The following is a 103836-nucleotide window of genomic DNA, read 5'->3' as shown; positions in this document are numbered from 1 at the left end:
GCAACCCATGCAACCTCATCTCCTGACATGATAACCAAAACAGCAATGCTTCCCGCCGCCTCAGCCAACCAACAACGTCCCCGCCGCCGGTGAAGCGCTATCTAGGCCACACGCTTTTTACACGCAACAGGAAAATGACACGCGATGTTATATTTTCTGCAAAAAAGTCATAAGATATTGTAATGTATAACTTATTTTAAGGTGCTGGCGCTAACGACAATACGATCCGCCGCGATGAGCCGCGGTGTCGTAGTGAAAGTGATTCTCGTGCATGCCATCTGAGCCAGGGCCAAGCGTGGTCCCGAAGATACCACAGGCTTTGGTGTGCATCTGGCGAAGCGCGCGGCCGTGACGGGATTGCCGGGACCAGTCATCCTGCACCGTGATCGCAGTGCCGTCATTCAGGATGATCGCGCTGATATCGATCGCCCGGCCCTTGCCATGCTCCGAGATACGCGCACCCGGACGGTGGTTGCGTGTTCGGCAAACGTAATGCGCGGGGACACGCAGTTCCGTCACGGCGGCGCTGTCACGGCCAAGGGCCGGGCGCATAGCTTGTGTGACCCAGCGGTGCAGCGCCGTTGCCGTTGGGCAATCCAGTGTGGCCGGTTGTGACAGCTTGATGCCATCCACATGCGTGACCTGCACCGGCGCCGCGACACCGCAGCCATTGGTCGCCGAGGTAATGGGGGCGATGGCCGCGCCTTGCAGCCCCGCCACACCACAAAGATTGCCAGCCGAGGAATTTCCCCGCGATGCGATATCGCCGGTAAAGGGAATCACCCGCCCCAACAGACGTCCGACGCCGCCGCGCTCATCCGGGGCGCGCACCCCGCCGCCGGAACAGGCGGACAGCGCGGTTACGGTGGCCAGAATGGCGACGAGCGGTTTGAGCATGGCCTGTCCCTAACGTTTGGAGCGCCCGAAATCCGGGGCGTCGGTATCCTGCCCGGCGTCGATGATACCGCGACGAATGGCGCGGGTGCGGGTGAAATAGGCATGCAGATGCTCACCGTCGCCGCGCCGGATGGCCCGTTGCAGGGCAAAGAGTTCTTCGGTGAAGCGGCCAAGGATTTCCAGCGTTGCGTCCTTGTTGGTCAGGAACACGTCCCGCCACATGGTCGGGTCGCTGGCCGCGATCCGAGTGAAATCGCGAAACCCCGCTGCGGAATACTTGATGACTTCGCTATCGGTGACGCGGCGCAGATCATCGGCCACGCCCACCATTGTATAGGCAATCAGATGCGGGGTGTGGCTGGTTACGGCCAGCACAAGGTCATGATGCGGCGGGTCCATGACATCGACCTGCGCGCCCATGCCCTGCCAAAGCCGTGTGAGGCGATCAAGCGCAGCGGCATCGACCCCGTCCTGCGGGGTCAGGATTGTCCAGCGATTGTCGAACAGTTCGGCAAAGCCGGCACGCGGGCCGGAATGCTCGGTCCCGGCCAGCGGGTGGCCGGGGATGAAATGAACATTATCGGGCATATAAGGCCCGACCGCGTCAATGATAGCCTGCTTGACGGACCCCACATCGGTGACGGTCGCACCCTGCGCCAGATGTGGGGCAATGTCCTGCGCGACGGCATCCATCGCCCCCACGGGCACGCAAAGCACAACCAGGTCCGCGCCTTGCACCGCCTCGGCCGCCGTGTCCGTAACATGATCCACCAGCCCGATTTCAGCGGCAATGGCGCGGCTTTCCGCGGAACGCGCGGTGCCTACGGTTTCCGCCACCAGCCCGCCGCGGCGCATGGCGAGCGCCATAGAGCCTGCGATCAGCCCTAGCCCGACAAAGGCCACACGCTGGTAAAGCGGGGTCATCTCTGCCCATCCATGAAGCGGTCGATGACATGGGCGACACGGCGGCAGGCCGATTCGTCGCCCACCGTGATGCGCAAAGCCTCGGGCAGGCCGTAGCTGGACACTTGTCGCACGATCAGCCCATCGGCCAGCAACGCCGCATTGCAGGCTGCGGCCTGTTCGGCGCTGGCAAAGCGCGCCAGCACGAAATTGGCGAAAGAGCGGTCGGTGGCAACACCCGCCGCGTTCAGCCGATCCGCCAGCCAATCGCGCAGGCGCGCGTTTTCCGACAGCGACCGCGTGATATGCGCCGCATCGCCCAGCGCGGCTTCGGCCACGTCCAGCTGTGTGTTCGACAGGTTGAACGGCCCACGCAAGCGGTTCAGAACCGCCATCACATGCGCCGGGCCATAGCCCCAGCCGATGCGCAGCCCACCCAGCCCGTGCAGCTTGGAAAAGGTGCGCGTCATGACAACATTCTCGCGGGCATCGACCATGGCGGCACCGCCGTCATAACCCTCGACATATTCGGCATAAGCGCCGTCCAGCACCAGCAACACCTGCGGTGGCAAACCATCGGCCAGACGTTCCAGTTCCGATAGCGGCACCATGGTGCCGGTCGGGTTGTTGGGGTTGGCGACAAAAACCAGTTTGGTGCGCTCTGTGACCGCCGCCAGAAGCGCGTCAATATCGGTGGTGCGGTCCTGTTCCGGCGCTTTCACCGGCGTTGCCCCAGCGGCCATGGCGCTGATCGGATACATCAGGAACCCATGCTGCGAATACAGCACTTCATCCCCCGGCCCGGCAAAGCCTTGGCACAGGAAGGTGATGATCTCATCAGAGCCGACGCCGCAGATGATACGCGACCCATCCAGCCTATAATGCGCGGCCAGTGCGGCGCGCAAACCCGCATGATCCGTCGAGGGGTAGCGATGCAGGTCATGGCCCGCGCGGCGATACGCTTCCCGCGCCAATTCACCCGCGCCAAACGGGTTCTCGTTCGATGACAGTTTCAAGGCATCGTCGCGCCCTGATATCTTGGCTGTCCCGCCCTCATAAAGAGCGATGTCCATGATGCCGGGTCGCGGGCGGATCTGGTGGGGCATGGAATGTCCTTATGGTCTTGCTGACCACGTCTTAGCGCCGCAAAGGACGTAGGACCAGAACCCATTGACGCCAAAACAGCGCAGCAAGTCGATCGCGTTGCACTTGTGCCGCTTAAGGCTGCTCTGCTGCCTCTTGCGAGACGGATTGCAAACCACTGACGCGCGGAAAAGTGCCAGTGTCGGTCCGCGTGCGCGTGGCCAGCACCGGGCGGTTTTCCGACACATTGGCGGTTTCCTCGCGCATCAGGATGAAGATTCCACTTGCGATGATGATCGCCGCCCCAAGGATGGTGAACAGATCCACGCTTTCCCCGAAGATCAGCGCGCCGAACAGGATTGCCCAGATCATCTGGGAATACTGCATGGGCGCAACCTGAAAGGCCGGCGCGCGCTTATAGGCCGCGATGACGCACAGGCTGGCACCCAATGCCAATGCAGCCATAGCTGCCAATGCGCCAAAATCGGCCAAGGGCATGGGACGGTAAACAAAAGGCAGGACTGCGCCCATAACAACAAGATTGGCCATCATCGGATATAGCAGCAAAACGACATTGCGCTCTTCCGCCCCGATCTTGCGCACGATGATAGAGGCGATTGCGCTGCCCAGCGCCCCGACAAACGCCGCAAGATGGCCAAGGCCAAGTTCCGCGCCTTGCCCCGGACGCAAAACGACCAGCACCCCGAACAGGCCGACCAAGACCGCAACACTCCGACGCCACCCCACGCGCTCGCCAAGAATTGGCACCGAAAGGAGGGTTATCAACAAAGGCGTTGCAAACAGAATGGCATAGGTCTGCGCCATGGGCAGAACGGAAAACGCATAGAACACGCTGACCCCGGTCAGAACCGCCGCCACCGTCCGCAAGATGGTCCAGCCGGGATAGCGCGGCAACAGGTTGCCATCGGTGCGGTCGCGCATCAGCATCAGCATGGCGATGGGCAAACCCAGAAGCACGCTGAAAAACACGATCTGCACGGGGCTGTAACTGCCGCCCAGTGATTTCACGATCACATCATGCGAGGAAAACAAAACGAAGGCCAACAGTGCAAGCCCGGGCCCAGCAAAACGCGATGTCAGGCCAAGTGGCATGGCGGACCCTTTCGTTACTGCGCCACTGATACCGCTATCATGCTCTAGGACCGCATTTCAATCAAGGCGAGTCGTTTCGGGCATAAAGATCGTGGCGTCGCCCGCCTGCAAGGCCCCCTCCGCTCGGTTAAAGCGCAGATAGGCAATCGCCTCGCCACCGCTTTGGGTAAACAACCGCCCCACAGCTTTGCCATCTGCCGCAATCTCGGTGCCAACCTCGGCGTGCCCTTCGATCCGAACAGTGGTCAGACCTTTGCGCAGTTCTGTCTTGTGATGCATCCGCGCAGTCACTTCCTGCCCGACATAACAGCCCTTGCGGAAATCGACACCGTTCAGACGTTCAAAGCCGCATTCCAGAATAAAACTGTCATTCGGAACCAGTTCTATACCCGCTTCCGGCACGCAATGCGCCACCCGCAGCGCGTCCCAATCTGTGCCATCTTCGGGCAGGTCCGCACCATAAACACGCCAGCCCAAAGCCGGGTGGCGCGGGTCGGCCAAAGCGCCGTCCGGTGCCGGGCCAGTGCCACGGCTGACCGCCATGTCCTCGCGCACCAACGTAATCGGAGCGCGCAGCTTGTACATGCTCAAGCGTTTGAACAGATCGTCCGCCAAAGGCGCCGCCACATCAACCAGAACATCCACGCCATCTTTCACCAAAAAGAAATCGGCAAGGTATTTGCCCTGCGGCGTCAGAAGGGCCGCATACACGATCCCGCCAGACGTCAGATGACGCGCATCATTGCTCACCAATCCTTGCAAAAAGCCGACCGGGTCTTCGCCCGCAACGCGGATGATCGTCCTGTCCATCATGTCCACCTCTGGCTGCTCTGTTTCGCATATAGGCAGCGGGCGCGCCCGCGAACACCCCTGCTTCATCTTGCCCCAAATACTCCGGGGGTGCGGGGGCAACGCCCCCGCCCTATGCCGTCAATGCGCGGGCTGAATGAATGTGCCATTGCGCAGGTCGCGCATGGCTTGGCGAATTTGCTCTTGCGTGTTCATCACGATCGGTCCGTGCCACGCGACCGGTTCCTGCAACGGTGCGCCAGAGATCAGCAAGAAACGGATTCCCTCTTCGCCCGCCTGCACCGTCACCTCGTCCCCTGTGCCAAAGCGGATCAGCGTCCGGTCGCCCGACATGTCGCGGATATTGACCTCTTGGCCCATAACCTCTTTTTCAAGCAGCACGCCCGACGGCGCAGAAGCATCCGCGAACATCCCGGACCCGGCAAACACATAGGCAAAGGCGCGGCGGTAAGTGTCGACCTTGAAGGTCTTGCGCACGCCCGGCGGGACCGCGATATCAAGATATTGCGGATCAGCGGCAATTCCGTCGACAGGGCCGCGCTTGCCCCAGAAATCGCCCACGATCACCCGCACCTTGGTGCCATCATCGTCGATCACCTCTGGAATATCCCCCGATTGCACATCCTGATACCGGGGCGCTGTCATCTTCAGCGACCCCGGCAGGTTGGCCCAAAGCTGGAAGCCGTGCATTTGCCCGCGCCTGTTTCCACGCGGCATTTCCTGGTGCAAAATGCCCGAACCGGCGGTCATCCATTGCACATCGCCCGCGCCCAGCGTGCCGGTGTTGCCCAGGCTGTCACCATGGTCGACCTCGCCCGCCAACACATAGGTGATTGTTTCAATGCCCCGATGCGGGTGCCACGGGAACCCGCGCAAGTAATGCTCGGGGATTTCATTGCGGAAATCGTCGAACAGCAGAAACGGGTCCAGTTCGGACGGGTCCTGAAAGCCGAAGGCGCGGTGCAGATGCACACCGGCACCTTCCAGCGTCGGGACAGCTTGGCGGATGTCGATTGTTGGACGGATGGACATGGCATTCCCCTTGGAACAGCTTCGTTGCTGTCCAAGATCATCTGTCTTGAGCAGGATTCAAGCCAAGACCTGCGCGCCGTGGGTGTTCATTTTCGCACAACCCCTCATCGTCAAGGGCTGCCTAAAAGCGGGGCGCGCACAGTGTATCAGGATATGAACCAAGTCACGCGCCACGCATAGAATACCCCAAAAAGAAGCGCCGACCCGATTACAATGCGGATCATGAGGCGGCGCATCCATGACGGTTCAGGAACCGAAACCTCCTCTGTCCCCGTGGGGTCTGGTGCCGGGGCAGAGCGCCGCACGCTTTGGATAAAAGAGTTCAGCGCGGTTGCCTCGGCTGTGCCGGACTCTGCCGGGCGCGCCCGGCGCTTGGCCGCGCGCAGCTCCGGCCAGCGGGTCCAGACATCGCGCGGAGCCGATCGCGGCAGCTCTGCCAAGCGCGGGTTAGCGATAATTCCCACCCGGGCTTGGCGCGCGGCCAGAGTTTCCTCCCGCCTTCCGGGCCCGAGTTTGAGAGTTCCGTTCATCCATGCCCCCTATGTGCCCCAGCTTTGTTCCCAGACTAAACCACGCGGGTTTATATTCTCTTACCGCCACGGCGGCGCGCGCCGGGCACCCGAGACATGAAATCCGGCGGACGCTTTGCGACCCATGCTGCGAATTTTGCCAGACGCGGATGGCTGCGCAAAGCCTCTGGCGTGTTAAAGTCGCGGGCCAATTCGGTTTCCGACAACGTTGCGTGGATTTCTTTGTGGCAGATGTGGTGCACCAAAATCACCGGTCCACCCTTGCCGCCGCGCAGCTTGGGCACAAGATGATGCAGGCTTTGCGGCACTCCCGGCGGAATGGGGCGGTCGCAAAGCGGACATGTCGGGATTGGAATATCGGGCATGGTGCTGGCAGCGCAATCGACTTATTGTCGAAGAAGTAGATACAGAATACCATTCGACAACACCTTACAGAACAGATCAACATGCCGACAGAAAAGATCGCTGCCTTGCTCGATGACTGGAGCGCCGCCCTCGCGTCCGGGGACGCGGACCAAATCGCGGAGCTTTACGCACCCGACGCCGTGCTGTTGCCAACGGCCTCTTATCAGATCCGGCTGGAGCCTGGCCAAATCCGGCGGTATTTCCGCGATATCATGCAACGCACGCCCAGCGCCCGCTTCATGGAAGTGCATTCGCGGCGGTTTGACACTGTCGGCATAAATTCGGGCATCTACACCTTCAAAATGCACCGCAGTGACGGCACACCCTTCGAATTGGTCTGCCGCTTCACTTTCGTCTACCTGCTGTTCGACGGGGTCTGGAAGATCATCGAACACCATTCGTCAATCATGCCCGATCAGCTCTGACTCAAGATCTACATGCCTGCGCCGCCTCCAGCAGGATGAAGCCCTCGGCATGCAGCCTGTATGCGGAACCCAACAAGGTCAGGTGCATAGAGTTCAACTCGTTGACAGGTCCGTGTAGAATACGGTGCCGCAACACGCGTCCGTCAGTCTGGTAATCGGCTTTCTGCCCGCACTGCCGTGTTATCAATATGGCCCAAAGGCCGCGACACATGTCGAACTGACCCCACACCAAGCTTAATTGCCTTATTCTTGATGTAATGATGGCCTACAAACGCAACCCGTTTTCATGGCAAGATCTGGTCAGCATAAACCAGATCTTAAAGATATGCTGCGATGCTGGCGTTGTCATTATATACATCAGGACATGTTCATGATTGCCATCACACGTCTGGAACCGTCGGACTCGATCACTGTGGATTGCTCGGTTGTCACAGCCCTGTTCCGCACCCACGGCGCTGTCGTAGCAGAGGATATGCTCATGGGGCAGATCGTCGAACTCACGGATGGTATTTCGGCGCTTGACCGTCTGGGCGCAGACGCTGCGGCACCTTGCACAAAAGACCGGTTGCAGGACTTGGCAACACTTGCGGGCGATATTGGGCTCACCTCGCTGGCGCAGGCTTTGGCAGCGGTCGCGCAGGCAACGGCAGCAGACAATCGCATGGCGCTGCCCGCACTTTGGGACCGCGTCAAGCGCATCGGCGACCGGTCGCTGGTGCGGTTGTGGGACTTGCCGCAACTGCGCATGTAGCATCCACATTCAAACGAAAAAGCGCTGCAAATCCACTCTTGACTGGTCTAGTGTCCTTGCAAACGCATGGAAGGACATCGCGCAATGACCACCGTTTCACCCTACAGCTTTGCCCCGGATGGCCATGGCACCAAGGAACTGCACCTTGTTGCGGTGGAAACGCTTGATAGCTGGCTGGAAACCCAATCGCGCCGGGTCCGAAACTGGCTGTCTTCCACCGGGTTCGCCGCGAAATCGGGCGAAATCGCGCTCATCCCTGATCCGGATGGCGCCTTGGTCAGCGCCGTAATCGGCCATGGCACAGCGCGCGATCGTGCGCGCGCCCGCTTTCATCTGGGGGGCAGCCGGCGCGCCCTGCCGCCGGCACGCTACAAGCTTCACCATGCGCTCGACCCCGACGCTTTGGCAGAGGAGGCCTTGGGGTGGTTGCTGGCGGGCTACAGCTACCGCGCCGGGCCGCCCTCGCCGCCAGCCGACATGGCCAAACTTGTCGCACCTGACGGGGTCGACGCCGCGCAACTACAGATCATTGCAGCCGCTGAAGTGTTCACGCGCGACCTTATCAACACCCCTGCCGCATCGCTTGGCCCGGAGGAGCTGGAAAGCGCCGCCATGGGGCTCGCCACCCGGTTCGGAGCAGACATGTCCGTTACCTATGGCGACGATTTGCTCTACCAGAACCTGCCGCTGATCCATGCCGTCGGACGGGCTTCTGACCGCGCGCCGCGACTTCTGGACATGCGCTGGGGTCAAACCGGCCCAAAACTGACCCTTGTGGGCAAAGGTGTCTGTTTCGACACCGGCGGGCTGAACCTGAAACCCGGCGCATCTATGGGGCTCATGAAGAAGGACATGGGCGGGGCCGCAACCGTGCTTGGACTGGCGCAAATGATTATGGCATCCGGTTGGCCTGTGCAGTTGCGCGTGCTCATCCCGGCTGTCGAAAACGCGGTATCGGGCAGCGCCATGCGGCCGGGCGATGTGCTGACCTCGCGCAAGGGCCTGACGATAGAGGTGAACAATACCGATGCCGAAGGTCGGCTGGTGCTGGCCGATGCGCTTGCACTCGCCTGCGAGGATGCGCCGGATACGCTCATCTGCATGGCCACACTGACAGGGGCCGCGCGGGCAGCACTCGGCCCCGATGTCCCGCCCTTCTACACGCATGACAGCGCCTTGGCACAAACGCTCATGTCCGCCAGCGCCCGCGTGCGCGACCCGCTGTGGCAAATGCCGCTTCATCCCGCCTACCAAGCGATGATCGAACCGGGCATTGCCGATCTGGACAATGCGCCCGCAGGTGGCATGGCCGGGTCCATCACGGCCGCTCTCTTCCTTGACCGTTTTGTCGAAGGCAAAACCCGCTTTGCCCATTTCGACATCTATGGCTACCAGCCCAAACCCGCGCCCGCCCGCCCCAAGGGAGGCGTAGGGCAAGGCGCGCGCGCGCTATTTGCCGCGCTGCCGGATGTTCTGGACCTGTGAGCGATCCTCGCCTGACCCCATTTTCAGGCCGCGTGGCGCATGACAGCCTGCGCGGCCAGATCGACGCGCCCGCCTTCGTGCCGGGCACACCCGCCAATGTGACCGCCCCGCTGGCAGACCTGCTGCGCCGCCCTCATGGCCCGCGCGACCGGCAGCTTTTGCGCGGGGCGGCTGTGACCGTTATCGACCAGACGGATGACATGGCTTATCTGGTCTGGGACGGCTATTGTGGCTGGGTCCGCGCTGTTGCCCTTGGCCCCAGCACTGTTCCGACCCACCGCATCAGCGCCGCCGCCAGCCATCTTTACACCGCGCCCGACCTCAAAAGCCCGGACCGCGCGGCCCTGTCGCTGAACGCGCAACTGGTCATCACCGGCGCGCAGGGTGCATTCCTGCAAACAGAGTGCGGCCATTTCATCCCAAGCCAGCACGCCGCGCCACGCGACAAGCCCGCCATAGACCCGGTCGCGGTGGCAGAGCAACTCCTCGGCACCCCGTATCTGTGGGGCGGCAACAGCCACGCGGGCATAGACTGCTCGGGGCTGGTGCAAGTCGCCTTGCACGCCTGCAATCGCCCCTGCCCGGCCGATAGTGATCTTCAGGAACGCGCCTTTGCCGCCCATAGCCTGCCCCCCGGCACCGCTGCCCAGCGCGGTGATCTGTTGTTCTGGCGCGGTCATGTCGCTTGGGTCGTGTCCCCCGACACCATCCTGCACGCCAATGCCCACAGCATGTCGGTGGCCTACGAAAATCTGCCGGGTGCAATCAGCCGTATCGCCCCCGATAGCCCCGTGACAGCGCATATCCGGCTTCCAACACCCTGATTTCATCTTGCCAAAAATACTCACGACACCGCGCCAGCCACGGGCGAAGACTTACCGTTTGCGTGGTTTCGCCCGCAACGTCGGGTCGGCTTGCAAAGGGTCTTCGGGCCAGGGGTGCTTGGGGTATTGGCCGCGCATGTCCTTTCGCACATCGGCGTAGCTGTTGGCCCAGAATCCGGGAAGGTCGGTTGTCACCTGCACGGGCCGTCGTCCGGGCGACAGCAGAACCAGCCGCAAAGGCAGGCTTTTTGGCCCGACCGTCGGGTGCTTGGCTTGGCCGAACAGCTCTTGCAGCCGCAACTGCACTTCGGGCGCATCGCCCGAATAGTCGATGGGCACGCGGTTTCCCAAAGGGGTCACGAACTGCGCGGGGGCCTGGGCGTCCAGTATCTGCATCTGCGCCCAGTCCAGCCGCGCGCGCAAAGCGGGCAGCAGATCAAGCGCGCGCAGGTCTTCAGCGCTGCGCACGCGGGTCAGATGCAGGCCAAGCCAATCTTCCAAAGCGTCCAGCAGCGCCGCATCCGACATATCGGGCAAATTCGCGCCTTGACTGCGCAGCAGCTCTACCCGCGCAATGAACCGCTGCGCGGCGTTGGACAGGGGCAGGCCCAGCTCGCGCAACCCGGCGCAGGCCGCTGCGATCAGCGCAGCCTCATCCGGGTCGCGCCAATGGCGTTCCGATAGCACCAATGCGCCGAAACATTCGCGCTCGCGGGCCAGAATCCGGCGCTCTCGTTTCGACCAGTCGCAGATTCGCTGCCAGCGGAAGCGGTCCCCGAACAGGTCGCGCAGGTTACTTTCCGCAATCGGGATCGCCTGCCGAATACGCGCCTCGCGCGGGTCGCCATCGGTGTCGGTGACAACCAGCAGGCGGCTTTGCGCCAGCGGGTCGCCCTCTTGTAAAACTGCGCCTTTTCCGCCCGACAGCACATAGCGCGGAGCGTCCCCCTTACGCCGCAACGCAATGCGGTCCGGGTAGGCCAGCGCCGCCATTTCGGCAGGACCAAGCCCAGCACTATCGCCGCCGTGCCGCTTGATCCGGCGCAACGTGTCCCGCGCCCGCTCCAGCGTGGGGCGGTGCAGGTCATAGGGGTGGCGCGCGGCAAAAGCCTTGGCATCGCGCAAAGCCTCCAGCCGCAAGGCCAGGTCCACGGGCGCACCGCGCAGCACGTCGCCCTCGGACAGGATTGCGGCCAAGGGGGCGGCAGCCTGCCCCGCGATCAGCACCATATGCGCCAAGCGCGGGTGCAACGGCAGGGCGGCCATTGCGCGGCCATGCGCAGTCACGCGGCCCGCGCCATCCAACGCGCCCAGATCAGCGAGCAGGGCGCGCGCCTCTGCCAATGCAGCCTCTGGCGGCGAGGTCAGGAAACGCAGATCATCCGCACCGCCCCACGCGGCAAGTTCAAGCGCCAGCCCCGCAAGGTCGGCGCGTTCAATCTCTGGCGGAGCGAAAGCCGCAAGCGCGCCCTCCTCGGCCCGCGCCCACATCCGGAAGCAAACCCCTTCGGCCACGCGCCCTGCGCGGCCTTGTCGTTGGGTGGCCTCGGCAAGGGTGACACGTTCTGTCACCAATCGCGACATGCCGGTGCCGGGGTCGAACCGCGCACGCCGCGCCAACCCGCAATCGACCACGGCGCGCACGTCCTCGATGGTCAGCGACGTTTCGGCAATCGCCGTCGCCAGCACAATCTTGCGTGCCCCGTGGTCCGGTGCAATAGCGGCGCGCTGGGCAGCATTGGGAAGCGCGCCATAGAGGGGTCGGATTACCGCGTCCGGCACCCGCCCCTCCAGCAGGTTGGCGACACGGCGGATTTCCCCTTCCCCGGGCAGAAAGACCAATATTGCGCCCTTTGTCTGCGCGGCCGCCTCTATCACCAGCGCGGCGGCGGCGCTCTCGAACCGCTCCTCCTTGCGGCGGGGCCGACCGAGCCAACGAGTTTCCACCGGAAACGCGCGGCCTTGGGCAGTCAGGATCGGCGCGTCGTCAAGCAGGGCGGCGACGGGGTCGGCATCCAACGTGGCCGACATGACGACCAAGATCAGATCGGGGCGCAGGGCCGCGCGCACCTCATAGGCCAAAGCCAGCCCCAGATCGGCATTCAACGAACGTTCGTGGAATTCGTCGAAAATCACCGCGCCAATACCGGTCAATTCCGCGTCGGATTGCAGCATTCGCGTCAGGATGCCTTCGGTCACGACCTCTATCCGGGTCGCCTTGGATACCACGGCCTCGCCTCGAATGCGGTAGCCAACGGTTGCGCCCACGTCTTCGCCCAGCAACCGCGCCATTTGTTCGGCAGCCGCGCGGGCGGCAATGCGGCGCGGCTCCAGCATGACAATCCGGCCCGCGATCTGGTCCAGCAGCGCCAGCGGCACGCGTGTGGTTTTACCCGCACCCGGCGGTGCTTGCAGCACCGCGCGGCCATGCTCGGCCAGCGCGGTTTTCAGGTCGGGCAGGATGTCGTCAATTGGCAGGCGCATGGGCGCGCTTATGCCTGTGCCGCGGGGCCTCGGTCAATCATCCGTGGCGTCACCATAGGCTGCGATCAGCGCGCGCAAACCGTCCTCCAGAGCCGCGAACCGCTCCGGCCCGATCTTTGCTGCCATATCTGCCTGATACGCCATGCCGCGCGCACCCAAGCGGATATACACGTCGCGCCCTGCCTCGGTCAAAGCCAGATCCTCGCGCCGGCGGTCATCAGAGGCACGGGCGCGGGTCAGATAGCCCTCGGCTTCCAACTGTGCCACGGCCCGCGAGGCACGCGTTTTCTCGATATGGCTGATGCGGCAAATCTCGGCGGCGCTCATAGCGCCAAAACGGCCCAGATTGGCCATGACCCGCCATTGCGTGCGCGTCAGGCCATATTCCGCCTTGTAGGTGGCTGCAAAACCAAGACTGACATGCTCTGCCGCCTGGTTCAGCAGATACGGCATGAAAGCGTCCAGGTCGAAATCGGGGCGGGGCGTGTCGCGCATGTTGCGGCCTATTAGGTGTATTCGACTTACACGATAGCCTTGACATAGTTGCATTTGCAACAAATAACTAGGCACCACCAGAAGGAGGGCTGCCATGACCCGTCACGATCTGCCGCAAGGGATGGTGCGCGCGCCATCACATACCGGCCCGCATGAAGGCTATATGCCCGGTTGGGGCAATGATTTCGAGACAGAGGCCCTGCCCGGCGCACTGCCCCAAGGCATGAACAGCCCGCAGAAATGCGATTACGGGCTGTATGGCGAACAGCTATCTGGCACTGCCTTTACCGCCAACCCGCCCGAACGCACATGGACCTACCGGATCCGTCCAAGCGTCAAGCATTCGGCGCGTTATACCAAGATCGAACTGCCCTATTGGAAATCCGCGCCTTGCGTGGACCCGGATGTTATTTCACTGGGCCAATACCGCTGGAACCCGGTGCCCCATGCCGAAACTGGCCTGACATGGCTGACCGGTATGCGCACCATGACCACGGCAGGCGATGTGAATACGCAAGTGGGGATGGCCAGCCATATCTACCTTGTGACCGACTCGATGAAAGACGCCTATTTCTACTCCGCCGATAGCGAACTGTTGGTCGTGCCGCAGGAAGGGCGTTTGCGCTTTTGCACAGAGCTTGGACTAATCGACGTAGAGCCAAAGGAAATTGCCATTATTCCGCGTGGGCTGGTGTATCGGGTAGAGGTTCTGGACGGTCCCTGCCGTGGTTTTGTCTGCGAAAACTACGGCCAGAAATTCGAGATGCCGGGGCGCGGCCCCATCGGGGCCAACTGCATGGCCAACCCGCGCGATTTCAAAGCCCCCGTCGCGGCGTTCGAGGATCGCGAAACCCCATCCACCCTGACCATAAAATGGTGCGGCCAGTTCCACGAAACCCGGATCGCGCAATCCCCGCTGGACGTGGTCGCGTGGCACGGCAATTACGCGCCCTACAAGTATGACTTGCGGACATATTGCCCGGTCGGTGCGATCCTGTTCGACCACCCGGACCCAAGCATCTTTACCGTGTTGACCGCGCCCTCTGGCGTGCCCGGCACCGCCAATATCGACTTCGTGCTGTTCCGCGAGCGTTGGATGGTGGCCGAAAACACCTTCCGCCCGCCATGGTATCACAAGAACATCATGTCGGAACTGATGGGCAATATTTACGGGCAGTATGACGCGAAACCCCAAGGCTTCGTGCCCGGCGGAATGAGCCTTCACAACATGATGCTGCCCCACGGCCCCGACCGTGACGCGTTCGAGAAAGCGTCAAACGCCAATCTTGGCCCGGACAAGCTGGACAACACCATGTCCTTCATGTTCGAAACCCGCTTCCCGCAACACCTGACGCGCTTCGCCGCGCAAGAAGCCCCGCTTCAGGACGATTATATCGACTGCTGGGACAGCTTGGAAAAGAAATTCGACGGCACTCCGGGGCGCAAGTAAATGGCTCAGGTCACGATTCTAGGGGCCAAGGGCGGCCCCGCCGTGCGCAAGGACGGGGCAATGCCCACGGCTCTGCTGGTGCAAATGGGCGGCGTGCAGATCGTGGTCGATTGCGGGCTTGGGGTCACGCGCGGGCTGGTACAGGCGGGGTTCGACCTGCGCGGCCTGTCGCAGATCGTCATCACGCATCTGCATTCCGATCATGTGTTGGAACTTGGCCCGCTTATCCACACGGCTTGGACGACGGGGCTTAAAACCCCGCTGCATATCTGGGGGCCACCGGGCCTGCGCGCCTATTGGGACGGGTTCATGGCGTCGATGGCCTTCGACTGCAACTTGCGCGTGGCCGATGAAGGCCGCCCGCCGCTGGGCGACCTCGTGCAGCTTCATTTTCTGGAGGAAGGCGCATTCGACATCGGCCCGGTTGCCGCCCAAGCCCTGCGCGTGCTGCACCCGCCGGTCCTGGACTGCTTCGCCCTGCGCCTTGATGCCGGTGGCAAATCCCTGTGCCTGTCCGCCGACACCGCCCATTTCCCACCCTTGGCCGACCTTGCGCACAGCGCGGATGTGCTGCTGCACGAAGCCATGCTGCCCCAAGGGGTCGAAGCGATCATCGCCAAGACCGGCATGGGCGACCAGCTGCGCGCGCATTTGGCCAATAGCCACAGCACCGCTGCGCAAGCTGCGCAAATCGCCACACAAGCGGGCGTCGGGCATCTGGTCTTCTACCACATCATCCCCGCCGATGACCCGGCCTTTGGCCTGCCCGATTGGCAAGCTGCGATAGCCGGGCATTGGAATGGCCCCTTCACGCTGGCCCATGACGGGCTGACGATCGAATTCTAGGGGATGCGGATGGGACTGCGACAAAGCTGGGTAGGCAGCGCCAATGAACCGGGATGTGATTTCCCTCTGAACAACCTTGCGCTCGGCGTGTTCGATGCGGGGCATGGCCGCCGCTGCGGCGTGGCGATTGGCGACCAGATCGCGGATGCGACCGCACTCGAAGCCGCCGGGCTTCTTTCCCTCGGCACCCCCCTGCTGACCCACCCGTCATGGAATGCGCTTATGGCCGCTGGCCCAACCATCTGGGCCGATTTCCGCGTCCAGATGACCGACCTTCTGCGCGCAGGTGCACCCGCTCAGGCGAAAGTTGCCCCGCATCTGCACGCAATGCAGGGCGCAACTTTGCACCTGCCCTTTACGGTCAGCGAATTCACTGATTTCTACGCAGGCCGCCACCACGCCACCAATGTCGGCACCATGTTTCGCGGAGCGGATAACGCGCTGCCCGCCAACTGGCTGCATATCCCCATCGGGTATAATGGCCGCGCATCGTCGGTTGTCGTGTCGGGCACGCCGGTGCGCCGCCCTTGGGGGCAGGTCAAAGGCCCGGATGACAACGTGCCGCGCTTCACCCCCTCGCAGCGGTTCGATTTCGAGCTGGAACTGGGCGCAATCATTGCTCAACCTTCAAACGGCCCGGTCAGCGTGGCGCAGGCGAATGACATGATCTTCGGCTATGTGCTGCTGAACGATTGGTCCGCGCGTGATATCCAAGCCTGGGAATACCAGCCGCTCGGCCCCTTCCAGTCCAAGGCCACCGCAACCACGATCAGCCCGTGGATTGTCATGCGCGCGGCGCTTGATCCGTTTTGCGCGGCCCCGCCGGACAGAGAGACCCCGCTCCTGCCACATCTGGCCGATAGCGGCGATGACTTTCACGATATCGCGCTGGACGTCACGCTCACGCCGCAAAACGGCACGCCCGAAACCATCACCCGCACCAACACGCGCGAGCTTTACTATTCACCCGCACAACAACTGGCGCACCACACCACCAGCGGCTGCCCCATGCGCGTGGGCGATCTGTTGGGGTCGGGCACCATTTCCGGCCCGACGCCCGATAGTCGCGGCTCCATGCTGGAGCTGTCATGGGGCGGGCAAACCCCGATTAACGTGGGCGGCACCCCCCGCGCCTTCCTGGAGGATGGCGATACAGTCACCTTCCATGGCGCGGCCGTCGCGCCGGACCATCGCATCGGCTTTGGCACCTGCGACGGCACCATCCTGCCCGCACTTCCAAACCCTTACGCCTCCTGATTTCATCTTGCCCCAAATACTCCCGCCGGAGGCGCACATAAGCCTCAGGCACCACGATAGAAGGACCGCACCCATGGCCAAAGCCTTCGCCTCGCAAGGCGACATGACCGAGAAAAAGATCAGCTTCACCGAAGTGGGGCGCGATCTCTATGCCTTCACCGCCGAAGGTGACCCGAATTCGGGCGTCATCATCGGGGATGACAGTGTCATGGTGGTCGAAGCCCAAGCCACCCCACGCTTGGCGCAAAAGGTGATCGACTGCATCCGCCAAGTCACCGACAAACCGATCACCCATCTGGCGCTGACGCATTACCACGCAGTGCGGGTGCTGGGTGCGTCCGCTTACGGGGCCGGACAGATCCTTATGTCGGACGCCGCGCGCGGCATGGTCGCAGAGCGCGGCCAAGAAGACTGGGACAGCGAATTTCAGCGTTTCCCGCGCCTGTTTCAAGGGTATGAAAGCATCCCCGGCCTGACATGGCCGACGACCAGCTTTACCGGCCACATGTCGGTCTTCCTGGGCAACCGCCGGGTGGACCTTATGCAACTGGGCCGCGCGCATACGGCGGGCGATATCGTTATCCATGTGCCTGATGAGAACGTCCTGTTCACCGGCGATATCGTCGAATATCACTCTGCCTGCTATTGCGGCGACGGGTATTTTACCGAATGGGGCAAGACGCTGGACGCGATCAAGGCTTACGGCGTCGATGCCATCGCGCCGGGGCGGGGCGACGCGCTGATGGGCCCCGACATGGTCAACCAAGCCATCGAAAACACACGTGATTTCGTCATTTCGACCTATCGCCCGGCAGCGCGCGTGGCGGCGCGCGGGGGCAGCCTGAAAGAAGCCTGGGACGCCGTGCGCGCCGAATGCGACCCGAAATTCGCGGATTACGCGATTTACGAGCATTGCCTGCCCTTCAACGTGGCTCGTGCCTATGATGAAGCGCGCGGTATCGCGCATCCGCGCATCTGGACCGCAGAGCGCGACATGCAGATGTGGGACGACCTGCAAGGATGAGCTTTGGCCCGGACAAAGCCGAACACCGCTTCCGTCTGGCCGTGTCGATTATCGGTCTGGTGGTCTTGATCTGGATCATCGCATCAGGCCGCATGACAGGGTTTGCTTGGGTAGAAGTGGGCGCGGTCGCGGGCCTGTTCTTTGGTGGCTCGGCGCTGTGGTCGGGCTGGCAGCTTTGGCGTGAAGGAAAGAACAGATGAGCAAAATCTTCGAAACCCCGCTATACCCCTATGCCCGGAACGCGGATCAGGACCGCGATCAGGACAACCCCGCACGCCACCCGGTTGTGATTATCGGCGCGGGCCCAGTTGGGCTGGCGGCGGCGATAGACCTTGCCGGGCGCGGTGTGCCGGTCGTGGTGCTGGACGACAATGACCGCGTCAGCTTCGGCTCTCGCGCGATCTGTTTTGCCAAACGCACGCTCGAAATTCTTGACCGGCTCGGCTGTGGGCGTGCGACAGAGATGGGCGTTACATGGAACACCGGCCGCGTGTTCAACGGCGAGGGCGAGGTTTACGGTTTCAACCTGCTGGAGGAAGACGACCACAAGCACCCGGCTTTCGTGAACCTGCAACAATATCATGTCGAACATATCATGGTGCAGCGCGCGCAAGACTTGATCGCCCAAGGCGCACCGTTGGAAATACGCGGGCGCAACCGTGTGGACACGATTGGCACGCATGACGACTATGTTCATTTGAGCATCGCCACCCCTGAGGGCGACTATGAAATCCAAGCCGATTGGCTGGTCGCCTGCGACGGCGCGAATTCGCCGACACGGCGGATGATGGGCCTCGATTTCGTGGGCCGAGTGTTCGAGGACAACTTCCTGATTGCCGATGTGGTCATGCAGGCCGATTTCCCGACGGAACGCTGGTTCTGGTTCGACCCGCCTTTCAACAAGGGGCAATCGGCGCTGTTGCACCGCCAGCCCGAAAATGTCTGGCGCATCGACCTGCAACTGGGCTGGGACATTGACCGCGAAGCCGAGAAACGGCCCGAACGGGTGATCCCCCGCCTGCAAGCCATGCTTGGGCCGGATGTGGAGTTTTCGTTGGAATGGGTGTCGATCTACACGTTCCAATGTCGCCGGATGGAAAAGTTCCGCCATGGCCGGGTGATCTTTGCGGGCGATTCGGCACATCAGGTCAGCCCGTTCGGCGCGCGTGGGGCAAATTCCGGCATTCAGGACGCCGATAATCTGGCATGGAAGCTGGCCGCCGTGGTGCAGGGCCATGCGACCGAAGCCTTGCTGGACAGTTATGAATTCGAGCGCGTTTATGCGGCAGATGAAAACATCCTGAATTCCACGCGCGCGACCGAATTCATCACGCCGAAATCCGACACCAGCCGCCTGTTCCGCGACGCAGTTCTGGCACTGGCCGAGCGGTATGAATTCGCGCGCCCGCTGGTCAATTCCGGGCGGCTGTCCATGCCCAGCGCTTATGAAGATAGCTGGCTGACCGGCCCCGATACCGATGGGCTGCCCGACGCTACGCGCCCCGGCGCGCCCATGCCCGATGCGCCTGTGCCGGATGGCTGGTTGCTGGACCAAACCGGCGGCGAGTTTTGCCTGCTCTGGGTGAATGGTGCCGCGCCGCCAGACTTGCCACAAACGCCGGTGCCGCTGCGCGTGCTGCATATTGATCCTACGCAAGCGCCCGTCCTTGCGGCGCGCTACTTGGGCGACGCCCCGCGCGCGGCTTATTTGCTGCGCCCCGACCAGCATATCGCAGCCCGCTGGCGCGCGCCGGAAACACTGCCGCTGACCACAGCACTTGCCCGTGCGCTGTCACAGATGGAGCTGTCCGATGCCTGACCTGATCCTGCACCGCAACTTAAGCGACCCGGACGGGTTCTATGCCGACCTGATGGCTGTGCATGAGGGGTTAACCAAGGCAGAAAGTGATGCCCTGACAGCAAGGCTGGTGCTGATTCTGGCCAATCATATCGGGTCACGCGATGTATTGAATGCCGCCCTGCAAGCCGCGCGCGAAACTGCTTCACACCCCCCTGCGGACGCCTGAACACGCGCCGCTGAAGAGATCTTGAGGGTGCCGCGCCTTGGTTTTGCCGTAATATCGTCGTCAAACCGCTTGAATAGCTGTTAATAAGTTCAGAACGGAAACAATGGTCCGGTCGAACAGACAGCGAGGCGCGCACCGTCATGGTGGATACAACACGGCTAGAAAAGCTTCTGGGCTCTGCGCCCACACCCGGCCCGAAACGGGCGGGCGGTGGTGCCGTGCATCAGCCGCGCAGCCTTGCGCTTTCCGGCCACCGGGAGTTACGGCGCGACGGGGCCCGCGGGCTTTCTCCGCAGCGTTTGGCGCAGGTTGAAGCAGAATGGGACAGCCTGCAAAGCTTTACCCGCGACCCCGCGCCGAATTCCGCGATGACCCAGTTCAACAAGCAGGCGCGTTCACCCGAAATCGCCGGGCTATTCGACGTGTTGCGCACCCAGCTTTCCCAAACCTTTGCCGATAGGCGCTTGCGCACTCTTGCGATCACCGCGCCGCATAATGGCTGCGGCACCAGCTTCGTAACCGCCGGGCTTCTGGCCAGTTTCGCACGTCGCAACGAACAGCGTGTTCTGGCGTTGGACCTGAACGTGGGCGCACCGGCCTTGCACCGCTTTTTCGAATTGCAAAGCCCCGGCCCGATGGATGCCATGATCTCTGGCGCGGCCAGCCCGCATGACCATCTGGTCAAGATCACCAGCCGGGTCGCGGTTGGCCTGGGTGCCCCAAGTGACAGCCCGGACCTGCTGAGCAAATCCATCTCGGCACAGGAACTGGCAGAAATGCTGGACGAACTGACCGCAGAACTCGTCCCGCAACTGGTAATCTGCGACCTGCCGCCGCTGCTGGAAGGCGACGCCGCCATGACCATTCTGCCGCAAATGGGCGCAACGCTGCTGGTGGCCGACAGCAACACCACCACAGCCGCCGACATCACCCAATGCGAGCGTTTGCTGGCCGAAAAATCCGATTTTCTGGGCGTAATCCTGAATCAGAACACAAGCGCGGCGCGTAGCAACGCCAAGCGCAGTTAAGAAAGGGGCGGCACCGATGGGCCCGATCCAGACACTTGGCGAGCTTTTCGGCTTCCTTTCGCGGCGGGCGGCACTGATCGCGGCCACGGCGTTTATCGCCACGGTCGGCGCGATCTTCTTCGCGCTCAGTTCCGAACATAGCTACGAAAGCCAGGCGGTGATTCAGGTCCAAGGGCCAAGCGTTGGCAGCGACGTGACCTCGGCGGCCGTGCCGTCCAGCGCAGCGCGGCGGCTGGCCTCTGTAGAGCAACGGCTGATGTCACGCGACAATCTGCTGATACTTGCCGACAAATACGACATGCTCCCCGGCCTGACCCCGCAAGAGCGTGTCGTTGGGATGCGCGAATCGATCCGGTTTGAAGTTGTCGCCGCAATCCGCGAACGGGCCGCGCTGGGCACCGATGTTACTAGCGAAAACCGCTCGCGCACCCTGACGGTCAGCGTAACCGAAGCCTTCGCGACAGATGCCATCGTGTCGCTTGTGCGGGTCATGACCGAAGCAGGCGATGCACAGGTCGCCGCCGATCTGGCCAATGAGTTGGCCGGGGCCATCGTGCAAGAAAACGCCTCGGCCGTGGCTGGCAATGTGCGCGAGGCGATCGACTTTTTCGCCCGTCAGGAAGACCGCATCCGCCAAGAGATCGAAGCAGTCGCGGCCGAGATTGTGGCCTTCAAATCCGAGAATTTCGAACTGTTGCCCGACGCGATGGAAGATCGCCGCGCCGAGCAAACCGTCATCCGCGAGGATTTGCTACGCGCCGACCGTGAAATTGCTGGCTTGGAGAACGAAATTGCCACGCTGCAAGGCCAAAGCCGGCTGCGTGCCACCGAACAGCGCCGCCTGAACGCCGCGCAGGAAGAGCTGGAGGCAGCGCGCCGCGAGCTTGACCAATTGCGGCAGCAATCGGCAGAACTGGAACGCTTGGCCCGCGCCGCCCCGCAAATCGCGTTTCAACTGGACGCATTGGAGCGGCGCGAATTTCAACTGCGCGAACAGGCCAATGAAATTGCCGAACGGCGTCTGAACGCGTCGCTGGGCGAACAACTGGATGACGATCAGAACTTCGAACGCTTCAATATGCTGGAACCCGCGCTGCCCGCGGATTACCCCTCCTCACGGTCGCGCGCGTCCATCGTTGTGATGGGTCTGGCCGCGGGCCTGTTTCTGGGGCTGATGCTGTCTTATGCCATCGAATGGCTAAACCCAGCCTTGCGCAGCGCAAGCCAAGTTGAACGCGAGTTGGGGATGCAGCCTGTGCTGGTCATTCCCAAGCTGGAACTTCCTGCTGAACGACGCCGTCGCAGCATTGGCTGGGCCGCAGGTGGCGCGCTGGTAGGCCTGACCTTGCTGGCGCTGGTCATGATGCGTCTGGGCGGCTGAGGGGCAGTATGGGCAACGCAGTCGCATATCTTGCACTTCTGACATGGCCTCTGGTCATTTTAATCATGTTCAAGCGCATGCCGGTCGAGCGGGCGTTCATCTGGTCCATCCTTGGCGGCTACATGGCATTGCCGCAGATCACCCAGATCGGGCTGCCGCTGCTGCCGGATCTGGACAAAGTGCTGATCCCCAATGTCACCGCCTTCGTGGTTTGCCTGGCGCTTGTCCGCGAGCGCGTCGTGGTCGTGCCGCAGAACCTGCTGGCGCGCGTGTTGCTGGTGCTGTTCGTCCTGTCCCCCGCCTTTACCGTATTTACCAATACAGAGCCGTTGCGCTTTGGGCTGGTCACATCGGACCACACCACATGGATGGGAATATTCTCGCCTGCGAACGCGACCATTCCGGGGTTGCGGCTTTACGACTCGCTTTCGGTTGTGGTGGCGCAAATCATCTTCATGCTGCCTTTCTTTCTGGCGCGCAGCTTGCTGGCGCATGAACGCGCGTTGGCGGAACTTCCGCGCGCGCTGGTCGTGGCCGGGCTGATCTATTCGGTCCCAATCGTGATCGAAAACGCGATCGGGCCGGAACTGCACCGCATGGTCTATGGATTCATTCAGCATGATTACGGGCAGGCGATCCGGTTTGGCGGTTTCCGGCCCTATGTGTTCATGCCGCACGGTCTTTGGGTCGCGTTCTTTGCCATGATGTGCTTTGCCTCTGCCCTGTTGCAGGCTCGGCAAGCTGGTCCGGAAGAGCGCACGCGCGCGATCATGATTGCAATCTGGCTAGGCCTGATGCTGGTTCTATGCCGCAGTGTCGGCCCATGGGCGCTGGCGTTGGTGGTGGCCCCGCTGGTGCTGTTTTTCGGCCCGCGCATGCAGTTGCGCATCGCCGCACTGATGGCATTGACGGCCATGGCCTATCCGCTGTTGCGCGGCTCTGGCATTGTGCCAGCCGATGCGCTGGTGCGGTTCATCGCCGGGCTAAGCCCCGACCGCGCGGAATCTCTCGCTTACCGTTTTACGAACGAGGATATCCTGCTGGAACGCGCCGCCGACAAACCCTTGTTCGGCTGGGGCGCTTGGGGTCGCAACCTGGTCTACGATCCCGAAACCGGAGAGGCGCTGACCATTTCTGACGGCCAGTGGATTATCACCATCGGGCAAGCCGGCTGGCTGGGCTATATTGCCACCTTCGGTCTGCTCTGCCTGCCGCTGCTTGCGCTATGGTGGCGGTATCGTCAGGTGCCGAACACGCAAATCCCCGCGCAGGTTGGGCTTTTGGCGCTGCTGCTGGGGGCTAACGTGGTCGATCTGCTGCCGAATGCCACGCTGATCCCCTTCACCTGGCTGCTGGCGGGTGCGCTTCTGGGCCATGCAGAGTTGCAGGCCGAGCGCACGCGCACCGCCCGGATCGACAAATTGCGCCAGTCCAGCACCCGCCGGACCCTTCTGGCCACTGCACAACCCCGGCAAAGACCGGACCGTTTTAATCCCGAACAGGATCAACTGTCATGAGTAACGAGCAGATTTCCAACGAGAATGACATTGCCATTATCGGCATGGCCGCGCATTTGCCCGGCGCCGCGTCGGTGGCGGAATTCTGGGACAATCTGCGCGCCGGGCGGTCGTCTATCCGCAAGATGTCAGAGCAAGACCTGCTGGACGCGGGCGAATCTGCCGCCATGCTGCGCAAGCCCAACTATGTGCCCTTTGCCGCACCGCTGGAGGGTTTTGCCGATTTCGACCCCGACCTGTTCGGCTTTTCCCCGAAAGAGGCCGCAATTCTAGACCCCCAACACCGCCAGTTTCTGGAAGTCGCGTGGGAAGCGTTTGAGAATGCAGGCCACCCGCCGCGCGGTGAAAAAGGCAAGGTCGGCGTGTTTTCCGGCTGCGGCATGGGCAGCTATTTCTATTTCAACATCTGTTCCAACCCGCATCTGGTCGATGATGTGGGCATGTTCCTGCTGCGCCACACCGGCAATGACAAGGATTTCCTGACAACCCGCGTCAGCCATATTCTGGACCTGCACGGGCCATCGGTGAACGTGCAGACAGCCTGCTCGACCTCTCTGGTGGCGGTGCATTACGCGGTGAATGCGCTACTAACGGGCGAATGCGACATGGCGCTGGCGGGGGGCGTGACGATAGAACTGCCGCAAGCGCGCGGCTACCTGCATAAGGAAAACGAGATCCTCTCGCCCGATGGCGAATGCCACGCTTTCGACCATCGCGCGCAAGGCACGGTGTTTGGCTCTGGTGCGGGCGCGGTGGTGCTGCGCCGTCTGTCCGATGCGCTGGCCGATGGCGACCGCATCATCGCCGTTATCAAAGGCACGGCCATCAACAATGACGGCGCGCAGAAAGCGGGCTATCTGGCCCCCTCGGTCGAAGGGCAGGCGCAGGCGATTGCAGAGGCGCACCAGATTGCGGGCGTATCGTCGGAAAGTATAACTTACGTCGAGTGCCACGGCACCGGCACCTATCTGGGCGACCCGATCGAAGTGGCCGCACTGACGGAAGCATTCGCTAGCGACAAGGCAGGGTTTTGCCGCATCGGGTCTGTGAAAACCAATATCGGGCATCTGGACACGGCGGCAGGGGTCGCAAGCATCATCAAGGTCGTGCAAGCCCTGCGCCACCGCGAATTGCCGCCCTCCTTGGGGTATGAGGCCCCGAACCCCGCCATTGATTTCGAACATTCGCCCTTCGTGGTGAACGACACGCTTACCCCATGGCAGGCGGATGGCCCCTTGCGCGCTGGCGTCAACAGCCTTGGTGTTGGCGGCACCAACGCGCATGTCGTGCTGGAAGAAGCGCCGGCGCGCGGACCGTCGGACGAAAGCGATTGGCCCTTCCAGATAATGACGCTCTCGGCCAAATCCAAAACCGCGCTCGCCGCGAACGCAGCGCGCTTGGCAGCCCATCTGCGCGCGCACTCCGAGCAGCCCTTGGCCGATGTGGCCTTTACGTTGAAAGAGGGGCGCACCGAACTGGACCAGCGCCGCGTGGTCGTGGCGGAAACCCATGCGGAAGCCGCCGACCTGCTGGAACAGGACAACCCGCGCCGCGTGTTCACCCATTCAGCTCTCGACCGGCCCGACATGGTGTTCATGTTCCCCGGCGGCGGTGCGCAATACGCGGGCATGGCGCGGGAATTGTATGAAACCGAACCGGTCTTTGCCGAATGGATGGACCGTGGCCTGGACCACCTGCAACCCAAGCTGGACTATGACCTGCGCGCGCTGTGGTTGCCCGAAAAGGGCGCAGAGGCGGCGGCGAATGCGGCGCTGACCAAGCCGTCTGTGCAACTGCCGCTTATCATGATTACCGAATACGCTTTGGCGCAGATGTTCATGGGCTGGGGGGTGGAACCCTCGGTTCTGGTCGGCCATTCCATGGGCGAAAACACCGCCGCATGCTTGGCCGGTGTCATGTCGTTCGAAGACTGCATCGGCCTTGTCCACCTGCGCGGGCGGTTGTTCGACACGGTGCCTGCGGGCGGGATGCTGTCGGTGCCCTTGTCACTCGACGCGCTGCAACCCTATCTGGATGAAGACCATGACATCGCATCGGTAAATGCGCCGGAACTGACGGTTGTCTCCGGCCCGCAAGCCGCATTGGACCGTCTGCAAGCGCAGCTCGCTGTGGAGGAGGTCGAGGCCACGCGTATCGCCATCGACATTGCCGCGCATAGCCGGATGCTGGAGCCGATCTTGGCCGAATTCGGCGCTTATCTGCGGTCGATCCCGCTAAACGCGCCGCGTTTGCCCATCATTTCAAACCGCACCGGGCAGGAATTGACCGACGCGCAAGCCACCGACCCGGATTACTGGGTGCAGCACCTGCGCAACACCGTGCGCTTTGCCGATTGCATTGGCAAACTCAGCGCGGTTCCGAACCGGATTTACCTTGAAATGGGTCCGGGCAAGGCGCTGTCCTCGCTTGCCCGCATGCATGGTGCCGTGCCGGGGCAACAGGTGCTGGCCGCGCTGCGCCACCCGGAAGAAGAGATCGCAGATGACCTGTATCATCTGGGCGTTCTGGCGCGAATCTGGGCGCTGGGTGGCAGTTTTGATTGGGCGCAAATCTGGGGCGACGCCAAGCGCCACCGCGTGGAACTGCCCACATATGCCTTCCAACGCGCGCGCTATTTCATCGAACCGGGCCAAACGACGGTCGAGGCCGCCCCGGCGCTGGAACGCATTGACGATATTTCCAAATGGGGCACCAGGATCGCGTGGAAGCCTGCCTATGCCGATTGCGAAATTGACGTAAGCACGGATCTGGGGACGGACCCGCAAACATGGTTGGTCTTTGCCGACGAGGACGGCACCGCCGCCCCGGTCATGGACCGTTTGCGCCGCGCCGGTCACAAGGTGATCGAAGTGCGCGCGGGCGATACCTATGCGCGCAAATCAGACACGTCCTTCACCCTCGCCCCGGAACACGGGCGCGAGGCCTATGCCCGCCTGCTGGCCGATCTGATCGCCAGCGGCACCGCGCCCACGCGCATCGCGCATTTCTGGCTGGTGACGGGGAAAGAACGCTTCCGCCCCGGTTCCAGCTTCTTGCACCGCAATATTGAACAAGGGTTTTACGCGCTGATGTTCCTCGCGCAGGCCATGCAAAGCGAAACCCTGCCGCAGCCAGTGCATATGGTTGTGTTCACCAATGGCGCGCAGGCTTTGGAGGGCGAGGCGCTGCGCTACCCGGAAAAAGCCACGATCGCTGGTCCTGCCCGCGTCGCCCCGCGTGAAATTGTGGGCCTGACCTGCGCGACGCTGGATATTGACGGAACCGCAACGCCAGACATGTTGCTGGAAGAAATCTGCGCCGCGCCGGCCAGCACCACGGCCCTGTTGCGCGCGGGCAAGCGGTATGGGCAGGTCTTGCGCCCCGCCCCGCTGCCCGATGCGGTCCCCGACATGCCCGATGGTGCGCATTGGGTCATTACCGGCGGGTTTGGCGGTATTGGCCTAAGCCTTGCCGAAGACCTGATTACGCGGTTCAAGGCAAAAATCACCCTGATCGCCCGCACCCCCCTGCCCGACCGCACCGACTGGGCCGCGTGGCAGGCCAGCCATGGCCCCGCGGATACGACGACCCGCCGCATTCTGGCGGTGGAGCGGTTGGAAGCCCTTGGCGGCCATGTCCACGTCGCGGGCGCGGATGTTTGCAACATTGACCAGATGCGCAATGCGCTGGCCGCCGCCCAAGCCGCGCATGGTGCGCCTTATGGTCTGATCCATGCCGCAGGGCATATGGCCGATGCTCCGATGCTCGCGAAATCCACAGGCGACGTAGAGGAAGTGTTCGCGCCAAAATTGCACGGGTTGCGCGTGCTCGACAGCCTGCTGCCCGATGGCAGTTTGCAGGTGATGGCACTGTTTTCGTCCAGTTCTACCCTGACCGCGCCGGTGGGGCAGGTGGATTATGTCGCCGCGAATGAATACCTGAACGCCTTTGCCCGGTCGCGCGTGGGCGGCAAAACCCGCGTCATCGCGCTGGATTGGGGCATCTGGGCCGAAGCGGGCATGGCCGCCGACGCCATGGCGCAGCGTCTGGGGCAAACGCCCAGCGCGCCTGCCAGCCCCTGCCCGCAACCGCTTTATGACGAGATGGGGTTCGACCCGGCGGGCAACCGCCGCCTGACCCTCGCTCTGGAAAGCGGCCATTGGCTTGTTGACCAGCACCGCACCCGCGATGGCGCAGCAATTCTGCCGGGCACTGGGTATCTGGACCTTGCCGCGCAGGCGCTACGTGCCCAAGGCGAAACCGCCCCGTTCGAATTGCGTGACCTGTATTTCTTCCGCGCGCTTGGTGTGGCGGATGGCAGCACACGCAAACTGCGCGCGACGCTTGCGCGCTCTCCCGAAGGGTATGATTTTGCGCTGCGCTCCGATGTCATGCATGGCGGCTCCGAAGGGTTCGTGCTGAACGCACAAGCCCAGATCACGCTTTTGGACAACCAAGCGCGCCCCGCCCCGATTGACCCTGCCGCCATTGCCGCACGCTGCCCCGATGTGACGACCGGCGCGGGCCTTGCCAGCCCGCAAGAAGCGCATCTGGCATTCGGACCACGCTGGCGCGTTCTGAACCGGATGGCCTATGGCAACAGCGAAGGCTTGGCGGATCTGGCATTGCCCGACGCCTTTGTCGGCGATCTGGAGGTCGGACATATCCTGCACCCGGCCCTGATGGACCTTGCGACCGGCTGGGCAATGGGCCTCATTCCCGGCTATAACGGTGTTAACCTGTGGGTGCCGTTGTCCTATGGCAGCGTGCGTGTTTGGGCCGATCTGCCGCAACACATCATCAGCCATGCCCGGCTACGTGGCGACAGCGATCCGGGCTTTGCCAGCTTCGACATTACCTTGGCCACACCGGATGGTTCCGTGGTCGCAGAGATTACGCGCTTTACCATCAAGCGGCTGGCACAGGGCAGCTTTGCCGATGCCGCCCCGATCCGTGCCGCAGAGGTTGAACGCGACGCCATCGCCAACACAAACCTGTCGCCCGCAGAAGAACGGCTGCGCGACATGCTGGCGCTGGGGATCACACCGACCGAAGGCGCGGCGGCCTTCCTGCGCGCATTGGCAACCGGGGTATCGCCCATCGTGGTGTCGTCCATTGATCCCAAAGCTCTGATTGCGCAAGTCACAGCAGAGGCAAACGCCCCCGCGACCGAAGGCGGGTTCGAGCGCCCCGATCTGGGTACCGATTACATCGCCCCGCGCAACGATGTAGAGCGCACTTTGACGGGTATCTGGCAAAACTTGCTGGGCATAGATGAAATCGGGGTCGAGGACAGTTTCTTCGATCTTGGCGGCCATTCGCTGATCGCGGTGCGCTTGTTCGCACAGATCAAGAAAGCCTATGGCGTGGATTTCCCCATTTCGGTGCTGTTCGAAGCGCCGACCATCGCGGCCTGTGCCGCGATGGTCGCAGAGCAGACGGGCGCAAGCCTCGAGTCTGCTGTGGGCGACAACGTGGTGCAGATGCCAAAGCGCCGCCGCTTCAAGCATCTTGTGCCCATGCATGACGGCGAAGGTGGGACAAAGCCACCCTTCTTCCTTGTAGCGGGCATGTTCGGGAATGTGTTGAACCTGCGCCATCTGGCCACGCTTGCAGGCCGCGACCGGCCATTTTACGGGTTGCAGGCGCGCGGCCTGTTCGGGGGCGAGGCCCCGCATGACCGCATAGAGGACGCCGCAGCCGATTATATCGCCGAAATCCGGCAGGTGCAGCCGCACGGGCCTTACACGCTTGGCGGTTTTTCCGGCGGGGGAATCACCGCTTATGAAATGGCGCGCCAGTTGAAGGCTGCGGGCGAAGCGGTCGATATGGTCGTTCTGCTCGACTCTCCCTTGCCAGTGCGCCCGGACCCGTCTGCACTGGACCGCGCGTATATCAAGATCGCGGAACTGCGGCGCAAGGGGCCGAAATACCTGTCGGAATGGTGGCAGGCCCGCGCGGAGTGGAAACGCAAACAAGCCAGTGCCCCAGAGCAAGCCAGCGAAGATGCGTTCCATAATGCAGAGATCGAAGCCGCGTTCCTGCGCGCTGCCGCCGCCTACGAGGTGCAACCGTGGAGCGGTAGATTGGTGCTGTTCCGTCCGCCCCTCGACAAACACTGGAAAGTGTCTGGCGGGCAATGGCTGAACCATGACCGCGATTTCGTCTATCATGACAACAATTGGACGCAATATGCGCCCGCGCTGGAAGTGTATGAAGTGCCCGGCGATCATGACAGCATGGTTCTGGAACCCAATGTCCGCGTTCTGGCCGCCAAGCTGCAAACCCTGCTGCCCGACCTGCCCTGCTGCACGGAGGCGGCGGAATGAGCGGCTGCGTCCTGACGGTCATCCTGAATTACCGCACCGCCGAAATGACCTTGCGGGCGGCGCAGGCGGCGCTTGCCGCCATGGAGGAGGTGACGGGCGAGATCGTCATCGTCGACAATGACAGCGGCGACGGGTCGGAAGATATCCTGCGCGATGGCACACGGGGCTGGCCTCGGACCCGCGTTATTCAATCGGGCCATAACGGCGGCTTTGGCGCGGGCAACAATGTCGGCATCCGCGCCGGGCTGTCGGACGGCGCGCGGCCCGATTTCATCTACCTGCTGAACTCTGACGCCTTCCCCGAGCGCGACGCCATTACAAAGCTGCGCGATTACCTTGGTGCGCACCCCGATTGCGGCTTTGTTGGCAGCCATATTCAAGGCGAGGATGGCGAAGATCACATCACCGCCTTTCAGTTTCACTCTGCCTGGTCAGAGCTCGAGACAGCGGCGCAGACCGGCCTCGTCTCGCGGTTGCTGCGCAAACATATCGTGCCCATCGGCATGCCACGCAGCCCGACGCGGGTCGATTGGTGCGCCGGGGCAAGCGTGATGTTTCGCCACGCCACGCTCGATCAGGTCGGCCTGTTTGATGAGCGGTTCTTCCTGTATTTCGAGGAAACCGACCTGTGCCACCGCATTTCCGATGCTGGCTGGCACGGCATGTTTTTGCCCACAAGCCGGGTCGTGCATGTCGGCGGTGCCTCTACCGGGGTGACAGAACACGCACGCAAACCGGCCTATTGGTTCGATTCGCGCTGGCTGTATTTCACCAATCGTGGCGGGCGCGGCTATGCGCTACTGACGACTTTAGCCTATCTGGCTGGTGCGATCATCTGGAACACGCGCCGCGTGATCGAACGCAAAGAAGATCGCATTCCGCCTTATTTTCTGCGCGATTTGCTTTCACACACAATGCGATCCCTGATGCCGGGCGCGACGGCCTCTCAGGACACTAAAAGGGCACGCGAAGCGGCCCGATAGGGGTTTGGTATGACACAGTTTAGCAGCATCCTCATTGGCGACGAAACTTTGACCGCAGAATGTGGCGCACAGATTTTGGCGCGCGGGCATTCTGTGGCAGCGGTTGTCACCGATAATCCGCGTGTCGCGGATTGGGCAACAGACGCTGGACTGAACGTGCTGACCCCCGGTGCAGGGCTGGCGGCACGGCTGGCCGGGCTGCGGGTTGATTGGCTGTTCAACGTGGCCGGGCTGCGCATGTTGGGGCGCGATGTGCTGGACCTGCCCCGCAATGCCGCGATCAATTTCCATGACGGCCCATTGCCGCGCCATGCAGGGCTGAATGCGCCGGTCTGGGCGTTGCTGAACGATGAGCCGCGCCACGGCATCGCCTGGCACATCATGGAAGACGGTGTTGATACCGGCGATGTGCTAATGCGCGCCGAATTCGACATCACATCCGACGACACCGCGCTGACGCTTAACACCAAATGTTTCAGCGCCGGGCTGGACAGCTTTGCGCAGGTTCTGGACATGCTGGAAAGCGGGCAGCTGATTCGCCAGCCGCAAGACATGTCGGCCCGCTCTGTCCATACCCGCGCCGACCGGCCCGCACTTGGTGGGCAGATTGATCCGCGCCAGACCATGTCCGACATCATGCGCCTTGTCCGCGCCATGGACCACGGTCCCTATTGGAACCCGCTGACCACGGCCAAGCTACGACTGGGCGAAACGGTCATCTGCCTGGGCCATGCTGAACCCGCCACCGGCCACGCCACCCCCGGCACGGTTCTGGACGTAACCGAAAACAGCCTGACACTGGCCTGCGCCGATGGCGCATTGCGCTTGAGCGGGCTGACCTGCCAGCAAGGCCACGCGGTCATTCCAGCCGCAATCGCGGCTGCTGGCGACACAATCGCTAACCCCGATACACGCCTGCATGATGTGCTGACGCAAATTGGAAATGCAGAGCTTGGCTATCGTGATGCCCTGCGCGCGGCGTCCGATCTGGGGCTTGGGCGCGGCACACCGTCAGACATGCTGGCGCTGTCCATGGGCGACGCGACGGTCGCGCAACAGATCGCAGCTTTCGCCGGTGCATTGGCCGCGCAATTCGGGCGCGACGCGCTGCGCATGGCACATGTTACGCGTGCCGGTGCTGAACACGCCGCACAGGCTTCAGATTTTCTGCTGGGCTGGGTGCCGCTCGCCGTCCAGATGGACGACACCGGGCCACTGACCAGCCTTGCCACGCAAATCACACGCGCCACCCGCGCGCCTGCCTTGGCCCGCGACCTTCCCGCGCGCGATCCGCAACTTGGCCCCATCGCACCGCCGGAATTGGCCGTAACCGATGGCACCTTAACCGATGCCGCGCTGGTGCTGGACCTGTCCGGCCCGTGCCTGCGGTTCGACCCGGCGTGTTTGTCACACGAACAAGCCGAGGCGCTGAAAACGCAGATCGAAATGCTTGGCCCCAAACTGGCCGATCTACCGCTCTCGGCGCAGATCGACGCGCCGGCAGCGCCACAGGACGACACAGCGCGGGATTATGACCGAATCTGCATACACCACGCGTTCGAAGCGCAAGTGGCCAAAACCCCCGATGCCGAGGCGCTGACATTCGAGGCGCAACGCCTGACCTATGCCGAATTGAACGCGCGCGCCAACCGTGTCGCGCATGTGCTGCTCAGCATGGGCCTACAACCCGATACTCCCGTTGCGCTTTGCGCCAAGCGTGGGCCGAACCTGCTGGTGGGCGCACTGGGTATTCTGAAGGCTGGCGGCGCCTATGTTCCGCTGGACCCGGCATACCCTTCCGACCGCTTGGCGCATTACCTGACAGATTCCGGCGCGCCGATTGTCGTGACCGAACACGCGCTGCTGGATGTGCTGCCCAACCACGCGGCAGACCTGCTGCAACTGGACACAGATTCGCGGCTGGCCGATGCTCCCGCAACCAACCCCGACAGCGCGGTCACAGCCGACAATCTTGCCTATCTGATCTACACGTCAGGCTCTACCGGAACACCCAAGGGGGTCATGGTTGAACACAGCAATGTCGCCAATTTCTTCGCGGGCATGGATGATTGCATCCGCCACGACCCGCCCGGCGTGTGGCTGGCTGTCACGTCACTCAGCTTCGACATTTCCGTGCTGGAACTGTTCTGGACGCTGGCGCGCGGCTTCAAGATCGTGCTGATGGGCGACGAAGATCGCGCCATGGTTGCCAAGGGCCCGGTGCGCGTCAGCGACGGGCACATGGATTTCAGCCTCATGTATTGGGGCAATGATGACGGCCAAGGCCCTCAGAAATATCACCTTTTGCTGGAAGGCGCCAAGTTCGCCGACACCCACGGCTTCTGCGCGGTCTGGACGCCGGAACGCCATTTCCACGCCTTTGGCGGGCCTTTCGCCAACCCCTCTGTATCGGGCGCGGCGGTTGCCGCCGTGACCAAGAATATCGCCGTGCGGGCAGGCTCTTGCGTGGCCCCGCTGCATTCACCCATCCGCATTGCCGAAGAATGGGCCATGATCGACAACCTGACCAACGGGCGCACCGGCATTGGCATCGCCTCTGGCTGGCACCCGGTCGATTTCGTACTGCGCCCCGAAAATCGCCCCCCCAACAACAAGGCGGCTATGTTCGACACGCTGGACACCCTGCGCAAGCTGTGGCGCGGCGAAACGGTGGAATTCGACAAGGGCGATGGCATGGTGCCCATCCAGACTTTGCCGCGCCCGGTGTCGTCCGAATTGAACATCTGGCTGACTACGGCGGGCAACCCCGACACATGGCGTGAGGCCGGGCGCTTGGGCGCGCATGTGCTGACCCACCTGCTGGGCCAGTCGATTGCCGAGGTAGAGGGCAAAATCAAGATCTACCATGAAGCGCTGCGCGAAACGGGCTATGACCCTGCCAAGTTCACCGTCACGCTGATGTTGCACACCTTCGTCGCGCGCGACCGCGACCATGCTCGCGAAGTGGCGCGTGGCCCGATGAAAAGCTACCTGCTGGCGGCGGCGGGTCTGGTAAAGCAATATGCCTGGGCTTTTCCGGCGTTCAAAAAGCCCCAAGGCGCGAAGAACCCCATGGATATCGACCTCTCCACCCTGTCCGAGGATGAGGTCGAGGGCATTCTGGACTATGCCTTTAACCGCTATTTCGAGGATTCGGGCCTGTTCGGCACGGTCGAAGATTGTCTCGAACGGGTCGAGCAGTTGAAAGCCATCGGCGTGAACGAAGTGGCCTGCCTGATCGACTATGGCATTGCCACCGAACAGGTGCTGGAAGGGCTGTATCCGCTGGCCGAGGTGGTGAAACGGTCCAATGCCGGGCTGCAACTGCCGGAGGATGATTTCTCGCTGGCCGCGCAAATCCTGCGCCACAAGGTCACGCATCTGCAATGCACGCCGTCCATGGCGCGGATGCTGTGCCTGAATGACGAGGCGCGCGCAGCCCTTGCCACCGTCCCCAACGTAATGCTCGGGGGCGAGGCACTGCCGGGTGCCTTGGCGCAAGACCTCTCCGGGCTGACCGGCCAGCCGCTGCGCAACATGTATGGGCCGACGGAAACGACGATTTGGTCTTCGACCGCGCAATCGCGGGGCGGCTCGGGCACGGTCGGCATTGGTGCACCAATCGCCAACACAACCCTGCACGTGCTGGACGATGCACAACGCCCCGTTGCCCTTGGCATCGAGGGTGAACTGTATATCGGCGGCGATGGTGTTACGCGCGGCTATTGGAACCGGGCCGAGCTGACCGCAGAGCGGTTTATCGAAAACCCCTATGGGCCGGGGCGACTATACCGCACGGGCGATCTGGTGCGCCGCAACCCGGCGGGGGGTATCGACTTTCTTGGCCGGGTGGACAATCAGGTCAAGCTGCGCGGCCACCGCATTGAACTGGGCGAGATCGAGGCCGCGCTGGAAGCGCAGCCCGGTATCAACGCCGCCGTGGTTATCGCGCGCGAAGATCAGCCCGGAGATGTGCGGCTGGTGGCCTATTACACCGGCACCCCGACGGGCGAATTGCGCGCAGCACTGGCAGACAGGCTGACTGCGCATATGCTGCCTGCGCATTATGTGCCCATGGCCAGCCTGCCGCTGACCCCGAACAAGAAAATCGACCGCAAGGCGCTTCCCGCACCTGTGGCGCAAGCACCGCTTTCGGCACCTGAACCGGTCACTGGCACGCAGGCCGATGGCAGCACGCAATCCACCATTGCGCAGGTGTGGCAAGACGTGCTGGGCGTGGCACGGGTGCAGGCGTCGGATAATTTCTTCAACCTTGGCGGCCATTCGCTTTTGGCGGTGCAGGCGCATCGGGACTTGCGCACGCGGCTGAACATGCCGGGACTGTCGATTACTGACATCTTCCGCTTCCCGGTTTTGGGCGATCTGGCCCGCCATCTGGAGGCCAAGCAACGCCCGGCAAAACCGGCCAGCGTGCAACCCCTGCATCCGGCACCTGACGCAACCGCACAACCCGACCGCCTAGATGCCACGGCCCGCCGCCGAGCCATGCGTGACAGAAGGACTGGCTCCAAATGATTCAACAACGTTTTTCGTATTCCGAATTCGCCCGGCCCCTGTTCAGCGAAACCGTTGCCATGGCCTGGGCTGACCCGACCGCTCCCATGCCGCGCCTGATCGGGGACGAGGTTCTGGCCGTCGAGCAGGTCCGCCCTGCCCGTGCGCGCGAATTCGGGGCCGGTCGCGCCGCCGCGCGCGAGGCAATGAGCCTGCTGGGACAGCCGCCGCGCCCCGTGCTGCAAGGTGAAGATCGCGCGCCCATCTGGCCACGCGGCCTGACCGGCTCTATCACCCACAGCGCACGCGATTGCCTTGCAGTGGTGACGGACGCGCCCGAAATCTGCGCGCTGGGGTTGGATATTGAAGCCACGGCGCCGCTTGAATCTGCGCTATGGCCGGAAATCTGCACCATGGCGGAAATGAATTGGCTGTCCAGTCTTGGACCGTCGCAACGGGGCCATTTCGCAAAACTTGTCTTCAGCGCGAAAGAAGCGGCCTACAAGGCGCAATATGCCGTAAGCCGCCAAATGCTGGGCTTTCACGACATAGTCTTGACGATAGATCTGTCCAAACAACGATTCACCGCACAGTTCACGGCCGATGTCGACGGCTTCATCCCCGGCGCAACCTTGCAAGGGCGATTCGCTATTCTGGGGGCTGCCTTTATTACAGCGGTCGAACTTGCGGCCAATGATCGGGCGTTATCTGCCACGACCCACAGCTAGGACTGGTGGGGCAAAACGAGCGTGCTGCAACATCTGCCACACGCTTGGCGGGATGCGCGGCAGAATGACCAAAGCTTGGTTTTGAATGGAAAAACAGGCGTTTTCTGCTACTATTCAATCATAGGCAGTGTGCGTTGTCAGTTAATTTACCCTCGGTCATCAGTATCGGCAGCAACGCGCAACAAACATCGGCAGAGGTAACATGAAATATCTTCTTTCCGCCGCGGTGACGGGGCTTTTGCTTGTCGGACCGCAGGGCGCATTTGCAGGACCGATCGAAAACGCATGCGTGCGGTCGGATCGCGCACAAGCCACGCGGGCATTATGCCGGTGCATAGACAGCGTGGCACAAAGCGCTCTCACGCGCTCCGAGCAGCGCCGCGCCGCGCGCTTCTTTTCCGACCCTGACGAAGCGCAGCGTGTCCGGATGTCAAAAACCGCACGCGATAACGAATTCTGGGACCGCTACCGCGCCTTTGGGGCATCGGCAGAGCAATATTGCGCTGGCCGCTAAGCGATTGATTGGTCAGGCCGCGCGCCTGACCAGCGCGTCTGCTCCTGCCTCGATCATCTCGAACACCTGTGCGAACCCGCCCGTGTAATATGGGTCGGGAACGTCTTGTGTAGTTCCAAGGGCGTGTTCCAGAAACAACGCCACACTCGCCGCAGTGCCTGCCGGGCGCAGGGCGTTGATATCGCGCAGATTGCTGCGATCCATGGCCAAGATCAGATCAAACCGGTCGAAATCTGCCCCAACAAACTGCCGCGCGCGAAGATCGGCCATCGGATAGCCGCGCGCCTCGGCCTCTGCCACGGCGCGCGGGTCGGGCGGGTCGCCCACATGCCAGCCGCCGGTGCCTGCGCTATCCACCGTCCAGCCTATGTCACACGCCTTGGCGCGCAACACCGCATGGGCAGAAGGCGAGCGGCAGATATTGCCAAGACAGACAAACAAAACGCGCATTTTATCCCCGAATATAGGGCGCGGGGGCCAACCCCGCGCCAAAACAGTGTCAGTGGTTGTGGCCATGATTCATTTTCATGGCACCGTCGCCGCCCATATTGCCATGGTCCATCTTCATGCCACCCATCTCGCCTGTCACGTCATTGCGCTTCAAGTCGACTGGGATAATGACATCCAACTCGCCTGCTTTTTCGAAAACCAGCGTCACCGCCACCTCGTCGCCATGGGCCAGCCTGCGATTCAGGCCCATGAACATCACATGATGGCCGCCGCGTTCCAGCATATGGGTTTCCCCGGCTGGAATTTCGAAACCTTCCTCTACCTCGACCATACGCATCACGTCGCCATCCGCGATATGGGTGTGCAATTCGACCCGCTGCGCCACATCAGAGCGGGCAGACAAAAGGCGGTCATCTTCCGCGCCGGTGTTCTGAATGCCCATGAAGGCCGCGCCAGATTGCGCCATGGGAGAGGCCACGCGCGCATAGGCGCCGTTGATGGTGATGTCTGCCGCAGCGGGCAGGGCGAAAAAGGCAGCGGCGGCTGCCATGATTGCAAAACGGTTCATGTCATATCCTTGTTTTTGCTTTGATTTGGGTAAGATCAGGCAAAAACAGTGGCAGGCGGGGCACGCGCATCACGCCATGCATCTGTGGTCTGGGCGCGAACAAGCACGCCCTGCGCGTTGGCCAGAATTCGCGCAACCGACAGATATTCGAACGCATCAGCAACAGGAAGAACAGGCAAGCCCGCCGACAAAGCAATGCTGTCGGGACAAGGCACACCTTCGGCCACGCGGTTGCCCTGGCGGTCGACCGTGATGGTGACAAGCCCGTAACCGGTGCAGATTACATATTTGTCGGCTCCCACCCCTGTCTGGTGCGAGGAGGCAAAGCCCACAGACCCGACCGCCAGCAGAACGGCCACCGCGAACGGGGTTGCTAAGGACAACAAGTGACGCATGCTTCGGTGTTTAACTGCAAACACCGCGCGCGCCTAGCCTATTTGGGTGCGACACGTCGCTTGATGGCCGCCACATGCGCAGGCGCGGCGGCACAAGCATCGGCGGCAAGGGCGCGCGCGTCTTCTGTCAGGGTTTCGGGCGCAGCAATGCGGTCGATCAGCCCCCAACGCAGCGCCTCTTCCGCGTCTATTTTCGTTCCCGCCATCAGGATCATCTTGGCACGCGCCGGACCAATCAGGGCAACCAAGCGAGCAGGGTCGGACGGTTGCGGCAGAAAGCCCAGTTTCATGACCGGATAGAAGAACTTCGCGCCCGGAACGGCCAGCCGCATGTCACACGCCAACGCCATACCAAATGCACCGCCCGCAAGCGTGCCATTCAGCGCCGCGATGGTCAGGCAGGGCAGCGCCGCGATCTGGCCCGAAAGCCGATCCCATAGCGGAGAGGTCGCAAGCCCCGCGCGCGCGGCCTCCAGGTCGGCCCCGGCGCTGAAGACGCGGCCCGCGCCAGTCAGGATAAGCGCATTCGGCAGATCATGCCGCGCGGTAATCTCGCACAGCTCTTCCAACATGTCGGGCGTCAGCGAGTTGGCCTTTTCGGGGCGGTTGAGGGTGATGGTCCACAGCCCGTCCGACATGTCGAGTGCTATCATCCGGTCAATTCCAGCCGTTTGCGAATAATCTCGTCGCGCAAGGACACTTCCTGCCCAAGCCAATCATCCGCGTCGGGCGTGCACATCCATGCCAGCGCGCGGGCGGGCCAGTCTGGCGGGATATGGGCGGACCACTCCAACTGGCTGACCGGGTTGATCCCGCTTGCGCGAATATTGCGCTGCATATCGGTGGCCACAGTGCCCGGCGACAGGCTCATGATACGCAGATGCGGCGCCTCTTTGGCGGCAACGCGAGTCAGCATCCAGGCGCCAGCCTTGGAACTGCAATAACCGCCCCAGCCATCCAGCGGGTTATACGCCGCACCGGAGCCGACCGTAATGATTGTGCCGCCATCTGGCAGAACCGGCATAGCCGCGCGCATCCCATGGAACACGCCTTTCAGGTTAATGTCGATCAACCGCCCGAACTCTTCGGGATCGGTCTGCGCCAATGGCGCAATCGGGTCAATCATGCCTGCGTTGTTCACCAACACGTCCAGACCGCCGAACTGCCTTTGCATCTGCGCGACCGCCTGCGCAACGGCGGCGAAATCCGTGATGTCGCAGGCAATTGGCAGGGCACCGGTGTCTTGCGCCAGCGTCTGAAGCGCGCCTGAGTCACGCGCAATCATGCCGACACGCGCACCAGCCGCCACAAAAGCGCGCACCGCTTCGGCCCCGATGCCCCGGCTTGCGCCGGTCACAAGAACCGACTTGCCACGCAGCGATGACAGGTCAATAGCCATGATCTCTCCTCAATAATCGCGCTCGAAGAACAGTCCCACGCTGGAGCGCCCGGAATTGTCCACCTGACCCCGCGCGGTCAGCGATGGCGACAGGTCGATATTGATCGACACTTCGCTGTCGCCCTGCGGGTTCACTTCCAGATCGGTATACACGTTTTCGGTCAAATAGCGGCCCACGCGCAAAGATGCTTCGCCATCTTCATTCGTGCGCACGTCCAGATCGTCCAGACCGACATTGCGGCGCAGTTTTTCCAATATGCCCTCGGACTGCCCCGACAACGTGGCCAGCGAAGAGGCAAGCTGCGCTGCCTGAAACAGGCTAAGCGTCTCGAACCCGCGCCCGAACAGCAAAAGCGAAACAATTTCCTCTTGTGGCAATTCCGGGCTGGATTCGAACACCAGTTCCGGTTCATCGGCCGGGCCTTGCAACACCACGCGCGCACTTACCCCTTCGCGCTCTGTCGAGGCGATGAGCCGCACGAAAGGCATGAAATCACCCTGAAGGCTGGCAAACCCTTCGTTCAGCGCGAAACGGTTGCCCAACAGGTCCAACCGACCCCGGATCAGGTTGAACTGGCCAATGGGGATAACATCGGCGCTCGTGCCAGTCAGCCGAAGGCTACCACCCAATTCCGCATCCAGCCCACGGCCCCGGATGAAAATTCGGTTTGGTGCCTCGATCGTCAGGTCAAGACTGGCTGGAAATCGCTGGCGGCCATGAGTTTCGCCCTGAAAAATACCAGCGCGCGCGCGGGTGGTCTGGGCCGCACCGGCCTCGCCCACATGGCGGATATCTGGCGGGATAAAGGAGGGACCGGTCAGGCCTACGCGCGGAATCCGCAATTCCATGCTGTCCAGACGCAGCGTGCCCGCAACCCTTGGACCGCGCGTCAGAGCACCGCTAATACCAAGATCACCCGATACGCTGGTTTCAAAAAGCTGCGGGTCGATGATGCGCAGCGCATCCATACTTGCACGCAACGCGCCATCGAACGGCGGCACAAGCCCTATGGAACCATCCAGCGTAAGCGTGCCGCCTTGCGCGGAATTGCCCGACAAGTCGATCTGCGCGCGACCACCGGCCAAATCTGCCCGCGCCTGCACATCTGTCAGCCGCAAGCCCCGGCGCGGCTCGACCACGCTGACCCCGTCAAGCGTGGCGCTGCCGCTAAGCGAGGACAGTTGCAACGGCCCCCGCAGCGCCAGATCAAACCGTGCCGGTCCCTGCACCGAACGCGGCTCTATCCGTGGATTTATCAGCGCGATATCGGTCGCCCCAGAAATATCCAGATCAGCCTGAAGCGATTTCGACAGGCTGCCATTGGCCCGCACCGACAATCCGGCAGGACCGTTTGCGGCAAAATCCATCGCGTAGTTTTGCCCGGTGTCACGCGCTGTTCCGCTGACGGACACTGCGCCGGAAATGCCGGGCGCAAGATAGGCAAGGTCCGCCAAGCGCGCATCCACGGTCAGTTCCGGCGACCCGTCGCGCAGCTGCCCCGACACCCGCGCCGACAGCGCCGGGCCATCAACGGCAAGACGTTCCAGAAGCACCGTGTCCGGGGTGGCCAATGCGCGCATCTGCACCACATGCCGCCCAGCCAACATGCGGTCGGCGGCCTCTGCTCCGAAGGCCAGGTTGCGTGTCTCGGCATCTAGCGTCAGATGCCGGTTTGTGCCCTCCTCGCGCAGGCCCACAGAGCCGCTGACCCCGCCGCGAAACCCCGGTCGCACGGCGGCAAGGTCAGGCAAATCGAACCGACCATCCAACAACGCGGCGCCGGGATCGATCCGCCCTTGAAGATCAGCGTTCAGCGCGCGGTTTTCAACCTGCAACCCGGCCAGTGCGAATGCGGTCCCGTCACGCTGGCCCGACAGCGTCAGGCGCGTGTCACCGCGCAAGGCGCGGTCCAGATCGGCTTGCCCCACGGCCAGGTCGGTTGCCGTGGCCGTCAGGTCGACCTTGGCCTGTTCCAGCGGTCCGGTGACGGCCATATCAGCCAGCACCCGGCCCCCGTATTGCGCGCCCAGAACAGCAAGGTCGGCAAAATCCAGCCGTCCCGACAGGTCCAATCCGGTTTGCGACGATTGCCCCGACACATCGACCGTCAGGCTTTGCGCCTGCGCGCGAAACTCGCGCAGGGTGATCTGACCGTTGGTCCCGCCCGCATCCAGCGTGATGGTGCTGGCCCCGGCCAAAAGCGCATCCGCCTGCGGCTGATCCAAGCCCAGGTCCTGCCCATCCAGCCGCGCGGTCAGATCGAACTGGTCGCGTTCCGGCCCCCATGTGCCGTCCAGCCGGGCGCTGAGCGCGCCGCTCAGGTTGCGCCCTGCCAATGCCGACAGGCGGGCAATATCATTGTATTCGGCACGGACATCGCCCTCGATCACGCCGCCATCCAGTCGCGCGCGGCCTTGCAGCAGATAGTCGCGCCCTTCCACCAGAAAGCCCGGCAACAGAAAGGGTTGCCCCTCGCGCCAGATAACCGCAATCGAGCCGTTGACCGACCGGCCCAGCGCCGCCGCAAGCGCGGGATCACGCGCCGAAACGCCCATGCTGGTGAAATCAACCAGCGCATCCACCGTGTCGCGATCTTCGCCAAAAGCCTGCGACGTGATACGTCCCAGCCCGTTCACGAACAGGGTATCGACCGACAGATCGCCATTGTCGAACCCCGTAAGGTCCAGCACAAAGTCCCAATCCTCGCTTTGGGCCGCGTTGAATGCCAGTTGCAGATCGGCGCTTTGCACACTGGTATCGGCACCCGCCACCGGCAACAGAACGCGACCGCCGTCAGGGTCCGTCAAGGTGCCGCGCAGGTCGATCAGTTCAGGCAAACCGCGCGCACCCATGCGGGCACGGCCCTCAAGCTCCAGGGTTTGCGTGCGGATATTCAGCGCATCCAGCGACAGACGCCCGTCATCGAACCGCCGGGCATTGGTCCGCAATGTGCTTTGAGCACCGAAAAACGGATGATAGGCCTCTTGCAGCAAGGGGCGCAAATCGCCCGTCAGGTTCAACTCCACCGCCTGTTGCACACCGGGCTGTGCGGTTTGCAGCGTGAAACGGCCTTCGACGCGCGGGGTGCCATCGGTCGCCAGTTCGATATCAGCGGCGAAATCCTCTATTGGGCCTTCACCCGCGATCCGCAACTGCGCCGAAGGGCGATCCGGCACACCAAGTTTCGACACGGCAATGCCGCCCGGCGCCTCTACCGCGTCCAGCTCCAACGACAGCACGCGGGTTTCGTTGGAAAAGGCGGCCTCTAGCGAAAACCGCCCTTCGACCGCGTCCAGACGTTCCAAGGTCAGGCTGGCCGACCCGGCACCCCCTGCAAGATCGGCCCGACCGCGCACGCCAGCGCGCACCGACTGGCCCAGCAATTCGGGCGCAAGGATCACCTCTGCCAAGTCCAAATTGCCCAGCTCCACAGAAACCGGCAGGTCCGGCAATTCAAACCGGCGCATCGGCACCAATTCTTCCGACGGCGCGGCGACCGGCGCGCGCAACACCTCGACCCGCGCTGCCGAAATCTCTGATATCTCGATCCGCCGCTGGAACAGAGCCGCACGATTCCATTGCAAGGCCGCATCGCTGATGCGCAGCCACACACCGTCGTCATCCGCGATCGTCATCTCATCGAAGGTTGCGCGCGAAGACAGCGCGCCCTCAAAGCCGGTGATGCGCACGTCGCGCCCACGGTCTGACAGACTGTTTTGCAAAATACGGGTCAGAAACCCGACATCGCTTTCACCCGCCTCTGGCAGCGCGCCGTCTTGGGCCAGCGCGGCAAGGCTCAGCCCCAGAACGGCACAGGCAGCAAGAACCCATCTGCGCATTAGAAAGCCTGCCCGATACCAAGATAAAGCTGCGCGCCCTTGCCGGTTCCGCCGCCGACAGGCAGGCCCACATCCAGCCGAAGGGGGCCGATGACGGTATCATAACGCAAGCCCAGCCCAGCGCCGGCATGCCAGTCGGATGCGCCCGAAAACGCCCCTTCCGTTACATAGCCCGCGTCCAGAAACGCAGCGAGGCCCAGCGTCTCGGTCGCGCGCATCCGCAATTCGACCGAACTTGCCACGAAGCCCTGACCGCCAGAGGTGACGCCACCAGAGGTCACGCCAAGACTGCGGTAGGGCTGGCCGCGCACCGTGCCGCCACCGCCCGAATAGAACAGGAAATCGCGCGGAGTATCGGCCAGCGCCGGGCCTTGCACGACGCCGAACTGCGCGCGCCCGGCCAGAACCAGCCTGTCGCCCAAGGGGTAATAGCCCCGCAAATCTGCTGTTGCCTGAACCCCGGCACCGGTGCCAGAGCTTCCGAAAAACGGTGTCAGGGTGCCGCTGGCATACAGGCCTTGCGTGGGATTGGTGATATCATCGCGCCCATCCCATGTGGCGGCCAGCGGAAGCAGCACCAGACGGTAATCGCGGCGAATGCCCAGACCCGGCCCAAAATCCGCCCGTTCGGCCAGCAGCCCCAAGCCGCCCGAAAAGGTCAGTTTGTCGCTGTAGCGATGCACCAAAAGCGCATCAGCCCGGATGCGGCGCGCGTCGAAATCTGCCTCGGATTCGGTTTCAATCTCGACCCCGATGGTCAAGGTTGTGTCGGGTGTGAGCGTGGCGGGGCGGGCGAAATCCAGCTGCAAGCTGTAATCCAGCCCGCCGACATTGGCGCCTATTCCGTCGATCATCCCCTCAATTCGGAAACGCTCGGCCCCGCCCAGCAGGTTCCGATGCAGCCAGAACCCACTTAGCTTGACGCCGCGCTCGGTGTCATATTCCAACCCAGCCCCGATGCGGCGCGGAGGCGCTTCCACCACGGCGGCAGAAATGTCGAGCGAGCCATTCGCGTTGACATCTTCTGCCTCGCGCAGCGCAACCGACGAAAACGTGCCTGTCGCGCGCAGACGTTGCGTTGCGCGGTCGATATCTTCAGGGTCAAACACCTCTCCCGTAGGCAGGCCCGCGATCTCGACAATCCGTTCAGGGCGCACGGCCTGCTGCCCCTCTGGCTGCAACGCGCCAAACCGCAATCGCGGGCCGGGGGTCAGGGTGATGGCGACATCAAGGGACTGTGCAGGATGGTTGGCGGTAATCGCCTGCCCTGTCGGCGCTGCCTTGGCGTGACCCTGCGCGCGCCATTGGTCCAGCGCGGTTCCAGTCGCATCGCGGATCACGGTGCTGCGCGCGGGCTGGCCTGCGGCAAAACCGCCCGGAAGCTCTGTCCCGTCAGCCAAAGGCGCAATCTGCGCGCGGCCGAAAGCAAAGGCCGGACCCGGCACCATGCTGACAGTGATATCGTCAACCCGCTCTGGTGGCTCCAGCGGTGAGATATCAGCCGCCTCGCGCCCATCAATCCGCACAGAAATCTGCGGCGCGTAATAACCCGCCTCATAGAACACGCCGATCAGCCGTCCATATTCGGCACGCGCCGTCGCAAACAGTTCCAGCGGGTCACCGACCCCTTGTGCATTGGCCTGCGCCAAAAGCGAGGCGCGCTGCAACGCCGTTTCCAGATCGGACGTGCCGCCCGTCAAACGAAACTGGAACGTCTCAAGCGCAGCCGCGGGCGTTCCCAGCCCCAGCATGACCGCCAGAACCGGACCGGCGCAAATCGCCGGGCGCACAGCTATACCCGATTTACCAAAGACCAATACGACCACCGCGTTGCGAGAAGCGTTTTTACCTTGTTTTTTAGTGTCGCAGATCAAGCATGGCCCGACAACTCGAAACTCTGTCACGCCAGCGCGATCCCGCCCATTGGTGCCATGCTATTGTCGGCAGGGTCCGCCGATGCTATGTCGCAGCAAAACTTGACCTCCCCCAAATGCAAGGAGCTTGGGCTTATGGCGCAAGACTACATTGTCCGCGATATCAATTTGGCTGAATTCGGCCGCAAGGAACTAGACATTGCCGAAACCGAAATGCCGGGCCTGATGGCATTGCGCGCGGAATTCGGCGCGGCCCAGCCGCTAAAAGGTGCGCGCATCGTCGGCAGCCTGCACATGACGATCCAGACCGCCGTTCTGATCGAAACCCTGACTGCTCTGGGTGCTGATGTGCGGTGGGCGTCGTGCAATATCTATTCCACGCAAGACCATGCGGCGGCAGCGATCGCGGCAGGCGGAACGCCGGTTTTCGCGATCAAGGGCCAGACACTGGAAGAGCATTGGGATTACCTCGACAAATCCTTCATGTTCCCAGACGGCGCGAACATGATCCTCGATGACGGTGGCGATGCCACGCTTTACGTGCTGCTGGGTGCGCGCGCCGAAGCGGGCGAAGAGATCATTCCCGTCCCTCAATCAGAGGAAGAAGAGGTCATCAAAGCGCAGATCAAGAAGCGCATGGCCCAAAGCCCCGGCTGGTTCACCAAGACGCGCGATGCGATCAAAGGTGTGTCGGAAGAAACCACCACCGGCGTGCACCGCCTGTATGACCTGCACAAGCAGGGCCAGCTTCCCTTCCCCGCGATCAACGTCAACGATTCCGTGACCAAGTCGAAATTCGACAACAAATACGGCTGCAAGGAATCGCTGGTCGACGGCATCCGCCGCGCCACCGACACCATGATGGCAGGCAAGGTCGCCGTGGTCTGCGGCTATGGCGATGTGGGCAAAGGCTCTGCTGCGTCGCTTCGTGGTGCGGGTGCCCGCGTGAAAGTGACCGAGATCGACCCCATCTGCGCGCTTCAAGCCGCCATGGACGGGTTCGAGGTGACGACGCTGGAAGATGTCGTGTCCTCGGCGGATATCTTCATCACCACCACCGGCAACAAGGATGTCATCCGCATCGAGCATATGCGCGAGATGAAGGACATGGCGATCGTTGGCAATATCGGCCATTTCGACAATGAAATCCAGGTCGCCGCGCTGAAGAACCACAAATGGACCAATATCAAGGACCAGGTGGACATGATCGAGATGCCCTCTGGCAACCGCATGATCCTTCTGTCCCAAGGCCGCCTCTTGAACCTTGGCAACGCCACCGGCCACCCGTCCTTTGTGATGTCCGCGTCCTTCACCAACCAGGTTCTGGCCCAGATCGAGCTATGGACCAAGGGCGAGGAATATCAGCCCGGCGTCTACCTGCTGCCCAAGCATCTGGACGAAAAGGTCGCGCGCCTGCATCTGGAGCGCATTGGCGTAAAGCTGACCGAGCTGAAGCCGGAACAAGCCGACTATATCGGCGTGACCGTCGAAGGCCCGTTCAAGCCGGAACATTACCGCTACTGACCTCTCCTGCCCCTTGGCGCCAGACGCCGGGGGGCAGCCTCTATGCCTTGACCTGGCGCAACCCTTGCGCTAACCAAGCCATCGTTGCGGGCGTTGTGTAATGGTAAGACCTCAGCCTTCCAAGCTGATGATACGGGTTCGATTCCCGTCGCCCGCTCCACCCTCCCCCTTGCCAATTGCGCCTGTTCGGCATTTGCTTGTGTCCAAGCAAATGAAAGGCGCGCCCATGTCCGAGATTCCCATGCCCTTGGCCGGTCAGGTCAGCGATTTCTTGGAAAACCAAGCGCCTACGGTAGTCCGGGAACTTGTCGAGGAAGCACGCAAGCGCGACACCCTGGCAGGTGATTTTCCCTATCCGCGCTGGATGGACAAAGACGATTACAAAGACGCCCTGACGCCGCTGCAACTGGAATTGATGAAGCTGCAACACTGGCTGACCACCAGCGGCGCGCGCGTGGTCGTGGTGTTCGAGGGGCGCGACACCGCCGGTAAGGGCGGCGCGATCAACCGCATTGCCGATGTAATGAGCCACCGCGTTCTAAAGATCGAAGCCCTACCCAAACCGACCGACCGCGAAGCCCGCGAATGGTATTTCCAACGTTATGTCGCGCGCCTGCCCGCGGGCGGTGAAATGGTGCTGTTTGACCGAAGCTGGTATAACCGCGCCATCGTCGAACACGTGTTCGGCTTTTGCACACCCGCACAGCGCGCGGCGTTTTTCGACCAACTTCCCGGCTTCGAGAACCTGCTGGTGCAAGACGGTATCCATGTCATCAAGATCTGGCTCAATGTCAGCCGCGCCGAGCAACTGCGCCGCCTGCTTGCGCGTGAGGGCGACCCGATGAAACACTGGAAGCTATCGGGCATCGACATAAAGGGGCTGGGCAAATGGGACAGTTACACCCATGCCATTGCCGAAACATTCGAGCGCAGCCATACCGCCGCCGCTCCTTGGACGATCATCAGGTCAGAAGACAAGTATCGAGCCCGTCTGGTGGTATTGCAGCATATACTTGGGCAAATCCCCTATGCAGGCAAAGGCGACATCGCTGCCCCGGACCCGGCCATCTGCGGAACGCCCGCGCTGTGGCAGCCCGAACTCTGGGACGACGGGACCTGACCGTGCCCTTGGGCCTGTCATAAAACATTCATTAGACTTGCCGCAGTAATTCTATTATTCCAGAATTATGGAACAGTCCGATGCAACCCAAGCCTTCGCAACCCTTGGCCAGACAGGTCGCCTGTCGGTTTTCCGGCTGCTCATGCGCTTTGCCCCGCAAGGCGTCCGGCCCACAGAGATCGCGCAGGCGCTGGACCTGCGGCCCAACACGCTCTCGCATTACCTGTCCGACCTGACCACCTGTGGCCTTGTCACGCAGCGCCGTGACGGTCGCTCGCTTTACTATGCGGTCAATCTGCCCAGCGCGCATGCGCTTGTCTCGTATCTTGTCCTTGATCTTGGTCGTGCGCGACCCGACCTCTTTCCCGCCGAAAGGGCCGATCCCATGCCCGATACCGCCTTCAACGTGCTCTTCATCTGCTCGGGCAATTCCGCCCGCTCCATCTTTGCCGAGGCGCTGATGCGCGATCTGGGCAACGGCCGGTTCAACGCCTTCTCTGCCGGGCTGAACCCCAATTCGCAGCTGAACCCCTTCGCCCTGGACGTGTTGGTGCGGAACGGGCACGCCACCGATACGATGCGGTCCAAACATGTTTCGGAACTCCAGACCGCCGACGCGCCGATGATGGATTTCGTCTTCACCGTCTGCGACACATCCGCCGCAGAAGACTGCCCGCCATGGCCCGGTCAACCCATTACCGGCCATTGGGGCCTGCCCGACCCCGTCAAGGCAACCGGCACCGATGCCGAACGCGCTTTGGTGTTTGCCCAAACCTATGGCGCCCTGCGCCGCCGCATAGAAGCGTTTGTTGCCTTACCGCTTGAAAGCCTGTCGCGCCTGTCACTGCAAGCGCGCGTCGATGCCATTGGCACCCAAGCAGACCTGAAGGATAAATCCCAATGACCCGCATTGCCCTGAACGGCCTTGGCCGTATCGGAAAACTTGCCCTGCGCGACCTTATCGACACCGGCGCAGGCGGCCAGATCGTATTGCTGAATGATCCCGTGGGCGACGCGGAACAACACGCGCTGCTGATGGAGTTTGACAGCGTGCATGGCCGCTGGCCCACCCCGGTCAGCCACAGCGCGGACAGCCTGACCTTGGGCGACCGCACCATCCGCCTCACGCATGAGAAAACCATAGACGCCCTGCCCCTTGCCGAACTGGGTGTCGATCTGGTCATCGACTGCACCGGCGTCTTCAAGACCGACGCCAAGCTTGCCCCCTATTTCGCGGCAGGCGTCAAAAAGGTCGTCGTCAGCGCCCCGGTCAAGGATGGCGGCGCGCTAAACCTTGTCTATGGCGTGAACCATCACCTCTATGATCCTGCGCAACACCGCATCATCACTGCCGCCAGTTGCACCACAAATTGCCTGGCCCCGGTGGTCAAGGTCATCCACGAAAACCTTGGCATCAAACATGGCTCCATCACCACCATTCACGATGTGACAAACACACAAACCATGGTGGACCGCCCCGCCAAGGACATGCGTCGCGCGCGCTCGGCGCTGACCAACCTCATCCCAACAACCACCGGCAGCGCGACTGCGATCACGCTCATCTACCCCGAACTGGAAGGGCGGCTGAACGGCCATGCCGTGCGCGTGCCGCTTCTCAACGCCTCGCTCACCGATTGTGTGTTCGAGGTCGAGCGCCCCACCACGGTCGAAGATGTGAACCGCCTTCTCAAAGCCGCCGCCGATGGCCCGCTCCACGGCATCTTGGGGTATGAAGAGCGCCCGCTCGTCTCCTCCGACTACCTTAACGACCCGCGCTCATCGATCATCGACGCGGCCTCAACCATGGTCACGGGCGGCACGCAGCTAAAGCTCTACGCGTGGTATGACAACGAATGGGGCTATGCCTGCCGTCTTGCAGACATCACCCGCATGGTGGCCCAAAGCCTCTGACCCCTTCATCCTTGCAAAAATATCCTGGGGGAGTCGCGGCACAGCCGCGACGGGGGCAAAGCCCCCTGCCCCGCTGGCCAAAGGTGCGCCCCGATGACCACCGTGAACCCACTCCGCGCCTATGCTGCCGTCACGGCGGCCTATTGGGCGTTCATGCTGTCAGATGGCGCCTTGCGCATGTTGGTGCTGTTGCATTTCAACGCGCTCGGCTTCTCGCCGGTGCAACTGGCATGGCTGTTCCTGCTCTACGAGGTCGCCGGGATCGTCACCAACCTTGCGGCGGGCTGGCTTGCCGCGCGCTTCGGACTGGCGGCAACGCTTTACGCGGGGCTAGGCTTGCAGATCGTGGCTTTGGCCGCCTTGGCGCAGCTTGACCCGAACTGGACAATTACGCTCTCGGTCATCTTCGTGATGCTGGTGCAGGGCGCGTCGGGCGTGGCGAAAGACCTGTCCAAGATGTCCTCGAAATCAGCGGTCAAGCTGCTGGCACCATCCGAAAATAACGGCCTGTTTCGTTGGGTTGCGGCGCTGACCGGGTCGAAAAACGCGGTCAAGGGGCTTGGCTTCTTCCTTGGCGCGGCGCTTTTGGCGCTGGCAGGGTTCCAGGCTGCGGTCTGGGCCATGGCCGCGGTGCTGGCAGTCATTTTGGTCGCGATTATCCTGTTCCTGCCTGCGGGCTTGCCGGGGCGAATGAAATCCGCCGAGGGTTGGTCAGGCTGGCGCTCATCCGACCCGCGCGTGAACAAGCTATCGCTGGCACGCATGTTCCTCTTCGGCGCGCGCGATGTGTGGTTCGTCGTCGGCATCCCGATCTATTTTCAGGCGGTGCTCTCCGACGGCACAGCGGACGGACGGCGCGAGGCATTCTTCCTCGTCGGCGGCTTCATGGCACTCTGGATCATCGGCTATGGCGCGGTGCAGGCCTTCGCGCCCCGCCTGCTGGGCGGCGCAGCGCAATCCGAAGCGGCGATCACCGCCAAAGCGATCTTCTGGGCCGGCCTATTGGTGCCCATCCCCTTTGCGCTGGCGCTTGCGGTATGGTTGGCGGGCGCTCCTGCGCCGTGGCTGACTGCCACCCTTGTCGCGGGGCTTTTTCTGTTCGGTTTTGTCTTTGCCGTTAATTCCTCGGTGCACTCTTACCTGATCCTGGCCTTTGGCGCCGCAGAGCGAATCACCCGCGATGTCGGGTTCTACTACATGGCAAATGCCAGCGGGCGGTTGGTCGGCACCTTCCTGTCGGGCGCAAGTTACCAGTTGGGCGGGCTGGCGCTGTGTCTGGCGACCGCCGGGGTCATGGCGCTGGCAAGCTGGCTGGCCGCACGGCGATTGGCTTAGGCATAGGGTTCCAGCAAGGGCCGCAACGCTACCCGCGCACGCAGCCGCTGACCCAACAGATACATGCCCGCGATCTTGCGGTGCAAAAACAACATCTCTGCCGGGGGGACATGCCAGAAATCGCGCGCTTGGCCCAGCTCTTGCCCTTCGCGCAAGATATCCTCGACCAGCGTTGCGTTGCCGAAATCATAGGGCGCTTGCTGTCGCAACGGCGCGCTGGCTTTTTCGGCCAGATCAAGAATCAGCGCCCGCCGGTCAGGCGGCACATCGCCGCGGAAATAGCCGATCTGTGCCATAAGGTCGGCCATGCTGTCGCGGTTTTCCGCAAGGATGGCGCGCAGCAAAGCGCGGTAATTCTGCGCATCTTCTAAAGCAACGTCCCGCGTCGCGCCAAAATCCAGCAACACGATCCGTCCATCCGGGGCCAGCCGGTAATTGGCAAAATTCGGGTCGGTCTGCATCTGCCCCAATTCGAACAGCTCGCGCAGGGTAAGTGCTGTCAACTGCTCCATCGCCGCATCGCGGGTCGCTTGCGGCTGCGCGACCAGCGAGTCAATCGGCTGGCTTTCGACGAAATCCATCGCCAAAACCTGCGGCGTCGTCAGGTCGTCCCAGACCTTTGGAACGATAAAATCATAGCCCAGCGCCTGCCGAAAATGCGCCAACGCGCGGGCCTCTCGGGCGTAATCCGCTTCGTCATGCAATTGCGCGCGAGCGGCGGCTAGAAAAGGCGTGATGTCAACATCACGCGGCAGAACACCGGGCAAACGCATAAGCCGCCCCAAGGTTGCGATATCGCTGTCAATGCTGCGCGCGATGCCCGGAAACTGCACTTTGATCGCCAGATCACGCCCATCCTGCGTGACCGCGCGGTGCACCTGCCCGATCGACGCGGCCGCCAAGGGCCGCACATCGAAACGGCGAAACCGTCTAGGCCAGTCTGCGCCCCAAGCCTGTGTCAGAACTTTCTTTAGCTGCGCAGGCGGCATTGCGGGTGCGTTCGCCTGAAGCTGGGCGAGCGGTGCGCTGAATTCCGCAGGCAATGCCAAACCGCTATCCATTGAGAGCATCTGCCCCAGCTTCATTGCCGCCCCGCGCAGCGCTGACAGACCGCCCGCCACGCGGAGGGCATTCGCAGGGGTCAGCGCCGCGCGGCCAAGATCTGCACCTTGCCCACGAATGAGTTGACCTGCCAAAGCACCAAATGTGGCCCCTGCCATGCCCGTGGCCATGCCACTCACCCGCAAGCCGCGGGCAAAGGCAGAGGCCGGGACAGATCGAGCGCGGTTTTCCATGTTCAGCAAGATGGCGCAGCCCGTCCAGATGTCGAGCGTCCCTGACCAAATTGCGCTGCGCAATGCTATGTGTTCAGGGGGCTTTGCCCCCGCCGCGCTACCGCGCGACTCCCCAAGGATATTTTTGCAACAATGAATATATAGAAAAACCCCCGGCCCATAGGGCGAGGGGTTTTGAAAAGTGGCGCGGTTGACGGGGCTCGAACCCGCGACCCCCGGCGTGACAGGCCGGTACTCTAACCAACTGAGCTACAACCGCGCGATAGAGGGCAATTACGCAATGCAGCGCGCGGCGTCAAGCGTAAAGCCACGGGTTTTTTCCGGAATATCAGCTTTTGCGCGGGGCGTGGCGACGCAGGCTTAGCACAGCCAAAACGGTAAGATAGACAAGGTCTGTAATTACCAGAGTGGCCCATGTTTGCAGGAATAAAAGCCCAACAAAGGCGCTGGCGCCAACCAACACCCATATCGCATGTTTGCGCGCGATGCGGATCGCTTTCAGCGATGGCGTGGGCAAGCGCGATATCATGAGCAAGCCTATGCCACCAAGGTAAAGCGCAACCGGCACCGGAATTGCTGACGGGTCTATCCACCCGGCCAGCCCAAGATAGACCGGCAGCAAGCCCAACATTGCCCCGGCGGGTGCTGGCACACCAACAAAATGACGGATCATCCCGCCATCCGTGGCGCTTCGCGACAGGTTGAAGCGCGCCAGCCGCAGACAGCCACAGACAGCGAAGATCAGAACAAAGACCCAGCCGAAGCCCGCTGCCATCCCGTTGAGCGCATAGGCATAAACGAGAATACCCGGCGCGACACCAAAACTGACGAAATCCGAGAAACTGTCGAGTTCCGCGCCGAAACTCGTGGCGGCGTTCAGTTTGCGCGCCAAAAGGCCGTCGAGCCCGTCCAGAATGGCCGCAACGATGATAAGGGCCGCCGCAAGCTCATAGCGTTCGGCGAATGTGTAGCGAATCGCGCTCAGCCCCGCGCACATGCCCAGAATCGTGACCACATTGGGCACAAGCTGCACAAGCGAAAGGCTGTCGCGTTGCATCAGCGCGCGCCCGCCATGCGGCGCGGTTCCGCGCTGGTCAGGTCCGCGATCACGGTTTCCGCCGAAATCATGGTCTGGCCCAGCGCCACCAGCGGCTCCACCCCGTTGGGCAGGTAGACATCCACGCGCGAGCCGAAGCGAATCATCCCGAAACGCTCACCCGTCTGCATGTCTTGACCTTCGGAGACCTCGCACAGAATGCGCCGCGCCACGAGCCCGGCAATCTGCACCACGCCAATCATGCGACCATCGGCCATTTCCACGGCCAGGCCGTTGCGTTCATTATCAACAGAAGCCTTGTCCAGCGACGCGTTCAGGAACTTGCCCGGTCGATAGGCGATCTTGGTAATACGCCCTGCGATGGGCACGCGGTTCACATGGCAGTCGAATACATTCATGAACACCGACACACGGGTCAGGGGTTGGTCGCCCATCTCCAGCTCTGCCGGCGGGACGGCGGGTTCGATCAGCGAAATCACCCCATCGGCGGGGCTGACAAGCAGCCCTTCGCGCAAAGGCGTCTGGCGGTCCGGGTCGCGGAAAAAGTAGTAACACCAAACCGTCAGACCCAGGCCGATCCAGCCTAAAGGCTCCCACAGCAGGAACAGCGCAACCGTAACAACGCCGAAGATCGCCAGGAACTTATGCCCCTCGCGGTGGATAGGTTTAACGATTGTCGAGAGCATATCGGCAGCCATGTCGGGCCTTTCCTATATCGGGTCTATATCGCCTTGGGCGCGCAATTCGTGGAACTCTGCCACGAAAACGTCCAGTCGCTGGTCGGCAATCGCCGCGCGCAGCCCCGCCATCAGGCGTTGATAATAACGCAGGTTATGCCATGTCAGCAGCATTCCTGCGATCATTTCATCCAACCGGACAACATGATGCAGATAGGCGCGGCTATACTTGGTGCAGGCCGGGCAATCGCAGCCCGCTTCCAGCGGTCGCGGGTCATCGCGGTGGCGGGCGTTGCGCAGGTTCACCGACCCGCGGGCGGTCCAGGCCTGTCCCGTCCGACCAGAGCGCGTGGGCAGCACACAATCGAACATATCGACCCCGCGCTGCACCGCACCGACAATATCATCAGGCTTGCCCACACCCATCAGATAGCGTGGCTTGTCTTCAGGCAGTTGGCCGGGGGCATAATCCAGCACGTCGAACATCAGTTCCTGCCCCTCACCAACAGCCAACCCGCCGATTGCATAGCCATCGAAGCCGATACCACGCAGCGCCTCGGCACTTTCGGCGCGCATGTCCTTGTAGACAGACCCTTGCTGAATCCCGAACAGCGCATATCCGGGCCGATCACCAAAAGCCTCGCGCGAACGGGCCGCCCACCGCATCGACAGTTCCATAGAGGCGCGCGCCACCGCTTCATCCGCAGGAAAGGGCGTGCATTCATCGAATGCCATCACAATATCAGACCCCAGAAGGCGCTGAATCTCCATCGAGCGTTCCGGCGTCAGCATATGGCGCGACCCGTCCACATGGCTGGCAAAACGCACACCTTCTTCCGTCAGCTTGCGCAGATTGGCCAGGCTCATGACCTGAAACCCGCCCGAATCCGTCAGAATGGGCCGGTCCCAATTCATGAACTTGTGCAACCCGCCCAGATCGGCAATCCGCTCGGCACTGGGGCGCAGCATCAGGTGGTAGGTATTGCCCAGCAGAATATCCGCGCCGGTTTCGCGCACCTGCTCGGGCAACATGCCCTTTACGGTCGCGGCGGTGCCCACGGGCATGAAGGCCGGCGTGCGGATTTCGCCGCGCGGCGTGTCAATCCGACCTTGCCGCGCGCGACCGTCCCGTGTCTCTATCTGGAATGCAAATCTCATGTCGCCACGCTTTGCCGCAAAACCAAGGCTTTGCCAAGCGAAAGCACGCGCCCTTCATCCTTGCACAAATATCCTGGGGGAGCGTGGCAAAGCCACGCGGGGGCAAAGCCCCCAAACGCGCGCCCGTGCGCGGGTGGGTGGGTGGGCGCCACGGGCGCGCGTCCCGGCCCGCTTAACGCATCCGACGCAGATAGACATAATACGCCCCCGACCCACCATGTCTGGCATGGGCTTCACGCAACTCCAGCACCGCACCCACCAGCGGGGCCATGCGTAACCATTGCGGCACGTCATGTTTCAAAGCGCCGCGCCGCCGAGGGATGGGGCCGTCATCCTCGACCTGCCGCCCTTTGCCAGTAATCACCAACACCAGCCGCAACCCTTCGGCTTGCGCGCGTAAGATAAACCCGTTCAATGCGCCATGCGCCTGCGCCAGCGTCATGCCATGCAGGTCAATCCGTGCTTCTGGCTGCAACTTGCCGCGCGACATACGCTGGAAACGGCGCTTGTCCATCGCCACAGGGGCTTCTGCCAACGCTTCGGATAGCGGTTGTGCCAAAACATGCTGGGGGCCGGGATTGCTACCCTGCGGCCGCAAAACGCGCGATGACGACGCAGGCTTTGGTGGCACAGGGGCTGCGGGCGCTTCGGGCGGGGTGTCGAAAATATGGGCAAGATCGGTTTTCAGGGGGCGGGCGCTTTGCACGACCCGCGCCCATAATTCGCGGTCTTCCGGGCTGAGCGCAGGGCGCTTTTTGCGCGACATACGCTCCTCCTTCCGGTGGTCTTAATCGCCGGTTGCGACCAGTTGCCAGTTCGGGCTGTTCGACGTCATTTCGCGCGCGAAGGTCCAGACATCTTTCTGGCGCTTGATCGTGTTGGGGTCGCCATCCACCAATTCACCGGTTTCAGCTTTCCGCACGGCCTGCGTCAACTCGGCCACGAAACGCAAGGTGATCTCGCCTTCCTTGGTCTTTTCGTCGAATGTCGCCTCCACAATCTCAATCTCGCGCAGACCCACAAAGGATGCTTCCACAACCAGCCCTTCACGCTCGCGCGTCTGCACAACTTCGTCGAAGCTGTTGAACACATCGCGCGACAAGAAGGGCAGAATCGATTCCATATCGGCGGATTCGAAGGCCATCAAGATCATCTCATAGGCACCGCGCGCGCCCTGCAAAAAGTCGCTGACCCCGAATTCCGGGTCCACGGCCTTCATCCGGGTCAGCGCCTTGGCGCTGTCGGACCCTTCCGTGACATGATCGGTAATATCCGTGTCAGGACCACCCTCGATCACCTCGAAAGCTGGTTTACGATCAAGCGGGGTGGCCGGGGCATCGCGCTGAACGGAGGTTTTTTCAAACCCGTCGCGCGTGCCCAGCACGGAACGCAGGCGCAGGATCAGGAACACGGCTATTCCTGCAAGAACGAGTAATTGGATCACGGCGGGGTCCATTGTTACCTCTGCCAAGGGTTGGTATGGCTTTGTCCATGCATATGTAAGGTGGCGACACGGGCAAGTCCACCATAAGCGGCCCGATCCTTTGGGAAAGAGGGGAAGACATGCCTATCCTGCTGGCCTTTCTGGCAATTCCGCTGCTCGAAATTGTGCTTTTCGTGCAGTTGGGCGGCGCTTTGGGTGTTTTGGGCACGCTTCTTGAAATTTTCGCGAGCGGGGCCTTGGGTCTGTTTCTGATGAGGTTGGAGCCTTATCGCAACAGCACAGACATTCGCGCGGCGCTGGCGGCAGACCGCAGCCCGGCCAGCCCAATGGCCCATTCGGCGCTGCGTATGATCGGCGCTTTGCTGTTGGTGGTGCCGGGGTTCTTTACAGACGCGCTTGGCCTGTTGCTGTTAGTCCCCGCAATCCGCATGATCGCGCTGCGCCGGATTGTGGTTCAAACCCGGCCCGCACCCCGCGACGACATCATAGACGGCGATTACACCGCAGAATCCGATGCCGCGCCCGACCCAGATCGTAACCGCCTGCCGCCCGATCCGCGCCAATACCGGGATTGAGGCGCGCCGGGCGGGCTGCTACACATCTTCGCAATTAACGCATAACCAGACAGAGAGCATAGACATGACTGACACGGACACAGCCAATCAAGGCAATGGCGCAGCGCCACAGGCCCCGAAAGTGAACATGCGTATCCTTGCGCAATACATGCGGGATCTGTCCTTCGAGAACGTCGCTGCACAGAAAAAAATGCAGGGCGCGAACGTGCAGCCCGACATTCAGGTTCAGGTCAGCCTTGACGCACAGAAGCGTGACGCAGAAAATCAGTATGACGTGGCGACGAAATTCAAGATCACGTCCAAGAACAAGGCCGACGATCAGACCCTGTTCCTTGTCGAGCTGGACTATGTTGGCGTGTTCCTGGTCGAAGGCGTGCCGCAAGAGCAGTTGCACCCGTTCCTGCTGATAGAGTGCCCGCGGATGATCTTCCCCTTCGCGCGCCGCGTCATCTCTGACGTCACCCGCGATGGTGGCTTCCCGCCGCTGAACCTGGATACGGTCGATTTCCTTGCGCTGTATCGTCAGGAATTGCAGCGCCAGACAGCCGCACAGGCCGGAAACGCCGCAGCCCCCGTGCAAAACTAATTCCAAGTGGCGGGCGTGTTACGCGCCCGCCCTACCAGCCCTAGCCATAGCGGGCCCAAACCGCGCTATCCCCCAGTTTTGCAACGAACGCGGCATGGGCTTCGGCCTCTGCCTCTGTCAGCCTTTGCGGCAACGGGGTAGGGCGCTTGGGCAATGGCCTGCGCGTGATCGTGCCTTCCGCACTCAGCGGTTCCGATGACAGCGCAAAATCAGGCTGCGCGCCGCCCAGAAGCTCCAGATACACCTCTGCCAGAATTTCACTGTCCAGCAGCGCGCCATGCAGCGTGCGCGATGAGTTGTCTATGCCGAAGCGGCGGCACAGCGCATCCAAAGAGGCGGGCGAACCGGGGAATTTCTTGCGCGCAATCGCCAAAGTGTCGACCGCACGCGGCCAGTCAAGCTGCGGCAGGCCCATGCGCCCCAACTCGAAATTCAGGAATTTCATGTCGAAGGCTGCGTTGTGAATGACCAGCTTCGCATCGCCAACGAAATCCAGAAATTTCTGGCCCACCGCCGCGAAGAGCGGTTTGTCGCGCAACGTCACCTCGCCATCACGCGCGGGGCGCGGTTGTGGCAGCAGGTCCGGGCCAATGCCATGCACCCCGAACGCGCCTTCCGGCATGTCGCGCTCTGGGTTTATGTAGACATGAAAGGTCTGTCCTGTGGGCCGAAGGTTTACCAGTTCCAGCGCCCCGATCTCGACAATCCGGTCGCCCTGTTCGGGTTCGAAACCCGTGGTTTCGGTGTCCAGAACAATCTCACGCATCGGCACCGCCCCTCAGTTTTCCTACAATATCTTGCACAGCAGCGCGCGTGCTGTCCATATCCAGTGTTTCTATCACGAAATCAGCGCGGGCGCGCTTTTCGGCATCCGGCATTTGCCGGGCCAGAATACGCTCGAACTGCGCGGCGTCCATCCCCGGTCGTTCAAGCACGCGCGCGCGCTGCACTTCTGCCGGGGCCGTCACGACCAGAACGCCGTCCACATCCGCCCCGGTTTCGAACAACAGGGGTATGTCCAGAACCACAAACGGAGCATGCGCGGACGCGATAAATTCCGCACGGTCCGCCGCGACCAACGGATGCACCACCGCTTCCAGCTTGCCAAGCGCCGCAGGGTCGCGGGCGATCCAGTCTTTCAGAACTGCCCGGTCTATCGCGCCGTCCTGCACCGCGTCCGGGCAAAGCGTGCCAACAGGGCCAACCGCCGCGCCCTGATACAGCCTGTGCACCGCCGCATCTGCATCCCAGACCGGCACGCCACAGTCACGGAACATCTGCGCCGTGGTGGATTTCCCCATCCCGATGGACCCGGTCAGCCCCAGCCGGTACGTCACGCCAGCACCGCCATGCGCAAAGCGTCTGTCACCTGTGGTCGGGTGCCGAACCACCGCTCGAACCCCGGCACAGCCTGATGCAACAGCATGCCAAGCCCGTCCACCACCGTGCAGCCCTTTGCCTGCGCTTGTGCCAGAAGCGGCGTTTCAAGCGGGGTGTAAACAATATCCGTAACCAAGGCAGAGGCGGGCAGGGCGCTTAGGTCTATGTCCAGGGGCGGTTGTCCGCCCATCCCCAGCGACGTCGTATTCACAACACAGGCCACATCGCGCAGCACATGCGCGCGATCCTCCCAAGGCAGCGCAGTCACGCCAAATTCCGTCGCCAGCCCTTGCGCCCGTGCAGCGGTGCGGTTGGTCAGGTAAATCTCTGGCACCCCAGCATCCTGCAACGCAACGATCACCGCGCGGGCCGCGCCCCCGGCCCCCAGAACAAGCGCCGGGCCGTGCGATGGCTGCCATGCCGGCGCGTTTTGATGCAGATTGGCAATAAACCCGTAAGCATCTGTATTATCGGCATGAATGCGCCCATCGGGACCAAAGCTAAGGGTATTTGCCGCGCCAATTCGCAAGGCGGTCTCAGACACATCATCGGCAAGCGCCAGCGCGGCTTCTTTGTGCGGCACTGTCACATTCGCGCCGACAAACCCCATACGCGGCATGGCGCGCAGCACATCTGCCAGATCATCCGTCTCTATATGCAGCGGCACATAGTGCCCGGCCAGCCCAAGCTGGCGCAGCCATGTCCCGTGAAGAACGGGCGAGCGACTATGCCCGACAGGGCAACCGATGACACCGGCGAGGGGAATTTTCATCCGTCAATCTCTCCACGCAGGGCAAGGTAATTCAGCAACTCCAGAAGCGGCAGGCCAAGAATGGTAAAGTAATCACCGGTCACTTGGGCGAATAGCCGCACGCCTTCTTCCTCCAGCTTATACGCCCCGACCGATTCGCCAATGTCTGGCCAGTTCCGTGCGATATAGTCATCCAGATAGCGATCATTGAACATGCGCATGGTCAGACGGGCAACCCCGACATGCCGCCAGACGGGTTCCCCATCGGCATAAAGCACGGCAGCAGATAAAAGCTGATGCGTATGGCCCCGCAACGCCTGTAGCTGCGCGCGGGCATCCTCTGGCGAGTTGGGCTTTTCGTAAATCTTCCCCCTCAAGGACAGCACCTGATCGCAGCCCAGAACAAGCCCGGCATGACGCCCAGAGATTTTCCGCGCCTTACCCTCTGCCAACGCATCGGCAATATCGCGCGGCGGGGCACCCTCTGCCAACAGCGCATCCCGAATAGCGCCCTCGTCAATGCGGGCAGGCGCTACGTCTACCGCGACCCCGGCGCGACGAAGCATATCCGCACGAACACGCGATGCAGAAGCCAGAACAAGCACCATGTGGATATCCTTGTGAACAAGCCCCCGGAAACTGAAGGGCAAAACAGACGTAAAACACGCAGGTCGTGGTTTGCTGGCATGTTCCCACAAATCTTGCAAGTTGCCGGGGCGTGTTATCCACCTGTTAAGATCGGTTCGCCGGGGGTGTGGATAACTTTTGTGATCCATCGTCTGAATATCTCTGTTCTTGATTTGATCTTGTCTATACAATTGAAATATATAATTATTATTCGTGATCCGCTCAAACACGCAAAGATCTGTCCTGTTGATAAGACTGTGGGGCGTTCCGTAATCCCCATATCCACAGGCCCTATCTACTACATCATTCCCTTTATTCTTTTCTTTTTATATAGAAGCGCAGAAGGGATCGCTCATGCTTGACACGCTCTACCCATGGATCAAGGCACTGCACATCATGGCAGTTATCAGCTGGATGGCTGGCTTGTTCTATTTGCCACGATTGTTCGTCTACCATGTCGAACGCGGCACCAGCCCGGAAATGGTCGAAACCTTCAAGGTCATGGAACATAAGCTCCTGCGGGTCATCATGAACCCGGCCATGATTGTGGCATGGGTGACGGGGCTGACCATGGCGGCAATGCCCTGGGTTCTGGACCTGGGCGCAATCTGGCCCTATTCGAAATTCATCGGGCTTATCGGGATGACGTGGTTTCACATCTGGTGCGCGAAACGCCGCCGGATATTCGAGGCGGATGGCAACAGCCTGACGGGTCGTCAATACCGCATGATGAACGAAGTCCCGACAGTGATGATGGTCATCATTGTCATCTCGGTTGTTGTCAAAATCTGACATTGATTGACTTGGTGACAAGGCTGCGGTATGCGCAGGGAGCTCTGCCGTCCGGCGGATTGCGTCTCCGATACCACATCGTGACCCTTGACTGTCCCGCATATTCCGCGGGCGAACTGGATTTCCAATGCTCGACACCGAACTTGACCAAATCGAACGCCTGAACCTGTCCGACCTGAAGGCGAAAAGCCCGGCGGAATTGCTGGCTTTGGCCGAGGAACTGGAGATCGAGAACGCCCCTTCAATGCGCAAGGGCGAGATGATGTTCTCTATCCTGAAAGAGCGTGCCGAAGATGGCTGGGAAGTTTCGGGCGAGGGCGTTCTGGAAGTGCTGCAAGACGGTTTCGGGTTTCTGCGCGCGCCAGAAGCGAACTATCTACCCGGTCCCGATGATATCTATGTGTCCCCCGACATGATCCGGCAATATTCGCTGCGCACGGGCGACACGATCGAAGGCGTCATTCAGGCTCCATCAGAAAATGAACGCTATTTCGCTATCACCAAAGTCTCTCAGATCAATTTCGATGATCCGTCCAAATCGCGCCACAAGGTGCATTTTGACAACCTGACACCGCTTTACCCGGACGAGCGGATCTGGATGGAAACGGATGATCCCGCAACCAAAGACCGCTCTGCCCGGATTATCGACCTTGTGTCGCCGCTTGGCAAAGGCCAGCGTGCGCTGATCGTGGCCCCGCCGCGCACGGGTAAAACCGTTCTACTACAGAACATTGCTCATAGCATCGCCAAGAACCACCCGGAGTGTTACCTGATCGTTCTGCTGATCGACGAACGCCCGGAAGAGGTGACGGATATGCAGCGCTCGGTGAAGGGAGAGGTCATCGCCTCTACCTTTGATGAACCCGCTACCCGCCACGTTGCTGTGGCCGAAATGGTCATCGAGAAAGCCAAGCGCCTTGTGGAACATAAGCGCGACGTGGTGATCCTGCTGGATTCGATCACCCGTCTTGGTCGCGCGTTCAACACCGTTGTGCCATCGTCCGGCAAGGTGCTGACCGGCGGTGTAGACGCGAACGCCCTGCAACGCCCCAAACGCTTCTTTGGTGCTGCCCGGAATATCGAAGAAGGCGGTTCGTTGTCGATCATCGCCACCGCGCTCATCGACACCGGCTCGCGTATGGATGAAGTGATCTTCGAAGAATTCAAGGGCACCGGTAACTGCGAAATCGTGCTGGACCGCAAGGTTGCCGATAAGCGCGTCTTCCCGGCAATGGATATTCTGAAATCCGGCACCCGGAAAGAAGACCTGCTGATCGAAAAGAACGATCTGCAAAAGACCTTCGTGCTGCGCCGTATCCTGAACCCGATGGGCACGACCGACGCCATCGAATTCCTGATTTCCAAGCTGAAACAGACCAAGACGAACAGCGATTTCTTCGACTCGATGAACGCCTAACGCCATGGACACGATTTTCGCGCTGGCCTCGGCCCGTGGAAAATCGGGCGTCTCTGTTATTCGGATTTCTGGCACACGCGCGCATGACGTGGCGCGCGCTATGGCGGGCAGCTTACCGCCGTTGCGCCAAGCGACGTTACGCATGTTGCGCAACGAGGCAGGGGAACGGCTGGATTCTGCGCTGGTCCTTACCTTCGCCAAAGGCGCCAGCTTCACGGGTGAGGATGTGGCCGAACTGATGGTTCATGGCAGCATGGCCACGGTCGCAGCCGTGGAGCGGTGTCTTGCCGTCGACCACGGCTTGCGGCTTGCGCAACCCGGAGAGTTTACCCGCCGCGCCCTAGACAATGGCATCATGGACCTGACCCAGGTTGAGGCTCTGAGCGACCTGCTGGAAGCGGAAACCGAAAGCCAACGGCGGCAGGCTTTGCGCATTTTGGACGGGGCGATTGGGCGTGTTGTTGGCGTTTGGCGCAGGCATCTGGTCAAGGCGGCGGCGCTGGTCGAAACGGCGATTGATTTTGTCGAAGAAGACGTTGGCAATTTCGACACGCAGATATTGGCGGAACTTCGCGCGGTAGAGGGTGGGGTGCAATCCGAACTGGCCGGACAGCGCGCCCGAGAGCGCATTCAGAGTGGCTTTGAAGTTGCTCTAATTGGCCCGGTTAATGCCGGAAAATCGAGCTTGCTCAATGCCTTGGCAGGTCGAGACGCCGCAATTATATCCGATGTGGCTGGGACAACCCGTGATGTTCTGGAAGTGCGGATGGACGTGGGCGGGTTTGCTGTTACCTTTTTAGATACGGCAGGCCTGCGCGATACGACGGAAGAAGTCGAAGCGATCGGCATTGCACGCGGTAAAGCTCGCGCCGAACAAGCGGATTTGCGGATCATTCTGCACCCCGCCGACCAGCCCGCGATGATGATCGAGACGACAGACCGCGATTTAGTTGTCCGCAGTAAAGCGGATATTAACGCGATGCCGAACGGTATCTCTGCCCATACCGGCCAGGGTGTGGACCGGTTGTTAGACCAGATCACAGAGCGGCTTTCTGCCATGACAGCGCGCGATGGTGTCACGGTTCGGGAACGCCACCAGCAAGCGATGCAACAGGCCGCCACAGCGCTGACCGATGCGATTGATAAAATCGCGGAAGGGGACTATATCGCAGAACTGGTGGCGGCAGATATCCGGATAGCAATCAACGCGCTTGATGTGCTGATCGGCGTGGTAGATGTCGAAGACGTGCTGGGCGACATTTTCAGCAGTTTTTGCATCGGCAAGTAGGAGTGTTTCACGTGAAACAATACGATGTGATCGTTGTTGGCGGTGGTCATGCCGGTGTCGAAGCAGCGCTCGCCGCTGGTCGGATGGGTGCAAAGACCGGTTTGGTCACGTTTCGCAAAGACGATCTGGGTGTGATGTCCTGCAATCCAGCCTTCGGCGGACTGGGGAAAGGCCATCTGGTTCGTGAAATTGATGCGCTGGATGGTGCCATGGGCCGCGCCTCGGATTATGCTGCGATCCAATATCGCCTGCTAAACCGGTCAAAAGGGCCAGCGGTGCAAGGGCCACGCGTGCAGGCCGACAGGGTGCGCTACCGCGATGCGATCCGCCATATTGTTGCAGAAGCACCAAATGTAGATGTCATTGAGGCTGAGGTGACAGCGCTAGAGCTTGAGGGTGGGCGTGTCGTTGGTGTTCGGATCGGTGATGACAGCGCGCTGCTTGCCAAAGCGGTTGTATTGACAACTGGCACCTTCCTGGGCGGTAAGGTGTTCATTGGTGACCGTAGTTTTCCGGCGGGCCGCATGGGGAACGCTGCCTCTACCGTCCTTGCACAGCAGTTACGTGGCCTCGGTTTGCCGATGGGCCGCTTGAAAACCGGCACGCCGCCGCGCTTGCGGTCATCAAGCATTGACTGGGACATGCTGGAAACTCAGCCCGGAGATGACATCCCCGCCTATATGTCATTTCTGACCAACCATACGATTGCCCCACAAATCGCCTGTGCGATCACCCACACAAACCCCGAAACACACCAGATCGTGCGCGAGAATCTGTCACGCTCTGCGATGTATGGCGGGCAGATTGAGGGGGTTGGTCCGCGATATTGTCCTTCGATAGAAGACAAGATTACGCGGTTTGCGGACAAGGATTCGCACCAGATTTTTCTAGAGCCAGAGGGGCTGGATAGCGATACGGTCTATCCGAACGGGATTTCGACATCGCTTCCGGCAGAGGTGCAAGAGGCTTACGTCCGCACGATTCGCGGCTTGCAGAATGTAGAGATTTTGCAACCGGGCTATGCGATTGAGTATGACTACCTTGACCCGCGTGCGTTGGACCTAAGCTTGCAGCTTTCTGCGCTGCCCGGCTTGTTCCTGGCGGGGCAGATCAATGGGACAACAGGTTATGAAGAAGCTGGCGCGCAAGGGCTTGTTGCTGGTCTGAACGCTGCATGTATGGCGTTTGACCGCGAACCGCTGCACCTGAGCCGTGCGGATAGTTACATCGGGGTTATGATAGATGACCTTACCGCACGCGGAGTGTCAGAACCTTACCGTATGTTCACCTCTCGTGCAGAATACCGGTTGTCGCTTCGAGCGGATAACGCTGACCAAAGACTGACGCCGTTGGGCCAGACGCTTGGTTGCATTGGTGACGGGCGTCGCGTTGCGTTTGAGGAAAAGAATGGCAGGCTGCAATCCGCGCGGGCAAAACTGACGGCGAAGACCTTTACGCCGGGGCAGTTGCGTAATGCTGGTTACAAGATTAGCGAAGATGGCACCCGCCGCACTGCGCTGGAATTGTTGGGCTTGCCGGGGTTTGGTTTTGATGTGTTGGAAACTTTAGAACCCGATTTCAAGACGATAGATGAGGATACCCGCGCACAGCTTGGTCGAGAAATGATCTATGCCGCATATCTGACCCGACAGGAAAGTCAGATCGCATCTTTGCGGGCGGATGAGGCGCGGGCAATTCCGGATGGAATTGATTACAGCGCGATTAACGGTCTGTCGCGCGAGCTGGCAGATAAGTTGTCCCGGTCCAAGCCCAAAAGCATTGCGCAGGCTGGCCGGATAGATGGAATGACGCCCGCCGCTCTTGTTCTTATTTTGGCGCGCATTCAGGCTGTCGGCAGGCGAGAGTCCGCATGATGCCGCAATCACTGGACGGCAATGTTTCACGTGAAACACATGAGAAGTTGCAAGCGCTTGAGGCTCTGGTTCGGCGGTGGAACCCTCGTATAAATCTGGTAGCCGCCTCCACGCTTGATGATCTTTGGGCGCGTCATATCGTTGATTCTATGCAAGTTTTCGAACTTGTTGGCCAGCCTGTTACGTCTTGGGTCGATCTTGGATCAGGTGGCGGTTTTCCCGGCATCGTTTGCGCAATCATGGCGTTGGAACAGATGCCGGACTGTCACTTTACGTTGGTTGAAAGCGATAAGCGGAAGGCGGCGTTTCTGCTTGTGTGCCAGCAACAGTTTTCGCTGAATCTGACCGTTCGGGTTGAACGGGCGGAGCAACTGTCGCCTGTGTCTGCTGATGTAGTGTCCGCGCGCGCTCTGGCGCCGCTCCCTCAGCTTTTGCCACTCGTTCACCGTCATCTGGCATTGGGTGGGATTGCCTTGTTGCCAAAGGGTAAAAATCACATGGCAGAGCTTGAAGCGGCGCGGGCAGAGTGGCAGTTTGATGTCACCAGCCACGACAGCAAGACGGACGAGTCTGCGCGCATTTTAGCCTTGAAGGATATTCAACGTGTCTAGCCAGCCAAAAACGCGGGTCATTGCGGTTGCGAATCAGAAAGGCGGGGTCGGGAAAACGACCACGGCAATCAATCTGGCCGCTGCTTTGGCAGAGGCGGGGAAGAAGACTTTGCTGATTGACATCGACCCGCAAGGCAATGCTTCTACCGGCTTGGGGATAGAGGGCAGCACCCGTCGTTATACGACCTATGATTTGATATTTGGCGACGTGCCCGCCACCGACATCATGCGGCAGGTTGGCGAGGCGCCGCTGTGGGTAATTCCGGCCACCACGGATCTGTCCTCGGCGGATATAGAATTAATGTCGCGCGCGCGGCGGACCTATCTTTTGCAAGACGCGCTGCGCCAACCGGCGATCACATCGGCTGGGTTCGACTATGTCCTGATTGATTGCCCGCCATCGCTAAACCTATTGACGGTAAACGCCATGGTCGCTGCGCATTCGGTTCTTGTGCCGTTGCAGGCGGAATTTTTCGCGCTGGAAGGGCTGTCTCAGCTAATGTTGAGCATTCGTGAATTGCGCGAAACCGCGAATTCCAGCCTGCGGATAGAGGGTATTTTGTTGACGATGTATGATCGGCGGAACAATCTTGCGCAGCAGGTAGAGGCCGATGCTCGTGACAACCTTGGTGATTTGGTGCTGAAAACCATGATTCCGCGAAATGTTCGGGTGTCAGAAGCGCCGTCTTATGCGGTTCCGGTTTTGCAATACGATTCGCAGTCCAAAGGGGCTGTGGCGTATCGTGAGCTGGCTGTCGAATTGATGACCAAGCATGGCAAATTGGCACAAGAAGGGGCGGCGTTGTAATGGATCGTAAACCTGAAAAGCGTGGCGGTTTGGGGCGCGGTCTGTCTGCCCTGATGGCCGATGTTGCGCTGGAGCAGCAGACAAGCACCAGCGCGCCGGGGCCGATTGTGACGTTGCCTGTCGAATCGATTGTGCCGAATCCCGATCAGCCCCGGCGGCATTTTGATGATACCGCGCTTGCAGAGCTTGCAGCATCTATCCGCGAAAAAGGCGTTATTCAGCCCCTGGTCGTCCGTGCGAAGGGTGAGATGTATGAGATTGTCGCTGGGGAGCGTCGTTGGCGCGCCGCGCAGCGCGCGCAGGTGCATGAACTGCCCGTTGTGGTGCGCGAATTTACCGATACCGAGGTGTTGGAAATTGCAATTATCGAGAACGTGCAACGTGCTGATCTGAATGCGGTGGAAGAAGCGCAGGGCTACCGTGCGCTGATCGAACGCTTTGGTCATACTCAGGAAAAATTGGCAGAGGTCTTGGGTAAAAGCCGGTCCTATATTGCCAATCTGTTGCGCCTGTTGAACCTGCCGGATGATGTGCAGCTTTTGGTGCGCGATGGCAAGCTAAGCGCAGGCCATGCCAGAGCGTTGGTGACGTCCGAAGATGCGGGCACTTTGGCGCGCAAGGTTGTGGCAGAGGGGCTTTCGGTCCGTCAGGTCGAGGCGTTGACGAAACGCGCCGACGCCGGGCCAAAGGCAAAGCCCCGCTCTAAGGGCAAGGATAGCGACACGCAGGCGCTGGAAAATGACTTGTCTGCCGCATTGGGGATGAAAGTCTCTATTGACTATGATGGGGGCGGTAAGGGCAGGGTGACGGTCGCCTATCGCAACATGGACCAGTTGGACAAGCTATGCTCTGTTCTGGGAACGCCTAGGTAAGTAGCTCGCGTAACACGCCATTTAGCACGGCACGCCCTTGGGCGGTCGCCGTCAGGCGATTTTCGCTGAGATGAACCAGCCCTTGCTCTATTAGCGTGTCGATCTTGTCTTGGGGCAGGGGGCGCCCGTTTAGGTGCGCGAAACGGTCTATATTTAGACCCTCTGCCAACCGAAGCCCCATCATAATGTGCTCAAGAGCCTGCTCTTCGGTGGGGATGGCCTCTCTGGGACTTTCGCCATGGCCTTCGGTCTCGACCTGTTTTAGCCATGTGTTGGGCATGAGCGGTGTTTGCGTGGCCCAGCGAGTGCCGTTCAGCGTTAGTCGCCCATGCGCGCCGGGGCCAATGCCCGCATAATCCCCGTAGCGCCAGTAAATAAGATTGTGCCGCGATTGCGCGTCGGGACGCGCATGATTCGACACCTCATAAGCTGGCAGGCCGTATTTGGCGCAAATATCCTGCGTGGCCAGATACATATCGGCGGAAATGTCGTCATCGGGCAGGCCGTGCAAACCGCCTCTGGCGGCGCGGGCACCGAAAGCGGTGCCGGGTTCGATCGTCAATTGATACAGCGACAAGTGATCGACGGCCATGGACAGGGCTTCGGTCAGTTCTGCGCGCCAGTCGGTCAGCGTCTGGTATTGGCGCGCATAGATCAGGTCAAAGCTGATGCGGTCGAAGGACCTGCGGGCGATGTCAAAGGCCGCGCGGGCCTCTGCCGCCGAATGCATCCTGCCAAGGCGCTTCAAGTCTGTATCATTAAGCGCTTGAATTCCCATGGAAACGCGGTTGACACCGCCCTGCGCATAGGCGCGAAAGCGTCCTGCCTCAACCGAAGTCGGGTTGGCCTCTAACGTCACTTCCAAATCATTCGCGGCGGGCCAGCGCGTGTGGGCGCGCTCTATGATCGCGGCAACCAGATCTGGCTCCATCAGCGACGGTGTGCCGCCGCCGAAAAAGATGGTGTTCAGCACACGCGGCCCGGTTTCGGCGGCCAGCCGGTCAATTTCGGACAGGTAGGCTTGCCCCCATGCGGCCTGGTCCACATGGGCGCTGACATGGCTGTTGAAGTCGCAATAGGGGCATTTGGCCTGGCAAAACGGCCAATGAATATACAGGCCGAATCCGCCGTTTTGCCAGTCGTTCATCATCAGCCCTTGAAAGCCGTGACTTCAATCTCGATCAGCATTTCGGGCTTGATAAGACCCGCAATAACCATGGTCGCGGCGGGGCGGATGTCGCCCATCGCTTCGCCCAAGGCGGGCAGCAGATCATCGAGCAGCGCAGCATCGGTCAGGGTGTATTGCACGCGGACCACATCCTCCATGGTGAAGCCGCCCTCGGTCAGCGCCTTGGCAATGGTTGCAAAGCAGTTGCGCGCTTGGTCAGCGACGCTGTCCGGCATGGTCATGGTGGCGTAGTCGTAGCCGGTCACGCCGCTGACAAAGCACCAATCGCCTTTCACGACAGCGCGGGAATAGCCCATTGTTTTCTCGAACGGAGAACCAGTAGAGATGCGTTTCATGTGAAACAGGCTTTCATAAGGGCGGCGATGGCTGCGCCGCGGTGGGAGAGGGCGTTTTTCTCGTCTGCTGACATTTCGGCAAAGGTGCGGGTTTCACCGTCAGGCTGGAACATGGGGTCGTAGCCGTGGCCGTCCTGCCCGCGCCGGGGCCAGACCAGTTGGCCGTTTGCGTGGCCTTCGACCACTTCATCATGCCCATCGGGCCAAGCCAGAACCAGCGTGCAGCAAAAGCGCGCCTGCCAAGGCTGGGGGGCTTGCGCTTCGATCAGCTTGGCGTGGGTTTTCTCCATCGCCATGATAAAATCGCGGCCATTCGGCGTGTCGGCCCAATCGGCGGTGTAGACGCCCGGCGCACCGTCCAGCGCCATCACTTCCAGCCCGGAATCGTCAGCCAGCGCGGGGAGTCCGGTGGCTTTGGCGGCGGCATGGGCCTTGATCCGGGCGTTACCGATGAAGGTGCTTTCGGTTTCGTCAGGTTCCGGCAGGCCATGTTCCCCCGCAGAGGTAACGGTTATGCCCAGCGGCGTCATGATCTGGCGAAACTCTTCCAATTTGCCCGCGTTATGCGTGGCGATCAGAAGAGTCTTTTCGGTAAACTGCCTCATGCAATCGCGGCTTTCTGGGCAGTGACCAAATCGCCCACGCCTTTTTCGGCGAGGTTCAAAAGCTGGTCCATTTCGGCGCGGCTGAAGGTGGCCCCTTCGGCGCTCATCTGCACCTCGACCATGCGGCCAGAGCCCAGCAGGATGAAATTGCCGTCTACGCCTGCGGTGCTGTCTTCGGCATAGTCCAGATCCAGCACCGGCTGGCCTGCATAGATGCCGCAAGATACCGCCGCGAGATGGTCCATGATCGGATCGCTGACCACATCGCCAGCTTTCAGCAGCTTGTTCACAGCCAGACGCAGCGCGACCCAACCGCCGGTGATGGCCGCGCAACGGGTGCCGCCATCGGCTTGGATCACGTCACAATCAACGGTGATCTGGCGCTCTCCAAGGGCCGACCGGTCTACGCAGGCGCGCAAAGACCGCCCGATAAGGCGTTGAATTTCCACGGTGCGGCCCTGTTGCTTGCCCGAAGCCGCCTCGCGCCGCATCCGCGTGTTGGTTGATCGGGGCAACATGCCGTATTCCGCCGTGACCCAGCCCAGGCCGGTGTTGCGCAGGAAGGGTGGTGTGCGGTCTTCCAAAGACGCGGTGCACAGAACCTTGGTGTTACCCATGGAGATCAGGCACGACCCTTCGGCGTGCATGGTTACATTGGTTTCGATTGAAATTTCGCGGAGGGTGTCTAAATCACGACCAGAGGGGCGCATGGCATGTCCTTTCACGGGGGTTATCCCCCGATACAAGGCAGAAGAGCCGCAATGCAAGCTGTTTGGGCTTGAAAAGGCAGGGATTTTGCGGTGCTGTCGGGCGGTCCCAGCCAGAGGTTTCAGAGGATGTCGGACCCACGCGATACTGCAAAGCTGTTGAGCGAAATGAACGACCGCTCGCGAGAGGTGTTTCGCCGCGTGGTTCAGGCCTATCTGGACACCGGCGGCCCTGTTGGGTCACGCACCCTGACGCGGGGCCTAAGCGAGAAAGTCTCTGCCGCGACCGTTAGAAACGTAATGCAAGACCTTGAATATCTTGGATTACTGGACAGCCCGCATGTGTCGGCGGGTCGGGTGCCGACCAATCTGGGGCTGCGGCTGTTTGTCGATTCGCTTCTGGAAGTGTCACCCCTGGATGACGACGACCGGGCCAAGCTGGACCAGACCATGGGCAGCAACGAGCGCGACATGGGCACCATGCTGGAACAGATTGGCGGGGCGCTGAGCGGGGTGACGCAGGGCGCGTCCCTGGTGCTGTCGCCCAAGCATGAAGCGGCGGTCAAGCATATAGATTTCGTCAGCCTGTCGCCGGATCGCGCGCTTGTGGTGCTGGTGTTTACGGACGGTCATGTTGAAAACCGCATTTTCACGCCGCCGCGTGGGATGACGCCATCGGCAATGCGCGAGGCCGCGAATTACCTGAATTCCATGACCGAAGGCGCCAGTGTGGGGCAGCTTTTGGTCCGGTTCCGGGCCGAGCTGGCGCGCAACCGCCGCGAAATCGACACGCTGGCGCAATCGCTGGTCGAACAGGGGTTGGCGGTATGGGAAAATGAAGGCGAGCCGCAAGAGCGGTTGATCGTGCGCGGGCGATCGAACCTGCTGGACGAGGCATCGGCCGAAGATTTTGAACGCATTCGCAGCTTGTTCGATGATTTGGAACGCAAGCGCGACATTACCGAGTTTCTTGAACTGACGGAACAAGGCGACGGGGTGCGTATTTTTATCGGTGCCGAGAACAGGCTTTTTTCGCTGACGGGTTCAACTCTGGTCGTTTCCCCTTATATGAACGCTGACCGAAAGATTATTGGTGCGGTTGGCGTGATTGGCCCGAAGCGGCTGAACTATGGACGAATCGTGCCGATTGTGGATTACACCGCGCAACTGGTTGGGCGTCTGCTGACAGACACCCACCGCGCAGATTGAGGAAGACGATGGCAGAGCCGAAAGACACCCCTTTTTCCGAAGCTGAAATGCCGGAGGATGACACGCCAGAGGCGGCAGAGACCGAGCATGATGTGATTGCCGATCTGGAAGCGCGCCTTGCGACGACAGAGGCCGAGCGCGATGATATGCGTGACCGCATGATCCGCGCATTGGCAGAGGCAGAGAACAGCCGCAAGCGTGCCGAAAAGGACCGCCGCGATGCCCAGCTTTACGGCGGGTCGAAGATCGCACGCGACATGTTGCCGGTCTATGACAACCTTGCCCGCGCGCTGAACGCCGCCACAGAAGACACCCGCGCTGCCGCCGGTGGGCTGGTCGAAGGGGTAGAGCTGACGCTGCGCGAGCTGACCGGAATTCTGAACAAGCACGGCGTGGAACGGATTTGTCCCGAAGTGGGCGACCGTTTTGACCCGCATTTGCATCAGGCGATGTTCGAAGCCCCCGTTCCTGATTTCAAGGCGGGCCAGATCATACAGGTCATGGCCGAGGGCTTTATGCTGCATGACCAGCTTTTGCGCCCTGCGCATGTGGGTGTCTCTTCGACGCCTGCTTAAGTTTTCACGAAGCCTAGTTTATAGGCAAATGTTAAAAGCGCCGCCCGTTTGACAGGCAAACGGGCGGCGCTTGCATTGCTGCCATGGCCCATGATCTGCGCTTGGCGCGCCAGTCGGTATCAAGTGACCGCTTATGGGGGTGCGATGCTTGATTCCGGTCAACAGGTGAAGATGCAGCGAAGCGCGGGCGAGGCTCGTGTCGGGTTCGCCGGTGCGCGTTTGGGCCAGTTGCGGCAGGTCGGTTCGGCCAAAGCGCAGCTTCCGCGCATTTCCGGTCGGCCAGAGGTTGTGTTTCTGAACACATCTGGCGGGCTGACCAGTGGCGACCGGCTGGATTATGCCGTTTCCTTGACCGAGGGCGCCCATGTCACGGCCACGACCCAAACCGCCGAACGCGCCTACCGGGCCAATGATGGGCCGGCGCATGTTCGGGTGACGCATGATGTCGGCGCGGGCTGCTGGCTGGATTGGCTGCCGCAGGAAACCATCCTGTTCGACCATAGCAATTTGCACCGTGACACCCGGATTGCCTTGGCTCCGGATGCTGGCTGTCTGCTGTTGGAAAGCGTTGTGCTGGGTCGCGCGGCCATGGCCGAGGACGTCCGCTCATTGAGCTTGCGCGACTGTCGCACCCTTACGCGCGGTGGCGTGCCGGTCTTTCTGGAGCCGTTGGTGTTGGATACCGCCGCGCTGGCCCATCCCGGCCAAACCGCCCTGCTTGGTGGCGCACGCGCTTTTGCGACACTGGTTCTGTGCGCTCAAGGGGCTGAAGATGCTTTGGGTGCTGCGCGGGACGCGCTGACAGACGATGTCGAGGCCGCCGCCAGCGCCTATGACGGCAAGCTGGTTGTGCGGCTTCTGGCCGCCGATGGTTGGCCTTTGCGCCGTCAAATCCTGTCTTTGCTGCGTGTTTTGCGGCGCGGCGCCCCGCCGCCGCGCGTGTGGCAGATGTAACCCCAAGAGGAGTGAGATGAACTTAAGCCCCCGTGAAAAAGACAAGCTGCTGATTTCCATGGCCGCGATGGTTGCCCGGAACCGTCATGCGCGTGGCGTGAAGCTGAACCACCCCGAAGCGGTGGCGCTGATTTCCGATTTCGTGGTCGAAGGCGCGCGCGATGGCCGGTCGGTGGCTGACCTGATGGAAGCGGGCGCGCATGTCGTCACCCGCGCCGACTGCATGGAGGGGATCGCAGAGATGATCCACTCGATTCAGGTCGAGGCCACATTCCCCGACGGCACCAAGCTGGTGACCGTCCACCACCCCATTCGTTGAAGGAGACCCGCCATGAACCCCATCTTTCGCATAACCACCCTTGCTGCGCCCATGCTTTTGGCCAGCCCTGTCGTTGCACATCCGGGCCATGGCCCTGAAACTGTCGCAAGAGATGGAATTTTGCACTTCATCCTTGCCCCCGATCACATGCTCTGGGCGCTGGGCCTGATTGGCGTGGCTTTTGGCGCGGTTGTGCTGTTGAACCGTGCGGGCGGGCGGGGGCCGCGCGCATGATCCCCGGAGAAGTCTTTCCCGCATCCGGCAGCATTACCATGAACGAAGGGCAAGAGGCAATCACCCTGACTGTGGCCAATACCGGCGACCGGCCTATTCAGGTGGGTAGCCACTATCATTTTGCTGAAACCAACCCCGGCTTGCAGTTCGACCGTGACACGGCCACCGGCTACCGGCTGGATATTGCTGCCGGAACTGCCGTGCGGTTCGAGCCGGGCCAGACCCGCGAGGTGCAGCTTGTGCCCTATCGCGGCGACCGCAAAGTGTATGGGTTTAACCAGAAAATAATGGGGGCTTTGTAATGCCAGCCAGCATAGACCGCGGCACATATGCCGATATGTTTGGCCCCACGACGGGCGACAAGGTTCGGCTGGCCGATACCGACCTGATAATAGAGGTCGAGCGCGACCTGACCATATATGGCGAGGAAGTGAAATTCGGCGGTGGCAAGGTTATCCGCGACGGTATGGGCCAAAGCCAGCGCACCCGCGCCGAAGGCTCTGCGGACACGGTCATTACCAATGCGCTGATCGTGGACCATAGCGGCATCTACAAGGCGGATGTCGGCCTGCGGGATGGGCTGATTGCGGCAATTGGCAAGGCGGGCAACCCCGACACGCAACCGGGTGTGACCATTGTGATCGGGCCGGGAACCGAAGTGATCGCGGGCGAAGGCAAGATCCTGACCGCAGGCGGGTTCGATGCGCATATCCATTTCATCTGCCCGCAGCAGATAGAGGACGCACTGGCCTCGGGCATTACCACCATGCTGGGCGGTGGCACCGGCCCCGCGCATGGCACGCTGGCCACCACTTGCACACCGGGGCCGTGGCACTTTGGCCGCATGTTGCAAGCGTTTGAGGCGATGCCGGTCAATCTTGCGCTTGCTGGCAAAGGTAATGCTTCGCTGCCCGCCGCGCTGGAGGAACAGGTCACGGCCGGGGCTGCCGCCATGAAGCTGCACGAGGATTGGGGCACCACCCCGGCCGCCATTGATTGCTGCCTAAGCGTGGCCGATGCGATGGATGTGCAGGTCATGATCCATACAGATACGCTGAACGAATCGGGCTTCGTGGAAAACACGCTGGCCGCGATCAACGGGCGCACCATTCATGCGTTTCACACCGAAGGGGCGGGCGGGGGCCATGCGCCCGATATTCTGAAAGTGGTCAGTTCGCAGAATGTGATCCCGTCCTCGACCAACCCGACGCGGCCCTATACCGGCAACACGATCGAAGAACACCTGGACATGCTGATGGTCTGCCACCATCTGGACAACAAGGTGCCAGAGGACGTGGCCTTTGCCGAAAGCCGCATCCGCCGCGAAACCATTGCCGCCGAAGATATCCTGCATGACATGGGCGCGATGTCGATCATCAGCTCTGACAGTCAGGCCATGGGCCGTGTGGGCGAGGTGATAATCCGCACATGGCAAACCGCCGACAAAATGCGCAAGCAGCGCGGGCGTCTGCCCGAGGAGACCGGCGATAATGACAATATGCGCGTGCGCCGGTTTATCGCCAAATACACCATCAATCCGGCCATTGCGCATGGCATTTCGGAACATATCGGGTCCATCGCGGTCGGCAAACGGGCCGATCTGTGCCTGTGGAACTTCGCGTTTTTCGGGGCCAAGCCGGAAATGGTGCTGATGGGCGGCAGCATTGTCAGCGCGCAGATGGGCGACCCGAACGGGTCCATCCCGGCGCAGCCCTTCTACACCCGCAACATGTGGGCGGCTTATGGGCGGTCGCGGTTGAATTCGTCCGTGACCTTCGTGTCCGGTGCGGCCCTGGCCGATGGAATCAAGGGCAGGCTGGGGCTGGAAAAGCAGCTTCTGGCGGTCAGCGGCACGCGCAATATCGGCAAATCCGACATGGTGCTGAACGCGGCCACCCCGCAGATAGACGTGCATCCCGAAACCTACGAAGTGCGCGCCGATGGCGAGCTTCTGACCTGCGAACCGGCGGCCGAATTGCCGTTGGCGCAGCGGTATTTCCTGTTCTGAGGAGGACATGATGGAGGATTACCCCAAGGCCGTGCGCATCCACGCCCATGTCCACCACGCCTGCGACACGGTCGCGCTGGACTATGAGGGGCGGTTCTTGCGCCGTAAGCGTTTGGTCGCGGCGTCGGGCCGTGGGTTCCTTGTGGACCTGCCGGAAGTGACGAACCTGACCGGATCAGAGGCGTTTGTGCTGGAAGACGGGCGCGAGATTGCCGTGCAAGCAGCGCCCGAACCCGTGCTTGTGGTGCGTGGCGATCTGGCACGGCTGGCATGGCATATCGGCAACCGGCACACGCCGTGTCAGATCGGCCCGGATTGTCTGGTGATCCGGCAGGACCATGTGCTGGAAGCGATGCTGGCCAAGCTGGGTGCAGAGGTCATGCGCGATACGCGGCCCTTCACGCCCGAAGGCGGCGCTTACGGGTTGGGGCGGACCATGGGACATAGCCACGATCATGACCATTCGCATGACCACGCCTGACGCCCCGGTGCTGTTGTCGCTGGTGCAGTGGCTTTCCCCGGCGTTTCCGACCGGGGCATTTGCCTATTCGCACGGGTTGGAGCAGGCAGTGGCAATGGGTGAGATCACCGAGGCCGAGGGGTTTGGCCATTGGCTGACAGCGATTCTGGACCATGGCACGGGCTGGAATGACGCGGTGCTTCTGGCCCTTGCGCTGCGGCCCGGTGCTGACCTGACGGCGCTGAACCAAACCGCCCGCGCGCTGGCGGGCAGCGCCGAGCGGTTGCGCGAAACGATGGATCAAGGCGCGGCTTTTGCTATGGCACGCGGACAGATGGGACAGGCCGATGCCGTGGCAGAGTCGCTGCCCGTGGCCGTGGGCCGTGCTGCCGGTGCTTTGGGCCTGCCCACACAGACTGTCATCGCACTATATCTGCATGCCTTTGCCAGCAACCTGACCTCTGCCGCCGTGCGTTTCGTGCCCTTGGGGCAGGCGGCGGGGCAAAAGGTGCTGGCGGCGCAACATGGGCGGATTGCTGCGTTGGCAGAACGCGCCGCAGGAGCCAGTCTGGACGATCTGGGAAGCGGCGTTTTCCGGGCAGAACTGCACGCGATGGCGCATGAAACTCTGGACGTAAGGATATTCAAGACATGAGCAACGGACCTTTGCGCGTTGGTATTGGTGGCCCTGTCGGCGTTGGCAAGACCACCTTAACCGAACATCTGTGCCGCGCGCTGGCGGCGCGCTGTTCGATGGCGGTGGTCACGAATGACATTTATACGCGCGAGGATGCCGAAGCGCTGATGCGTGCCCAGGTGTTGCCCGCCGAGCGCATTCGCGGGGTCGAAACCGGGGGTTGCCCGCATACGGCGATCCGCGAGGATGCGTCGATTAACCTGTCGGCGATTGCCGATCTGACAACGCAATTTCCCGACCTGGACCTTGTGCTGATCGAATCCGGCGGCGACAATCTGGCGGCGACCTTCAGCCCGGAACTGGCGGACCTGACGATCTATGTCATCGACACGGCAGCAGGGCAGGACATTCCCCGCAAGCGCGGGCCGGGGGTGACGCGGTCGGATATGTTGGTGGTGAATAAAACCGATCTGGCCCCGTATGTTGGCGTGGACCGCGCACTTCTGGAAGCCGACACACGGGCGGCGCGGGGGCAGCGCCCTTATGTTATGGCAGAGCTGCGCCACGGGCGCGGGGTTGATGCCATCGTCGCCTTTCTGGAGCGCGAGGGCGGTTTGCGGTTGGCGCCACAAGCCGCCTGAGATCGGTCAGGCAAGGACATTGGCTTGTGCGCTGACAACACGGTTGCGACCGGTGAGCTTGGCGCTGCGCAGAGCCTTGTCTGACGCCTCTAGCAATTGGTTCAGCATCTCGCCGGTCAGCGGGTGCTTTGGCGCGCCATGTACGGAGATGCCGATCGAGGCCGTTACGGTTAACCGTGTGTCGGAGTTGCGTAATTGGAAAGCGTCATCCGCGATCCGGGCGCAAAGCCGCTCTGCCACATGGCGAGCGGTCTCCAGATCGGCATTGGGCATGGCCAGCAGGAATTCCTCCCCACCATAGCGGCACAGAATGTCGGATTTGCGTAGGTCCGTCTGCATCCGCCGGGCGACCTGTTGCAAGATGTCATCGCCCGCATTGTGGCCATGCTGATCGTTAATCTCTTTGAAGCGATCAAGGTCGATCAGAAGCAGCGCGAATTTGCCTTGGTCTTGTGTAATTGTGCGCGACAGCCGCGTCACGGCATGATTGCGGTTGTGCAGCCCCGTCAGCGGGTCGAACGCGGCAAGGCCAAGCTGGCTTTCCAGAGTCCGGCGCTGGGCGTCAGCCAGTTGCTTGTGGGCAATGATCTTTTCCAGCCGCAACCGCGATTCCGCGCGATCCAGTGGCAAGGTCAGGATGTCCGCCGCGCCAAGGTCCAGCGCCATTGCGGCGTTCGCGCGGGCTGCGGGGGGCAGGATAATGCAGATTTCGGAATGGCGCGTGGCGCTGCGCGACCGCAATTCGGCAATGACATGCAGGCCCGAAATAGCCAGCGCCTCTGGCGATATGACGAACAGGTCGGGCGCCTGTTCCGGCGCATCCAGGCCAAGCGCATTGGCGACGCTGGTGCCGGTTAACCGCGCCTCTGGCCAGATGGCCGCCAGTGTCGAAAGCCAGCCCGCGGAGGCATCCGGCTGCCCGCTCAACAGGGAAAGGTGGGGCTGCACAACGAAGGCCCCGGCAGCTTCTGCAAGCCCGGCCTGCAAGGCGGTGTTGGGGTGCAGGCGCCATTCATCCCGGTGTGCGACGCTGCGTAACAGGCTGCGGATACGGCCCAGCAAATAGATTTCATCCAGCGGTTTTGCCAGAAAATCATCTGCGCCGGCGGCCAGTGCGCTAAGCCGATGCCCATGATCCGCCGTGGCCGAAAACAGAATAACCGGAATATCGCGCGTTTTCGGGTCTGCGCGCAATTCCTGACACACGGCCAGCCCGTCCATGTCGGGCATGTGATAATCCAGCAAAACAAGGTCCGGCTTGTGGCTGCGCGCCAGCGCCAGCGCGGCGATCCCACCATTGGCTGTAATGGTGCGGTAGCAGGCAGAGGTCAGTTTGCCGCGCAAGACCGTGCGGTTCAGCGATAAGTCGTCAGCGATAAGAATCTGGCCTGCCATTCAATGGTATTCCAATGTTAGATTGCACAGGAACAGAATAGCGCCGAACTGGTTAACAAAACCTTTAGGGCGTGATGCAATCGGGGAAGGTGGCAGATGCAGACAACGCAAGCGCAAGAGATCGCAGGGGATGTGTTGCTTTGGTTATGCGGGCAGGAAGAGCTGTTGGGCGTGTTCCTGTCGGCCACGGGTGCTGCGCCCGAAGAGCTGCGCGCTGCCTTGCAAGGTGGCACGCCAGAACCGGGGCTGAGTGCCGCCGCGCTCGATTTCGTCATGATGCGCGATGAGACGGTGCTGGATGCTGCCGCCGCAATGGGCCTGCCGCCAGAGCGTCTGGCCATGGCGCGGGCGGTTTTGACCGGTGAGGCAGGCATGCATTGGACCTGAAACCCTTGACTTTACGCGGCGCAAAAGGTGTATCGCGCAGGCCAGAGCAAGGAAGGGTTTCCCATGCATGCCTATCGCAGCCATACCTGCGCCGATTTGACCGCCGCCAATGTGGGCGACAGCGTTCGTCTGTCGGGTTGGGTTCATCGTATCCGCGACCATGGCGGGGTGCTGTTCATTGACCTGCGCGATCATTACGGGATCACACAGGTTCTGGCCGATAGCGACAGTCCGGCCTTTGCCCGGATCGAAAAACTGCGCGCGGAATATTGCGTGCGGATCGACGGGGTGGTGAAGGCGCGTGATGCATCGCTGATTAACACCAAGCTGAAAACCGGCGAGATAGAGGTTTACGCCCGCGACATGGTGGTGCTGGGCGCAGCCGATGATCTGCCGTTGCCGGTGTTCGGAGAGCCCGATTACCCGGAAGAAACGCGCCTGTCCTACCGCTTTCTGGACCTGCGGCGCGAGACGATGCAGCGCAACATGGTGTTGCGCTCGGACGTGGTGGCGGAAATGCGCCGTCGCATGTGGGACCAGAACTTCCGCGAGTTCCAGACGCCGATCATTACCGCATCCAGCCCCGAAGGCGCGCGCGATTTCCTTGTGCCGTCGCGCCTGCATCCGGGCAAGTTTTATGCGCTGCCGCAAGCACCGCAGCAGTTCAAGCAGCTTATCATGGTGTCGGGTTATGACCGGTATTTCCAGATTGCGCCCTGCTTCCGCGACGAAGACCCGCGCGCCGACCGGTCCCCGACCGATTTTTACCAGCTTGATCTGGAAATGAGCTTTGTGGAGCAAGACGATGTGTTCGCCGCTGTTGGCCCGGTTTTGCAGGGTGTGTTCGAAAAGTTCGGCGGCGGGGCCAAGGTCGATGCCTGCGCCGACTGGCCGCAAATCCCCTATGCCGAGGCGCTGCTGAAATACGGCACTGACAAGCCTGACCTGCGCAACCCGATTGAAATGCAGGTGGTATCCGAGCATTTCCGCGGCTCTGGCTTCGCGATTTTTGCGAAATTGTTGGAGAATGACGGCACCGAGATCCGCGCCATCCCCGCGCCAGGCGGCGGCAGCCGCAAGTTCTGCGACCGGATGAACGCTTTTGCGCAAGCGCAAGGGCTGCCGGGGATGGGGTATATTTTCTGGCGCGCGGGTGCCGATGGGCTGGAAGCCGCGGGCCCTCTCGCGAAAAATATCGGCCCCGAGCGGACCGAAGCCATCCGCCAGCAATTGGGCTTGGGGGAGGGCGACGCCGCCTTCTTCCTTGGTGGCAAGCCTGCGCAGTTCGAAGGTGTCGCAGGCCGTGCGCGCGACGAGATCGGGCGCGAGTTGAAGCTTGTTGATGAAAACCGCTTCGCGTTCGCGTGGATCGTGGATTTCCCGATGTATGAGGAAACCGACGACGGGAAGGTCGATTTCAGCCATAACCCGTTTTCCATGCCGCAGGGCGGGATGGACGCGCTGTCGGGCGATCCGCTGGCCGTGAAGGGCTACCAGTATGATCTGGCCTGCAACGGGTATGAGCTGCTGTCGGGCGCGATCCGCAACCACAAGCCGGAAATCATGTATCGCGCGTTTGAAATCGCGGGCTACCCGAATTCCGAAGTGGACAAGCGCTTCGGCGGGATGGTCAAGGCGTTCAAATACGGCGCGCCCCCGCATGGCGGCTGCGCGGCCGGGATTGACCGGATCGTGATGCTGCTGGCCGGAGAGGCGAATATTCGTCAGGTCATCATGTTCCCGATGACCCAGCGCGCCGAAGATTTGCTGCTGGACGCGCCTTCGGACCCGACGAACGAGCAGTTGCGCGAGTTGGGCTTGCGGTTGGCGCCGAAAGACTAACGGCACGGTTTCAGGGAAGTTACGGGCAGTTTCAGATTTGTGACGCTGCCCGTTGCCCAAAGCCAAACCCATTCAGATCAGCGGCAGCGCGCGCAGTCGGTTGCGCAACAGTGCCGCGATTTGCGCGCGCTCGCCCGTTTGAACTGCGCGTTCCAGCGCAAAATCGCCGGTCATACAGGCCAGTTGCGCGATAAACTGCCCTGCATAGGCGGGCCGCGCGCCTGGGCCATTCAGCAAGTCCAGCGCCAGATACAGGTCGTCACGCAGCGCGGCCTGCGTTGGGGCGGGGTTTTGCACATTTGCACCGCGCAGGCCGAAAAACACCGGCGCAAGCATCTGTGTGAATTGCGCCCCGGTGCCGAAGGGTTTGGGCAAGAAGCGATCGGCCCCTGCCAAGAACGCGTCCTCTTCGCTCTCTGGGTCGCCAGAGGTGGCCACGATCAACCCGGTGCGAGGCCGCCGCCGGGCCATTTCCGCGATCAGGTCCAGCCCTGACCCATCGGGCAGGCCCAGATCGACAATCGCGGCATCGGGGGTGTAAAGCGACATGTGCCGCCGCGCGCTACGCAGGCAGTCGGCCCGGCGCAAGCGCCCGCCCGCGCCCCGGAACAGCAGGCGCACATAATCGGCGGTCAGGCGGCTGTCTTCGACCAGAAGCAGCGTGCCACCGCGTTGATAGGGCTGCGGCAGACCGGGGCTAAGGGTGGTGCTGGTCGATTCGGTATTCATCGCATCCCTCCATGGCAGAGCTTTATTCAAGCGCCGATTGCCTAAGATCGGGTTAAGTGCGGGGGTTGCGGCCGCGTGTCACTGCGCCTTGGGCTTGCCAGAGGCCCCACCCATGCCCCATATGGAGCGAAACGGAGGACTCCCATGATCGGACGCCTGAACCATGTCGCCATTGCCGTGCCGGACCTAGAGGCCGCAGCAGCGCAGTATCGCAACACGCTGGGCGCGGATGTCGGCGCGCCGCAGGATGAACCCGACCACGGGGTGACGGTTATTTTCATCACCTTGCCGAACACCAAGATCGAGTTGTTATACCCGCTGGGAGAGGGCAGCCCGATTCAAGGGTTTCTGGACAAGAACCCTTCGGGCGGCATTCATCATATCTGTTACGAGGTCGATGACATTATCGCGGCGCGCGACAAGCTGAGCGCCGAGGGCGCGCGCGTTTTGGGAACCGGAGAGCCGAAGATCGGCGCGCATGGAAAGCCCGTGTTGTTCCTGCACCCCAAGGATTTTAACGGCTGTCTGGTCGAACTGGAGCAAGTGTAATGAGCATCATGTCCGCAATCGTGTTATATGCGATTATCTGGTTCATGACGTTGTTCATTGTGCTGCCGCTGCGAACACGCACGCAGGGCGAGGCAGGGCATGTGGTTCCGGGCACGCATAGCGGCGCCCCGGAAGATGCCCAGATGTGGAAAACCGCGCGCATTGTGACCATGTGGGCCACGGGTTTTTTCGTGGTGATTGCCGGGATTATCCTGTCCGGTGTGATTACGATGGATATGATCGAGCGGGTTACGCGACCCGGCTAGACCCCGGTTTGCGCCCCTGCACCCGGTGATACATATGGGTGAAGGCCGCAGCCCCCACGACCGGCATCAGCAGATTGATGAAGGGAATGGACAGCGGCACAGCCATCCACATCCCCGCGAACCACAGCCGCCAGCGGTGGCGCTGTTGCAAGGCACGGGCCTCTGCCGCGGTGTGGCGGCGTAGCGCGACCAAGGTGAAATACTCGCGCGCCAGCAGCCATGCGTTGATGCCCCAGAACACCACGAAGCCCAAGCCCCCCGAAAACACGAACACTACCATGCCCAACAGGTTCAGCGCAACCAGCAGGCCGAAATAGCGCAGCGAATCGGTAATGGCGGTGGTCAGGGGCACGGGTGTTGGCGCGGGCAGGCCGGGATAATGCTCACGCTCGACCGCGCTGGCCACGTCTTCTAGGAAGATGCCGGTAAAGGCCGAGGCGACTGGCACCATCAGGAACACCGACAGCCCCAGCATAACCAGAAGCGACCCGATGGAGAGCAAGGTTTGCAGGCCCGATACTTCGCCCGCGATGGGCAGGGTCAGCGTGCCGGGAACGAATATCTGCACCACCAGCAAAACCAGCGCATACATGGCGAATAGCAGCGCCACAGCCAGCGCAACGCCAAACCAGATGACACGGCGAAAGCGCGGGTCGCGCAACTGGCCGACGGCATGGGCATAGGAGGACAGGATCATGTCTGCACCCAGTCTGTGATGGCGTTCATGTCGGGGCGTGGGCGGTCGGGGGGCGCTGTATCTGCGGTGCCGATATGAATGAAGCCCGCGACCCATTCCTGCGGGGCAAGGCCCAATATCTGCGTCATCAGCGCGCCGTCATGCGCGGGCCATCCTGTAAGCCAGTTCGCACCCCAGCCCGTGGCCAGCGCCGCGTTGACCAGACCAAGGCAAACCGCACCCACTGACAGCGTCTGCTCCAGTTCCGGAATTTTCTGCGACGGTTTGGGGCTGGCGATCACGGCCACGCAAACCGGGCTGTCAATAAAGGCGCGGGCGGGCTTTTCGCCCTCCAACTCTCGTGTTCGGGCGTATTCCATGATCTGACCGGCAACGCGCGCGCCGGCTGGTTGTTCCAGCACGATAAAGCGCCACGGTTCCAGTTTGCCGTGGTCAGGCACACGGGCGGCGGCTTGTAGCATGGGTTCCAGTGCGGCGCGGTCCGGGCCGGGCGCGCGCAACAGTTTTGCCGGACGCGAGCGGCGGGTTAGCATGAACTGCAAGACGGGGTTCGCGGTGTCGGTCATCGGCGCTCCTTCAGGCTTGGAGCAGATGTATGCCCAGTTCGGTTAAGAAAAAAGGGCAGGCGGTTTTTTATGCCCCTTCCTGTGCAATATGCTAAGACCCGAACATGACCCGCGTTGCCCTTTTGACAGCCCTGTTTTTGGCCGGATGTGCCAGCCACCCGGTTTGCGAGGGGCGCTTGGCCGCTGTCATGGAACAGATTTCTGACCGCGAGCAGGCGTTGGCGCGCGGCTACCGCACGCAGCCCGCGCAAGATGGCAAGACACTGCTGAGGTTTTGTGGCCCGCCAGAGTGGCTTTGCACAGATCCAGTGCAACAACCCCGCGCCGCTAGGCGTGTTGCTGTAAACGTCGCCGAAGAACAGAGCGCCTTGCAGCAGCTAAGGGCAGAGGCGCGGGCGTTGCGCGCAGAAGGGCTGACATGCTCTTAATTTGGGACGTGAAATGACGGTTTATTGCTATGGGTCCATCAATCTGGACCATGTGTATGATTTGCCTCATCGCCTGGCCCCCGGCGAAACGCTGGCCGCGCGTGGCTACCGGGTGGAACTGGGCGGCAAGGGCGCGAATCAGTCCGTGGCCGCTGCGCGGGCCGGTGCGACTGTGCGCCATATCGGGGCTGTGGGGGGCGGCGGCGCGAAGGACGCGCTGGCGTCCTTCGGTGTGGATGTGTCGGGCGTGCAGGTTGTCGCAGAGGCCACGGGTCACGCCATTATCCTTCTGGAACCGGAGGGAGAGAACAGTATCGTCATCCACCCCGGCGCGAACCGCGCAATTGATCTGGACCAAGCCCGCGCGGCGTTGAGCGGTGCAGAAATTGGCGATATTCTGCTGATCCAGAACGAGACCGCGCATGGTGCCGAAATTGCCGAATATGCAATGGGGCTTGGGATGGAGGTGGTCTATTCCGCTGCGCCTTTTGATGCCGAGGCGGTTCAGGCTGTCCTGACCTTCACCAATATTCTTGTGCTGAACGCGATAGAAGCGGCGCAGCTTCAAGAGGCTTTGGGCGCGTCTTTCGCGGATTTGCCGGTCGAAACCGTGATCGTGACCAAAGGGGCCGAAGGTGCCAGTTGGCACGCGCATGGCACGCCCGATATGCACGTCCCCGCCATGGCGGGCCAAGTTGTGGACACCACGGGCGCGGGCGATTGCTTTACCGGCGCTTTGGCCGCAGCGCTGGACGGCGCCATGTCCCCACAAGATGCGATGCGCTTTGCCGCCGCTGCCGCCGGGCTGAAGGTGGGACGCGCAGGAACGGCGGCAGCTATGCCCACGCGCGCCCAGATCGACGCCGCGCTGGCTTAACCGCCCACGAAGGGCGCGTCACTGCCCCAGATGCGGCGGACTTGCGCGTCGCGGCCGCAAGCCTCGCGGTAATTCTTGTAGGCGTCCTTGCGGGTGATCCAGCCAAAGCGGGTCAGCGTGCGTTCCTCGCTATTGGCGTAGTTCTGGTGGTAGTCCTCGGCCTCGTAAAACGTGGCCATGTCGCGCACCGGGGTGACGATGGATTTGTCCAATTCCGCCTCTGCCGCCGCAATGGCCGCTTGCGCGATGGGCTGCTGCTCTGGCGTGGCGAAAATGGCGGTGGAATATTGCATGCCCCGGTCGCAGAACTGGCCGCCTGCATCAAACGGGTCGATCGAGCGCAGGAACAGGTCCAGCACCTGCCGATAGCTGATCTCGCCCGTGTCGAATGTGATCTGCGTCACCTCCAAGTGGTCGGTGCGTCCGCGCGCCACGTCTTCATAGGCGGGGTTGGGCTGGCTGCCGCCCGCAAAGCCCACGCGCACATCGGTCACGCCCTCGACGCGCCGGAAATCGGATTCGACGCACCAGAAACAGCCCCCCGCGACCAGCGCGGTCTGGGTCTGCGCCATGGCGGGCAGGGCGGTGAAAAACGCTGCGAACAGCGTGGCGAATAAAGTTGTCAGCCGCATGTCGGGGCCTCCGGGGTTAAGGAACTGTCTTAGGATATACGATAGAAAGCGAAGGGGTGTTGCATGGGATGGTGTCACGATGGTGTGAAAGCTTGGCCAAGCCCAGTCAACAAGGGTCGAAAGACCCGCCGGGCAGCGGCTGGCCGCCGGACCGGCCACCCGCTGCCCTTCACCCCATCCGCTCCATGACCTTGCGCAGCGCGGGGCGGGCAAACATGCGGTCCAGGTAGGCGGTCAGCCTTTCCTCTTGTACCGGGAATTTCGCGATTCGCGCCCAGTGCCCGCAATGCGTCAGGATCACATCGGGCACCGTCATCCGCGCGCCCATCAGGAATGGCCCGTCACCCATGCGCTGCGCCAGCGTTTTCTGGCTATTCGTAAACTCCCAGATCAGCGATTGTTTGATCGCGGATTGGCGCAGTTCTTCGGGCAAGACAAAGGAATGCCGCGCGGCCATCCACAGCGCGGCATCGAATTCATCCAGCAGAAACTGCGTCAGGCTGTCTTGGCGTGCGCGGTCCAGGGTGCCTGCCGGAAAGGTCAGATCACCATGTTTGTCGGCCAGGTATTGTATAATCGCGGTCGAATCGGTGATCGGTGTGCCATCTTCGATCAGCACCGGCACCTTGCCGGCCGGGTTGAAGCTGACCACCCCTTCGGATTGGGGCGCAGCCGGGACATGGTCGTAGTCCAGCCCCAGTTCTTCCAGCACCCACAAAACGCGGGTCGCGCGGCTATTGGCCTTGCCGATAACGGTATACATGGGCGCCCTCTTGTTAGCGGCGCGCCATCATCGCCAGACGGATCAGCGCGCGTTCCACCACCGCCATGCTGGGCGCGTTGGAGGACGAGCGCAAGGTCAGATCGGCATCCGTCAGCGTGGCGAGCGCGGCTTCCAGTCGCACCAATCCCCAGCCCTGCGCCTGCTTTAACAGACGGTCGCGGCGCGGGCCGAAAATAGGGGGCTTCATGCGCTGAATGCCCGCCGAGGGGCCGCCGGGGTCGCAATTCATGGCGTGAAGGCTGCGGAAATGGCGCATGGCCATGATCGCAAGCGTCACGGCGGCAACCCCCTGGGCATGCAAGCGCACCATCAAGGGACCGATCTTGGCAGACTCGCCCTCTGCCACAGCATGCAGCAGGTCATCTACCGCGGCCTCATGGCTGGCGGGTGCCAGATCGGCAACCTCTGCCGGGGTCAGCGCGGTGCCGTCGCCATGTTTATACAAAGCGATTTTCTGCAAGGTCTGGCGAAAATCGCCGGGGTCCAGCACGCGCGACAGCGCCGTCAGGTCGCGCATGGCGTCAGGGCTGATTTGTGTCAGGCCCGCGCGCGTCAGTTCCGCCTCGATTTCCTCTCGCGTGGGGGGGTCGTCATAGATCGCGACCGCGCCCGCAGTTTTCGCGCCCTCGAACAGTTTGCGCAGTTTCGAGCTGGCTTTCAGCGCGCCGGCGGTCGCGATAATCTGCGCGTCCCCCGGTCGCCAGTCCGACAGTGCGGCCTGAACTGCGTCTGTCCCCTGATCGGTCACGCCGTCCAGAAAGACCACGCGCGGACCGGGGAAAAAGCCTTGTGCTTTGACTGCGTCCAGCAATTGCGCGGCGTCGCGCCGAAGGTCGGCGCCTGCCAGCCGTTCCAACCGCATCTCGGCCTCGCCCTGCGGGCCAATGGTGGCGGCGATCAGTTCTTGCCGTTTCAGCGCCACGCGCATCGCGTCTTGCCCGTAAATCAGCACGCCCGACAGGCCAAGGTCGGGTTTGGCGACAAGGCGCGCGAAATCGCGAGGGTTGAGCTTCATTCCGCCAGAGCGGCGAGCAGCCGGGTGGCGATCTGATCGGCCAGAATGCGCATCAGGCGTTCTGTCGCGTCTTCGCGCGCGCGCTGCGTGGCAAGCTGGTTCGCAGTGGTGGAATAATTCGTCACATTGCGCAGGCTGGCAGAGGTGACGGTTTCACCCGTGGCCGTATCTGTCAGCGAATAGTCGATGCTGCCCAAAAGCGCGATCCGGGTTTCGCCCACGCCGACAACGCTTGCCGCGCCCCGTTCCGAGGTGGTGATGCTGTAGGCAAGCGCGTAGCGCGCGGTTTGGGGCCGGCCCAACCGTTCTTCCAGCGCGCCGACAAAGGCAAAGCCCAGCGAATCGCTCGGGTCATCGGCACGGACCTGCCCGCGCAAGGCCGCGCCCGGCCCGCCGGGCGCATAGGCGGGGGTAAAACCGCAGCCCGAAAGCGCCAATGCGCCCAATAAAAAAGCCCGTCTGTCAGACAACCACATTCACGATCCGCCCCGGCACAACGATCAGCTTGCGCGGCGGGTTGCCCGCCAGCGCCTTGACCACAGCATCATCCGCAAGGGCGAGTTTTTCAACCTCTTCCTTGCTGGCATCGGCGGCAACCGTGATTTCGGAGCGGCGCTTGCCATTGATCTGGATGGGCAGGGTCACGCTGTCGGCCACCAGCATGGCCGGGTCGGCCTTGGGCCAAGCGGCTTGCGCGACCAATCCTTCGCCGCCCAAGCGCGACCAGATATCTTCGGCCAGGTGCGGCACCATCGGGGCCATCAGTTGCGCGAGGGTTTTCAGCGCGGTCACTTGCGCGGCGCCAGAGGCTTTCGATTTCGACAGCGTGTTGGTGAAGGCGTAAAGTTCGGCAATCGCCTTGTTGAAAGCGAAGTTCTCAACCGCTTTCGTGACCGCATCAATCGCGCGGTGGGTGGCGCGCAACAGGTCGGTGTCGGCGTCCGACGGCTGGCCGGTGTCCATGGCGGCGATCCGGTCGCACAGCATCCAGACACGGTTCAGGTGTTTATAGGTCGCTTCTGCCCCCGCGCTTGTCCATTCCACATCGCGTTCGGGCGGGCTGTCGGACAGCACGAACCACCGCGCGGTATCGGCCCCGAACGCTTCAATGATGTTGACCGGGTCCACCACGTTTTTCTTGGATTTCGACATTTTGGCAGAGGGGATGATGCGCACTGCCTCGCCCGTGGCTTTCAGCTTCCCATCCTCGACATCTTCCGGCAGGTGATAGATTGCGCGGCCCTTGGCATCTTGTGTTGTATAAATCTCATGCGTCACCATCCCCTGCGTGAACAGCGCGTTGAACGGCTCTTTCGCGCTTTCCGGCAAATGCCCGGTTTTCACCATCGCGCGAGCGAAGAAGCGGGAATAGAGAAGGTGCAGGATCGCGTGCTCGATGCCGCCGATATACTGGTCGACATTCATCCAATACTCAGCGTCATCCTTGTCGGTCGGCGTGTCGGCGCGGGGGCTGGTGAAGCGCGCGTAATACCATGACGAATCGACAAACGTGTCCATCGTATCGGTTTCGCGCTTGGCCGGGGCACCGCAAGACGGGCAAGCACAATCGCGCCATGTCGGGTGGCGGTCCAGCGGGTTGCCGGGGGTGCTGAAATCAATCGGCGTGCCGTCTTCGTCATAGGGCAGGGCGATCGGCAGTTTTGCCTTGCTCTCGGGCACCACGCCGCAGGTGTCGCAATGCACCACGGGAATCGGGCAGCCCCAGTAGCGTTGGCGCGACAGCCCCCAGTCGCGCAGGCGGTATTGCGTCACGCCATGGCCCACGCCACGCGATTCGCAGAATGCAATCGCGGCTTCCACCGCGTCGGCCCCGGTCTGCACTTCTTCCCCCGCGAAACCGCGCACATAGCGGACCTTCTCGGTTTTCAGCGGCACAAAGGCGGTGGCATCGACAGGGGTGTCATTGTCCAACGCGAAGAACACATCCGGGTGTGGCAACCCGTATTTATTGGCGAAATCCAGATCGCGCTGGTCATGCGCCGGGCAGCCGAAAATCGCGCCGGTGCCGTAATCCATCAGGATGAAGTTCGCGATATAGACCGGCAACTCCCAGGCATCATCAAACGGGTGGCGCACGCGGATGCCGGTGTCGAACCCCTTTTTCTCTGCCTTCTCAAGGGCTTCCTCGGTGGTCCCGATCTTGCGGCAATCAGCGACAAACGCGGCCACCTTCGGGTCATGCCGTTCCAGATACTTGGCCAGCGGGTGATCCGGGGAAATCCCGACAAAACTCGCCCCCATCAGCGTGTCGGGCCGGGTGGTATACACCTCGATCCGGTCAAACCCTTCGGGCGCGTCCACCGCCCCAAAGGCAAACTGCAAGCCCCGCGACTGGCCAATCCAGTTGCGTTGCATCAGGCGGACCTTTTCGGGCCAGTCTTTCAGCCCGTCCAGCGCCTCCAGCAACTCGGCGCTGTAATCGGAAATCTTGAAAAACCATTGCGTCAGCTCGCGGCGTTCCACCTCTGCGCCCGACCGCCAGCCCTTGCCGTCGATCACCTGCTCATTGGCCAGAACCGTCATATCCACCGGGTCCCAGTTCACGACCGCGTTCTTGCGGTAAACCAGCCCCTCGGCCAGCATGTCGATGAACATCGCCTGCTGTTGGCCGTAATACTCCGGGTCGCAGGTGGCGAATTCGCGGCTCCAGTCAATCGACAGGCCCAAGGGCTTCATCTGGTCGCGCATCACCTCAATATTGCCGTAGGTCCAGTCCTTGGGGTGGCCGCCCTGCTCCATCGCGGCATTCTCGGCAGGCATGCCGAACGCGTCCCACCCCATCGGGTGCAGCACCGAAAACCCGCAGCTAGCCTTATACCGCGCGACCACATCGCCCATCGTGTAATTGCGCACATGTCCCATATGAATGCGGCCCGACGGGTAGGGGAACATTTCCAGCACATAATATTTGGGCTTGGCGGGGTCGCGGCGCGCGGTAAAGACACCGGCCTCGGCCCAGGCGTCTTGCCATGCCCGTTCAATGCTTTGCGGCTGGTAGCGTGCGTCTGTGGCTTGGGGCATGTCACTTCCTTGGGGCTGAACGCAAAATGCCGGGCGCGACCGGCCCGGCATCTGTAGCGATGTGTTTGGCGAAGGTCCAGAATCTACAGATTGCGGTCGCGAATCCGCAACTGGCGCGCGCGGGTCAGGATGGCATCTTCCACCGCGCGAATCGTGTCGCGGCTGGCCGGGCCATTCCGCGTCATGATCGCCACGTTCAACGACCGCGCATCCAGCGCCGGGTCATTTACCAGCACAGCGGCACGATACGCGCGACCGCCGCCCGGCGGTGTGCCATAGCCTGTCACGATCACGCCGGAAAACGGGTCAATCGACTGCACCGGCAGAAAATCCAGAACTTCCAAAGACGCGTTCCACAAATACTTGTTCACCTCTACCGTGGTCGAGGGCGGCTGCGCGTTGGAAAACAGGTCCCAGATGGTGGATTGCCCGACCATCCCGCCAGCCTGCGCCCGGTCGCGTTCCTGAATCTCGGCCACCTCTGCGCGCGACCGCTCGCCGCCGCTTAGAAAGTTGCCGAAGCCGAATCCGCCACCGCACCCGGACAAGACCAATACGGCACCCAATAAAATGCCACCGCGCGAAATGCCGTTCCAACCCATTGCATTGCCCCTATATAGCGTTGTCCTTCTGTAGCCCGTTCTAAAACACGGAACAAGGCCCGTGCCACGCACCGCTATAATGCGCCCATGGCGCGTGCGTGACAATTCTGCACCATTTTCGGCACATTGCCTGCGGGCGCGGCGCTTGCGCTTGAAAAAATGGGGCGAAAGGATGAAACAGGCTCAGACCTTGCCTGAGTGGTAAGGCGAGGAACACCTAAGACAACGAGGGTAATCAAAATGAAAAAGCTTCTTCTGGCTTCGACCGCTCTGGTCATGACCGCTGGCTACGCCGCTGCAGACGTCGCTCTGTCGGGTTCGGCTCGCATGGGTATCGCATACGACAGCGCCGCTGCACGCGAACTGTCCTTCACCAGCCGCGCACGCGTTGTGTTCACCCTGTCGGGCGAAACCGATGGCGGCCTGGCATTCGGCGGCTCCTTCCGCGCTGACAACGCCGTTGGCGCAAACGCCGGCACCGCTGGTTCCGTCTTTGTTTCGGGCACCTTTGGCCGCCTGTCCATGGGCGACGTTGCAAGCGCTGCTGAATTCATCGTTGGCGATCTGTCCGGCGTTGGCCTGACCGGTCTGGGCGACCTGAACGAGAACACCTATCTCGGCAACGCGACGCGCCCTGCTGCTCGCTACGACTACTCCATGGACGGACTGACGCTGGCTCTGTCCATCGACAACCCGTCGAACGCAGCGTTCGTCTACTCGGTCGCAGTCGGCTATGAAATGAACGGCTTCATGGGCGGTATTGGCTATGAAAAAGTGAACAGCGGTGCATCGCACACCATCGGTTACATCGGTGCTGAATTCGAAGGCGTCACGGGTAAGCTGACCTACGGTCGTTCGGCTGGTGCAAACCAGTATGGCCTGTCGATCTCCGGTTCGTTCGACGCAACCACCGTCACCGCATTCGGTCGTCGTGATTTCGCTGGCGCTACCCACTACGGTCTGGGCGCAAGCTACGACCTGGGCGGCGGCGCATCGCTGGTCGGCGGTATCGTGCGTAACGACACCGGCGCTGGCTCGACCCTGGCTGACTTCGGTCTGAACTTCTCGTTCTAATCCAACCCGGATTGAACGATGGAAAGAGCGGGCCTTGCGCCCGCTCTTTTCTTTTTGACCGCCGCGACCTTTTCCGCGCGCGTCATTTGCCCTAGATTGCCGTCAGACCCGCCGTTCAAAACTGGCTGATATGACCCGATACTGCGCATATGCCCTGATCTTTGCCACCAGCCTGCTTGCCGGGTGCGAAACCACATCTGCCGCGCTCGATGGTGTCGGCGGTGTGTTCATGGGCGCAAGCGAAGATGTCCGCAGCATTGGGCGCAGGTAAACATATGTTGGCGCGCGCTGTCATATTGGCCCTGTTGATCGTGGTTCCGGCCCAGGCCCAGACCACACGCGAACCCACCGGCCTTAGCTTGCAGGGCCAAACCCGCATGGGCGTGGTCTGGGACCGCCCCGCCGCCGCCCCCGGCAGCGACCGCGCCGAAGCGCGGCTATATGCCCGCACCCAGCTCAAGCTCAGATTCGTTGGCGAAACCGATGGCGGCGTGCAATTCGGCGCCGAACTGGATCTCGATAAACTGGGGTCAGACAACCCCAACCGGCCCCGCGGCCAGCGTGTTTTCCTCGGAAACTGAAGGGCACCCATGTCATTGCAGGATATTCAGACGCGGATCGCCGCCGCCGAGGCGCAGGCAGGCCGCACCCCCGGCTCCGTCCGCCTTATCGCCGTGTCGAAAGTTCAGCCCGATGACCGCGTGCGCGCGGTGCTGGACGCGGGCCACCGCGTGTTCGGGGAAAACCGCGTGCAGGAAGCAGCAGGCAAATGGCCCGGCTTCCGCGACATGTTCGGCCCGGTCGAATTGCACCTGCTCGGCCCGCTCCAGACCAACAAGGCCCGTCAGGCGATGGAACTCTTCGACGTGATCCACTCGCTCGACCGTCCCAAACTCGCCCGCACCCTCGCGCGTCTGGCCGATGAACTTGGCCGCTGCCCGGACCTGTTCGTGCAGGTCAACACCGGCGCAGAGCCGCAAAAGGCCGGTATCCTGCCCGATGATGCCGATGCCATGATCGCTGAATGCCGCAGCCTGGACCTGCCTGTTCAGGGCCTTATGTGCATCCCCCCGGTCGACGAAGACGCCGCCACCCATTTCAGGCTTTTGGCCGAAATCGCCGCCCGCAACGGGCTGGCGGGCCTGTCGATGGGCATGTCCGACGATTTCGAAACCGCCATCGCCCATGGCGCCACGCATATCCGCGTCGGCTCCGCCATCTTCGGTGCGCGGGTTCCGGGCTGACCGCGTTTGCCGTTCATCCTTGCTCAAATATCCTGGGGTGAATGGTCCCGCAGGGACCAGAGGGGCAAAGCCCCTTGCGACGGACCCTATCCCAGATAGGCGCGCAACTCCGGCGGCGGGTCGTCCAGAAGCGCCCCGGTCGGTTGCGGTGCATGGGCCACGCCCCCGGCTACCAGACTCGTCTCATCACAGATGGCCCGCGCATCGGCCACGTCGTGGCTGACCATCAGCAGCGTCGCCCCCGTTTCTGCCACGATTTCGGCGACCAGCGCCAGCATTTCGGCCTTCAGCGCCGGTCCAAGGGCGGCAAACGGTTCGTCCAGCAACAGCAGTGGCCGCGCCCGAATCAGCGTGCGGGCAAGCGCGACACGGCTTTGCTGCCCGCCCGACAATTCGGCGGGGCGTCGGTTGCCCATGCCGTCCAGCCCCACACGGGCCAAAGCATCGTGCACCCGCGCGCGCTCTGGTGCGCTCAACCGCAGCGACGGTTTCAGCCCTAGCGCCACATTCTCGGCGGCGCTCAGATGCGGAAACAGGTTATTGTCCTGAAACAGGATCGACACAGGCCGCGCGCCCGGATCTTTTGCCAGGGGGTCGCCCCGCCAAGTGATCCGCCCCGCATGTGGCACAAACCCCGCAATCGCGCCCAACAAGGTCGATTTTCCCGCCCCTGACGGCCCGATCACCGCAACCCGCGCGCCTTGTGACACCTCGAAATCCGCACGCAGGTGAAACCCGCCTTGCGTGATCTTCATGTCCTCAAGCCGTAGCATCGCTGCGTCCCCATTTGTCAAACGCCCAGAACAGGGCAAGACTGGCCAGCAGCAGCAACAGCGCCGCCCCCGCCGCGTCATCCTGCCGGTAGGCTTGCATCAGGCGGTAAAGCTGCATCGGCAGCGTCGCGCGCTCGGCATCGGCAAACAGCAGGATCACCCCAAGGTCGCCCATCGACAGCGCCGCGGTCAGCCCGGCGGCAAAGCCCATCGGACGGCGCAGGCGCGGCAGCGTCACCAGCCGAAACCGCGCCGCCCCGTGCAGGCCAATTGATGTGGCAAGCCGTCCCTGCGTGGCGGCCACATCGCGCAAGGCCGGCAGGATCAGCCGCAGCGCAAAGGGCAGCGCAAGCCCGGCATTGACCAGCATCGTCACGGCAAGCGCCATATCGCGCGGGTCGGCAATCGGGCGGAGGATCAGGAACAGACCTGTCCCGATCACCAGCGGCGAGGCCGCGAGCGCCGCCAGCCCCAACCATTCCAGTGCCGCCGCGCCGAAGCGGGGCAAGGCAAGGATTGCATGTGCCAGAACAAGCGCAAAAGAGAGCGTCAGCACCGTTGCGCCGAGTGCGACCCAAAGCGAGCGCATTGTGGCCTGCCAGACAGGTGCCGGCAGGCTGACCAGATGTGGCGCACCCCGCAGCACGATCAGCGCCAGCGGCACCAGCAGGAACAGCGCCGCCAGCGCGATCAGCACCCCGTCGCCCCAGATCGCGCGGGCTCGGTAATCCATGCGCGGCAACGGCCGGTCCAGCCCGCCGCCAAGCCCCGAGGGCAGAGCTACGCGCAGGGCCAACACGCCAGCCCCAAGGCACAGGCCAAACTGCACCAGGGCCAGCGCGGCGGCGCGGCCCATGTCGAAATCGAAGCGGAACGCTTGGTATATCGCCAATTCAACCGTTGTCGCACGGGGTCCGCCACCCAAAGCCAGCGCCACCGCGAAACTGGTCAGGCAGATCAGAAAGACCAGAAGAAAGGCACCGGGCGCGACCTCTCGCAGCATCGGCGCTTCCAGGTGGCGCAGGCGGTCTGTGGGGGAAAAGCCAAGTGAAACGGCCAGCCGCATGCGTTCGGATGGAATAGCCGCCCAACCTTGCAGGATAATCCGCACCGCCAGCGGCAGGTTGTAGAACACATGCGCCAGAACCACGCCGTGCAGCCCGTATATGTTGACCGGCCCCAGCCCGACCAGCCCCAACACGTCATTGACCAAGCCAGAGCGCCCGAACACGGCCAGCAGCCCCAGAACTGCGACCAAGGTCGGCAGGATGAAGGGCGCTCCCATCAGGGTTATCAGCAACCCTCGCCCGATAAATCGTCGCCGTGCCAGCGCGCGCGCCACCGGGATGGCGAGCGCGACCGACAGCAATGCTGACAGGAGCGCTTGCAGCAGCGTGAAGCGCACGGCGGCCCAGTCCGACGCACGCAAACCTGTCAGCCCTTCGGCGCGCAGGGCCACCGCGCCCACCGCGCCGAAATTCAGCGCCAAAAGCCAGAGCGCCACGACACTCGCAAAGACAAGTGTTAGGACGCGGGCCTGTGTCACCGTGTCATGCCCTCCAGCCACAGATCGAGTGCCGGGACGCGACGCTCTTCGGCCTGTGTTTCGCTATAGAATAGCGCCGTATCCGGGTAGGGCAGATCGCGCATCACTTCGGGCCAGTCTTCACGCGGCAGGGCAGATGGGTAGGACCAGTTGCCATAGGCGATCATCTGCTGGAACTCGGGCGAGAGGATATAGGCCATGAAATCGGCGGCAAGGCCGGGGTTTTCGGTTCCCGACAGCACACCCGCAACTTCGGCGGTCAGGTAATGGCCTTCGCTGAAAATGGCGGCGGCTTTGCTGTCATCTTCTTCGGCCACGATGTGATAGGCGGGTGATGTGGCGTAGCTTAGCACCATGTCGGCTTCGCCTTCGGTGAACAGGCCATAGGCTTCGGACCAGCCTGCGGTGACGGTGACGGTGCGCTCTGACAGCGCTGCCCAGACATCGGCAGCATCCTCGCCATATAGCTGGTCGACCCATAGCAACAGTGCCAGCCCGGCGCTGGACGAGCGTGGGTCTTGCCAGATCAGCGAGATATCCTCGCGGGTGATAAGGTCTGCAAAGCTGGTCGGTGGGTTTTTCACGCGGGTTTTGTCATAGACCCAGGCGTTATAGCCCCAGTTGAAGGGCAGAAAGGTGTCATCCGCCCAGTCGATTGGCAGCGTCAGCGCCGCCAACGGTTGGCCATGCGGCACGAACAGCCCGGTTTCGCGGGCGCGCAGCGTGGTGTCGGTGTTCAGCCCGATGACCACGTCCCCGTCCAGCCGTGCGCCTTCCAGTTGCAGGCGCGACATCACATCGCCCGTGCGGAAGTTGAGCGTGCAGGTGCCGCAGCGGGCCTCGAACCCTTCTTTTATGGCAGGTCCGGGGCCCCATTCAGAGCCGAAATAGTCAGGCGCGATGACGGTCAGCGTCTGGGCTTGGGCGGATGTCGCCAAGCCAAGGATTGCCGCCGCGAAAAGGGGTGATTTCATGTTTCGATCTCCATCTTTCACGACAGGCGGAGATGAGCGCGGGCGCGCTGCGCACCCTGTCCCTTCCCTCCGCCGGTCTTAACCGGTTCAGGTTCAACGGGTTCATGCGTGACACAAATCTCAGCCCAAAGGGCACCCCGAGGTAACTTCGCAGATAACGCTTTTGGTGTGTCGCGGCAAGGGCATGGCTTGAGCCTGCCGCCGCTGCCCGCTATTGCTGGCGCAAAGGAGTGCCAGCCCATGAGCTTCAACACATTCGGCCATCTGTTTCGCGTGACCACTTGGGGTGAAAGCCACGGGCCTGCTTTGGGCGCCACGGTGGATGGCTGTCCGCCGGGCGTGGCGCTGGACGCAGGCATGATTCAGACATGGATGGACAAGCGCAAACCGGGGCAAAGCCGTCACACCACGCAGCGCCGTGAACCCGATGCGGTGGAAATCCTGTCCGGTGTCTATGAGGGCCGCACCACTGGCACGCCGATTCAGCTGATGATCCGCAATGTGGACCAGCGCAGCAAGGATTACGGCAATATCGCAGACACATTCCGCCCCGGCCATGCCGATATCACCTATTACCAGAAATACGGTCTGCGCGACCCACGCGGGGGCGGGCGCTCTTCGGCGCGTGAAACGGCGGCGCGTGTGGCGGCGGGCGGTGTTGCGCGCGCGGCGCTTGGCCAGCTTTTGCCCGAGTTGCAGATCTTGGGCTACATGGTGCAGATGGGGTCGCACCGTATTGACCGCGCCCGGTTTGACGCGGATGAAATTGCGCGCAACCCGTTTTGGGTGCCCGATGCGCAAGCCGCAGAGGATTGGGCCAAGGCGCTGGATGCAATGCGCAGCGACGGTAATTCGGTGGGTGCGCTGATAGAAGTTGTCGCGCGCGGTTTGCCTGCGGGGATTGGTGCGCCGATCTATGCCAAGCTGGATACGGCGCTTGCCGCCGCGATGATGTCAATCAACGCGGTCAAGGGTGTCGAGATTGGTGCAGGCATGGATGCCGCCGGCCTGACCGGGGTGGAGAATGCTGACGAGATCGACATGGGCGCGGATGGTCCAGATTACCGCAGCAACAAGGCGGGCGGTATCTTGGGCGGTATTTCGACCGGGCAGGATGTGGTCGTGCGTTTTGCTGTGAAACCGACGTCATCTATCACAACGCCGCGCGCCTCCATTCTGCGCGACGGCAGCCCGAATGATGTCGTCACCAAAGGCCGTCACGATCCTTGCGTGGGTATTCGCGCCGTGCCGGTGGCTGAAGCGATGATGGCCTGTGTGCTGCTGGATCAGGTGCTGATGCAGCGGGCGCAGACGGGGGCTGTTGGCCCGGTGGGTGTGATCGGTTGAGCTGAGTGTTGGCCGAGCGCCTACCGCCCCGGCCCCCGAGCCGGGGCCTCTGCGTTTATGGGATGGGAGAGAGGCCCCGGATCAAGTCCGGGGCGCGGCGTCGCTAACGCCGTGCCGGGTCCGCTGGGTAGGTGCCCAGAACGTTCAGGTAATCGGTGAAATACCCCAATTCATCCAGCGCCAGTTTTACATTGGCATCTTCCGGGTGGCCTTCGATTTCGGCAAAGAACTGGGTCGCGGTGAAAGACCCGTTCACCATGTAGCTTTCCAGCTTGACCATGTTCACACCATTGGTGGCAAACCCGCCCATGGCTTTATACAAAGCCGCCGGAATGTTGCGCACGCGGAACAGGAAGCTGGTCATCATGCCATGATCGCCCCGCCGGGTCAGATCGGGCTGGCGCGCCATAATCAGGAAACGGGTGGTGTTGTCGGGCCGGTCCTCTATCTGTGGGGCAAGCACTTGCAGCCCGTAGATTTGCGCTGCCATCTCGCTGGCAAGCGCTGCGTGGGTCGGATCGCCCCGCTCGGCAATCTCACGCGCGGCGCGGGCATTGTCACTGCTTGCCATGCCGCGAATACCATGATTGCGCAGGAAGGTGGAACATTGCGGCAGGATCACCGGGTGGCCATGTGCTTCTTTAATCTGCTCGAGCGTGCTGCCGGGCAGTCCCAGCAGGTTGACATGCACGCGCACGAACGCTTCGGCCACGATATGCAGCCCGCTTTCGGGTAGCAGCGAATGCACATCGGCCACGCGCCCGTAGATCGAGTTTTCCACAGCAACCATGGCCAGATCGGCCGCGCCAGAGCGCACGGCCTCCATCGTGTCGTGAAACGTGGCACAGGGCAGCGGGTCATGATCTGGCCGCGTGTCGGCGCAGGCCTGATGGCCATAGGCACCCAATTCCCCCTGAAAAGCGATTTTGCCGGTCATGTTTACGCTGCCATCTCTCAAATTCGCCCAAAAGGGCGTTTCGTCGCGGTAACTACCGCTTGAAACCTAGTATGGGAAGCGGATACATACGCCCAAAATCTCTGGTTTAGGGACTGCGCTATGTTCGACACTATGGTGATCACGAAAACTGTGGCCTCGCTCTGCGGTGCTTTGCTGGTTTTGCTGCTGGGGCAATGGGCGGCCAGTGCGCTATATGTGCCGCGCAATGCCGATGCGCCCCAAGCCTATGCAATCGATACCGGGGAAGAGGACATGGATGCCGAACCCGTTGCCGAACTGAGCTTTGAGGACGCGTTCCAAGTTGCCGATGCCGATGCCGGCGCCCGTGTCTGGAGCCAGTGCCGCGCTTGTCACGCGCTGGAAGCTGGTCGCAACGGGGTTGGCCCTTATCTGCACGGTGTCGTGGATCGCCCCATCGGCGCGGTTGACGGGTTCAACTATTCCGGCGCGCTGGCCCAGGTCGGAGAGCTATGGACACCAGAGAACATTAGCCGGTTCATCGAAGGCCCGGCCAATGTGGCCAGCGGCACCTCTATGAACTATCGCGGCCTTGGTGATGTGCAGGATCGCGCCAACCTGATCGCCTATATTCAAAGCCAAAGCTGAGTTTGCGCCCATGCGCGTATTGGCAGGCCGTCCGTTTTTACGGGCGGCCTGTTTGCTTTTTGTAAACTGCGATCAAAATAGCTTGTTTAAGCGTGCAAAATACCGCGTGCTTGTCGACAGGCGGGTCGAAACGCTAAATACTGCCCGACAGGCCCGCGTCAGACGGGACAACAGCAGGAGGAGTTGCCAGATGTTCCATCGCATGACCCGCGCCGCCGCCATTGTGGTTGCGCTTGGTGTGACCCCTTTGGCCGCGCAAGAGCCGGAAATCATCCGCGCGCATGGCTATTCCTTCTATGGCGACCTTAGCTATCCTGCGGATTTTGCGCATTTCAACTATGTGAATCCCGATGCACCCAAAGGTGGGGCCATCGCGCTGTCCGCCCAAGGCACGTTCGATTCGATGAACCCGTTTACCCGCAAAGGCCGCGCGGGCGCGCTGTCATCTTCGATGTATGAAAGCCTGCTGGAAACCTCGGAACCCATGGGCGGCGGGATGGCCCCGGCGGATGCTTATGGCGAATATTACGGCCTGCTGGCGCATACGGTGGAATATCCGGCAACGAAAGACTGGGTCATCTTTCATATGCGCCCCGAAGCCCGGTTTTCGGATGGCTCGCCTCTGACCGCGCATGACGTGGTCTTCAGTCACAACCTGTTCATTGAGCAGGGTCTGCCGTCTTATTCCCAGGCTGTCAGCCAGCGCGTGCTGGGGGCAGAGGCGTTGGACGATCACCGTGTGAAATTCACCTTCGCGGAAGATATTTCGCGTCGGTCCCTGATCGATCAGGTTGGCAGCACGCCGGTATTCTCCAAAGCGTGGTATGAGGCGACAGGGTCACGGCTGGACGAGTCCCGGATGGAGATTTCGCCCGGCTCTGGTCCCTACATGCTGGACAGTTTCGAGGTGAACCGCGCCATCACCTACAAGCGCGACCCCAATTACTGGGCTGCGGACCTGCCCAACAATGTGGGGCGGCACAATTTCGATGAAATCCGTATCGAGTATTTCGCCGATGGTGCTGCGGCTTTCGAAGGCTTCAAAAGTGGCATCTACACGTTCCGGGCGGAAAACAATTCGCGCCAATGGGCGACGGGCTACGATTTCCCGGCGATGGAGCGCGGCCATGTCGTGCGCGATGAATTGCCCACGGGTCTAGCGCCAACGCCCACCGGCTTCGTGTTCAACCTTGGGCGCGAGATGCTTCAAGACCCGCGCGTGCGGGAGGCGATCTCGCTGGCGTTCAATTTCGAATGGACGAATGAAACCTTGCAATACGGGCTGTTCAAGCCGCGTGCGTCCTACACGCAAGGCACCCGCCTGCAAGCCGATGGCCCCCCCGAGGGGTTGGAATTGGCCTTGCTGGAAAGCTTGGGCGATCTGGTGCCGCCAGCCATGCTGACAGAGCCTGCGCGGGTGCCGCATGTGTCCAGCGCCGACAGGTTGGCCGACCGCCGCAACATCCGCCGCGCCAAGGGGCTGTTGGAAGATGCGGGCTGGACCGTGGATGACGCGGGCGTGTTGCGCAACGCGGCTGGCGCGCAGATGGTGATCGAAATCCCTGTGTCCTCTGCCGGGTCTGCGACGATGGATTCGATTGTCGAGACCTACACGCAGAACCTGCGCCAGCTTGGAATTGACGCGCAATTCCAGCGCATTGATGCCGCCCAGCACACCGACCGCCGCCGCAATCGCGATTACGACATGATCTTTGACCAGTATGGCGCGTTCATGGACACGGGCACCGGGTTACAGCAGCGTTATGGCTCTGAAACCGCCGAATTCAGCCTGTTCAACCCTGCCGGGCTGGCCAGCCCGCTTGTGGATGCGGTTATAGACGCATCACTGAACGCCGACAGCCCGGAAGCGCGCGACGCTGCGTTGACGGCGCTTGACCGCGCCTTGCGACACGAGCTGATTATGGTGCCCGCCTGGTATAACGACACGGTCTGGGTCGCGTATTGGGATATGTATAAACACCCCGAAACCATCCCGCCCTTTTCGACCGGAGAGTTGGATTTCTGGTGGTATGACGCAGAGCGCGCCGCCGAGTTGCGTGCTGCTGGCGCGCTGAGGTAATCCATGGGCGCTTACATCGCGCGACGTTTGCTGCTGATTATTCCCACGCTTCTGGGCGTGATGATGATCAATTTCTTCCTTGTGCAATTCGTGCCTGGCGGTCCGATCGAGCAGGTGATTGCCCGCATGGAAGGGCAAGGCAACGTGTTCGGCGCGTTCGACGGGGCTGGTGCGGATGTGAACGCGGGTGCCGTGGAAAACGAGCGCTACCAGGGCGCGCGCGGCCTGCCGCCTGAATTCATCGAGCAGTTGGAACGCGAATTCGGTTTTGACAAACCGCCGCTGGAACGCTTCGCGCATATGATCTGGAACTACATGCGCTTCGACTTTGGCGAAAGTTACTTCCGGTCCATTTCGGTGGTCGATCTGGTGCTGGAAAAGCTGCCCGTGTCGATAACGCTGGGCCTGTGGTCCACGTTGATTGCTTATGCCGTGTCCATTCCCTTGGGCATTCGCAAAGCCACGCGCGACGGCACACGATTCGACACATTCACATCGGGCCTGATTATTGTGGCCTATGCGATCCCCGGTTTCCTCTTCGCCATTCTGCTGTTGGTGCTGTTCGCCGGGGGGTCCTATTACCAGATATTCCCGGCACGCGGCCTGACATCCCCGCAAGAGGTGTGGGACACGCTGTCGCCCATCGGTAAGGTGCTGGATTACCTGTGGCATATCACGCTGCCGGTCATTGCCTCGACCATTTCGGCCTTTGCGACACTCACGTTGCTGACGAAGAACAGCTTCCTAGATGAAATCCGCAAGCAATACGTCATGACCGCGCGGGCCAAGGGGTTGATGGAAAATCGGGTGCTTTACGGCCATGTGTTCCGCAACGCCATGCTGATCGTGATCGCGGGGTTCCCGGCGGTTTTCGTTGGCGTGTTTTTTGGCGGGTCACTGATTATCGAGACGATCTTCTCGCTGGACGGTCTGGGCCGTTTGGGGTTCGAGGCCGTGGTTGCCCGCGATTACCCGGTCATGTTCGGCACATTGTTCGTGTTCAGTTTGCTGGGGTTGGTCGTGGGGCTGATTTCGGACCTGATGTATGTCTGGATCGACCCGCGCATCGACTTCGAGTCGCGAGAG

General features: G+C 61.8%; 103 protein-coding genes, 2 tRNA genes and 1 riboswitch (1 of these 106 running past the window's edge). Of the genes, 59 read left to right on the top strand and 46 right to left on the bottom strand.

Annotation, left to right across the window (positions count from 1 at the left end; translation table 11 throughout):
• Nucleotides 1–210: 210 nt before the first annotated feature.
• The 8 genes from M3N55_RS03955 to M3N55_RS03920 form a co-directional block, all read right to left on the bottom strand.
• Nucleotides 211–897: an extensin-like domain-containing protein gene (locus M3N55_RS03955; protein WP_249056574.1), complete on the bottom strand. Its 687-nt coding sequence runs from the start codon at nucleotides 895–897 to the stop codon at nucleotides 211–213.
• A gap of 9 nt (nucleotides 898–906) precedes the next feature.
• Nucleotides 907–1821, bottom strand: a complete 915-nt coding sequence (locus M3N55_RS03950; protein WP_249056573.1) for a prephenate/arogenate dehydrogenase family protein — start codon at nucleotides 1819–1821, stop codon at nucleotides 907–909.
• Nucleotides 1818–2906, bottom strand: a complete 1089-nt coding sequence (gene hisC / locus M3N55_RS03945) for a histidinol-phosphate transaminase (protein WP_249056571.1) — start codon at nucleotides 2904–2906, stop codon at nucleotides 1818–1820. Before hisC ends, M3N55_RS03950 begins: the two co-directional genes overlap by 4 nt.
• A gap of 112 nt (nucleotides 2907–3018) precedes the next feature.
• Nucleotides 3019–3996, bottom strand: coding sequence for a DMT family transporter (locus M3N55_RS03940; RefSeq protein WP_249056570.1), 978 nt, complete (start codon nucleotides 3994–3996; stop codon nucleotides 3019–3021).
• A 57-nt stretch (nucleotides 3997–4053) separates the two neighbouring features.
• Entirely contained in the window at nucleotides 4054–4809 is a 756-nt protein-coding gene (gene ygfZ / locus M3N55_RS03935) for a CAF17-like 4Fe-4S cluster assembly/insertion protein YgfZ (protein ID WP_249056568.1), read from the bottom strand.
• A 117-nt stretch (nucleotides 4810–4926) separates the two neighbouring features.
• Nucleotides 4927–5838 (bottom strand): pirin family protein, encoded by a 912-nt coding sequence (locus M3N55_RS03930; RefSeq protein ID WP_249056566.1) that lies wholly within the window; start codon nucleotides 5836–5838, stop codon nucleotides 4927–4929.
• Nucleotides 5839–5984: 146 nt separating this feature from the next.
• Nucleotides 5985–6368: a hypothetical protein gene (locus M3N55_RS03925; RefSeq protein ID WP_249056565.1), complete on the bottom strand. Its 384-nt coding sequence runs from the start codon at nucleotides 6366–6368 to the stop codon at nucleotides 5985–5987.
• 50 nt (nucleotides 6369–6418) lie between these two features.
• Complete coding sequence (locus M3N55_RS03920) at nucleotides 6419–6733, bottom strand: HNH endonuclease (RefSeq protein ID WP_249056562.1); 315 nt, start codon at nucleotides 6731–6733, stop codon at nucleotides 6419–6421.
• 81 nt (nucleotides 6734–6814) lie between these two features.
• Here M3N55_RS03920 and M3N55_RS03915 point away from each other — a divergent pair, with 81 nt between their 5' ends.
• The 4 genes from M3N55_RS03915 (at nucleotide 6815) to M3N55_RS03900 (ending at nucleotide 10258) form a co-directional block, all read left to right on the top strand.
• The gene (locus M3N55_RS03915) at nucleotides 6815–7198 is read left to right on the top strand and encodes an SgcJ/EcaC family oxidoreductase (protein ID WP_249056560.1); all 384 of its coding nucleotides are present in this window, start codon (nucleotides 6815–6817) and stop codon (nucleotides 7196–7198) included.
• A gap of 370 nt (nucleotides 7199–7568) precedes the next feature.
• A complete protein-coding gene (locus tag M3N55_RS03910; RefSeq protein ID WP_249056559.1) occupies nucleotides 7569–7949 on the top strand; it encodes a hypothetical protein in 381 nt (126 codons plus the stop codon).
• Nucleotides 7950–8033: 84 nt separating this feature from the next.
• Nucleotides 8034–9434, top strand: a complete 1401-nt coding sequence (locus tag M3N55_RS03905; protein WP_249056557.1) for a leucyl aminopeptidase family protein — start codon at nucleotides 8034–8036, stop codon at nucleotides 9432–9434.
• Nucleotides 9431–10258, top strand: a complete 828-nt coding sequence (locus tag M3N55_RS03900; RefSeq protein ID WP_249056555.1) for a C40 family peptidase — start codon at nucleotides 9431–9433, stop codon at nucleotides 10256–10258. Before M3N55_RS03905 ends, M3N55_RS03900 begins: the two co-directional genes overlap by 4 nt.
• Nucleotides 10259–10309: 51 nt before the next feature.
• Here the strand turns inward: M3N55_RS03900 and hrpB are convergent, their stop codons facing one another.
• Together hrpB and M3N55_RS03890 are read right to left on the bottom strand one after the other, a co-directional pair.
• On the bottom strand, nucleotides 10310–12742 hold the full coding sequence (gene hrpB / locus M3N55_RS03895; protein ID WP_249056552.1) for an ATP-dependent helicase HrpB: 2433 nt from the start codon (nucleotides 12740–12742) through the stop codon (nucleotides 10310–10312).
• 33 nt (nucleotides 12743–12775) lie between these two features.
• Complete coding sequence (locus M3N55_RS03890; protein ID WP_249056550.1) at nucleotides 12776–13237, bottom strand: MarR family winged helix-turn-helix transcriptional regulator; 462 nt, start codon at nucleotides 13235–13237, stop codon at nucleotides 12776–12778.
• 94 nt (nucleotides 13238–13331) lie between these two features.
• On the opposite strand from M3N55_RS03890, the gene hmgA reads away from it, so the two are divergent.
• The 15 genes from hmgA (at nucleotide 13332) to M3N55_RS03815 (ending at nucleotide 36836) form a co-directional block, all read left to right on the top strand.
• The gene (hmgA, locus tag M3N55_RS03885; RefSeq protein ID WP_249056548.1) at nucleotides 13332–14687 is read left to right on the top strand and encodes a homogentisate 1,2-dioxygenase; all 1356 of its coding nucleotides are present in this window, start codon (nucleotides 13332–13334) and stop codon (nucleotides 14685–14687) included.
• Nucleotides 14688–15533, top strand: a complete 846-nt coding sequence (locus M3N55_RS03880; RefSeq protein WP_249056547.1) for an MBL fold metallo-hydrolase — start codon at nucleotides 14688–14690, stop codon at nucleotides 15531–15533. It begins immediately after the preceding gene.
• A 9-nt stretch (nucleotides 15534–15542) separates the two neighbouring features.
• Nucleotides 15543–16790, top strand: coding sequence for a fumarylacetoacetase (fahA, locus tag M3N55_RS03875; RefSeq protein ID WP_249056545.1), 1248 nt, complete (start codon nucleotides 15543–15545; stop codon nucleotides 16788–16790).
• 73 nt (nucleotides 16791–16863) lie between these two features.
• On the top strand, nucleotides 16864–17814 hold the full coding sequence (locus tag M3N55_RS03870) for an MBL fold metallo-hydrolase (RefSeq protein WP_249056543.1): 951 nt from the start codon (nucleotides 16864–16866) through the stop codon (nucleotides 17812–17814).
• Nucleotides 17811–18014 (top strand): hypothetical protein, encoded by a 204-nt coding sequence (locus M3N55_RS03865; RefSeq protein WP_249056541.1) that lies wholly within the window; start codon nucleotides 17811–17813, stop codon nucleotides 18012–18014. Before M3N55_RS03870 ends, M3N55_RS03865 begins: the two co-directional genes overlap by 4 nt.
• Nucleotides 18011–19633, top strand: a complete 1623-nt coding sequence (locus M3N55_RS03860) for an FAD-dependent oxidoreductase (protein WP_249056539.1) — start codon at nucleotides 18011–18013, stop codon at nucleotides 19631–19633. Before M3N55_RS03865 ends, M3N55_RS03860 begins: the two co-directional genes overlap by 4 nt.
• The gene (locus M3N55_RS03855) at nucleotides 19626–19841 is read left to right on the top strand and encodes a DUF2783 domain-containing protein (RefSeq protein WP_249056538.1); all 216 of its coding nucleotides are present in this window, start codon (nucleotides 19626–19628) and stop codon (nucleotides 19839–19841) included. The genes M3N55_RS03860 and M3N55_RS03855 overlap by 8 nt, the downstream gene beginning before the upstream one ends.
• Before the next feature lie 140 nt (nucleotides 19842–19981).
• On the top strand, nucleotides 19982–20869 hold the full coding sequence (locus M3N55_RS03850; protein WP_249056536.1) for a P-loop NTPase family protein: 888 nt from the start codon (nucleotides 19982–19984) through the stop codon (nucleotides 20867–20869).
• 16 nt (nucleotides 20870–20885) lie between these two features.
• On the top strand, nucleotides 20886–22250 hold the full coding sequence (locus M3N55_RS03845; protein WP_249056535.1) for a Wzz/FepE/Etk N-terminal domain-containing protein: 1365 nt from the start codon (nucleotides 20886–20888) through the stop codon (nucleotides 22248–22250).
• 8 nt (nucleotides 22251–22258) lie between these two features.
• A complete protein-coding gene (locus M3N55_RS03840) occupies nucleotides 22259–23767 on the top strand; it encodes a hypothetical protein (RefSeq protein ID WP_249056533.1) in 1509 nt (502 codons plus the stop codon).
• Entirely contained in the window at nucleotides 23764–30096 is a 6333-nt protein-coding gene (locus tag M3N55_RS03835) for a type I polyketide synthase (RefSeq protein ID WP_249056531.1), read from the top strand. Before M3N55_RS03840 ends, M3N55_RS03835 begins: the two co-directional genes overlap by 4 nt.
• Nucleotides 30093–31079 (top strand): glycosyltransferase family 2 protein, encoded by a 987-nt coding sequence (locus M3N55_RS03830; protein ID WP_249056529.1) that lies wholly within the window; start codon nucleotides 30093–30095, stop codon nucleotides 31077–31079. The genes M3N55_RS03835 and M3N55_RS03830 overlap by 4 nt, the downstream gene beginning before the upstream one ends.
• A 9-nt stretch (nucleotides 31080–31088) precedes the next feature.
• Nucleotides 31089–35615, top strand: coding sequence for a MupA/Atu3671 family FMN-dependent luciferase-like monooxygenase (locus M3N55_RS03825; protein WP_249056527.1), 4527 nt, complete (start codon nucleotides 31089–31091; stop codon nucleotides 35613–35615).
• The gene (locus M3N55_RS03820; RefSeq protein WP_249056525.1) at nucleotides 35612–36322 is read left to right on the top strand and encodes a 4'-phosphopantetheinyl transferase family protein; all 711 of its coding nucleotides are present in this window, start codon (nucleotides 35612–35614) and stop codon (nucleotides 36320–36322) included. The genes M3N55_RS03825 and M3N55_RS03820 overlap by 4 nt, the downstream gene beginning before the upstream one ends.
• Before the next feature lie 202 nt (nucleotides 36323–36524).
• Nucleotides 36525–36836, top strand: a complete 312-nt coding sequence (locus tag M3N55_RS03815; RefSeq protein ID WP_249056524.1) for a hypothetical protein — start codon at nucleotides 36525–36527, stop codon at nucleotides 36834–36836.
• A gap of 12 nt (nucleotides 36837–36848) precedes the next feature.
• Here M3N55_RS03815 and M3N55_RS03810 read toward each other — a convergent pair whose 3' ends face one another.
• The 7 genes from M3N55_RS03810 to M3N55_RS03780 are packed head-to-tail and all read right to left on the bottom strand — an operon-like array spanning nucleotide 36849 to nucleotide 45278.
• A complete protein-coding gene (locus M3N55_RS03810) occupies nucleotides 36849–37286 on the bottom strand; it encodes a low molecular weight protein-tyrosine-phosphatase (protein ID WP_249056522.1) in 438 nt (145 codons plus the stop codon).
• Between the two features lie 49 nt (nucleotides 37287–37335).
• Nucleotides 37336–37854: a copper chaperone PCu(A)C gene (locus M3N55_RS03805; RefSeq protein ID WP_249056519.1), complete on the bottom strand. Its 519-nt coding sequence runs from the start codon at nucleotides 37852–37854 to the stop codon at nucleotides 37336–37338.
• 35 nt (nucleotides 37855–37889) lie between these two features.
• Nucleotides 37890–38240 (bottom strand): hypothetical protein, encoded by a 351-nt coding sequence (locus M3N55_RS03800; RefSeq protein ID WP_249056517.1) that lies wholly within the window; start codon nucleotides 38238–38240, stop codon nucleotides 37890–37892.
• A gap of 47 nt (nucleotides 38241–38287) precedes the next feature.
• Nucleotides 38288–38902: an enoyl-CoA hydratase/isomerase family protein gene (locus M3N55_RS03795; protein WP_249056515.1), complete on the bottom strand. Its 615-nt coding sequence runs from the start codon at nucleotides 38900–38902 to the stop codon at nucleotides 38288–38290.
• Nucleotides 38899–39648, bottom strand: coding sequence for an SDR family oxidoreductase (locus M3N55_RS03790; RefSeq protein WP_249056513.1), 750 nt, complete (start codon nucleotides 39646–39648; stop codon nucleotides 38899–38901). The genes M3N55_RS03795 and M3N55_RS03790 overlap by 4 nt, the downstream gene beginning before the upstream one ends.
• A gap of 9 nt (nucleotides 39649–39657) precedes the next feature.
• Nucleotides 39658–43488, bottom strand: coding sequence for a translocation/assembly module TamB domain-containing protein (locus tag M3N55_RS03785; RefSeq protein ID WP_249056511.1), 3831 nt, complete (start codon nucleotides 43486–43488; stop codon nucleotides 39658–39660).
• On the bottom strand, nucleotides 43488–45278 hold the full coding sequence (locus M3N55_RS03780; RefSeq protein ID WP_249056509.1) for an autotransporter assembly complex protein TamA: 1791 nt from the start codon (nucleotides 45276–45278) through the stop codon (nucleotides 43488–43490). The genes M3N55_RS03785 and M3N55_RS03780 overlap by 1 nt, the downstream gene beginning before the upstream one ends.
• A 219-nt stretch (nucleotides 45279–45497) precedes the next feature.
• On the opposite strand from M3N55_RS03780, the gene ahcY reads away from it, so the two are divergent.
• The 6 genes from ahcY (at nucleotide 45498) to arsJ (ending at nucleotide 51252) form a co-directional block, all read left to right on the top strand.
• Complete coding sequence (gene ahcY, locus M3N55_RS03775) at nucleotides 45498–46886, top strand: adenosylhomocysteinase (RefSeq protein ID WP_249056507.1); 1389 nt, start codon at nucleotides 45498–45500, stop codon at nucleotides 46884–46886.
• Between the two features lie 86 nt (nucleotides 46887–46972).
• Nucleotides 46973–47046 (top strand) — tRNA-Gly (locus M3N55_RS03770).
• Between the two features lie 66 nt (nucleotides 47047–47112).
• The gene (ppk2, locus tag M3N55_RS03765; protein WP_283163855.1) at nucleotides 47113–48006 is read left to right on the top strand and encodes a polyphosphate kinase 2; all 894 of its coding nucleotides are present in this window, start codon (nucleotides 47113–47115) and stop codon (nucleotides 48004–48006) included.
• 67 nt (nucleotides 48007–48073) lie between these two features.
• Nucleotides 48074–48910 carry an arsenate reductase/protein-tyrosine-phosphatase family protein gene (locus M3N55_RS03760; protein WP_249056505.1) on the top strand — a complete coding sequence of 279 codons (837 nt, stop codon included), beginning with the start codon at nucleotides 48074–48076 and terminating at the stop codon, nucleotides 48908–48910.
• A complete protein-coding gene (locus tag M3N55_RS03755) occupies nucleotides 48907–49917 on the top strand; it encodes an ArsJ-associated glyceraldehyde-3-phosphate dehydrogenase (protein WP_249056503.1) in 1011 nt (336 codons plus the stop codon). The genes M3N55_RS03760 and M3N55_RS03755 overlap by 4 nt, the downstream gene beginning before the upstream one ends.
• Nucleotides 49918–50010: 93 nt before the next feature.
• Nucleotides 50011–51252 (top strand): organoarsenical effux MFS transporter ArsJ, encoded by a 1242-nt coding sequence (gene arsJ / locus M3N55_RS03750; protein WP_249056501.1) that lies wholly within the window; start codon nucleotides 50011–50013, stop codon nucleotides 51250–51252.
• Here arsJ and M3N55_RS03745 read toward each other — a convergent pair.
• The 7 genes from M3N55_RS03745 to M3N55_RS03715 all read right to left on the bottom strand — a co-directional run bounded on the left by M3N55_RS03745 (nucleotide 51249) and on the right by M3N55_RS03715 (nucleotide 56895).
• Nucleotides 51249–52610 carry an ABC1 kinase family protein gene (locus M3N55_RS03745; protein ID WP_249056499.1) on the bottom strand — a complete coding sequence of 454 codons (1362 nt, stop codon included), beginning with the start codon at nucleotides 52608–52610 and terminating at the stop codon, nucleotides 51249–51251. The genes arsJ and M3N55_RS03745 overlap by 4 nt on opposite strands.
• A gap of 119 nt (nucleotides 52611–52729) precedes the next feature.
• A tRNA-Asp gene (locus M3N55_RS03740) sits at nucleotides 52730–52806 on the bottom strand.
• Nucleotides 52807–52875: 69 nt separating this feature from the next.
• Complete coding sequence (pssA, locus tag M3N55_RS03735; RefSeq protein WP_249056498.1) at nucleotides 52876–53604, bottom strand: CDP-diacylglycerol--serine O-phosphatidyltransferase; 729 nt, start codon at nucleotides 53602–53604, stop codon at nucleotides 52876–52878.
• Nucleotides 53604–54302 carry a phosphatidylserine decarboxylase gene (locus tag M3N55_RS03730; protein WP_249056496.1) on the bottom strand — a complete coding sequence of 233 codons (699 nt, stop codon included), beginning with the start codon at nucleotides 54300–54302 and terminating at the stop codon, nucleotides 53604–53606. The genes pssA and M3N55_RS03730 overlap by 1 nt, the downstream gene beginning before the upstream one ends.
• Before the next feature lie 12 nt (nucleotides 54303–54314).
• Nucleotides 54315–55439: a tRNA guanosine(34) transglycosylase Tgt gene (gene tgt, locus M3N55_RS03725; protein ID WP_249056495.1), complete on the bottom strand. Its 1125-nt coding sequence runs from the start codon at nucleotides 55437–55439 to the stop codon at nucleotides 54315–54317.
• Between the two features lie 172 nt (nucleotides 55440–55611).
• Nucleotides 55612–56205, bottom strand: coding sequence for a Smr/MutS family protein (locus M3N55_RS03720; RefSeq protein WP_249056493.1), 594 nt, complete (start codon nucleotides 56203–56205; stop codon nucleotides 55612–55614).
• A gap of 21 nt (nucleotides 56206–56226) precedes the next feature.
• Nucleotides 56227–56895: a Tim44/TimA family putative adaptor protein gene (locus tag M3N55_RS03715; RefSeq protein ID WP_249056491.1), complete on the bottom strand. Its 669-nt coding sequence runs from the start codon at nucleotides 56893–56895 to the stop codon at nucleotides 56227–56229.
• A 107-nt stretch (nucleotides 56896–57002) separates the two neighbouring features.
• Between M3N55_RS03715 and M3N55_RS03710 the strand changes: the two genes are divergently transcribed.
• Both M3N55_RS03710 and secB read left to right on the top strand, forming a co-directional pair.
• Nucleotides 57003–57458 carry an FxsA family protein gene (locus M3N55_RS03710; protein ID WP_249056490.1) on the top strand — a complete coding sequence of 152 codons (456 nt, stop codon included), beginning with the start codon at nucleotides 57003–57005 and terminating at the stop codon, nucleotides 57456–57458.
• 64 nt (nucleotides 57459–57522) lie between these two features.
• Nucleotides 57523–58044, top strand: a complete 522-nt coding sequence (secB, locus tag M3N55_RS03705; RefSeq protein WP_249056603.1) for a protein-export chaperone SecB — start codon at nucleotides 57523–57525, stop codon at nucleotides 58042–58044.
• A gap of 40 nt (nucleotides 58045–58084) precedes the next feature.
• On the opposite strand, the gene dnaQ is transcribed toward secB, so the two are convergent.
• From dnaQ to M3N55_RS03685, 4 genes are read right to left on the bottom strand one after another with little or no spacing between them, the layout of a single operon-like run.
• Nucleotides 58085–58810 carry a DNA polymerase III subunit epsilon gene (gene dnaQ, locus M3N55_RS03700; RefSeq protein WP_249056488.1) on the bottom strand — a complete coding sequence of 242 codons (726 nt, stop codon included), beginning with the start codon at nucleotides 58808–58810 and terminating at the stop codon, nucleotides 58085–58087.
• Nucleotides 58803–59381 carry a dephospho-CoA kinase gene (gene coaE / locus M3N55_RS03695; RefSeq protein WP_249056487.1) on the bottom strand — a complete coding sequence of 193 codons (579 nt, stop codon included), beginning with the start codon at nucleotides 59379–59381 and terminating at the stop codon, nucleotides 58803–58805. The genes dnaQ and coaE overlap by 8 nt, the downstream gene beginning before the upstream one ends.
• Entirely contained in the window at nucleotides 59378–60196 is an 819-nt protein-coding gene (locus tag M3N55_RS03690) for a shikimate dehydrogenase (RefSeq protein WP_249056485.1), read from the bottom strand. Before M3N55_RS03690 ends, coaE begins: the two co-directional genes overlap by 4 nt.
• Nucleotides 60193–60783 (bottom strand): Maf family protein, encoded by a 591-nt coding sequence (locus M3N55_RS03685; protein WP_283163854.1) that lies wholly within the window; start codon nucleotides 60781–60783, stop codon nucleotides 60193–60195. The genes M3N55_RS03690 and M3N55_RS03685 overlap by 4 nt, the downstream gene beginning before the upstream one ends.
• A gap of 12 nt (nucleotides 60784–60795) precedes the next feature.
• On the opposite strand from M3N55_RS03685, the gene M3N55_RS03680 reads away from it, so the two are divergent.
• The 8 genes from M3N55_RS03680 (at nucleotide 60796) to M3N55_RS03645 (ending at nucleotide 68464) form a co-directional block, all read left to right on the top strand.
• Entirely contained in the window at nucleotides 60796–61164 is a 369-nt protein-coding gene (locus M3N55_RS03680) for a hypothetical protein (protein WP_249056609.1), read from the top strand.
• Entirely contained in the window at nucleotides 61157–61594 is a 438-nt protein-coding gene (hemJ, locus tag M3N55_RS03675; RefSeq protein WP_249056483.1) for a protoporphyrinogen oxidase HemJ, read from the top strand. The genes M3N55_RS03680 and hemJ overlap by 8 nt, the downstream gene beginning before the upstream one ends.
• Before the next feature lie 127 nt (nucleotides 61595–61721).
• The gene (rho, locus tag M3N55_RS03670) at nucleotides 61722–63011 is read left to right on the top strand and encodes a transcription termination factor Rho (RefSeq protein ID WP_249056480.1); all 1290 of its coding nucleotides are present in this window, start codon (nucleotides 61722–61724) and stop codon (nucleotides 63009–63011) included.
• Between the two features lie 4 nt (nucleotides 63012–63015).
• A complete protein-coding gene (gene mnmE, locus M3N55_RS03665; protein ID WP_249056478.1) occupies nucleotides 63016–64299 on the top strand; it encodes a tRNA uridine-5-carboxymethylaminomethyl(34) synthesis GTPase MnmE in 1284 nt (427 codons plus the stop codon).
• A gap of 2 nt (nucleotides 64300–64301) precedes the next feature.
• Nucleotides 64302–66173, top strand: a complete 1872-nt coding sequence (gene mnmG / locus M3N55_RS03660; RefSeq protein WP_249056475.1) for a tRNA uridine-5-carboxymethylaminomethyl(34) synthesis enzyme MnmG — start codon at nucleotides 64302–64304, stop codon at nucleotides 66171–66173.
• Nucleotides 66170–66784 (top strand): 16S rRNA (guanine(527)-N(7))-methyltransferase RsmG, encoded by a 615-nt coding sequence (gene rsmG, locus M3N55_RS03655; protein ID WP_346429250.1) that lies wholly within the window; start codon nucleotides 66170–66172, stop codon nucleotides 66782–66784. The genes mnmG and rsmG overlap by 4 nt, the downstream gene beginning before the upstream one ends.
• On the top strand, nucleotides 66768–67592 hold the full coding sequence (locus tag M3N55_RS03650; RefSeq protein WP_428982591.1) for a ParA family protein: 825 nt from the start codon (nucleotides 66768–66770) through the stop codon (nucleotides 67590–67592). Before rsmG ends, M3N55_RS03650 begins: the two co-directional genes overlap by 17 nt.
• Entirely contained in the window at nucleotides 67592–68464 is an 873-nt protein-coding gene (locus M3N55_RS03645; RefSeq protein WP_249056471.1) for a ParB/RepB/Spo0J family partition protein, read from the top strand. Before M3N55_RS03650 ends, M3N55_RS03645 begins: the two co-directional genes overlap by 1 nt.
• Here the strand turns inward: M3N55_RS03645 and hemW are convergent.
• From hemW to rph, 4 genes are read right to left on the bottom strand one after another with little or no spacing between them, the layout of a single operon-like run.
• A complete protein-coding gene (gene hemW / locus M3N55_RS03640; RefSeq protein ID WP_249056470.1) occupies nucleotides 68457–69611 on the bottom strand; it encodes a radical SAM family heme chaperone HemW in 1155 nt (384 codons plus the stop codon). The two genes, M3N55_RS03645 and hemW, sit on opposite strands and share 8 nt — an antisense overlap.
• Before the next feature lie 2 nt (nucleotides 69612–69613).
• Nucleotides 69614–69988 carry a RidA family protein gene (locus M3N55_RS03635; RefSeq protein WP_249056468.1) on the bottom strand — a complete coding sequence of 125 codons (375 nt, stop codon included), beginning with the start codon at nucleotides 69986–69988 and terminating at the stop codon, nucleotides 69614–69616.
• Nucleotides 69985–70593 carry an RdgB/HAM1 family non-canonical purine NTP pyrophosphatase gene (gene rdgB, locus M3N55_RS03630; RefSeq protein ID WP_249056466.1) on the bottom strand — a complete coding sequence of 203 codons (609 nt, stop codon included), beginning with the start codon at nucleotides 70591–70593 and terminating at the stop codon, nucleotides 69985–69987. Before rdgB ends, M3N55_RS03635 begins: the two co-directional genes overlap by 4 nt.
• Nucleotides 70590–71303, bottom strand: coding sequence for a ribonuclease PH (gene rph / locus M3N55_RS03625; RefSeq protein ID WP_249056464.1), 714 nt, complete (start codon nucleotides 71301–71303; stop codon nucleotides 70590–70592). Before rph ends, rdgB begins: the two co-directional genes overlap by 4 nt.
• A gap of 126 nt (nucleotides 71304–71429) precedes the next feature.
• Here rph and hrcA point away from each other — a divergent pair, with 126 nt between their 5' ends.
• The 10 genes from hrcA (at nucleotide 71430) to ureG (ending at nucleotide 78337) form a co-directional block, all read left to right on the top strand.
• A complete protein-coding gene (hrcA, locus tag M3N55_RS03620; protein ID WP_249056462.1) occupies nucleotides 71430–72509 on the top strand; it encodes a heat-inducible transcriptional repressor HrcA in 1080 nt (359 codons plus the stop codon).
• An 8-nt stretch (nucleotides 72510–72517) separates the two neighbouring features.
• Complete coding sequence (locus M3N55_RS03615; RefSeq protein ID WP_249056460.1) at nucleotides 72518–73084, top strand: nucleotide exchange factor GrpE; 567 nt, start codon at nucleotides 72518–72520, stop codon at nucleotides 73082–73084.
• A gap of 144 nt (nucleotides 73085–73228) precedes the next feature.
• Nucleotides 73229–74038 (top strand): urease accessory protein UreD, encoded by an 810-nt coding sequence (locus M3N55_RS03610; RefSeq protein WP_428982585.1) that lies wholly within the window; start codon nucleotides 73229–73231, stop codon nucleotides 74036–74038.
• Between the two features lie 16 nt (nucleotides 74039–74054).
• Nucleotides 74055–74357: an urease subunit gamma gene (locus M3N55_RS03605; RefSeq protein ID WP_249056457.1), complete on the top strand. Its 303-nt coding sequence runs from the start codon at nucleotides 74055–74057 to the stop codon at nucleotides 74355–74357.
• Nucleotides 74358–74369: 12 nt separating this feature from the next.
• Nucleotides 74370–74591 (top strand): hypothetical protein, encoded by a 222-nt coding sequence (locus M3N55_RS03600; protein WP_249056456.1) that lies wholly within the window; start codon nucleotides 74370–74372, stop codon nucleotides 74589–74591.
• Nucleotides 74588–74893, top strand: coding sequence for an urease subunit beta (locus tag M3N55_RS03595; protein WP_249056454.1), 306 nt, complete (start codon nucleotides 74588–74590; stop codon nucleotides 74891–74893). Before M3N55_RS03600 ends, M3N55_RS03595 begins: the two co-directional genes overlap by 4 nt.
• Nucleotides 74893–76599: an urease subunit alpha gene (ureC, locus tag M3N55_RS03590; RefSeq protein ID WP_249056452.1), complete on the top strand. Its 1707-nt coding sequence runs from the start codon at nucleotides 74893–74895 to the stop codon at nucleotides 76597–76599. The genes M3N55_RS03595 and ureC overlap by 1 nt, the downstream gene beginning before the upstream one ends.
• A 10-nt stretch (nucleotides 76600–76609) precedes the next feature.
• The gene (locus tag M3N55_RS03585; protein ID WP_249056598.1) at nucleotides 76610–77080 is read left to right on the top strand and encodes an urease accessory protein UreE; all 471 of its coding nucleotides are present in this window, start codon (nucleotides 76610–76612) and stop codon (nucleotides 77078–77080) included.
• Nucleotides 77067–77714: an urease accessory protein UreF gene (locus M3N55_RS03580; protein ID WP_249056450.1), complete on the top strand. Its 648-nt coding sequence runs from the start codon at nucleotides 77067–77069 to the stop codon at nucleotides 77712–77714. Before M3N55_RS03585 ends, M3N55_RS03580 begins: the two co-directional genes overlap by 14 nt.
• The gene (ureG, locus tag M3N55_RS03575) at nucleotides 77711–78337 is read left to right on the top strand and encodes an urease accessory protein UreG (protein WP_249056448.1); all 627 of its coding nucleotides are present in this window, start codon (nucleotides 77711–77713) and stop codon (nucleotides 78335–78337) included. Before M3N55_RS03580 ends, ureG begins: the two co-directional genes overlap by 4 nt.
• Nucleotides 78338–78343: 6 nt before the next feature.
• On the opposite strand, the gene M3N55_RS03570 is transcribed toward ureG, so the two are convergent.
• A complete protein-coding gene (locus M3N55_RS03570; protein WP_249056446.1) occupies nucleotides 78344–79732 on the bottom strand; it encodes a diguanylate cyclase in 1389 nt (462 codons plus the stop codon).
• A gap of 96 nt (nucleotides 79733–79828) precedes the next feature.
• Between M3N55_RS03570 and M3N55_RS03565 the strand changes: the two genes are divergently transcribed.
• A complete protein-coding gene (locus M3N55_RS03565; protein WP_249056444.1) occupies nucleotides 79829–80119 on the top strand; it encodes a DUF3572 family protein in 291 nt (96 codons plus the stop codon).
• A 63-nt stretch (nucleotides 80120–80182) separates the two neighbouring features.
• Nucleotides 80183–81961, top strand: coding sequence for an aspartate--tRNA ligase (aspS, locus tag M3N55_RS03560; protein WP_249056442.1), 1779 nt, complete (start codon nucleotides 80183–80185; stop codon nucleotides 81959–81961).
• A gap of 72 nt (nucleotides 81962–82033) precedes the next feature.
• Here aspS and M3N55_RS03555 read toward each other — a convergent pair whose 3' ends face one another.
• A complete protein-coding gene (locus tag M3N55_RS03555) occupies nucleotides 82034–82690 on the bottom strand; it encodes a response regulator (protein WP_249056441.1) in 657 nt (218 codons plus the stop codon).
• Between the two features lie 144 nt (nucleotides 82691–82834).
• On the opposite strand from M3N55_RS03555, the gene mce reads away from it, so the two are divergent.
• Together mce and M3N55_RS03545 are read left to right on the top strand one after the other, a co-directional pair.
• Nucleotides 82835–83239 carry a methylmalonyl-CoA epimerase gene (mce, locus tag M3N55_RS03550; RefSeq protein ID WP_249056439.1) on the top strand — a complete coding sequence of 135 codons (405 nt, stop codon included), beginning with the start codon at nucleotides 82835–82837 and terminating at the stop codon, nucleotides 83237–83239.
• Nucleotides 83239–83505 carry a DUF1467 family protein gene (locus M3N55_RS03545; protein ID WP_249056438.1) on the top strand — a complete coding sequence of 89 codons (267 nt, stop codon included), beginning with the start codon at nucleotides 83239–83241 and terminating at the stop codon, nucleotides 83503–83505. The genes mce and M3N55_RS03545 overlap by 1 nt, the downstream gene beginning before the upstream one ends.
• Here M3N55_RS03545 and M3N55_RS03540 read toward each other — a convergent pair.
• Both M3N55_RS03540 and M3N55_RS03535 read right to left on the bottom strand, forming a co-directional pair.
• Nucleotides 83489–84202, bottom strand: a complete 714-nt coding sequence (locus tag M3N55_RS03540) for an EI24 domain-containing protein (protein WP_249056437.1) — start codon at nucleotides 84200–84202, stop codon at nucleotides 83489–83491. The two genes, M3N55_RS03545 and M3N55_RS03540, sit on opposite strands and share 17 nt — an antisense overlap.
• Nucleotides 84199–84768 (bottom strand): nitroreductase family protein, encoded by a 570-nt coding sequence (locus M3N55_RS03535; protein WP_249056435.1) that lies wholly within the window; start codon nucleotides 84766–84768, stop codon nucleotides 84199–84201. Before M3N55_RS03535 ends, M3N55_RS03540 begins: the two co-directional genes overlap by 4 nt.
• 104 nt (nucleotides 84769–84872) lie before the next feature.
• Between M3N55_RS03535 and M3N55_RS03530 the strand changes: the two genes are divergently transcribed.
• Entirely contained in the window at nucleotides 84873–85196 is a 324-nt protein-coding gene (locus M3N55_RS03530; protein ID WP_249056433.1) for a hypothetical protein, read from the top strand.
• 13 nt (nucleotides 85197–85209) lie between these two features.
• Complete coding sequence (locus M3N55_RS03525) at nucleotides 85210–86073, top strand: ribokinase (protein ID WP_249056431.1); 864 nt, start codon at nucleotides 85210–85212, stop codon at nucleotides 86071–86073.
• On the opposite strand, the gene msrA is transcribed toward M3N55_RS03525, so the two are convergent.
• The 6 genes from msrA to M3N55_RS03495 form a co-directional block, all read right to left on the bottom strand.
• Nucleotides 86070–86705, bottom strand: a complete 636-nt coding sequence (msrA, locus tag M3N55_RS03520; RefSeq protein WP_249056429.1) for a peptide-methionine (S)-S-oxide reductase MsrA — start codon at nucleotides 86703–86705, stop codon at nucleotides 86070–86072. The genes M3N55_RS03525 and msrA overlap by 4 nt on opposite strands.
• Before the next feature lie 169 nt (nucleotides 86706–86874).
• Entirely contained in the window at nucleotides 86875–87468 is a 594-nt protein-coding gene (locus tag M3N55_RS03515; protein WP_249056428.1) for a glutathione S-transferase family protein, read from the bottom strand.
• Between the two features lie 13 nt (nucleotides 87469–87481).
• Nucleotides 87482–88504 carry a DNA polymerase III subunit delta gene (gene holA, locus M3N55_RS03510; protein WP_249056426.1) on the bottom strand — a complete coding sequence of 341 codons (1023 nt, stop codon included), beginning with the start codon at nucleotides 88502–88504 and terminating at the stop codon, nucleotides 87482–87484.
• A complete protein-coding gene (lptE, locus tag M3N55_RS03505; protein WP_249056425.1) occupies nucleotides 88501–88980 on the bottom strand; it encodes an LPS assembly lipoprotein LptE in 480 nt (159 codons plus the stop codon). Before lptE ends, holA begins: the two co-directional genes overlap by 4 nt.
• A complete protein-coding gene (gene leuS / locus M3N55_RS03500) occupies nucleotides 88967–91546 on the bottom strand; it encodes a leucine--tRNA ligase (protein WP_249056423.1) in 2580 nt (859 codons plus the stop codon). The genes lptE and leuS overlap by 14 nt, the downstream gene beginning before the upstream one ends.
• A gap of 83 nt (nucleotides 91547–91629) precedes the next feature.
• On the bottom strand, nucleotides 91630–92148 hold the full coding sequence (locus M3N55_RS03495) for a DUF3576 domain-containing protein (protein ID WP_249056420.1): 519 nt from the start codon (nucleotides 92146–92148) through the stop codon (nucleotides 91630–91632).
• Between the two features lie 240 nt (nucleotides 92149–92388).
• Here M3N55_RS03495 and M3N55_RS03490 point away from each other — a divergent pair, with 240 nt between their 5' ends.
• The 4 genes from M3N55_RS03490 to M3N55_RS03475 all read left to right on the top strand — a co-directional run bounded on the left by M3N55_RS03490 (nucleotide 92389) and on the right by M3N55_RS03475 (nucleotide 94466).
• Nucleotides 92389–93222, top strand: coding sequence for a porin (locus M3N55_RS03490; RefSeq protein ID WP_249056417.1), 834 nt, complete (start codon nucleotides 92389–92391; stop codon nucleotides 93220–93222).
• A 130-nt stretch (nucleotides 93223–93352) separates the two neighbouring features.
• Complete coding sequence (locus tag M3N55_RS03485; RefSeq protein ID WP_249056415.1) at nucleotides 93353–93493, top strand: hypothetical protein; 141 nt, start codon at nucleotides 93353–93355, stop codon at nucleotides 93491–93493.
• A gap of 4 nt (nucleotides 93494–93497) precedes the next feature.
• Entirely contained in the window at nucleotides 93498–93803 is a 306-nt protein-coding gene (locus M3N55_RS03480; RefSeq protein WP_249056413.1) for a porin, read from the top strand.
• Nucleotides 93804–93812: 9 nt separating this feature from the next.
• Entirely contained in the window at nucleotides 93813–94466 is a 654-nt protein-coding gene (locus M3N55_RS03475) for a YggS family pyridoxal phosphate-dependent enzyme (RefSeq protein WP_249056410.1), read from the top strand.
• Between the two features lie 86 nt (nucleotides 94467–94552).
• Here the strand turns inward: M3N55_RS03475 and M3N55_RS03470 are convergent, their stop codons facing one another.
• Genes M3N55_RS03470 through M3N55_RS03460 form a run of 3 tightly spaced genes read right to left on the bottom strand, consistent with a single transcriptional unit; the run spans nucleotide 94553 to nucleotide 97759 of the window.
• Nucleotides 94553–95239, bottom strand: coding sequence for a thiamine ABC transporter ATP-binding protein (locus M3N55_RS03470; protein ID WP_249056407.1), 687 nt, complete (start codon nucleotides 95237–95239; stop codon nucleotides 94553–94555).
• The gene (locus M3N55_RS03465; protein WP_428982584.1) at nucleotides 95226–96785 is read right to left on the bottom strand and encodes an ABC transporter permease family protein; all 1560 of its coding nucleotides are present in this window, start codon (nucleotides 96783–96785) and stop codon (nucleotides 95226–95228) included. The genes M3N55_RS03470 and M3N55_RS03465 overlap by 14 nt, the downstream gene beginning before the upstream one ends.
• A complete protein-coding gene (locus M3N55_RS03460; RefSeq protein ID WP_249056406.1) occupies nucleotides 96782–97759 on the bottom strand; it encodes a thiamine ABC transporter substrate-binding protein in 978 nt (325 codons plus the stop codon). Before M3N55_RS03460 ends, M3N55_RS03465 begins: the two co-directional genes overlap by 4 nt.
• Before the next feature lie 47 nt (nucleotides 97760–97806).
• A riboswitch (TPP riboswitch) is annotated at nucleotides 97807–97909 on the bottom strand.
• A 90-nt stretch (nucleotides 97910–97999) separates the two neighbouring features.
• Here M3N55_RS03460 and aroC point away from each other — a divergent pair.
• Nucleotides 98000–99106 carry a chorismate synthase gene (gene aroC, locus M3N55_RS03455; RefSeq protein ID WP_249056404.1) on the top strand — a complete coding sequence of 369 codons (1107 nt, stop codon included), beginning with the start codon at nucleotides 98000–98002 and terminating at the stop codon, nucleotides 99104–99106.
• Nucleotides 99107–99209: 103 nt separating this feature from the next.
• Here aroC and M3N55_RS03450 read toward each other — a convergent pair whose 3' ends face one another.
• Nucleotides 99210–100043, bottom strand: a complete 834-nt coding sequence (locus M3N55_RS03450; protein ID WP_249056402.1) for a prephenate dehydratase — start codon at nucleotides 100041–100043, stop codon at nucleotides 99210–99212.
• 120 nt (nucleotides 100044–100163) lie between these two features.
• Here M3N55_RS03450 and M3N55_RS03445 point away from each other — a divergent pair, with 120 nt between their 5' ends.
• The 3 genes from M3N55_RS03445 to M3N55_RS03435 form a co-directional block, all read left to right on the top strand.
• Complete coding sequence (locus M3N55_RS03445) at nucleotides 100164–100670, top strand: c-type cytochrome (RefSeq protein ID WP_249056401.1); 507 nt, start codon at nucleotides 100164–100166, stop codon at nucleotides 100668–100670.
• Between the two features lie 190 nt (nucleotides 100671–100860).
• Nucleotides 100861–102750: an extracellular solute-binding protein gene (locus M3N55_RS03440; RefSeq protein ID WP_249056399.1), complete on the top strand. Its 1890-nt coding sequence runs from the start codon at nucleotides 100861–100863 to the stop codon at nucleotides 102748–102750.
• A 3-nt stretch (nucleotides 102751–102753) separates the two neighbouring features.
• Nucleotides 102754–103836: the 5' portion of a microcin C ABC transporter permease YejB gene (locus M3N55_RS03435; RefSeq protein WP_249056397.1), read on the top strand. 6 nt of this gene lie beyond the right edge of the window; only the first 1083 of its 1089 coding nucleotides appear in the window; the start codon lies at nucleotides 102754–102756; its stop codon lies beyond the right edge, outside the window.

The organism is Roseinatronobacter domitianus (assembly GCF_023336755.1).
GTDB lineage: Bacteria > Pseudomonadota > Alphaproteobacteria > Rhodobacterales > Rhodobacteraceae > Roseinatronobacter > Roseinatronobacter domitianus.
The sequence above is the reverse complement of the archived record's forward strand: the minus strand, read 5'-3'. Positions and strand labels throughout refer to the sequence as shown.

Bases quoted from the DNA above. Each gene is read 5' to 3' on its own strand.
- M3N55_RS03450 (WP_249056402.1), bottom strand. From the start codon at position 100,043: ATGACCGGCAAAATCGCTTTTCAGGGGGAATTGGGTGCCTATGGCCAT.
- ygfZ (WP_249056568.1), bottom strand. From the start codon at position 4,809: ATGATGGACAGGACGATCATCCGCGTTGCGGGCGAAGACCCGGTCGGC.
- M3N55_RS03480 (WP_249056413.1), top strand. From the start codon at position 93,498: ATGTTGGCGCGCGCTGTCATATTGGCCCTGTTGATCGTGGTTCCGGCC.
- mnmE (WP_249056478.1), top strand. From the start codon at position 63,016: ATGGACACGATTTTCGCGCTGGCCTCGGCCCGTGGAAAATCGGGCGTC.
- M3N55_RS03515 (WP_249056428.1), bottom strand. From the start codon at position 87,468: ATGTATACCGTTATCGGCAAGGCCAATAGCCGCGCGACCCGCGTTTTG.
- aroC (WP_249056404.1), top strand. From the start codon at position 98,000: ATGAGCTTCAACACATTCGGCCATCTGTTTCGCGTGACCACTTGGGGT.
- M3N55_RS03755 (WP_249056503.1), top strand. From the start codon at position 48,907: ATGACCCGCATTGCCCTGAACGGCCTTGGCCGTATCGGAAAACTTGCC.
- ureC (WP_249056452.1), top strand. From the start codon at position 74,893: ATGCCAGCCAGCATAGACCGCGGCACATATGCCGATATGTTTGGCCCC.
- M3N55_RS03920 (WP_249056562.1), bottom strand. From the start codon at position 6,733: ATGCCCGATATTCCAATCCCGACATGTCCGCTTTGCGACCGCCCCATT.
- M3N55_RS03790 (WP_249056513.1), bottom strand. From the start codon at position 39,648: ATGGCTATTGACCTGTCATCGCTGCGTGGCAAGTCGGTTCTTGTGACC.
- pssA (WP_249056498.1), bottom strand. From the start codon at position 53,604: ATGCAACGCGACAGCCTTTCGCTTGTGCAGCTTGTGCCCAATGTGGTC.
- hemW (WP_249056470.1), bottom strand. From the start codon at position 69,611: ATGAACGACTGGCAAAACGGCGGATTCGGCCTGTATATTCATTGGCCG.
- M3N55_RS03685 (WP_283163854.1), bottom strand. From the start codon at position 60,783: ATGGTGCTTGTTCTGGCTTCTGCATCGCGTGTTCGTGCGGATATGCTT.
- M3N55_RS03540 (WP_249056437.1), bottom strand. From the start codon at position 84,202: ATGATCCTGTCCTCCTATGCCCATGCCGTCGGCCAGTTGCGCGACCCG.
- M3N55_RS03905 (WP_249056557.1), top strand. From the start codon at position 8,034: ATGACCACCGTTTCACCCTACAGCTTTGCCCCGGATGGCCATGGCACC.
- rho (WP_249056480.1), top strand. From the start codon at position 61,722: ATGCTCGACACCGAACTTGACCAAATCGAACGCCTGAACCTGTCCGAC.
- secB (WP_249056603.1), top strand. From the start codon at position 57,523: ATGACTGACACGGACACAGCCAATCAAGGCAATGGCGCAGCGCCACAG.
- M3N55_RS03915 (WP_249056560.1), top strand. From the start codon at position 6,815: ATGCCGACAGAAAAGATCGCTGCCTTGCTCGATGACTGGAGCGCCGCC.
- M3N55_RS03760 (WP_249056505.1), top strand. From the start codon at position 48,074: ATGGAACAGTCCGATGCAACCCAAGCCTTCGCAACCCTTGGCCAGACA.
- M3N55_RS03440 (WP_249056399.1), top strand. From the start codon at position 100,861: ATGTTCCATCGCATGACCCGCGCCGCCGCCATTGTGGTTGCGCTTGGT.
- M3N55_RS03485 (WP_249056415.1), top strand. From the start codon at position 93,353: ATGACCCGATACTGCGCATATGCCCTGATCTTTGCCACCAGCCTGCTT.
- M3N55_RS03890 (WP_249056550.1), bottom strand. From the start codon at position 13,237: ATGCGCGACACGCCCCGCCCCGATTTCGACCTGGACGCTTTCATGCCG.
- M3N55_RS03490 (WP_249056417.1), top strand. From the start codon at position 92,389: ATGAAAAAGCTTCTTCTGGCTTCGACCGCTCTGGTCATGACCGCTGGC.
- M3N55_RS03870 (WP_249056543.1), top strand. From the start codon at position 16,864: ATGGCCAAAGCCTTCGCCTCGCAAGGCGACATGACCGAGAAAAAGATC.
- M3N55_RS03535 (WP_249056435.1), bottom strand. From the start codon at position 84,768: ATGACCGACACCGCGAACCCCGTCTTGCAGTTCATGCTAACCCGCCGC.
- holA (WP_249056426.1), bottom strand. From the start codon at position 88,504: ATGAAGCTCAACCCTCGCGATTTCGCGCGCCTTGTCGCCAAACCCGAC.
- M3N55_RS03835 (WP_249056531.1), top strand. From the start codon at position 23,764: ATGAGTAACGAGCAGATTTCCAACGAGAATGACATTGCCATTATCGGC.
- dnaQ (WP_249056488.1), bottom strand. From the start codon at position 58,810: ATGCGTGAGATTGTTCTGGACACCGAAACCACGGGTTTCGAACCCGAA.
- M3N55_RS03525 (WP_249056431.1), top strand. From the start codon at position 85,210: ATGACGGTTTATTGCTATGGGTCCATCAATCTGGACCATGTGTATGAT.
- M3N55_RS03810 (WP_249056522.1), bottom strand. From the start codon at position 37,286: ATGCGCGTTTTGTTTGTCTGTCTTGGCAATATCTGCCGCTCGCCTTCT.
- mce (WP_249056439.1), top strand. From the start codon at position 82,835: ATGATCGGACGCCTGAACCATGTCGCCATTGCCGTGCCGGACCTAGAG.
- rsmG (WP_346429250.1), top strand. From the start codon at position 66,170: ATGATGCCGCAATCACTGGACGGCAATGTTTCACGTGAAACACATGAG.
- fahA (WP_249056545.1), top strand. From the start codon at position 15,543: ATGGGACTGCGACAAAGCTGGGTAGGCAGCGCCAATGAACCGGGATGT.
- M3N55_RS03855 (WP_249056538.1), top strand. From the start codon at position 19,626: ATGCCTGACCTGATCCTGCACCGCAACTTAAGCGACCCGGACGGGTTC.
- M3N55_RS03815 (WP_249056524.1), top strand. From the start codon at position 36,525: ATGAAATATCTTCTTTCCGCCGCGGTGACGGGGCTTTTGCTTGTCGGA.
- leuS (WP_249056423.1), bottom strand. From the start codon at position 91,546: ATGCCCCAAGCCACAGACGCACGCTACCAGCCGCAAAGCATTGAACGG.
- M3N55_RS03495 (WP_249056420.1), bottom strand. From the start codon at position 92,148: ATGGGTTGGAACGGCATTTCGCGCGGTGGCATTTTATTGGGTGCCGTA.
- M3N55_RS03555 (WP_249056441.1), bottom strand. From the start codon at position 82,690: ATGAATACCGAATCGACCAGCACCACCCTTAGCCCCGGTCTGCCGCAG.
- hrcA (WP_249056462.1), top strand. From the start codon at position 71,430: ATGTCGGACCCACGCGATACTGCAAAGCTGTTGAGCGAAATGAACGAC.
- hmgA (WP_249056548.1), top strand. From the start codon at position 13,332: ATGACCCGTCACGATCTGCCGCAAGGGATGGTGCGCGCGCCATCACAT.
- M3N55_RS03840 (WP_249056533.1), top strand. From the start codon at position 22,259: ATGGGCAACGCAGTCGCATATCTTGCACTTCTGACATGGCCTCTGGTC.
- M3N55_RS03825 (WP_249056527.1), top strand. From the start codon at position 31,089: ATGACACAGTTTAGCAGCATCCTCATTGGCGACGAAACTTTGACCGCA.
- M3N55_RS03710 (WP_249056490.1), top strand. From the start codon at position 57,003: ATGCCTATCCTGCTGGCCTTTCTGGCAATTCCGCTGCTCGAAATTGTG.
- M3N55_RS03865 (WP_249056541.1), top strand. From the start codon at position 17,811: ATGAGCTTTGGCCCGGACAAAGCCGAACACCGCTTCCGTCTGGCCGTG.
- M3N55_RS03545 (WP_249056438.1), top strand. From the start codon at position 83,239: ATGAGCATCATGTCCGCAATCGTGTTATATGCGATTATCTGGTTCATG.
- M3N55_RS03950 (WP_249056573.1), bottom strand. From the start codon at position 1,821: ATGACCCCGCTTTACCAGCGTGTGGCCTTTGTCGGGCTAGGGCTGATC.
- rdgB (WP_249056466.1), bottom strand. From the start codon at position 70,593: ATGAGGCAGTTTACCGAAAAGACTCTTCTGATCGCCACGCATAACGCG.
- M3N55_RS03880 (WP_249056547.1), top strand. From the start codon at position 14,688: ATGGCTCAGGTCACGATTCTAGGGGCCAAGGGCGGCCCCGCCGTGCGC.
- M3N55_RS03910 (WP_249056559.1), top strand. From the start codon at position 7,569: ATGATTGCCATCACACGTCTGGAACCGTCGGACTCGATCACTGTGGAT.
- arsJ (WP_249056501.1), top strand. From the start codon at position 50,011: ATGACCACCGTGAACCCACTCCGCGCCTATGCTGCCGTCACGGCGGCC.
- tgt (WP_249056495.1), bottom strand. From the start codon at position 55,439: ATGAGATTTGCATTCCAGATAGAGACACGGGACGGTCGCGCGCGGCAA.
- M3N55_RS03615 (WP_249056460.1), top strand. From the start codon at position 72,518: ATGGCAGAGCCGAAAGACACCCCTTTTTCCGAAGCTGAAATGCCGGAG.
- M3N55_RS03475 (WP_249056410.1), top strand. From the start codon at position 93,813: ATGTCATTGCAGGATATTCAGACGCGGATCGCCGCCGCCGAGGCGCAG.
- msrA (WP_249056429.1), bottom strand. From the start codon at position 86,705: ATGCGGCTGACAACTTTATTCGCCACGCTGTTCGCAGCGTTTTTCACC.
- M3N55_RS03605 (WP_249056457.1), top strand. From the start codon at position 74,055: ATGAACTTAAGCCCCCGTGAAAAAGACAAGCTGCTGATTTCCATGGCC.
- rph (WP_249056464.1), bottom strand. From the start codon at position 71,303: ATGCGCCCCTCTGGTCGTGATTTAGACACCCTCCGCGAAATTTCAATC.
- M3N55_RS03600 (WP_249056456.1), top strand. From the start codon at position 74,370: ATGAACCCCATCTTTCGCATAACCACCCTTGCTGCGCCCATGCTTTTG.
- M3N55_RS03530 (WP_249056433.1), top strand. From the start codon at position 84,873: ATGACCCGCGTTGCCCTTTTGACAGCCCTGTTTTTGGCCGGATGTGCC.
- M3N55_RS03795 (WP_249056515.1), bottom strand. From the start codon at position 38,902: ATGATAGCACTCGACATGTCGGACGGGCTGTGGACCATCACCCTCAAC.
- hisC (WP_249056571.1), bottom strand. From the start codon at position 2,906: ATGCCCCACCAGATCCGCCCGCGACCCGGCATCATGGACATCGCTCTT.
- M3N55_RS03730 (WP_249056496.1), bottom strand. From the start codon at position 54,302: ATGGCTGCCGATATGCTCTCGACAATCGTTAAACCTATCCACCGCGAG.
- M3N55_RS03860 (WP_249056539.1), top strand. From the start codon at position 18,011: ATGAGCAAAATCTTCGAAACCCCGCTATACCCCTATGCCCGGAACGCG.
- M3N55_RS03940 (WP_249056570.1), bottom strand. From the start codon at position 3,996: ATGCCACTTGGCCTGACATCGCGTTTTGCTGGGCCCGGGCTTGCACTG.
- lptE (WP_249056425.1), bottom strand. From the start codon at position 88,980: ATGTGGTTGTCTGACAGACGGGCTTTTTTATTGGGCGCATTGGCGCTT.
- M3N55_RS03565 (WP_249056444.1), top strand. From the start codon at position 79,829: ATGCAGACAACGCAAGCGCAAGAGATCGCAGGGGATGTGTTGCTTTGG.
- M3N55_RS03595 (WP_249056454.1), top strand. From the start codon at position 74,588: ATGATCCCCGGAGAAGTCTTTCCCGCATCCGGCAGCATTACCATGAAC.
- M3N55_RS03635 (WP_249056468.1), bottom strand. From the start codon at position 69,988: ATGAAACGCATCTCTACTGGTTCTCCGTTCGAGAAAACAATGGGCTAT.
- ureG (WP_249056448.1), top strand. From the start codon at position 77,711: ATGAGCAACGGACCTTTGCGCGTTGGTATTGGTGGCCCTGTCGGCGTT.
- M3N55_RS03845 (WP_249056535.1), top strand. From the start codon at position 20,886: ATGGGCCCGATCCAGACACTTGGCGAGCTTTTCGGCTTCCTTTCGCGG.
- M3N55_RS03645 (WP_249056471.1), top strand. From the start codon at position 67,592: ATGGATCGTAAACCTGAAAAGCGTGGCGGTTTGGGGCGCGGTCTGTCT.
- M3N55_RS03830 (WP_249056529.1), top strand. From the start codon at position 30,093: ATGAGCGGCTGCGTCCTGACGGTCATCCTGAATTACCGCACCGCCGAA.
- hrpB (WP_249056552.1), bottom strand. From the start codon at position 12,742: ATGCGCCTGCCAATTGACGACATCCTGCCCGACCTGAAAACCGCGCTG.
- M3N55_RS03925 (WP_249056565.1), bottom strand. From the start codon at position 6,368: ATGAACGGAACTCTCAAACTCGGGCCCGGAAGGCGGGAGGAAACTCTG.
- M3N55_RS03585 (WP_249056598.1), top strand. From the start codon at position 76,610: ATGGAGGATTACCCCAAGGCCGTGCGCATCCACGCCCATGTCCACCAC.
- M3N55_RS03955 (WP_249056574.1), bottom strand. From the start codon at position 897: ATGCTCAAACCGCTCGTCGCCATTCTGGCCACCGTAACCGCGCTGTCC.
- M3N55_RS03930 (WP_249056566.1), bottom strand. From the start codon at position 5,838: ATGTCCATCCGTCCAACAATCGACATCCGCCAAGCTGTCCCGACGCTG.
- ahcY (WP_249056507.1), top strand. From the start codon at position 45,498: ATGGCGCAAGACTACATTGTCCGCGATATCAATTTGGCTGAATTCGGC.
- M3N55_RS03805 (WP_249056519.1), bottom strand. From the start codon at position 37,854: ATGAACCGTTTTGCAATCATGGCAGCCGCCGCTGCCTTTTTCGCCCTG.
- M3N55_RS03570 (WP_249056446.1), bottom strand. From the start codon at position 79,732: ATGGCAGGCCAGATTCTTATCGCTGACGACTTATCGCTGAACCGCACG.
- M3N55_RS03785 (WP_249056511.1), bottom strand. From the start codon at position 43,488: ATGCGCAGATGGGTTCTTGCTGCCTGTGCCGTTCTGGGGCTGAGCCTT.
- M3N55_RS03580 (WP_249056450.1), top strand. From the start codon at position 77,067: ATGACCACGCCTGACGCCCCGGTGCTGTTGTCGCTGGTGCAGTGGCTT.
- M3N55_RS03470 (WP_249056407.1), bottom strand. From the start codon at position 95,239: ATGCTACGGCTTGAGGACATGAAGATCACGCAAGGCGGGTTTCACCTG.
- M3N55_RS03445 (WP_249056401.1), top strand. From the start codon at position 100,164: ATGTTCGACACTATGGTGATCACGAAAACTGTGGCCTCGCTCTGCGGT.
- M3N55_RS03820 (WP_249056525.1), top strand. From the start codon at position 35,612: ATGATTCAACAACGTTTTTCGTATTCCGAATTCGCCCGGCCCCTGTTC.
- hemJ (WP_249056483.1), top strand. From the start codon at position 61,157: ATGCTTGACACGCTCTACCCATGGATCAAGGCACTGCACATCATGGCA.
- ppk2 (WP_283163855.1), top strand. From the start codon at position 47,113: ATGTCCGAGATTCCCATGCCCTTGGCCGGTCAGGTCAGCGATTTCTTG.
- M3N55_RS03610 (WP_428982585.1), top strand. From the start codon at position 73,229: ATGCTTGATTCCGGTCAACAGGTGAAGATGCAGCGAAGCGCGGGCGAG.
- M3N55_RS03850 (WP_249056536.1), top strand. From the start codon at position 19,982: ATGGTGGATACAACACGGCTAGAAAAGCTTCTGGGCTCTGCGCCCACA.
- M3N55_RS03690 (WP_249056485.1), bottom strand. From the start codon at position 60,196: ATGAAAATTCCCCTCGCCGGTGTCATCGGTTGCCCTGTCGGGCATAGT.
- aspS (WP_249056442.1), top strand. From the start codon at position 80,183: ATGCATGCCTATCGCAGCCATACCTGCGCCGATTTGACCGCCGCCAAT.
- M3N55_RS03460 (WP_249056406.1), bottom strand. From the start codon at position 97,759: ATGAAATCACCCCTTTTCGCGGCGGCAATCCTTGGCTTGGCGACATCC.
- M3N55_RS03715 (WP_249056491.1), bottom strand. From the start codon at position 56,895: ATGGACCCCGCCGTGATCCAATTACTCGTTCTTGCAGGAATAGCCGTG.
- M3N55_RS03720 (WP_249056493.1), bottom strand. From the start codon at position 56,205: ATGTCGCGCAAAAAGCGCCCTGCGCTCAGCCCGGAAGACCGCGAATTA.